Origin of the sequence: Streptomyces violaceoruber (genome assembly GCF_033406955.1) — a bacterium.
GTDB classification, from domain to species: Bacteria; Actinomycetota; Actinomycetes; order Streptomycetales; family Streptomycetaceae; genus Streptomyces; species Streptomyces violaceoruber.
In genome coordinates this window covers 2744836-2859129 of the sequence record NZ_CP137734.1, presented here as the reverse complement: position 1 = coordinate 2859129, position 114294 = coordinate 2744836, and the positions used below count along the sequence as shown (strand labels likewise).

101 protein-coding genes and 1 pseudogene (1 of these 102 only partly in view) are annotated in these 114294 nt (G+C 72.1%); 48 read left to right on the top strand and 54 right to left on the bottom strand.

Features of this window, described 5'->3' with window-relative positions:
• The 3 genes from mctP to R2E43_RS12375 form a co-directional block, all read right to left on the bottom strand.
• A protein-coding gene (gene mctP, locus R2E43_RS12385) for a monocarboxylate uptake permease MctP (protein WP_003973742.1) crosses the window boundary here: on the bottom strand, window positions 1–1143 show its 5' portion. The gene continues 468 nt to the left of window position 1, outside the view; only the first 1143 of its 1611 coding nucleotides appear in the window; the start codon lies at window positions 1141–1143; the stop codon falls past the left edge of the window.
• Complete coding sequence (locus R2E43_RS12380) at window positions 1140–1397, bottom strand: DUF3311 domain-containing protein (RefSeq protein WP_003973741.1); 258 nt, start codon at window positions 1395–1397, stop codon at window positions 1140–1142. Before R2E43_RS12380 ends, mctP begins: the two co-directional genes overlap by 4 nt.
• A gap of 134 nt (window positions 1398–1531) precedes the next feature.
• Entirely contained in the window at window positions 1532–2296 is a 765-nt protein-coding gene (locus R2E43_RS12375) for a GntR family transcriptional regulator (protein WP_003973740.1), read from the bottom strand.
• Between the two features lie 455 nt (window positions 2297–2751).
• Between R2E43_RS12375 and dasA the strand changes: the two genes are divergently transcribed.
• The 4 genes from dasA (at window position 2752) to R2E43_RS12355 (ending at window position 7430) form a co-directional block, all read left to right on the top strand.
• Entirely contained in the window at window positions 2752–4029 is a 1278-nt protein-coding gene (gene dasA, locus R2E43_RS12370) for a N,N'-diacetylchitobiose ABC transporter substrate-binding protein DasA (RefSeq protein WP_003973739.1), read from the top strand.
• An 88-nt stretch (window positions 4030–4117) separates the two neighbouring features.
• Window positions 4118–5104: a carbohydrate ABC transporter permease gene (locus R2E43_RS12365; RefSeq protein WP_003973738.1), complete on the top strand. Its 987-nt coding sequence runs from the start codon at window positions 4118–4120 to the stop codon at window positions 5102–5104.
• Window positions 5101–5931, top strand: coding sequence for a carbohydrate ABC transporter permease (locus tag R2E43_RS12360; RefSeq protein WP_003973737.1), 831 nt, complete (start codon window positions 5101–5103; stop codon window positions 5929–5931). The genes R2E43_RS12365 and R2E43_RS12360 overlap by 4 nt, the downstream gene beginning before the upstream one ends.
• 8 nt (window positions 5932–5939) lie before the next feature.
• A complete protein-coding gene (locus R2E43_RS12355; RefSeq protein ID WP_011030127.1) occupies window positions 5940–7430 on the top strand; it encodes a glycoside hydrolase family 3 protein in 1491 nt (496 codons plus the stop codon).
• Between the two features lie 320 nt (window positions 7431–7750).
• On the opposite strand, the gene nagB is transcribed toward R2E43_RS12355, so the two are convergent.
• Both nagB and R2E43_RS12345 read right to left on the bottom strand, forming a co-directional pair.
• On the bottom strand, window positions 7751–8536 hold the full coding sequence (gene nagB / locus R2E43_RS12350; RefSeq protein ID WP_011030128.1) for a glucosamine-6-phosphate deaminase: 786 nt from the start codon (window positions 8534–8536) through the stop codon (window positions 7751–7753).
• A gap of 134 nt (window positions 8537–8670) precedes the next feature.
• The gene (locus tag R2E43_RS12345; protein ID WP_011030129.1) at window positions 8671–9423 is read right to left on the bottom strand and encodes an SDR family oxidoreductase; all 753 of its coding nucleotides are present in this window, start codon (window positions 9421–9423) and stop codon (window positions 8671–8673) included.
• 94 nt (window positions 9424–9517) lie between these two features.
• Between R2E43_RS12345 and R2E43_RS12340 the strand changes: the two genes are divergently transcribed.
• Both R2E43_RS12340 and R2E43_RS12335 read left to right on the top strand, forming a co-directional pair.
• Window positions 9518–10162 carry a TetR/AcrR family transcriptional regulator gene (locus tag R2E43_RS12340; protein WP_332056198.1) on the top strand — a complete coding sequence of 215 codons (645 nt, stop codon included), beginning with the start codon at window positions 9518–9520 and terminating at the stop codon, window positions 10160–10162.
• Between the two features lie 427 nt (window positions 10163–10589).
• The gene (locus R2E43_RS12335) at window positions 10590–12065 is read left to right on the top strand and encodes a PAS domain-containing sensor histidine kinase (RefSeq protein ID WP_003973732.1); all 1476 of its coding nucleotides are present in this window, start codon (window positions 10590–10592) and stop codon (window positions 12063–12065) included.
• A 248-nt stretch (window positions 12066–12313) separates the two neighbouring features.
• Here R2E43_RS12335 and R2E43_RS12330 read toward each other — a convergent pair whose 3' ends face one another.
• Window positions 12314–12571 carry a WhiB family transcriptional regulator gene (locus R2E43_RS12330; RefSeq protein ID WP_003973730.1) on the bottom strand — a complete coding sequence of 86 codons (258 nt, stop codon included), beginning with the start codon at window positions 12569–12571 and terminating at the stop codon, window positions 12314–12316.
• Window positions 12572–12891: 320 nt separating this feature from the next.
• Window positions 12892–13860, bottom strand: coding sequence for a diacylglycerol/lipid kinase family protein (locus R2E43_RS12325; RefSeq protein ID WP_003973729.1), 969 nt, complete (start codon window positions 13858–13860; stop codon window positions 12892–12894).
• A 127-nt stretch (window positions 13861–13987) separates the two neighbouring features.
• Between R2E43_RS12325 and R2E43_RS12320 the strand changes: the two genes are divergently transcribed.
• Window positions 13988–14446: a hypothetical protein gene (locus R2E43_RS12320; protein WP_003973728.1), complete on the top strand. Its 459-nt coding sequence runs from the start codon at window positions 13988–13990 to the stop codon at window positions 14444–14446.
• A gap of 19 nt (window positions 14447–14465) precedes the next feature.
• Here R2E43_RS12320 and R2E43_RS12315 read toward each other — a convergent pair whose 3' ends face one another.
• The 3 genes from R2E43_RS12315 to R2E43_RS12305 all read right to left on the bottom strand — a co-directional run bounded on the left by R2E43_RS12315 (window position 14466) and on the right by R2E43_RS12305 (window position 16472).
• Window positions 14466–15530 (bottom strand): RNA polymerase sigma factor SigF, encoded by a 1065-nt coding sequence (locus R2E43_RS12315; protein ID WP_016327248.1) that lies wholly within the window; start codon window positions 15528–15530, stop codon window positions 14466–14468.
• Between the two features lie 17 nt (window positions 15531–15547).
• Window positions 15548–15961: an ATP-binding protein gene (locus tag R2E43_RS12310; protein WP_003973726.1), complete on the bottom strand. Its 414-nt coding sequence runs from the start codon at window positions 15959–15961 to the stop codon at window positions 15548–15550.
• A 250-nt stretch (window positions 15962–16211) separates the two neighbouring features.
• Window positions 16212–16472, bottom strand: coding sequence for a UBP-type zinc finger domain-containing protein (locus R2E43_RS12305; protein WP_003973725.1), 261 nt, complete (start codon window positions 16470–16472; stop codon window positions 16212–16214).
• Window positions 16473–16533: 61 nt separating this feature from the next.
• Between R2E43_RS12305 and R2E43_RS12300 the strand changes: the two genes are divergently transcribed.
• Window positions 16534–18126, top strand: a complete 1593-nt coding sequence (locus R2E43_RS12300) for a Na+/H+ antiporter (protein ID WP_003973724.1) — start codon at window positions 16534–16536, stop codon at window positions 18124–18126.
• Window positions 18127–18174: 48 nt separating this feature from the next.
• On the opposite strand, the gene R2E43_RS12295 is transcribed toward R2E43_RS12300, so the two are convergent.
• Window positions 18175–19083: a 1-aminocyclopropane-1-carboxylate deaminase/D-cysteine desulfhydrase gene (locus tag R2E43_RS12295; protein ID WP_106517835.1), complete on the bottom strand. Its 909-nt coding sequence runs from the start codon at window positions 19081–19083 to the stop codon at window positions 18175–18177.
• A gap of 113 nt (window positions 19084–19196) precedes the next feature.
• Entirely contained in the window at window positions 19197–19775 is a 579-nt protein-coding gene (locus tag R2E43_RS12290; protein ID WP_037666316.1) for an N-acetylmuramoyl-L-alanine amidase, read from the bottom strand.
• A 307-nt stretch (window positions 19776–20082) separates the two neighbouring features.
• Here R2E43_RS12290 and R2E43_RS12285 point away from each other — a divergent pair, with 307 nt between their 5' ends.
• From R2E43_RS12285 to R2E43_RS12265, 5 genes are all read left to right on the top strand, one after another.
• Window positions 20083–21489, top strand: a complete 1407-nt coding sequence (locus R2E43_RS12285) for a family 2B encapsulin nanocompartment shell protein (RefSeq protein WP_003973721.1) — start codon at window positions 20083–20085, stop codon at window positions 21487–21489.
• A gap of 85 nt (window positions 21490–21574) precedes the next feature.
• Window positions 21575–22735, top strand: a complete 1161-nt coding sequence (locus R2E43_RS12280; protein WP_332056197.1) for a family 2 encapsulin nanocompartment cargo protein polyprenyl transferase — start codon at window positions 21575–21577, stop codon at window positions 22733–22735.
• 331 nt (window positions 22736–23066) lie between these two features.
• The gene (locus R2E43_RS12275) at window positions 23067–23705 is read left to right on the top strand and encodes a GNAT family N-acetyltransferase (RefSeq protein ID WP_030868024.1); all 639 of its coding nucleotides are present in this window, start codon (window positions 23067–23069) and stop codon (window positions 23703–23705) included.
• Window positions 23706–23780: 75 nt separating this feature from the next.
• On the top strand, window positions 23781–24365 hold the full coding sequence (locus tag R2E43_RS12270) for a dihydrofolate reductase family protein (RefSeq protein WP_265701217.1): 585 nt from the start codon (window positions 23781–23783) through the stop codon (window positions 24363–24365).
• Between the two features lie 26 nt (window positions 24366–24391).
• The gene (locus R2E43_RS12265) at window positions 24392–24613 is read left to right on the top strand and encodes a hypothetical protein (protein WP_003973717.1); all 222 of its coding nucleotides are present in this window, start codon (window positions 24392–24394) and stop codon (window positions 24611–24613) included.
• 107 nt (window positions 24614–24720) lie between these two features.
• Here the strand turns inward: R2E43_RS12265 and sodN are convergent, their stop codons facing one another.
• Complete coding sequence (gene sodN, locus R2E43_RS12260) at window positions 24721–25116, bottom strand: superoxide dismutase, Ni (RefSeq protein WP_003973716.1); 396 nt, start codon at window positions 25114–25116, stop codon at window positions 24721–24723.
• Window positions 25117–25261: 145 nt separating this feature from the next.
• On the opposite strand from sodN, the gene sodX reads away from it, so the two are divergent.
• Window positions 25262–25699, top strand: a complete 438-nt coding sequence (gene sodX, locus R2E43_RS12255; protein WP_030868025.1) for a nickel-type superoxide dismutase maturation protease — start codon at window positions 25262–25264, stop codon at window positions 25697–25699.
• Here sodX and R2E43_RS12250 read toward each other — a convergent pair.
• Complete coding sequence (locus R2E43_RS12250; protein WP_003973714.1) at window positions 25603–26232, bottom strand: CGNR zinc finger domain-containing protein; 630 nt, start codon at window positions 26230–26232, stop codon at window positions 25603–25605. The two genes, sodX and R2E43_RS12250, sit on opposite strands and share 97 nt — an antisense overlap.
• 98 nt (window positions 26233–26330) lie before the next feature.
• Between R2E43_RS12250 and R2E43_RS12245 the strand changes: the two genes are divergently transcribed.
• A complete protein-coding gene (locus R2E43_RS12245) occupies window positions 26331–27140 on the top strand; it encodes a class I SAM-dependent methyltransferase (protein ID WP_011030136.1) in 810 nt (269 codons plus the stop codon).
• A gap of 78 nt (window positions 27141–27218) precedes the next feature.
• Here the strand turns inward: R2E43_RS12245 and R2E43_RS12240 are convergent, their stop codons facing one another.
• Genes R2E43_RS12240 through R2E43_RS12230 form a run of 3 tightly spaced genes read right to left on the bottom strand, consistent with a single transcriptional unit; the run spans window position 27219 to window position 29920 of the window.
• Entirely contained in the window at window positions 27219–27980 is a 762-nt protein-coding gene (locus R2E43_RS12240) for an amino acid ABC transporter ATP-binding protein (protein WP_003973712.1), read from the bottom strand.
• A complete protein-coding gene (locus R2E43_RS12235) occupies window positions 27977–28927 on the bottom strand; it encodes an amino acid ABC transporter permease (protein WP_332056196.1) in 951 nt (316 codons plus the stop codon). Before R2E43_RS12235 ends, R2E43_RS12240 begins: the two co-directional genes overlap by 4 nt.
• Window positions 28928–28957: 30 nt before the next feature.
• Window positions 28958–29920: an ABC transporter substrate-binding protein gene (locus R2E43_RS12230; RefSeq protein ID WP_003973710.1), complete on the bottom strand. Its 963-nt coding sequence runs from the start codon at window positions 29918–29920 to the stop codon at window positions 28958–28960.
• 639 nt (window positions 29921–30559) lie between these two features.
• Here R2E43_RS12230 and R2E43_RS12225 point away from each other — a divergent pair.
• The 4 genes from R2E43_RS12225 to R2E43_RS12210 all read left to right on the top strand — a co-directional run bounded on the left by R2E43_RS12225 (window position 30560) and on the right by R2E43_RS12210 (window position 34114).
• Window positions 30560–31789, top strand: a complete 1230-nt coding sequence (locus R2E43_RS12225) for an NAD(P)-dependent malic enzyme (RefSeq protein ID WP_003973709.1) — start codon at window positions 30560–30562, stop codon at window positions 31787–31789.
• A gap of 455 nt (window positions 31790–32244) precedes the next feature.
• Window positions 32245–33210 (top strand): zinc-binding dehydrogenase, encoded by a 966-nt coding sequence (locus R2E43_RS12220; protein WP_210983919.1) that lies wholly within the window; start codon window positions 32245–32247, stop codon window positions 33208–33210.
• 128 nt (window positions 33211–33338) lie between these two features.
• Entirely contained in the window at window positions 33339–33548 is a 210-nt protein-coding gene (locus R2E43_RS12215; protein WP_003973707.1) for a helix-turn-helix domain-containing protein, read from the top strand.
• Window positions 33548–34114 (top strand): Clp protease N-terminal domain-containing protein, encoded by a 567-nt coding sequence (locus R2E43_RS12210; protein ID WP_003973706.1) that lies wholly within the window; start codon window positions 33548–33550, stop codon window positions 34112–34114. Before R2E43_RS12215 ends, R2E43_RS12210 begins: the two co-directional genes overlap by 1 nt.
• A gap of 68 nt (window positions 34115–34182) precedes the next feature.
• Here the strand turns inward: R2E43_RS12210 and R2E43_RS12205 are convergent, their stop codons facing one another.
• Both R2E43_RS12205 and R2E43_RS12200 read right to left on the bottom strand, forming a co-directional pair.
• Window positions 34183–35265 carry a PadR family transcriptional regulator gene (locus R2E43_RS12205; protein WP_003973705.1) on the bottom strand — a complete coding sequence of 361 codons (1083 nt, stop codon included), beginning with the start codon at window positions 35263–35265 and terminating at the stop codon, window positions 34183–34185.
• A gap of 1 nt (window position 35266) precedes the next feature.
• Window positions 35267–36217, bottom strand: a complete 951-nt coding sequence (locus R2E43_RS12200; protein ID WP_159025370.1) for a DUF4097 family beta strand repeat-containing protein — start codon at window positions 36215–36217, stop codon at window positions 35267–35269.
• Window positions 36218–36353: 136 nt separating this feature from the next.
• Here R2E43_RS12200 and R2E43_RS12195 point away from each other — a divergent pair, with 136 nt between their 5' ends.
• Entirely contained in the window at window positions 36354–37187 is an 834-nt protein-coding gene (locus tag R2E43_RS12195) for a hypothetical protein (RefSeq protein ID WP_003973703.1), read from the top strand.
• A gap of 252 nt (window positions 37188–37439) precedes the next feature.
• Here R2E43_RS12195 and R2E43_RS12190 read toward each other — a convergent pair whose 3' ends face one another.
• Window positions 37440–37625 carry a DUF6104 family protein gene (locus R2E43_RS12190; protein WP_011030139.1) on the bottom strand — a complete coding sequence of 62 codons (186 nt, stop codon included), beginning with the start codon at window positions 37623–37625 and terminating at the stop codon, window positions 37440–37442.
• Between the two features lie 179 nt (window positions 37626–37804).
• Here R2E43_RS12190 and R2E43_RS12185 point away from each other — a divergent pair, with 179 nt between their 5' ends.
• The 13 genes and pseudogenes from R2E43_RS12185 (at window position 37805) to fxsT (R2E43_RS12125) (ending at window position 60333) form a co-directional block, all read left to right on the top strand.
• A complete protein-coding gene (locus R2E43_RS12185; protein ID WP_003973701.1) occupies window positions 37805–38275 on the top strand; it encodes a CU044_2847 family protein in 471 nt (156 codons plus the stop codon).
• The gene (locus tag R2E43_RS12180) at window positions 38272–40527 is read left to right on the top strand and encodes a VMAP-C domain-containing protein (RefSeq protein WP_332056195.1); all 2256 of its coding nucleotides are present in this window, start codon (window positions 38272–38274) and stop codon (window positions 40525–40527) included. Before R2E43_RS12185 ends, R2E43_RS12180 begins: the two co-directional genes overlap by 4 nt.
• 169 nt (window positions 40528–40696) lie before the next feature.
• Window positions 40697–41719, top strand: a complete 1023-nt coding sequence (locus tag R2E43_RS12175) for an AAA family ATPase (RefSeq protein WP_030873009.1) — start codon at window positions 40697–40699, stop codon at window positions 41717–41719.
• A gap of 148 nt (window positions 41720–41867) precedes the next feature.
• Complete coding sequence (locus tag R2E43_RS12170; protein ID WP_319711163.1) at window positions 41868–45158, top strand: SAV_2336 N-terminal domain-related protein; 3291 nt, start codon at window positions 41868–41870, stop codon at window positions 45156–45158.
• A gap of 20 nt (window positions 45159–45178) precedes the next feature.
• On the top strand, window positions 45179–45373 hold the full coding sequence (gene fxsA, locus R2E43_RS12165; protein WP_003973697.1) for an FxSxx-COOH cyclophane-containing RiPP peptide: 195 nt from the start codon (window positions 45179–45181) through the stop codon (window positions 45371–45373).
• 184 nt (window positions 45374–45557) lie between these two features.
• A pseudogene (locus R2E43_RS12160) lies at window positions 45558–46733 on the top strand (FxsB family cyclophane-forming radical SAM/SPASM peptide maturase); the annotation flags it as partial.
• Window positions 46734–47329: 596 nt separating this feature from the next.
• Window positions 47330–48955 carry an aKG-HExxH-type peptide beta-hydroxylase gene (locus tag R2E43_RS12155; protein WP_003973695.1) on the top strand — a complete coding sequence of 542 codons (1626 nt, stop codon included), beginning with the start codon at window positions 47330–47332 and terminating at the stop codon, window positions 48953–48955.
• A gap of 128 nt (window positions 48956–49083) precedes the next feature.
• Window positions 49084–52107 carry an FxSxx-COOH system tetratricopeptide repeat protein gene (fxsT, locus tag R2E43_RS12150; protein WP_030873017.1) on the top strand — a complete coding sequence of 1008 codons (3024 nt, stop codon included), beginning with the start codon at window positions 49084–49086 and terminating at the stop codon, window positions 52105–52107.
• A 149-nt stretch (window positions 52108–52256) separates the two neighbouring features.
• On the top strand, window positions 52257–52664 hold the full coding sequence (locus R2E43_RS12145; RefSeq protein WP_016327259.1) for a CU044_2847 family protein: 408 nt from the start codon (window positions 52257–52259) through the stop codon (window positions 52662–52664).
• Window positions 52661–53602 carry an AAA family ATPase gene (locus R2E43_RS12140; RefSeq protein ID WP_003973692.1) on the top strand — a complete coding sequence of 314 codons (942 nt, stop codon included), beginning with the start codon at window positions 52661–52663 and terminating at the stop codon, window positions 53600–53602. The genes R2E43_RS12145 and R2E43_RS12140 overlap by 4 nt, the downstream gene beginning before the upstream one ends.
• Before the next feature lie 5 nt (window positions 53603–53607).
• Complete coding sequence (locus tag R2E43_RS12135) at window positions 53608–55575, top strand: magnesium chelatase (protein WP_332056194.1); 1968 nt, start codon at window positions 53608–53610, stop codon at window positions 55573–55575.
• Window positions 55568–56890, top strand: coding sequence for a CHAT domain-containing protein (locus R2E43_RS12130; protein ID WP_332056193.1), 1323 nt, complete (start codon window positions 55568–55570; stop codon window positions 56888–56890). Before R2E43_RS12135 ends, R2E43_RS12130 begins: the two co-directional genes overlap by 8 nt.
• Window positions 56887–60333 carry an FxSxx-COOH system tetratricopeptide repeat protein gene (fxsT, locus tag R2E43_RS12125; RefSeq protein WP_003973689.1) on the top strand — a complete coding sequence of 1149 codons (3447 nt, stop codon included), beginning with the start codon at window positions 56887–56889 and terminating at the stop codon, window positions 60331–60333. The genes R2E43_RS12130 and fxsT (R2E43_RS12125) overlap by 4 nt, the downstream gene beginning before the upstream one ends.
• Window positions 60334–60431: 98 nt before the next feature.
• Here fxsT (R2E43_RS12125) and R2E43_RS12120 read toward each other — a convergent pair whose 3' ends face one another.
• From R2E43_RS12120 to R2E43_RS12105, 4 genes are all read right to left on the bottom strand, one after another.
• Window positions 60432–64250: a multifunctional oxoglutarate decarboxylase/oxoglutarate dehydrogenase thiamine pyrophosphate-binding subunit/dihydrolipoyllysine-residue succinyltransferase subunit gene (locus R2E43_RS12120; protein WP_011030150.1), complete on the bottom strand. Its 3819-nt coding sequence runs from the start codon at window positions 64248–64250 to the stop codon at window positions 60432–60434.
• Between the two features lie 283 nt (window positions 64251–64533).
• Entirely contained in the window at window positions 64534–65661 is a 1128-nt protein-coding gene (locus tag R2E43_RS12115) for a sensor histidine kinase (RefSeq protein ID WP_003973687.1), read from the bottom strand.
• Window positions 65658–66392, bottom strand: coding sequence for a response regulator transcription factor (locus R2E43_RS12110; protein ID WP_003973686.1), 735 nt, complete (start codon window positions 66390–66392; stop codon window positions 65658–65660). Before R2E43_RS12110 ends, R2E43_RS12115 begins: the two co-directional genes overlap by 4 nt.
• 113 nt (window positions 66393–66505) lie before the next feature.
• Entirely contained in the window at window positions 66506–67213 is a 708-nt protein-coding gene (locus R2E43_RS12105) for a spermidine synthase family protein (protein WP_030872645.1), read from the bottom strand.
• A 179-nt stretch (window positions 67214–67392) separates the two neighbouring features.
• Here R2E43_RS12105 and lon point away from each other — a divergent pair, with 179 nt between their 5' ends.
• Complete coding sequence (gene lon, locus R2E43_RS12100; RefSeq protein ID WP_332056192.1) at window positions 67393–69816, top strand: endopeptidase La; 2424 nt, start codon at window positions 67393–67395, stop codon at window positions 69814–69816.
• Between the two features lie 76 nt (window positions 69817–69892).
• Here lon and R2E43_RS12095 read toward each other — a convergent pair whose 3' ends face one another.
• Window positions 69893–70720 carry a lysozyme gene (locus R2E43_RS12095; RefSeq protein WP_003973683.1) on the bottom strand — a complete coding sequence of 276 codons (828 nt, stop codon included), beginning with the start codon at window positions 70718–70720 and terminating at the stop codon, window positions 69893–69895.
• A 248-nt stretch (window positions 70721–70968) separates the two neighbouring features.
• Between R2E43_RS12095 and R2E43_RS12090 the strand changes: the two genes are divergently transcribed.
• The gene (locus R2E43_RS12090; protein WP_003973682.1) at window positions 70969–71463 is read left to right on the top strand and encodes a MarR family winged helix-turn-helix transcriptional regulator; all 495 of its coding nucleotides are present in this window, start codon (window positions 70969–70971) and stop codon (window positions 71461–71463) included.
• A gap of 21 nt (window positions 71464–71484) precedes the next feature.
• Here R2E43_RS12090 and R2E43_RS12085 read toward each other — a convergent pair whose 3' ends face one another.
• A complete protein-coding gene (locus R2E43_RS12085; protein WP_011030154.1) occupies window positions 71485–72276 on the bottom strand; it encodes a protein phosphatase 2C domain-containing protein in 792 nt (263 codons plus the stop codon).
• Between the two features lie 457 nt (window positions 72277–72733).
• Between R2E43_RS12085 and R2E43_RS12080 the strand changes: the two genes are divergently transcribed.
• The 5 genes from R2E43_RS12080 to R2E43_RS12060 are packed head-to-tail and all read left to right on the top strand — an operon-like array spanning window position 72734 to window position 78685.
• Window positions 72734–75766 (top strand): sensor histidine kinase, encoded by a 3033-nt coding sequence (locus R2E43_RS12080; protein WP_332056191.1) that lies wholly within the window; start codon window positions 72734–72736, stop codon window positions 75764–75766.
• The gene (locus tag R2E43_RS12075; RefSeq protein WP_016327267.1) at window positions 75763–76293 is read left to right on the top strand and encodes a roadblock/LC7 domain-containing protein; all 531 of its coding nucleotides are present in this window, start codon (window positions 75763–75765) and stop codon (window positions 76291–76293) included. Before R2E43_RS12080 ends, R2E43_RS12075 begins: the two co-directional genes overlap by 4 nt.
• Window positions 76290–76742, top strand: coding sequence for a DUF742 domain-containing protein (locus R2E43_RS12070; RefSeq protein ID WP_003973678.1), 453 nt, complete (start codon window positions 76290–76292; stop codon window positions 76740–76742). The genes R2E43_RS12075 and R2E43_RS12070 overlap by 4 nt, the downstream gene beginning before the upstream one ends.
• The gene (locus R2E43_RS12065; RefSeq protein ID WP_003973677.1) at window positions 76723–77364 is read left to right on the top strand and encodes a GTP-binding protein; all 642 of its coding nucleotides are present in this window, start codon (window positions 76723–76725) and stop codon (window positions 77362–77364) included. The genes R2E43_RS12070 and R2E43_RS12065 overlap by 20 nt, the downstream gene beginning before the upstream one ends.
• 58 nt (window positions 77365–77422) lie before the next feature.
• The gene (locus tag R2E43_RS12060; protein WP_003973676.1) at window positions 77423–78685 is read left to right on the top strand and encodes a styrene monooxygenase/indole monooxygenase family protein; all 1263 of its coding nucleotides are present in this window, start codon (window positions 77423–77425) and stop codon (window positions 78683–78685) included.
• Here R2E43_RS12060 and R2E43_RS12055 read toward each other — a convergent pair.
• From R2E43_RS12055 to R2E43_RS12005, 11 genes are all read right to left on the bottom strand, one after another.
• The gene (locus R2E43_RS12055; protein WP_332056190.1) at window positions 78649–79824 is read right to left on the bottom strand and encodes a C40 family peptidase; all 1176 of its coding nucleotides are present in this window, start codon (window positions 79822–79824) and stop codon (window positions 78649–78651) included. The two genes, R2E43_RS12060 and R2E43_RS12055, sit on opposite strands and share 37 nt — an antisense overlap.
• A gap of 103 nt (window positions 79825–79927) precedes the next feature.
• Entirely contained in the window at window positions 79928–80251 is a 324-nt protein-coding gene (locus R2E43_RS12050) for a hypothetical protein (protein WP_003973674.1), read from the bottom strand.
• A 70-nt stretch (window positions 80252–80321) separates the two neighbouring features.
• The gene (locus tag R2E43_RS12045; RefSeq protein WP_011030160.1) at window positions 80322–80975 is read right to left on the bottom strand and encodes a TetR/AcrR family transcriptional regulator; all 654 of its coding nucleotides are present in this window, start codon (window positions 80973–80975) and stop codon (window positions 80322–80324) included.
• Between the two features lie 285 nt (window positions 80976–81260).
• A complete protein-coding gene (locus R2E43_RS12040) occupies window positions 81261–82199 on the bottom strand; it encodes an AurF N-oxygenase family protein (RefSeq protein WP_332056189.1) in 939 nt (312 codons plus the stop codon).
• Between the two features lie 147 nt (window positions 82200–82346).
• A complete protein-coding gene (locus R2E43_RS12035) occupies window positions 82347–82853 on the bottom strand; it encodes a DUF3291 domain-containing protein (RefSeq protein ID WP_079021135.1) in 507 nt (168 codons plus the stop codon).
• A gap of 45 nt (window positions 82854–82898) precedes the next feature.
• Window positions 82899–84356, bottom strand: a complete 1458-nt coding sequence (locus R2E43_RS12030; protein WP_003973670.1) for a penicillin-binding transpeptidase domain-containing protein — start codon at window positions 84354–84356, stop codon at window positions 82899–82901.
• A gap of 16 nt (window positions 84357–84372) precedes the next feature.
• Complete coding sequence (locus tag R2E43_RS12025) at window positions 84373–85746, bottom strand: FtsW/RodA/SpoVE family cell cycle protein (RefSeq protein WP_016327268.1); 1374 nt, start codon at window positions 85744–85746, stop codon at window positions 84373–84375.
• Window positions 85747–85789: 43 nt separating this feature from the next.
• Entirely contained in the window at window positions 85790–86257 is a 468-nt protein-coding gene (locus R2E43_RS12020) for an SH3 domain-containing protein (protein WP_003973668.1), read from the bottom strand.
• Between the two features lie 107 nt (window positions 86258–86364).
• The gene (locus R2E43_RS12015; RefSeq protein WP_003973667.1) at window positions 86365–87609 is read right to left on the bottom strand and encodes an ATP-binding protein; all 1245 of its coding nucleotides are present in this window, start codon (window positions 87607–87609) and stop codon (window positions 86365–86367) included.
• Window positions 87606–88424 carry a lipoprotein gene (locus R2E43_RS12010; RefSeq protein ID WP_011030164.1) on the bottom strand — a complete coding sequence of 273 codons (819 nt, stop codon included), beginning with the start codon at window positions 88422–88424 and terminating at the stop codon, window positions 87606–87608. The genes R2E43_RS12015 and R2E43_RS12010 overlap by 4 nt, the downstream gene beginning before the upstream one ends.
• 127 nt (window positions 88425–88551) lie before the next feature.
• The gene (locus R2E43_RS12005; RefSeq protein WP_332056188.1) at window positions 88552–89058 is read right to left on the bottom strand and encodes a protein-tyrosine phosphatase family protein; all 507 of its coding nucleotides are present in this window, start codon (window positions 89056–89058) and stop codon (window positions 88552–88554) included.
• A 108-nt stretch (window positions 89059–89166) separates the two neighbouring features.
• On the opposite strand from R2E43_RS12005, the gene R2E43_RS12000 reads away from it, so the two are divergent.
• Window positions 89167–89970: an NERD domain-containing protein gene (locus R2E43_RS12000; protein WP_332056187.1), complete on the top strand. Its 804-nt coding sequence runs from the start codon at window positions 89167–89169 to the stop codon at window positions 89968–89970.
• Between the two features lie 91 nt (window positions 89971–90061).
• On the opposite strand, the gene ligD is transcribed toward R2E43_RS12000, so the two are convergent.
• Window positions 90062–90943, bottom strand: a complete 882-nt coding sequence (ligD, locus tag R2E43_RS11995; RefSeq protein WP_332056186.1) for a non-homologous end-joining DNA ligase — start codon at window positions 90941–90943, stop codon at window positions 90062–90064.
• A gap of 55 nt (window positions 90944–90998) precedes the next feature.
• Here ligD and ku point away from each other — a divergent pair, with 55 nt between their 5' ends.
• A complete protein-coding gene (gene ku, locus R2E43_RS11990; RefSeq protein WP_189283899.1) occupies window positions 90999–92087 on the top strand; it encodes a non-homologous end joining protein Ku in 1089 nt (362 codons plus the stop codon).
• Window positions 92088–92109: 22 nt separating this feature from the next.
• Here ku and R2E43_RS11985 read toward each other — a convergent pair whose 3' ends face one another.
• The 11 genes from R2E43_RS11985 to R2E43_RS11935 form a co-directional block, all read right to left on the bottom strand.
• Entirely contained in the window at window positions 92110–92673 is a 564-nt protein-coding gene (locus R2E43_RS11985; protein ID WP_011030167.1) for a hypothetical protein, read from the bottom strand.
• Between the two features lie 292 nt (window positions 92674–92965).
• Window positions 92966–93712, bottom strand: coding sequence for a DUF4142 domain-containing protein (locus R2E43_RS11980; RefSeq protein WP_003973661.1), 747 nt, complete (start codon window positions 93710–93712; stop codon window positions 92966–92968).
• 163 nt (window positions 93713–93875) lie between these two features.
• Complete coding sequence (locus R2E43_RS11975; RefSeq protein ID WP_003973660.1) at window positions 93876–94310, bottom strand: PPOX class F420-dependent oxidoreductase; 435 nt, start codon at window positions 94308–94310, stop codon at window positions 93876–93878.
• A gap of 26 nt (window positions 94311–94336) precedes the next feature.
• On the bottom strand, window positions 94337–95254 hold the full coding sequence (locus tag R2E43_RS11970) for a DUF3152 domain-containing protein (protein WP_030872668.1): 918 nt from the start codon (window positions 95252–95254) through the stop codon (window positions 94337–94339).
• Window positions 95255–95498: 244 nt separating this feature from the next.
• Complete coding sequence (locus tag R2E43_RS11965; protein WP_003973658.1) at window positions 95499–95834, bottom strand: TcmI family type II polyketide cyclase; 336 nt, start codon at window positions 95832–95834, stop codon at window positions 95499–95501.
• Window positions 95835–95867: 33 nt separating this feature from the next.
• Window positions 95868–96347 (bottom strand): SRPBCC family protein, encoded by a 480-nt coding sequence (locus R2E43_RS11960; RefSeq protein WP_003973657.1) that lies wholly within the window; start codon window positions 96345–96347, stop codon window positions 95868–95870.
• A gap of 1 nt (window position 96348) precedes the next feature.
• Window positions 96349–96621, bottom strand: a complete 273-nt coding sequence (locus R2E43_RS11955; protein ID WP_011030170.1) for an acyl carrier protein — start codon at window positions 96619–96621, stop codon at window positions 96349–96351.
• Between the two features lie 68 nt (window positions 96622–96689).
• Entirely contained in the window at window positions 96690–97964 is a 1275-nt protein-coding gene (locus tag R2E43_RS11950) for a ketosynthase chain-length factor (RefSeq protein ID WP_106517740.1), read from the bottom strand.
• Window positions 97961–99232, bottom strand: a complete 1272-nt coding sequence (locus R2E43_RS11945) for a beta-ketoacyl-[acyl-carrier-protein] synthase family protein (protein ID WP_332056185.1) — start codon at window positions 99230–99232, stop codon at window positions 97961–97963. The genes R2E43_RS11950 and R2E43_RS11945 overlap by 4 nt, the downstream gene beginning before the upstream one ends.
• On the bottom strand, window positions 99229–99702 hold the full coding sequence (locus tag R2E43_RS11940; protein WP_003973653.1) for a cupin domain-containing protein: 474 nt from the start codon (window positions 99700–99702) through the stop codon (window positions 99229–99231). The genes R2E43_RS11945 and R2E43_RS11940 overlap by 4 nt, the downstream gene beginning before the upstream one ends.
• 155 nt (window positions 99703–99857) lie before the next feature.
• The gene (locus tag R2E43_RS11935; RefSeq protein ID WP_003973652.1) at window positions 99858–101051 is read right to left on the bottom strand and encodes a SchA/CurD-like domain-containing protein; all 1194 of its coding nucleotides are present in this window, start codon (window positions 101049–101051) and stop codon (window positions 99858–99860) included.
• 343 nt (window positions 101052–101394) lie between these two features.
• On the opposite strand from R2E43_RS11935, the gene R2E43_RS11930 reads away from it, so the two are divergent.
• Both R2E43_RS11930 and R2E43_RS11925 read left to right on the top strand, forming a co-directional pair.
• Complete coding sequence (locus R2E43_RS11930) at window positions 101395–103260, top strand: FAD-dependent oxidoreductase (protein ID WP_332056184.1); 1866 nt, start codon at window positions 101395–101397, stop codon at window positions 103258–103260.
• Between the two features lie 106 nt (window positions 103261–103366).
• Window positions 103367–104206 (top strand): patatin-like phospholipase family protein, encoded by an 840-nt coding sequence (locus R2E43_RS11925; protein WP_016327273.1) that lies wholly within the window; start codon window positions 103367–103369, stop codon window positions 104204–104206.
• A 48-nt stretch (window positions 104207–104254) separates the two neighbouring features.
• On the opposite strand, the gene R2E43_RS11920 is transcribed toward R2E43_RS11925, so the two are convergent.
• Window positions 104255–104749 carry an Lrp/AsnC family transcriptional regulator gene (locus R2E43_RS11920; protein ID WP_003973649.1) on the bottom strand — a complete coding sequence of 165 codons (495 nt, stop codon included), beginning with the start codon at window positions 104747–104749 and terminating at the stop codon, window positions 104255–104257.
• 134 nt (window positions 104750–104883) lie between these two features.
• On the opposite strand from R2E43_RS11920, the gene R2E43_RS11915 reads away from it, so the two are divergent.
• Window positions 104884–105564 (top strand): nitroreductase family protein, encoded by a 681-nt coding sequence (locus R2E43_RS11915; protein ID WP_003973648.1) that lies wholly within the window; start codon window positions 104884–104886, stop codon window positions 105562–105564.
• Between the two features lie 59 nt (window positions 105565–105623).
• Here the strand turns inward: R2E43_RS11915 and R2E43_RS11910 are convergent, their stop codons facing one another.
• Window positions 105624–106073, bottom strand: coding sequence for a hypothetical protein (locus R2E43_RS11910; protein ID WP_206309198.1), 450 nt, complete (start codon window positions 106071–106073; stop codon window positions 105624–105626).
• Between the two features lie 147 nt (window positions 106074–106220).
• On the opposite strand from R2E43_RS11910, the gene R2E43_RS11905 reads away from it, so the two are divergent.
• A complete protein-coding gene (locus R2E43_RS11905; protein WP_093456999.1) occupies window positions 106221–107486 on the top strand; it encodes a DNA sulfur modification protein DndB in 1266 nt (421 codons plus the stop codon).
• Between the two features lie 763 nt (window positions 107487–108249).
• Here R2E43_RS11905 and R2E43_RS11900 read toward each other — a convergent pair.
• Both R2E43_RS11900 and R2E43_RS11895 read right to left on the bottom strand, forming a co-directional pair.
• Entirely contained in the window at window positions 108250–109155 is a 906-nt protein-coding gene (locus tag R2E43_RS11900; protein ID WP_332056183.1) for a hypothetical protein, read from the bottom strand.
• A gap of 1005 nt (window positions 109156–110160) precedes the next feature.
• Window positions 110161–110913, bottom strand: coding sequence for a DUF4231 domain-containing protein (locus R2E43_RS11895; RefSeq protein WP_332056182.1), 753 nt, complete (start codon window positions 110911–110913; stop codon window positions 110161–110163).
• A 578-nt stretch (window positions 110914–111491) separates the two neighbouring features.
• Between R2E43_RS11895 and R2E43_RS11890 the strand changes: the two genes are divergently transcribed.
• Together R2E43_RS11890 and R2E43_RS11885 are read left to right on the top strand one after the other, a co-directional pair.
• Entirely contained in the window at window positions 111492–112727 is a 1236-nt protein-coding gene (locus R2E43_RS11890; RefSeq protein WP_332056181.1) for a helix-turn-helix domain-containing protein, read from the top strand.
• Window positions 112724–113287 (top strand): flavoprotein, encoded by a 564-nt coding sequence (locus tag R2E43_RS11885; RefSeq protein ID WP_224298332.1) that lies wholly within the window; start codon window positions 112724–112726, stop codon window positions 113285–113287. The genes R2E43_RS11890 and R2E43_RS11885 overlap by 4 nt, the downstream gene beginning before the upstream one ends.
• Before the next feature lie 216 nt (window positions 113288–113503).
• On the opposite strand, the gene R2E43_RS11880 is transcribed toward R2E43_RS11885, so the two are convergent.
• Entirely contained in the window at window positions 113504–113899 is a 396-nt protein-coding gene (locus R2E43_RS11880) for a winged helix-turn-helix domain-containing protein (protein ID WP_332056180.1), read from the bottom strand.
• Between the last annotated feature and the right edge of the window lie 395 nt (window positions 113900–114294).

Sequence of the window (114294 nt, the reverse complement as noted above, 5' to 3'; positions counted from 1 at the left end):
GGAGACCTTGGTCTCCTGCTGCGGCGTGGCGTCCGGCTTGATGAAGTCCTTGTAGATGTTGCGGGTGAAGAGGTTCGCGGCCGCGATCGACATGATCGCCGCCGGGACCAGGGCGCCGATGCCGATCGCCGCGAACGCCACGCCCGCGAACCAGTCCGGGAACATGTTCTCGAACAGCTGCGGGATCGCCAGCTGGCCGTTGTCCACCTTGACCCCGGCCGCGATCGCCATGAAGCCGAGCAGCGCGAGCAGGCCCAGCATCAGCGAGTACAGCGGCAGGATCGTGGTGTTGCGGCGGATCACCTCACGGCTGCGCGAGGACAGCGTGGCGGTGATCGAGTGCGGGTACATGAAGAGCGCCAGGGCCGAGCCGAGCGCCAGGGTCGCGTAGGTCCACTGGCCCCCCGCGTCGGGCACCACGCCACCCTTGCCGGCCGCGGTGAACTTGTCGCTCGCCGACGCGAAGATGTCGTCGAAGCCGCCCAGCTTGATCGGGATGTAGATGATCGCCACCGCGATGACGATGTAGATCAGCGTGTCCTTCACGAACGCGATCAGCGCGGGCGCGCGCAGTCCCGACGAGTACGTGTACGCCGCCAGCACACCGAAGGCGATCAGCAGCGGCAGGTCCTTGACGAACCAGTTGGTGTCCTCGCCGCCGCCGACGCCCATCACGTCGAGGACGGCCTGGATGCCGACCAGCTGGAGCGCGATGTACGGCATGGTCGCCAGGATGCCGGTGACGGCCACCGCCAGGGACAGGCCCTTGGAGCCGAACCGGCCGCGCACGAAGTCCGAGGTCGTCACGTACCCGTGCTTGTGCGAGACCGACCACAGGCGGGGCAGGAAGGTGAAGATCAGCGGGTAGACCAGGATCGTGTACGGCACCGCGAAGAAGCCGGACGCGCCCGCCGCGTAGATCGCTGCCGGGACGGCCACGAAGGTGTACGCGGTGTACAGGTCGCCGCCCAGCAGGAACCAGGTGACCCAGGTGCCGAACGAGCGGCCGCCGAGGCCCCACTCGTCGAGGCTGTGCTCGTTCTCGGCCCGGCGCCAGCGGGCGGCCAGGAAGCCCATGGCGGTGACGAGGACGAAGAAGAAGATGAAGACGGCGAGTGCGACGCCGTTCACGCCGTCGTTCACTTGGTCCCGCCTTCCCGGCGCCCGCGCTGGTCGCGCTGCCACAGCTTGTACGCGGTCACCGTCAGCAGGGTGGAGATCAGCACCCAGGCCATCTGGTACCAGTAGAAGAACGGGATGCCGATGAAGGCCGGGTCCGTCTTGGCGTACGAACCGACCCACAGCATGGCGACGAACGGTGCGACAAGACAGAACCCGATGACGACGCGCACCGGCGTCACCACCGGTTCTCTGCTCACTTCTGTGTCTTCTGGCATGCGCGGCTCCGTCCCCTCGCTGATCACCTCGTGCAGTGCGCACGAAATGTAGGTGACGGTGTCAAGACAGCGGAAGACCTCGTCCGTATATCGGTCCTCAACCGCAATCTGGGGCCGGGTGAGCGGGCTCTGGTCTAGTCCTGGGGCCGCTTGAGGCGGGCCACGAACTTGTAGCGGTCGCCCCGGTACACCGAGCGGACCCACTCCACCGGCTGGCCGGTGCGGTCCTGGGAGTGCCGGGAGAGCATCAGCATGGGCAGGCCGACGTCGGTGCCGAGCAGACCGGCCTCGCGCGGGGTGGCCAGGGAGGTCTCGATGGTCTCCTCGGCCTCGGCGAGATGGACGTCGTACACCTCGGCGAGCGCGGTGTAGAGGGACGTGTACTTCACCAGGGAGCGGCGCAGGGCGGGGAAGCGCTTCGCGCTGAGGTGGGTGGTCTCGATGGCCATCGGCTCGCCGTTGGCCATGCGCAGCCGCTCGATGCGCAGCACCCGGCCGCCGGCCGTGATGTCCAGCAGCCCGGCGAGCCGGTCGTCGGCGGTGATGTAGCCGATGTCCAGCAGCTGAGAGGTCGGTTCGAGGCCCTGGGCCCGCATGTCCTCGGTGTACGAGGTGAGTTGCAGCGCCTGCGACACCTTGGGCTTGGCGACGAAGGTGCCCTTGCCCTGGATGCGCTCCAGGCGGCCCTCGACCACCAGCTCCTGCAGGGCCTGGCGCACCGTCGTGCGCGAGGTGTCGAACTCGGCGGCCAGGGTGCGCTCCGGCGGGACCGGTGTGCCCGGCGTCTGGGTCCGGGTCATGTCGAGCAGATGCTTCTTCAGACGGTAGTACTTGGGCACGCGCGCGGTACGGACGGTCGCCCCACCCTCGTTCTCCGCACTGCTGACGTCGGTGCTCATGCTCTGCCTTCCCGGCTCCGGGTGCCGAAGCGACCGCTATCCCTGTCGGCCACGGCTCACATCGTGGCACGGCTTCGTGCCGGGATGGCCCCCGCACGCTCCGTGATCCCTTCTGTATACCCGGGGGAACACCCTTGGTCTAGTCCATAGGTGGGTCGGACGCCGCTGGTACGCGCGTTCGGGGGCGTCCCCGCACGTCATTCGATGGGGGGTGGTACACCCGGTCCCGGTCCGCCCGAACTGTCGCTTGCGCAATGAAAGGTCCCTGCATATCTCGGTCCCATCACGGAGGCGACGACTGGGTTTGAACACCCTTGACAGTCCTATTGGTCTGGGCCAAGCTCCCCGTACTGGTCTACACCATTGGTCCAGGTCCCGGCCCCATGGGCGGTCCGCGTCGACGAGCAACCGCGGGGAGGCAGGGGGGTTGTGTGGCATCCCTGAGGAGGGTTGGCGTGAAGCGCAAGCTTATAGCCGCGATCGGTATCGCGGGCATGATGGTCTCGATCGCCGCGTGCGGGGGCGACAGCGACGACGACGGCAAGAAGGCCGGCGCCGACGGCTATGCCGGTGAGACGCTCACCGTGTGGGTGATGGACGGCTCCTCGCCGGACGACTGGCAGGCGGACCTCGCCAAGGACTTCGAGGCGAAGACCAAGGCCAAGGTCAAGTTCGAGATCCAGAAGTGGAACGGCATCCAGCAGAAGCTGACCACCGCTCTCTCCGAAGAGAACCCGCCCGACGTCTTCGAGATCGGCAACACGCAGACCCCCGCCTACGCCAAGACCGGCGGCCTCGCGGACCTGAGCGACCTCAAGGGCGAGATCGGCACCGACTGGTCCGAGTCCCTCAACAAGTCCGCCGTGTTCGACGGCAAGCAGTACGCGGCCCCGTGGTTCGTGGTCAACCGCGTCGTCGTCTACAACAAGAAGATCTGGGCGGACGCGGGCATCAAGGAACTGCCCAAGACCCGCGACGAGTTCTACAACGACCTCAAGACGATCGGCGAGAAGACCGACGCCGAGCCGATCTACCTGCCCGGCCAGAACTGGTACCACTTCGTGGGCCTGGTCATCGGCGAGGGCGGCGAACTGGTCAAGAAGGACGGCGACAAGTACGTCTCCAACCTGGCCGACCCGAAGGTCGCCGCCGCCACCGAGACCTACAAGAAGTTCCAGGCCCTGTCCAAGGCGCCCAAGGACAAGGACGAGGCCACCCCGCAGCAGGGTGAGATCTTCGCCAAGGGCAAGACCGGCTCCTTCATCGGCATGGGCTGGGAGGGCGCCACCGCGATCGCCACCAACCCGGCGATCGAGAAGGACCTCGGCTACTTCACCATCCCCGGCCCCACGGCGGACAAGCCCGAGGGCGTCTTCCTCGGCGGCTCCAACCTGGCCGTCGCCGCGGGCAGCAAGAAGCAGGACCTCGCCAAGGAGTTCCTGAAGCTCGCGCTCTCCGACAAGTACGAGGGCGGGCTGGCCAAGGCCAACGGCGTCATCCCGAACAAGGAGGCGCTGCAGAGCAACCTGAAGGGCAACGCCGCCGCCGAGGCCGCCGCGCCGGCCGCCGGTACCGGTGACACCACGCCGCTGATCCCGGAGTGGGCCGCCGTCGAGAACGACCCGAACCCGATCAAGACGTACCTGACGGCCGTCATGAAGGGGAAGTCCCCGGCCGACGCCGCCAAGCAGGTCGAGGGCGAGTTCAACAAGCGCCTGGCGCAGCAGCAGTAGCACCGGGTGAGCCGGGGCGGGGGCTGACACACGACGGCCCCCGCCCCGGCGTCGAGGTGAACAGGTCGAGAAGAGAGAGACCCCGAGCATGACCGTGCAGACCGAACGGCCGCCCTCAGGCCCGTCGGACGTCCGCAAGGCGGACGGTGGGGGAACCGGCGGGACCAGAGCGAGAGCCGCGTCGCGCGCCGGCGCGCTGGCCCCGTATCTGCTGCTGCTGCCCGCCGCCGCGGCCACCGTGCTGCTGCTCGGCTGGCCGCTGGTGAAGGACGGCCTGCTGTCCTTCCAGAACCTCAACATGGCGCAGCTGATCCAGCACGTCACCGAGTGGACCGGCTTCGACAACTACAAGGAGGTCCTCACCGGCGAGGACTTCTGGCGCGTCACCGTCCGTTCCATCATCTTCACGGCCGTCAACGTCGTCCTCACCATGGTGGTGGGCGGTCTGATCGGCCTGCTGCTCGCCCGCCTCGGCAGGGTGATGCGGTTCGTGCTGATGATCGGCCTGGTCCTGGCGTGGGCCATGCCGGTGGTCGCCGCGACCACCGTCTACCAGTGGCTCTTCGCCCAGCGCTTCGGCGTCGTCAACTGGGTGCTCGACAAGCTCGGCTGGCACTCCATGGCCGACTTCAGCTGGACCGGCAGCCAGTTCTCGACCTTCTTCGTCGTCACCGTGCTGATCGTCTGGATGTCCGTCCCGTTCGTCGCGATCAACCTGTACGCGGCGACCACCACCATCCCCGACGAGCTGTACGAGGCCGCCGCCCTCGACGGGGCCGGCATGTGGCGCAGCTTCACCTCGGTCACCCTGCCGTTCCTGCGCCCGTTCCTCTACGCGACGACGTTCCTCGAAGTCATCTGGATCTTCAAGGCGTTCGTCCAGGTCTACACGTTCAACGGCGGCGGACCGGACCGTCTCACCGAGATCCTGCCCGTCTACGCCTACATCGAGGGCGTCGGCAACCAGCACTACGGCATGGGTGCGGCGATCGCGGTCCTGACCATCCTGATCCTGCTCGGCCTGACCGCGTACTACCTCAGGATCGTGCTCAAGCAAGAGGAGGACGAGCTGTGAAGCGCTCGCTCTTCGGCCGCGTGTGGCCCAACGTCACGGCCGTCGTCCTGTTCATCGGCCTCGTCTTCCCCGTCTACTGGATGTTCGCCACGGCCTTCAAGCCGACCGGGGACATCATCTCGGAGAACCCGGTCTGGTTCCCGACCGACATCACCTTCGAGCACTTCAAGACCGCGACCGAGGCCGACCACTTCTGGACGTACGTGAGCAACTCGCTCATCGTCACCGTCTGCGCGGTCGTCTTCTCGCTGGTCATCGCGCTGGCCGGGTCCTTCGCCCTGGCGCGGATGCGGTTCAAGGGCCGGCGCGGCTTCATCGTCGGCTTCATGCTCGCCCAGATGGCGCCCTGGGAAGTCATGGTCATCGCGATCTACATGATCGTGCGTGACGCGTCGATGCTGAACAGCCTGGTGCCGCTCACGCTCTTCTACATGATGATGATCCTGCCCTTCACCATCCTGACGCTGCGCGGCTTCGTCGCCGCCGTGCCGAAGGAGCTGGAGGAGTCGGCGATGGTCGACGGCTGCACCCGGGCCCAGGCCTTCCGCCGCGTCATCCTGCCGCTGCTCGCCCCGGGCCTGATGTCCACCTCGATGTTCGGCTTCATCACCGCCTGGAACGAGCTGCCGCTCGTCCTGGTCGTCAACAAGGAGGCGGAGTCCCAGACCCTGCCGCTGTGGCTGACCAGCTTCCAGACCGTCTTCGGCGACAACTGGGGCGCGACCATGGCCGCCTCCTCCCTGTTCGCCATCCCGATCCTGATCCTCTTCGTCTACCTCCAGCGCAAGGCCGTCAGCGGCCTGACCGCCGGCGCCGTGAAGGGATAGCACCACCGATGACGACCCTCGCCAGGGCCACCGACACCCTCACGCGCGACGCGCTCGCCGTCCTCCAGCCCGGCTTCGCCGGCACCACCGCCCCCGACTGGCTGCTGCGCCGCATCGGCGAAGGGCTGGCGTCCGTCGCCCTGTTCGGGCGCAACGTCACCTCGCCCGAGCAGGTGGCCGCCCTGACCGCACAGCTGCGCGCCGAGCGCGAGGACCTGCTGGTCGCGATCGACGAGGAGGGCGGCGACGTCACCCGGCTCGAGGTGCGCACCGGTTCCTCCTTCCCCGGCAACCACGCCCTCGGGGCGGTGGACGACGTCGGGCTCACCCGGGCGGTGGCCGCGGAACTGGGCCGCCGGCTCGCCGCCGCGGGCGTCAACTTCAACTGGGCGCCCTCCGCCGACGTGAACTCCAACCCGGACAACCCGGTGATCGGGGTGCGCGCCTTCGGCTCCGACACCGACCTGGTCGCCCGGCACACCGCCGCCTACATCACCGGGATGCAGTCCTCGGGCGTGGCCACCTCCGCCAAGCACTTCCCGGGCCACGGCGACACGGGCATCGACTCCCACCACGCCATGCCGCGCATCGACGTGGGCGCGGACGTGCTGGCCGAACGCGACCTGGTCCCCTTCCGCGCGGCCATCGCCGCCGGCAGCCGCGCGGTGATGAGCGCCCACATCCTGGTCCCGGCCCTGGACCCGGAGCTCCCGGCAACGTTGTCCCGGCGCATCCTGACCGACCTGCTCCGCGGCGAGCTGGGCTACGACGGGCTCATCGTCACCGACGGCATCGAGATGAAGGCCATCGCCGGCACCTACGGCATCGAACGCGGCACCGTCATGGCCATCGCCGCCGGTGCCGACGCGATCTGCGTGGGCGGCGGCCTGCACGACGAGGGCACCGTACGGCGGCTGGGCGACGCGCTGGTCGAGGCCGTCCGCGCGGGCGAACTGCCCGAGGAGCGCCTGGCCGACGCGGCCGAACGCGTTCGGTCCCTGTCCCGCTGGGCGGCGGAGAACCGTCCCGCCGACGGGGCTTCGGACACCGCGGACGGCGACGTCGGCCTGCGTGCGGCCCGCCGTGCGCTGCGCGTCACCGTCGCGGGGGAGCCCGCGCCGCTCACCGAGGCACCGTACGTCGCCGCGTTCACCCCGGTGGCGAACATCGCGGTCGGCGACGAGACCCCGTGGGGCGTGGCGGCCGAGCTGGGCCGTCTGCTCCCGGGCACGGAGACCGGCAGCTTCCACGGGGCCGACGCGGGCCGCGAGGCGCTGGCCGCGGCGGGCTCCCGGCGCATCGTCGCCGTCGTCCGCGACGAGCACCGCCACCCCTGGATGGCGGCGGCCCTCGACGTCCTGCTCGCGGCCCGCCCCGACACGGTCGTCGTCGAGATGGGCGTCCCGCGTGCGGAGCCCCGCGGCGCCGTCCACCTCGCCACCCACGGCGCGGCCCGCGTCTGCGGCCGAGCGGCGGCGGAGGCCATCGCGGGCGTCTGACGATCACCCGTCGCTGAAGGCGCCGGTCCCTTGGCGGGCCGGCGCCTTCAGCATGCGGGGCCGCGCGGGGCTCCGGCCAAGGGCGGGCGTGCGGGCCCGGAGGGTGGGCGCGGCGGGCCGTCGCCAGGCGGGTGCGGGGCGAGTGCCGGCGCCGACGGGAGTACGGGCACGGGGGTTGGTGCCCCCCGGGCGGTGAGGCTGGGACGCGGGCGCCGTGCCGGTGGTGGTGCGGGTACGACGAAGGCGCCGGGGCCCTGTGACGGGATCCGGCGCCTTCCGCGCGCGTGGGCGTCCGCCCCGCGGACCGGGGGCGGGACAGCTCAGATGCCCTGCCAGTCCGGCTTGTGGGCGTAGGTGTGCCGGAAGTAGTCGGCGAGCTTGAGCTTGGACGCGGCGGCCTCGTCGACGACGACCGTGGCGTGCGGGTGCAGTTGCAGGGCGGAGGCCGGGCACACGGCCGCGACCGGACCCTCGACGCTCGCGGCGACCGCGTCGGCCTTGCCCTCACCGGTGGCGAGCAGCACCACGTGCCGCGCCTCCAGGATGGTGCCGATGCCCTGGGTGATCACGTGGTGCGGCACCTGCTCGATGTCACCGTCGAAGAAGCGCGCGTTGTCGATCCGGGTCTGCTCGGTCAGGGTCTTGATCCGCGTCCGCGAGGCGAGCGAGGAGCACGGCTCGTTGAAGCCGATGTGCCCGTCCGTGCCGATGCCCAGCAGCTGGAGGTCGACCCCGCCGCTCCCGCCCAGCGCCGTGTCGTAGGCCTCGCACGCGGCCTGCACGTCCGCGGCCGTGCCGTCGGGGCCCATGAACGCGTCCATGTCGATGCCCAGCGGTTCGAGCACCTCGCGCCGCAGCACCGAGCGGTACGACTCGGGGTGCTCGGCGGGCAGCCCCACGTATTCGTCGAGCTGGGCGATCCGTGCCTGCGCGGTGTCCACGGCACCCGAGCGCACCTTGGCCGCCAGCGCCTCGTACACGGGCAGCGGCGTCGAGCCGGTGGCCACCCCGAGCAGGGCGTCGGGCTTGCGCCGGAGCAGCTGTGCCATGGCTTCGGCTATGAGTTCGCCGCCCGCCTTGGCATCGGGAACGATGACAACTTCCACGCTGGCCTGCCGTTTCGAAGAGAGGACTCACCCGGGGCCCGGGACTGGCTATGTGGTTTAGACCAATCTAACAGAGCGGAGCCGCACGGTCGCGCTGAAACGGTCGGGCGAGTGGTGGTGTGCCGGCGGCGGTGTCAGGTCAGTGAACCTCCCGTGGCGTCCACCCAGCTGCCCGTGACCCACCGGCCTCCGTGCGAGGCGAGGAACGCGACCACGTCGGCCACCTCGGCCGCCGTCCCCACCCCGCCCAGAGCGGAGAACGCCGCGGCCCGCTCCCAGCCGCCCTCGCTCCCGTGCAGCATCCCGGCCGTGTTGTCCGTGTCGATGATGCCGGGCGCCACCGAGTTCACCGTGATGCCCCGGGTGCCGAGCACCTTGGAGAGGTCGCGGGAGAACACGTCCAGCGCGCCCTTCGTCATCGCGTACGCCATGTTGTCCGGCATCACCGCCGTGCGGGCCAGGCCCGACGAGATGTTGACGACCCGGCCGCCGTCGCGCAGCCGCCCCATCCCGTGCTTGAGGATGAAGAACGGTGCTTTCACGTTGACCGTGAAGACCGCGTCGTACTCCGCCTCCCCTATCTCCCCGATGGGGCGGGTGTTGCCGATCCCCGCGTTGTTCACCAGCACGTCCAGCCCGTCGGCGTGTCTGTCGAACTGCTCCCACAAGGCCTCGGCGGCACCCGGAGCGCCCAGGTCGGCCCTGATCGTGAACGCCGAGCCGCCCCCGGCCTCGATCGCGGCGACCGTCTCCTTCGCCGCCGCCTCGTTCCTCCCGTAGTGCACCGCGACCCGAGCGCCGTCGCGGCCCAGCCGCTCCGCGATGCCCCGCCCGATGCCCCTGCTCGCTCCCGTGACGAGTGCCGTCCTGCCCGCAAGCACGCCCATTCCGACGCCCCCTGATTTCGCTAGTGGTCGCTACAGAAATGACCGTACAACGGTCCGGCGACTTTTTTCTAGTGGTCGCTATAAAATGCACTCCATGGTGAGCGGTGAGAAGAGTGAACGGTCCGGGGCGCCTGCTCGGAGCGGCGCGGCCAGGAGCCGCGGCCGCCCGCGCTCCTTCGACCGGGCGACGGCGCTGGAGGCGGCGCTGCTGGCCTTCTGGGAGCACGGGTACGAGGCCACGTCCGTCTCCGACCTGACGCGGGTCATGGACATCGGGGCCCCGAGCCTCTACGCCGCCTTCGGCGACAAGCGGTCGCTCTTCGAGGAGGTCGTCCAGGAGTACGGGGTGCGGTACGGCTCGTTCGGCGAGCGCGCCCTCGCCGAGGAGCCGACCGCGCGTGCGGGCATAGAGAGGATGCTGCGCGAGGCCGCCGCCGAGTACACGGCCCCCGGCCGGCCGCACGGCTGCCTCGTCATCCACGCGGCCGCCAACTGCTCGACCACCGAGGTGGAGGAGTCCCTGCGGGAGCGGCGCAACGCGAACATCGCCGCCATCGAGAGCCGGATCGGCGCCGACGTGGACGGGGGCGTGCTGCCGCCGGACACGGACGCCGCCGCGCTCGCCCGGTACACCGGCGCGATGATCCAGGGCATGTCCCAGCAGGCGCGCGACGGGGCGCGCCGGGCGGAGCTGGAGGCGCTCGCGGAAATTGCCCTGGCGGTCTGGCCCCGAGGTTGAGCCAACGGGGTTAGGCTTCTGGCACCGCCCGGACGGCGGTGCGGTCGGCACACGTACCAACAACAAACAACGTCCACCGCATGGACACGGTTAGTGGTCTAGTCCACAATGGTTGCTGAGGAACTGACCGTGTTCATCACGCAAGGTGATCGTCAGGCTTCCGCCCTCCCCGCACAGGAGGACGGACCGAGGAACCGGTGCTCTCTGCCCTGACTGCTCCGGCTCCTCATCCTTCGGCCGACCGGGACCGCACACCCCACGGCCGATGTTGCTCCGGGCTGCGGTGCCGAGAGGGCTGAGGGTCCCTCTCAGGCGCCGCGGCCCGCGGGTGCTTCCGGGGGTCTCGCCGGCTGCTTCGCAGGCGGAGGGCGCTGTGGAGCGTGGCTGGTTTCGAGCGCTGTCCGTACCGCCAGGTACGCTCGGCCCCGTGCCCTCCATGAACGAACTCGTACGCCAGCACACCGCGCTCGACGACTCCGACCTCGAGTGGCTCCATCTGCTGGTCTCGGAGTGGCAGCTCCTCTCCGACCTCTCCTTCGCCGACCTGGTTCTGTGGGTCCCCACCCGCGACGGCACGCGCTACGTCTCCGTCGCCCAGATGCGGCCCAACACCGGACCCACCTCGTACCAGGACGACATGGTCGGCCACCTCGTCCCGCGCGGCCGGCGCCCCATGCTGGACGCCGCCCTGGACGAGGGCCGCATCGTGCGCGAGGGCGACCCCGAGTGGCGCGAGGAGGTCCCGGTCCGCGTCGAGTCCATCCCCGTACGCCGCCAGGGACGCGTCCTCGGGGTCATCGCCCGCAACACCAACCTGCTCACGGTGCGTACGCCGAGCCGGCTGGAGCTCACCTACCTGCAGAGCGCCTCCGACCTCGCCCAGATGATCGCGGCCGGCGCCTTCCCGTTCGAGAACCAGCAGGTCGACATGGACGCCTCGCCCCGCGTCGGCGACGGCCTGATCCGGGTGGACGGCGACGGCATCGTCCAGTACGCCTCCCCGAACGCGCTGTCGGCCTACCACCGCATGGGCCTGGCCGCCGACCTGGTGGGCCATCACCTCGGCCGCACCACCGCGGAACTCGCCCCCTCCCGCGGACCGGTGGACGAGGCGCTCGCCAAGGTGGCCAGCGGCTGGGCGCCGCGCGAGTTCGAGATCGAGGCGCACGACGGGGTGATCCAGTTCCGCGCCATCCCGCTCAAACCCAAGGGCACCCGCATCGGTTCGCTGGTCCTCCTGCGCGACGTGACGGAACTGCGCCGTCGTGAGCGCGAATTGATCACCAAGGACGCCACCATCCGGGAGATCCACCACCGGGTGAAGAACAACCTCCAGACGGTGGCGGCCCTGCTGCGTCTGCAGGCCCGGCGCATCGAGTCCGACCGGGGCCGCGAGGCGCTGGAGGAGGCCGTGCGCCGGGTCGGCTCGATCGCGATCGTGCACGAGACGCTCTCCCAGAACCTGGACGAGCGCGTGGAGTTCGACGAGATCGCCGACCGCGTGCTGGCGATGGTGGCGGAGATCTCGCCGGGCAAGGTCACCGGCCGGCGCACCGGACGCTTCGGCATCCTCGACGCCGAGGTCGCCACCCCGCTGTCCATGGTGCTGACCGAGGTGCTGCAGAACGCCCTGGAGCACGGCTTCCGGGACGGCGACACCGGCACGGTCGAGGTCTCGGCGGTCCGCGGCGGCACGACCAAGGAGGCCCGGCTGCTGGTCACCGTCCAGGACGACGGGGTCGGCCTGCCCGAGGACTTCGACCCGCACCGCTCCGGCAACCTCGGCCTGCAGATCGTCCGCACCCTGGTCGAGGGCGAGCTGGGCGGCGCCTTCGACATGGTCCAGGCGGCGGAGCGCGGGTGCCGCGTGATCCTCGACATCCCGGTGCCCGCCGAGAAGTAGCGCGAGAAGCAGAACGAGGGACGAGAAGCAGCGCGAGGGAACGACAAGCAGCGCGACAAGCGGAACCGGGGGAGCGGCACCGGAAGCGGGCAAGCAAAAAGCCCCGGACCGGTGAAGGTCCGAGGCCAGTGCTCGTGCGATACATCGTCCGATGCGCATCGGGGGTACTGCGCGCTGCGGCTCGGGAGCGGGGGATGCGTACTCGCTGTACGCGCCGCCAAGCTGAGGCTGTCAGTAGGGGTGGGTTGTCAGGCGGAGGCCTGACGAGCCCGGTTGCGGGCGGCACGGCGCTTCATTGCGCGGCGCTCGTCCTCGCTGAGACCACCCCAGACGCCGGAGTCCTGGCCGGACTCGAGCGCCCACTGCAGGCACTGCTCCATGACGGGGCAGCGACGGCAGACGGCCTTGGCTTCCTCGATCTGCAGCAGCGCGGGACCGGTGTTGCCGATGGGGAAGAAGAGCTCGGGGTCTTCCTCGCGGCAAACGGCGCGGTGACGCCAGTCCATGGCTGCTACCTCTCCTTGGTATTACATGCTGGGATGCTTGTGAATGTGAACGCTTTCACGAATCCCTCAACAAGGGAAGGGCCTACCGCCAGGTTCGCTGGCGTGGTCCTGTGGTTTGAAGAGGGGTTCCGGTGATCTGTGGATGCCGGTCCTGCGGGCTGTCCCGATCGCCAAGAAGAGACTCGCAAACCTCGGCGACGGATACAACCCCTTCCGGAAAGTTTTTTTTGATTCTTCGGTGTCGACTAGGTCACAGCCGTACTTCCATGGGGTGGATCCTGGTCTAAACGTTCGAGTGAAAGGACTTTCGCCCCTTCTGCTCACACAATCACACGCAGTGCACGGCGTACGCCTGTGAACGTCACGCTGGTCCGCAACCCCAGGTGGTCACCGTCCATCTGAAGGGGCAGGGGCACCTTCGAATGCAAGGTGAACTCGGTCAGATCGTGCAGGGAGACCGCGTGGCGGCCTCGCGGCCCGCGCTCGGGGGACGAAGTGAGCAACTGGGTGCCATACCGGGCAACCGCGGCCGTCGACAGCCGGCTCAGGCCGAACACGTCGAGGGCGGTGTCGAACGACGCCTCGGGAGAGGCGTAGATCGGGCGGTTCCCGAGGAACGTCCAGGGGCAGGTGTTCGAAACTATGGACAGGACCAGATCGGTGACCGGGTCCTCGCCCGCCCGCTCCAGAGTGATCGTCCCGCTGCGGCGGTGCGGCTCGCCGATGAGCTGACGCACCACCTGGCGGACGTAGAGGGCGTGCGTGGACTTCCTGCCGCGCTCGCGGTGCTGCTCGACACGGCCGACCACCCCGGCGTCGAACCCCAGACCGGCGTTGAAGGTGAACCAGCGGGCCGGAACCGCTTCGTCCTCCGAACCGGGCGTACCCGACGCCAGCCCGAGGCCGACGGTCCGCTCGCTGCCCTCGCGCAGGGCGTCCAGCAGGGCTCCGGTGGCCTCCACCGCGTGGTTGGGCAGGCCGAGGGCGCGGGCGAAGACGTTGGTGCTACCGCCCGGGACCACCGCGAGACCGGGCAGGTGGTCCGGGTCGGGGCCCGCGTGCAGCAGGCCGTTGACGACCTCGTTCACCGTGCCGTCGCCGCCGAGGGCCACCACCAGGTCGATGTCGTCGCTCTGTGCCGCCTGCCGGCCGAGGTCGCGCGCGTGGCCGCGGTACTCGGTGGTGACCGCTTCCAGCTTCATCTCGCTCGCGAGCGCGTGGATCAGCACGTCGCGCGTGCGCGCACTCGTGGTGGTTGCCGCCGGATTGACCACGAGAAGTGCACGCATGGTGTGCAGGGTACCTACTGGGTGGTACTCGGCCCAGACCGAGGTGAAGATGGTCACCGGCGGACGGCACGCGTGATACGGGGGACACCGCGGCGGACACGGGGGCGCCGAGGGCTACCCTTTCGGGGTGAGCAGTGAGCAGACCCCCACCCCCGCCTCCGCAACCGCCGAAGAGACGGGCCCTCGCCCCGGCCGGCTGACCGCCGCGGCCGCGATCGCCGCACTGGAGGGGCTGGCGCTCGTCGTCGGCGGCGGCTGGATGCTCGTGGAGGGCCTCACCGGACACCCCGACGACCGGACCTCGGCCGTCACCGGCGGAGTCACCCTGATCGTCCTCGCCCTGCTGCCGCTGCTCGCCGCCCGCGGACTGATCGCCCGGCGGGGCTGGAGCCGGGGGCCCGCCGTGATCACGCAGATCATGGCGCTGCCGGTCGCCTACAACATGGTGCGGGCCGACAGCCTGGCCGTACCGGCGGGCATCGTGCTCGGTGTCGTGGCCGTCACCGCGCTGGTGCTGCTCGTCAATCCGACGACCACCCAGGCGCTCGGTATCCGGGGGCCCGGCAACGCCGGGAAGCAGCCGTAAGGCACCCGCCGACCGGCGGTTACTCCTCGACGAGCAGCTTCTCCCGCAGCTGTGCCAGCGTGCGGGCCAGCAGCCGGGACACGTGCATCTGGGAGATGCCGACCTCCTGCGCGATCTGGGACTGGGTCATGTTGCCGAAGAAGCGCAGCAGCAGGATGCGCTTCTCCCGCGGTGGCAGGTCCTCGAGGAGCGGCTTGAGCGACTCCCGGTACTCGACGCCCTCCAGGGCCTCGTCCTCGGCACCGAGGGTGTCGGCGACCGCCGGTGACTCGTCGTCGGTGTCCGGGACGTCCAGGGACAGCGTGGAGTACGCGTTGGCCGACTCCAGGCCCTCCAGGACCTCCTCCTCCGAGATCGACAGCTTCTCGGCCAGCTCGTGGACCGTGGGGGAGCGGCCGTGCAGCTGGGACAGCTCCGCCGTGGCCGTCGTCAGGGCCAGCCGCAGCTCCTGGAGCCGGCGCGGGACCCGCACCGCCCAGCCCTTGTCCCGGAAGTGCCGCTTGATCTCACCGACGACCGTGGGCGTCGCGTACGTGGAGAACTCCACGCCGCGGTCCGGGTCGAACCGGTCCACCGACTTGATCAGGCCGATGGTGGCGACCTGGGTCAGGTCGTCCAGGGGCTCGCCGCGGTTGCGGAAGCGGCGCGCGAGGTGCTCGACCAGCGGCAGGTGCATGCGGACCAGCCGATTGCGCAGCTCCGCGTACTCCGGGCTGTCCTTCTCCAGCGTGCGCAACTCGGCGAACAGGAGACGCGCCCCGCTGCGGTCCTGCGGGTCGTGCCGTGTGCCCTGCGTGCCCCGTGCACCCGGCGCGTGGCCGTCGGCGTGTCGCTCGTGCTCGCTCATCGTCCCGCCCGTCGCCCTTTCCCGAGCCCTCGCCTCCGCTCGGACGGGCCGGACGGGGTTCTCCCCGGTCCGCTGCCCCTCGCCCGGAACGGCGGCCCCGGGCGAGGTCTCGTCCTCCGGATGCGGCCGGGCCTGCTCGGGGATGCCGTCGATGCCGTCCGCCGTGCGTCGCGCCTCGTTCGGAGAACGTGTGCCCTCGGCCGGCAGCTCCCGTGTACCGCGCTCTTCGTCCCGCACCGGCCCGTCCCCGTCCCTCACGTCGGCCCGGGTCCCGCGCCGCGCTGTTTGTAGAGGCTGATCGAAACGGTTTTGTCCTCGTCCACGGCGGAGGAGACCTTGCCCGCGAGGGCGGAGAGCACCGTCCAGGCGAAGGTGTCCCGGGACGGCGCGTGGCCGTCCGTGGTCGGCGCCGAGACGGTGACCTCGAGCGAGTCGTCGACGAGGCGGAAGACACAACTGAGCACCGAGCCGGGCACGGCCTGCTGCAGCAGGATCGCGCAGGCCTCGTCGACTGCGATGCGCAGGTCCTCGATCTCGTCGAGGGTGAAGTCCAAACGAGCTGCGAGGCCGGCCGTCGCCGTACGCAGCACCGACAGGTAGGCACCCGCGGCCGGCAGCCGGACTTCGACGAAGTCCTGGGTCGCGGGCTCGCCTGCGATCTGGGACACCCTCACCTCCAAGGTGGTACAAGCGTTACAGGGCCGAGGGACGCCCCTCGGGATAACGCGACACGTGGTTCAGCGGTGACGTTATCGCGCTCCGAAGTTTCCTGTCCCCGAGACCCCAACCCCGTGCTGTCACTCATAGTAAACACGCGAACACGCACAGTGGCTAGGGGGTCGGCGGGCTCAAATCGGAAGAGCGCGCGCCGGGTTGACGTACCCAGACGTCAGACGGTCGAACCGTCCCGGGCACAGGTCACACCAGGACGTGATCGACGAAGCACCAGCGCCAGCTCTCCCCGGGTTCGAAGGTCCTCATCAGCGGGTGGCCGCTCTCCTTGTAATGCGCCGTCGCGTGCCGGTTCGGCGAGGAGTCGCAGCAGCCGACATGACCGCAGACGAGACACAACCTCAGCTGCACCGGGTCCGTGCCCTCGGCCAGACACTCGGGACAGGTCTCGCCGCACGGCTCGGGTTCCGGGTGCGGCAGCGCGTCGGCGTGCGTGCACTGTTTCATGATTGCCAGGTTACGACGGGCGTGCGGACGACCGCGCGGAAAACGAGGGCGGGCGAGGACGATGGACGTGATGCCGCTGCTGTTGCTGGTGGCGGGCAGCGCCGCGGTCGCCGCGGCGGGACGGCGCGTACCGGTGCCGGTGCCGCTGCTCCTGGTCGCGGCCGGCCTGGCGGTGAGCTATGTGCCCGGTGTGCCCGACTACACCCTCGACCCGCACATCGTCCTGCCCCTGCTGCTGCCCCCGCTGCTCTACACGGCGGCCACCGACAGCTCCTACCTGGACCTGCGGGCGCAGGCCCGGCCCGTGGCGCTGCTGTCCGTGGGCTACGTCCTGTTCGCCACCTTCGTCGTCGGCTGCGCGGCGTACCTCATCGTGCCGGGCCTGCCGCTGACCGCGGCCCTGGTCCTCGGCGCGGTCGTGGCGCCCCCGGACGCCGTCGCGGCCACGGCGGTCGCCCGCCGCGTGGGGCTGCCCTCCCGGATCACCACGATCCTCCAGGGCGAGTCCCTGGTGAACGACGCCACCGCGATCACCGCCTTCAAGGTGGCGCTCGCCGCGGCCGTCGGCGAGGGGGCGACCTGGGCCGGCGGGATCGGTGAGTTCCTCATCGCGGCGGTGGGCGGCGTCGGCGTCGGGCTGGTGCTGATGGTGCCGCTGCACTGGCTGCGCACCCACCTGACGGAGGCGCTGCTGCAGAACACGCTCTCCCTGCTGATCCCGTTCGTCGCCTACGCGGTCGCCGAGCAGGTGCAGGCCTCCGGGGTGCTCGCGGTGGTCGTCGTCGCGCTCTACCTCGGCCACCGCGCGTGGGAGGTCGACTTCGCCACCCGGCTCCAGGAGGAGGCGGTGTGGAAGATGGTCGCGTTCGTCCTGGAGTCGGCGGTGTTCGCCCTCATCGGACTCCAGCTGCCCGTCGTCCTCAAAGGCCTGGGGGAGTACGAGGGTGCCGACGCCGCCTGGTACGCCCTCGCCGTCTTCCTGGTGGTCGCCGTGGCGAGGTTCGTGTGGGTGTACCCGGCGACCTACCTGCCCCGGCTGTCGGCACGGGTACGCGCGCGCGAGGGCGAGCTCTCCTGGAAGGGGCCGTTCGTGATCGGCTGGGCCGGGATGCGGGGCGTGGTCTCCCTGGCCATCGCCTTCTCCATCCCGCTCACCGTGCACGGGGGCGAGCCCTTTCCCGAGCGCAACCTCATCCTGTTCCTGACCTTCACCACGGTCATCGGCACGCTGGTCGTCCAGGGCGTCAGCCTGCCGCCACTGATCCGCCTGCTGAAGTTCCCGGCGCACGACGTGCAAGCGGAGACGCTGGCGGAGGCCAACGCACAGGCGCAGGCCTCACGGGTCGCGGAACTGCGCCTGGACGACCTGCTCGCCGACGAGCGCAACGCTCTTCCGGCGCCGCTCGCCGACCGCCTCCGCATGGTCCTGGAGCGCCGCCGCAACGCCGTCTGGGAACGGCTCGGCCAGGTCAATCCCGTCACCGGCGAGACGGTCGACGACACCTACCGGCGACTCTCCCGGGAGATGATCAGCGCCGAGCGCGAGGTCTTCGTCAGGCTCCGGGACGGCCGCTACATCGACGACGAGATGCTCCGGACCCTGCTGCGCCGGCTGGACCTGGAGGAGGCCGCCGCGTACCGGGAGGCGACGTGAGCGGGCGCAGGGGCACGCGGGCGCGTCGGGGCGGCGGTCCCGACCCGCTCAGGGGAAGGGCCGGCCGGTGACGACCGCCGCCAGGGTCGTCCCGCGCGGGAAGGCGCCCTCCTCGGTGAGGGCGAGCAGGGCGTACAGCATCTTGGCGACGTAGACGCGCTCCACGGGGAGGCCGTGGCGGTGCTCGAAATCCGCGGCGAAGGCGTCCAGCCCGGGCGTCGTGCGGGCGTAGCCGCCGTGGTGGAAGCGGTCCTCAAGGCTCCAGTCGCCGCGCGGCCCGCCGAACGCGCGCTCCTGGAGCCGCCGTATGTCACCCTCCAGGAAGCCGCCCTTGAGCACGGGTATGCCGAGAGCCCGCCGCCCCCGGGGGAGCCCGGCGGCGAGGCCGGCGAGCGTGCCACCGGTGCCGCAGGCGACGGCGGCCACGTCGGCGTGGGTGCCCAGCTCCTCGCCCAGGGCACGGCAGCCGCGGACGGCGTCCGCGTTGCTTCCGCCCTCGGGGACGACGACGGCGCCCTCGGCGCCCGCCGCGCGCAGCAGGGCCGCCAGGGTCTCGGGTTCGGACTTGCGCCGGTACGTGGAGCGGTCGACGAAGTGCAGCCGCATCCCGTCGGCGGCGCACCGGGCCAGTGAGGGGTTGAGCGGCAGGCCGGCCAGCTCCTGACCGCGGACCACGCCCACCGTGGGCAGTCCGAGCAGCCGGCCGGCCGCGGCGGCGGCCCGCAGGTGGTTGGAGTAGGCGCCGCCGAACGTGACGACGGTGCGCCCGTCGGCCGTGGCGAGATTCGGTGCCAGCTTGCGCCACTTGTTGCCGACCAGCTCGGGATGGATCAGATCGTCCCGCTTGAGCAGCAGCCGGACACCGTGGCGCTCGAACCGTCCGTCGGCCACCTCGTGCAGCGGAGAGGGCAGACGGGGCCGCAGGGCGGCGAGCTGACGCGTGTCGGTGCCGGTCACCCCGCCATTGTCACGCCACCGGGCGCCCCGGCCACCTCACCCCGGCGCGCTCCGGGCACCTCGGCCGGTTCCGGGGCACCTCGGCCGGTTCCGGCCGCCCCGGTCGGTCCGGGTCACTTCAGGCGGTCCCGGATGCGGTTTCGCATGGACGCCATCGTGAATCCGCGCGGATCCACCTTGCCCGGCTGCCACTCCAGGTGGCCGATGACGGACCGCTCGTTCCAGCCGTGGTGGCGGCACACGGCCGCGGCGGCCCGCTCGATCGCCTCCAGCTGTGCCGCCGGCCAGGGGTCGTCGCCGTCGCCCAGGTTCTCGCACTCGAAGCCGTAGAAGTGCCGGTTGCCGTCGGTGTTCGCCTCGTTGTCCCGGGGCAGCGCCTTCTCCGCGATCACCGCGCGCAGTACGTCGTCGTCGCCGAGACCGGCGTGGTTGGCCCTGCCGTACCCGACCAGGTGGACCTTGCCGTCCTTGGTGACGACCCCGTGGCACAGGGGGCCCGGCAGACCTTCGTATCCCTTGCGGCAGATGTCCACCGTCCGCGCGCTGCCCTTGGTGACCGTGTGGTGGATCATCACACCGTGCACGGGACCCCACGGGCCCTTGTGGTTGCGGTTGTGGTCCCGCCAGTCGCCGACCTGGACGACGGTGAGGCCCTCCGCCTTCAGTGCCTTGAGGAAACTGCTCGCGGACATGGGTGAGGCCACGGCCGGGCTCCTTCACGCTGCGCGACGACCGCCCGACGCGACCGCCTCGTACGGAGCTTGTACCGAAACGGAGCAACTCCTATTACTTGTTCGGCCCGTGTGCGAGTCGTTTCGGACAATCTCATCCCGGCCAGGGGGTGCCGAAGTCGAAACAAGCCCCCATATCTGCCCCGGCCGCGTGTGATCCATTCCCGCTCGTTCGTGTAATAGCACCGGCACGCTCCGTGAGGAAGGCTGGTCCACGCACATCGATGCCGGGCGCAGCCGTCCGGCATGACCGGGAGGGCAATTCCTTATGTCGGTAGGCGAAGAGGTCCGCACCGAGCAGACCAGGCCGCAGCAGAGCCTCGGCACGGCGGCCGCGCGGAACCTGGCCACCACCACCAAGTCCGTTCCTCAGATGCAGGAGATCAGCTCTCGCTGGCTGCTGCGCTCGCTCCCCTGGGTGGACATCCAGGGCGGCACGTACCGGGTCAACCGGCGTCTGACCTTCGCCGTCGGCGACGGCCGCGTGACGTTCGTGAAGACCGGCGACCGCGTCGAGGTCGTCCCCGCGGAGCTGGGCGAGCTGCCGGCCCTTCGGTCGTACGAGGACGACGAGGTCCTGTCGGAACTCGCGCAGCGCTGCGAGCAGCGGGAGTTCGGCCCCGGCGAGGTGATCGCCTCGTTCGGCGCGCGGGCCGACGAGGTCTACCTGCTGGCGCACGGCAAGGTCGAGAAGATCGGCACCGGCCCCTACGGCGACGACGCGGTGCTCGGCGTCCTCGCCGACGGCGCCTACTTCGGCGACCAGGCGCTCCTCGACGGTGACGCCATCTGGGAGTACACCGCCCGCACGGTCACCGCCTGCACGGTGCTCGTGCTGCCCCGCCAGGAGGTGGACCAGGTCGCGGAGCGGGCCGACTCCCTGCGCGAGCACCTGGAGCAGCGGCGCTCGATCCCGGAGCAGCGCACCAACAGGCACGGTGAGAAGGAGATCGACCTCGCGGCCGGTCACAGCGGCGAGCCGGACATCCCGCACACGTTCGTCGACTACGAGGCCCGGCCGCGCGAGTACGAACTGAGCGTCGCCCAGACCGTGCTGCGCATCCACTCGCGCGTGGCCGACCTGTACAACCAGCCGATGAACCAGACCGAGCAGCAGATCCGCCTGACGGTCGAGGCGCTGAAGGAGCGCCAGGAGCACGAACTCATCAACAACCGGGAGTTCGGGCTGCTGCACAACTGCGAGTACGACCAGCGCATCCAGCCGCACGACGGAGTGCCCGGTCCCGACGACCTCGACGAACTGCTGAGCCGCCGGCGCGGCACCAAGCTGCTCCTCGCCCACCCGCGCGCCATCGCCGCCATCGGCCGCGAGCTCAACAAGCGCGGCCTCGTCCCCGAGACCATCGACGTCGCCGGGAACCGCATCCCGACCTGGCGCGGTGTGCCCATCTACCCGTGCAACAAGATCCCGGTCACCGAGGCCCGTACGTCCTCGATCATCGCGATGCGTACCGGCGAGCAGGACCAGGGCGTCATCGGCCTGCGGGCCACCGGCATCCCGGACGAGATCGAGCCGAGTCTGTCGGTGCGCTTCATGGGGATCAACGAGCAGGCGGTCATCAAGTACCTGGTCACGGCCTACTACTCGGCCGCGGTCCTCGTGCCGGACGCGCTCGGTGTGCTGGAGAACGTCGAGATCGGCCGCTGGCGGTGACGTCACTGTCCCGAACGCCGTGTTCCCGCCCTCCCGGGCGGGTACACCCCCGGGGTACGGACGGGCCCAGGGGGAAGGTGAGTCCATGACGGAGACCCGGCGCGGCGCCACCGCGACGTGCCGTCCCACCGGGGCGCCGGAAAGGCACGGGCCCATCGGCACACAGCGCGAGAAGGAGCCGGGGGAGCCGTCCGACGGGCAGGGGGAGGCGGTGGTCGAAGGGCACGAGGCGGCCCTGCTCCTGAGCGAGTCACGAGCGTCGGTCGATCCTGAACTGCGGTCCGCCATCGCGACGCTGCCGGAGTCGATGCGCCGGGTCGCGCTCTACCACTTCGGCTGGCAGCACGCGGACGGCACGCCCGCGGCGGGCAACGCGGGCAAGGCGATCCGCCCCGCGCTCGTCCTCACCGCGGCGGCCGCGCTCGGCGGTCCGGGGGCCCGCGCGGCGGCCGTCCGTGCCGCGGCGGCGGTGGAGCTGGTCCACAACTTCACCCTGCTGCACGACGACGTGATGGACCGCGACGCCACCCGGCGGCACCGGCCGACCGCGTGGACCGTGTTCGGCGACGCCGACGCGATCCTGGCCGGGGACGCACTTCAGGCGCTCGCCCTGCGGCTGTTCGCCGCCGACCCGCATCCGGCGTCCGCGGCGGCGGCCACCCGGCTCGCCGACTGCGTCATGGAGCTGTGCGAGGGCCAGCACGCGGACACGGCGATGGAGCGGCGCCCGCCGGACGAGGTGACCCTCGACGAGACGCTCGTCATGGCCGAGGCCAAGACGGGTGCCCTGCTGGGCTGCGCCTGTGCCGTCGGCGCGCTGTACGCGGGCGTCGCCACGGAGGACGTCGAGGCCCTGGACGCCTTCGGCCGTGAGGCGGGGATGGCCTTCCAGCTCATCGACGACGTCATCGGCATATGGGGCGACCCGCGCCACACCGGCAAGCCGGCCGGTGCGGACCTGGCCGCCCGCAAGAAGTCACTGCCGGTGGTCGCCGCCCTCACCTCCGGCACCCCGGCCGCCGCCGAACTGGCCGAGCTGTACACAGGCCCGTACGACGAGAACAAGGAGGACCTGGAGCGCACCGCCCTGGCCGTGGAGCGGGCCGGCGGCCGGGACTGGGCACAGGCCCAGGCGGCCGACCGGATGGCGAGGGCCATGCAGGAGCTGGCGCGTGCCGTGCCCGAGCCGGAGGCGGCGGGCGGCCTGCTCGCCCTGGCCGAGTTCGTGACGCGGCGCAGCACCTGAGCGCAGCACCTGAGCGCCGCCCCGGCCCCCTCGCCCGCCCGGCGTCGTGGATCGCCGGGCCGGCCACGCAAGACCCCGGAGCCCGTGCAGGGCCGTACGGCACCTGACCGACGTACGGCCGCACCGCCGACGGCTCCGGTCCGGCGGGTCCCGCACTTCCCCACGGTGTGCGGGGCCCGCCTCCTTGCCCTTGCCCGCCTGCCCTCGCCCCCTTGTCCCCGCGCCCGCGGACGGCAGCGGCGCACGCACCGGCCGCGACTCAGCGGCTAGGCTCAACCGCCGTACGGATGTGCGATGTTGAGCCGCCGGTGACGAGGCTGAGGGGCGAGGTATGGGTGTGGTGATCCGCACGGCGGGGGAGGACGACCGGGAACTGGTCGTCCGGCTGCTGGACGAGGCCTTCCAGGACGATCCGGTGAGCAGTTGGGTCTTCCCCGGCACGGAGTACCGTCGCCGGACGCACCATCGGCTCATGGCCGCGTTCGCCGACGCCGTCCTCGCGGACGGCCGCGTCGACCTCACCGAGGACGGCGCCGCCTGCGCGCTGTGGCTGCCCGTCCCGGCGGGCGAGCCCGCGGGCGACGGACCGGGCGCAAAGCAGGGGTCCGAGTCCGGGGAGGGCGCCGAGGACGGCCCCGCCCGGATCCGTGCGGCCGTCGACCCGGAGAACGAGCGCGTGGAGCTGATAGCCCGGCTCACGGACGGGATCCACCCCTCCGGCCGGGCGCACGCGTACCTGTGGATGATCGGCGTGGTCCCGGAGCGGCAGGGCGAGGGCCTGGGCACCGCGCTGATCGGGACCGTCCTCGACCGCTGCGACCGCGAGGGCCTGCCCGCCTATCTGGAGGCGAGCAGCGCCCGCGGGAGGGCGCTCTACGAACGTCTCGGCTTCGAGTTCACCGGCCGGGCCCTGGATCTGCCGGACGGCCCCCGCATGTGGCCGATGTGGCGCGAGCCGCGGACTCCGTGATCTCGTAATCCGCTCCCCAAAGAACTACACGCGGAGTACTGTGAACGTAGTGGTCAACATGAGAGGGAGACCGGTTTGCGCAAACTCACGTACTTCGTCGCCTGCTCGATCGACGGCTTCATCGGCGGCCCGGACGGCGACGCGTCGTTCATGGTCCCGTTCGTCGACGAGGAGTTCTTCGAGTTCCTGAAGTCGGAGTATCCGGAGACGCTGCCGACCCACGGCCGTCGTCCGCTGGGCATCGACGACCTGCCGAACAAGCGGTTCGACACGATCGTGCAGGGACGCGCCAGCTACGACCTGGCTCTCAAGGAGGGCGTCACCAGCCCCTATGCCCACCTGCGCGAATACGTCGCCTCGCGCACGCTCACGGAGTCGCCCGACCCGAACGTCGAGATCATCTCGACGGATCTGGTCGGCAGGGTCCGGGAGCTGAAGGCCGAGGACAGCGCCTTCGGCATCTATCTGTGCGGCGGATCGGCCGTGGCCGGCGAACTGTTCGACGAGGTCGACGAACTGGTCGTCAAGACCTACCCCGTGGTGCTCGGCACCGGCATGCCGATGTTCGGCTCCGGCTTCGAGGTCTCCGCATTCGTGCCGGATTCGGTGCGGACCTTCGGCAACGGCGTCGTGGTGCGTACGTACCACCGCAAGCGTTGAGGCGCCTGCCGCTCTAACCTGGGGGTATGGACAGCGACACGTACGCCTGTCCCGTGTGCGGACAGCCAGTCGAAGCGGTCGTCCGGCGCCACAAGACGCTGGGCATATGGGTGCCGGAATGGGCCCCGGGCCCGTGCGGCAACCCGAAGTGCGAGGCGGGTCCCGGGAAGAACGCCGGGGCCGCCGAAGCCGAGGCACGGCCCGGGAGGCCGGAGCACTCCCGGGAAACGGTCACCGAGAACCCCTGACCACGACAACGCCGAAGGGGCCCGGCCAGGATGGCGCCGGGCCCCTTCGGGCTGCCCTGCGGCCTGCGATGGTGCACCGATCGCCGGCCCCGGGATGCTGACGTCCGTCAGGCCTTCTTGGTCTCCCAGAAGATCTTGTCGATCTGGGCGATGTAGTCCAGGGCCTTCTGGCCGGTCGCCGGGTCCTTCGAGCCCTTGGCGGCCGACAGGGCCTTCAGGGTGTCGTTGACCAGCTGGTGCAGCTCCGGGTACTTCTCGAAGTGCGGGGGCTTGAAGTAGTCGCTCCACAGCACGGAGACGTGGTGCTTCGCGAGCTCGGCGCGCTGCTCCTTGATGACCGTGGCGCGCGTCTGGAAGTGCGGGTCGTCGTTGCCGGCCATCTTCTCCTGGACGGCCTTCACCGACTCCGCCTCGATGCGGGCCTGGGCAGGGTCGTACACGCCGCAGGGCAGGTCGCAGTGGGCGCTGACCGTGACCTTGGGGGCAAACAGGCGGGAAAGCATGAAGCGTTCCTTCCTCGTGATCGTCTTCTCAGGGGGGACATTACTCCCTGGGAGACCTGATTTCGCGGGTGCCCCCGTGGGCTTAGGACAAAAGTCCGGGGTGAGACTGAGACTGGTGGAGGAAAGACCGGGGAGGTGCCGGGTGATGCCGGAGCAACTGTCGCAGGAGACCGAGCGCGCCAGAGGGGCGTTGCCCTTCGGGCCGGCCGAGGTGACCGGGCCGTCGATGGTGCCCACGCTGCACCACGGTGACGTGCTGCTCGTGCACTGGGGGGCCCGGGTCCGGCCGGGTGACGTGGTCGTGCTGCGGCACCCCTTCCAGCAGGACCTGCTCGTGGTCAAGCGGGCGGCCGAACGGCGTGGGGCCGGCTGGTGGGTGCTCGGGGACAACGCATTCGCGGGCGGGGACAGTACCGACTACGGGGTGGTCCCGCAGGACCTCGTCCTCGGCCGGGTCCGGTTCCGGTACCGGCCGCCGCGGGCGGGTCAGCGTTCGCCGCTCGCCGTGGTCCGCTGGGCGCTGTCGGCGGTCAGGCCGGTGCCGGCCGACCGGTCCGCCTCCAGGCGCTTGCGGGCGCGGTAGGCCGCCACGTTGGCGCGGGTGGCGCAGCGGTCGGAGCAGTAGCGCCGGGAGCGGTTGGTGGAGGTGTCCAGGTAGGCGTTGCGGCAGGGGGCCGCCTCGCACAGGCCCAGCCGGTCGACCCCGTACTCGGTGAGGTGGAAGGCCAGGCCCATCGCCGCGATGGCCGCGAATCCGGCCGTCGCGTTGGAGGGGTGGTCCGCCAGGTGCATGTGCCACAGCGGGCTGCCGTCCTCCGCGCGGTGGTCGTGGCCGGAGATCTGCGGGCTCACCGGGAACTCCAGGAGCAGTGAGTTCAGCAGGTCCACGGCGAGGGTCTCGTCGCCGCCGTCGGCCGCCTCGAAGACCGCGCGCAGCCGCCCCCGGACCGAGCGGAACCGCGTCACGTCGGCGTCGGACGCGCGCCGGGCCGCCGACTGGTTGGCGCCGAAGAGCTCACGGACGGCCTCCACCGAGGTCAGGGAGTCCTGCCCCCGCGACGGTTCCTCGGTGTTGACGAGACGTACGGCGTAATCCGAGTAATAGGCCAGTTCCACTTGTAGTCCTTACGACGGGGCTCTAGGGTCGTGCCTGCGGTCGGGTAACAGCTGATCGTGCATCCAGGGTATTACGCGACGCAGTGCGGAGGGGCTCGATGACGAACGCGGACACGACCACGGCCACTACGGCCGGCACCACGGCCACGACCACCGCCACGGCCGGTGCCGACTGGCAGGCCTGGCAGCGGAGCTGGGACCGGCAGCAGGAGTGGTACATGCCGGACCGGGAGGAACGGTTCCGGATCATGCTCGACATGGTCGAGGCGCTCGTCGGTCCCGCGCCGCGCGTGCTGGACCTGGCCTGCGGCACCGGCACCATCACGGCCCGGCTGCTGGACCGGTTCCCGGACGCCACGAGTACCGGCGTGGACCTCGACCCCGCCCTCCTCGCCATCGCCGAGGGCACCTTCGCGGGCGACGACCGGGTCTCGTTCGTCGCCGCCGACCTCAAGGACCCCGACTGGCCGGCGAAGCTGCCGTACGACGCGTACGACGCCGTGCTGACCGCCACGGCCCTGCACTGGTTCCACGCCGAACCCCTCGCGGATCTCTACGGCCGGGTTGCGGAGCTGGTCCGCGACGGCGGTGTCTTCATGAACGCGGACCACATGATCGACGAAGCGACGCCCCGGATCAACGCGGCCGAGCGCGCGCAGCGGCACGCGCGGATGGACGCGGCCAAGGGGCAGGGCGCCCTGGACTGGGCCGAGTGGTGGCAGCTCGCCGCCGAGGACCCGGTGCTGGCCGGACCCACCGCCCGCCGCTTCGAGATCTACGGCGAGCACGCCGACGGCGAGATGCCCTCGGCGGCGTGGCACGCGCGCGTGCTGCGCGAGAAGGGCTTCGGCGAGGCGCGGCCGGTGTGGTGCTCGCCGTCGGACACCCTGCTCCTGGCGGTCAAGTAGGACCACGCGCCGAGGACCGCGCGCCGAGGGGCGGTACGGAGATCCGTACCGCCCCTCGGCGTGCGATCGTGCGGTCGGTCAGAGGACCTTGGACAGGAACGCCTTCGTCCGGTCGTGCTGCGGGTCGGTCAGCACGTCGCGCGGGTTGCCCGACTCGACCACCACGCCGTTGTCCATGAAGACCAGGCTGTCGCCGACCTCGCGGGCGAAGCCCATCTCGTGGGTGACGACGACCATCGTCATGCCGGACTCCGCGAGGTCGCGCATGACGTCGAGGACGTCGCCGACCAGCTCGGGGTCGAGCGCGGAGGTCGGCTCGTCGAACAGCATCAGTTTCGGGTCCATCGCCAGGGCCCGCGCGATGGCGACCCGCTGCTGCTGGCCGCCGGAGAGCTGCGAGGGGTAGTTGCCCGCCTTGTCGGCCAGGCCCACGCGCTCCAGGAGGCCCCGCGCACGCTCCCTGGCCTGGGCCCGGCTCATGCCCTTGACCTGGACCGGCGCCTCCATGACGTTCTCCACGGCCGTCATGTGCGGGAACAGGTTGAAGCGCTGGAAGACCATGCCGATGTCCCGGCGCTTGAGGGCGACCTCGCTGTCCTTCAGCTCGTAGAGCTTGTCACCCTTCTGGCGGTAGCCGACCAGCTCGCCGTCGACGTACAGACGTCCGGCGTTGATCTTCTCGAGGTGGTTGATACACCTGAGGAAGGTGGACTTGCCGGAGCCGGAGGGGCCGATGAGGCAGAACACCTCGCCCTGCTTCACCTCCAGGTCGATGCCCTTGAGGACCTCGACGGCACCGAAGGACTTGTGGACGCCCTCGGCCTTGACCATGGCGGTCATGCCGCACCTCCCGTCGTGCTGGAGCGGTTCGACAGGGAGAACAGGTTGGCCCTGATCTTCTGCATCGGGGTGGGCGGCAGACTGCGGCTGGAGCCGCGGGCGTAGTAGCGCTCCAGGTAGTACTGGCCGACGCTGAAGACCGAGGTCAGCAGCAGGTACCAGGCCGCCGCGAGGAACAGCATCTCGGCCGGTGCGCCCGAGGACTGGCCGATGTCCTGGGCGACTCTGAACAACTCGGCGTACTGGACGACCGACACCAGCGAGGTCGTCTTCAGCATGTTGATGACCTCGTTGCCCGTCGGCGGCACGATCACGCGCATCGCCTGCGGGACCACGATCCGGCGCAGCGTCTTGGTGTGGCTCATGCCGAGCGCGTGCGCCGCCTCGGTCTGGCCCTCGTCGACCGCGAGCAGGCCGGCGCGGCAGATCTCCGCCATGTACGCCGCCTCGTTGAGGCCGAGGCCGAGCAGCGCCGTCAGGAACGGCGTCATGAAGTCCGACCACTCGTCGCGGTAGAACGGGCCGAGGTTGATGTACTCGAAGACCAGGCCGAGGTTGAACCAGACCACCAGCTGCACCAGGACCGGGGTGCCGCGGAAGAACCAGATGTAGAACCACGCGATGGACGAGGTCACCGGGTTCTTCGACAGCCGCATCACGGCGAGCAGGATGCCGCCGACGACACCGATCAGCATCGCGAGGACGGTGATCAGGAGCGTCTTGCCCATGCCGGTCAGGACACGGTCGTCGAAGAAGTAGTCCGGGATCGCGCCCCAGTTGATCTTGCCCTGGGAGAAGGCGTAGACGACCGCGGCCAGCAGCGCGATCGCGACGACCGCGGAGACGTACCGCCCGTAGTGCCTCACCGGGATGGCCTTGATGGCCTCGGGCGGGGTCGGCGGGGTGCCGGCCGGGCCGCCCGCCGTCTTGTCGATGTCAACAGTCACGGATGTTGCCTTTCAGCGCCCGCCGCGCGGTCACTTGCCGCCGTTGACGGTGGCCTCGGTGATGGCGCCTTCCGACACGCCCCACTTGTCCATGATCTTCTTGTACTCGCCGTTCGCGATCACCGCGTCCAGCGCCGCCTTCAGGGCGTCGCGCAGCTGCGTGTTGTCCTTGGCGACCGCTATGCCGTACGGCGCGGCCTCGACCTGCTCGCCGACGAGCTCGAAGTCCTTGCCGCCGCCGGAGGTCTTCACGGCGTACGCCGCGACCGGGAAGTCGGAGGAACCGGCGTCCGCGCCGCCCGCGCGCAGGCGGGTCTGGGCCTGCTGGTCGTTGTCGAAGGGCTGCATGGAGATCTTCTTGCCGGCCGGGCACTTCTCGTTCTCGGCCTTGGCGAGGTCCTCGGAGACCGTGCCGCGCTGGACCACGAGCTTCTTGCCGCACAGGTCGGACCAGGTCTTGATGCCCTGGTCGTCGCCCTTCTTGGTGTAGATCGAGACACCGGCGGTGAAGTAGTCGACGAAGTCGACGCCCTGGCCGACCTTCTTGCCGGTGTCGCCGTCGATGCCCTCCTGGCGGTCCTTGGTGTCGGTCATCGCGGACATGGCGATGTCGTACCGCTTGGAGCGCAGGCCGGTGATCAGGGTGTCGAAGGTGCCGTTCTCGAACTCGAACTTCACACCGAGCTGCTTGCCCAGGGCGTCCGCGAGGTCGGGGTCGATACCGACCGTCTTGCCGGAGTCGTCCTTGAACTCGACGGGCGCGTACGCGATGTCCGAGCCGACCTTGATGGTGCCCTTGTCGCGGATCGACTGCGGCAGCTTGTCGGCCAGCGGAGCACCGCCGGCGGACTGGGTGTCGCTGCCGCCGGAGTCGCCGTTCTCGGTCTGGTCGCCGCATCCGGTGAGCAGCAGGGCGCCGGCGACCGCGATCGCACCGACCGCTGCTAGCCGGGAGTGCGCGGCGGTCGTACGACGGGTGGAGCGTGCGGTCATGGTGGTTCCTCCGGCGGATGAGGGAGTTGCCGATGGGGACGGTGGAGTTCCGGTGGGACGGGACGCCGGCCGGGGTCCGGCCGGTGCCGTGGGTCGACGAGAGCACACACCTTCGAGTGCCGCGACCTCGTGTGATTACGGCATCTTGCCATTCGGACTCGGCCATTCAGGGGGGCCGTCATGTCAAAATCGGATAACGGGTCACCCCCCGAACCGCACCAGGTCGGTACATCACGACCGAACCTTTGCGGGAATCTGCCCTTCCGGCCGGAAGATCTGCGGAATTTCTCGTTATCCGACCATGGATCGCGGGCGAGCAGGGGTGTTGAAGGTGCCGTGCGCGGGCCTGTCAAGGGGTCGGGAGAGGTTGTCCGGAAGCCTGGCTATGAGCCATGTCACCGACATGCGGCGTTCGGGGTCCGGCATGTGAGCTTGCGCTTATCGGACTCGTCGCCGGGGGCGTCCGTCGGGTAAGAAGGTTCTTTACACCCCTCATCAGGGGCTCAGGGCGCGTGTGCGGCGCGCCCGTCGCGCGGGGGCCACGTGGCCCAGACAGCCATCTCCCTGTGCGGTGCCCGCCCATTCCTCACCAGGAGTGGACAAACCCTCAAACCATGAACTCTTAAGGGGTAAGACAAAGTGGCAGCGGAGATCGTCAATCCTCGCAGCGACAGCGAAGCCGGTGCGGAGCAGGAGGCGGGCGCCGAGCCGCTCGACTCCTTCGACCCCGCGTTCGCGCTGCACCGCGGCGGCAAGATGGCCGTGCAGGCCACCGTGCCGATCCGCGACAAGGAAGACCTGTCCCTGGCGTACACGCCCGGCGTCGCGAAAGTGTGCAGCGCGATCGCCGAGCAGCCCGACCTCGTCCACGACTACACCTGGAAGTCGTCGGTCGTCGCGGTCGTGACGGACGGCACGGCGGTGCTGGGGCTCGGTGACATCGGGCCCGAGGCGTCCCTCCCGGTGATGGAGGGCAAGGCCATCCTCTTCAAGCAGTTCGGCGGCGTGGACGCGGTCCCGATCGCCCTGAACTGCACGGACGCCGACGAGATCGTCGAGACCGTGGTCCGGCTCGCGCCCTCCTTCGGTGGCGTCAACCTGGAGGACATCTCGGCGCCGCGGTGCTTCGAGATCGAGCGCAAGCTCCAGGAGCGCCTGGACATCCCGGTCTTCCACGACGACCAGCACGGCACGGCCGTCGTGACGCTGGCCGCCCTGCGGAACGCGGCGCGGCTGAGCGGGCGGACGCTGGGTGAGCTGCGGGCGGTGATCTCGGGCGCGGGTGCGGCCGGGGTCGCCATCGCCAAGATGCTGGTGGAGGCCGGCATCGGGGACGTCGCGGTCGCCGACCGCAAGGGTGTCGTTTCGGCCGACCGGGAGGACCTGACCCCGGTCAAGCAGGAGTTGGCCTCCTTCACCAACAAGGCCGGGCTCTCCGGCCCCCTGGAGGCGGCGCTCGCGGGTGCCGACGTCTTCATCGGCGTCTCCGGCGGTACGGTGCCCGAGCCGGCGGTGGCCTCGATGGCCGAGGGTGCCTTCGTCTTCGCGATGGCCAACCCGAACCCGGAGGTGCATCCGGAGGTCGCCCACAAGTACGCGGCGGTCGTCGCGACGGGGCGCTCGGACTTCCCGAACCAGATCAACAACGTGCTGGCGTTCCCGGGCATCTTCGCGGGCGCTCTCCAGGTGCGGGCGTCGCGGATCACCGAGGGCATGAAGCTGGCGGCGGCCGAGGCGCTGGCCTCCGTGGTGGGGGACGACCTTGCCGCGGACTATGTCATTCCGTCCCCGTTCGACGAGCGGGTCGCGCCGGCCGTGACGGCGGCGGTGGCCGCGGCGGCCCGCGCGGAGGGGGTTGCGCGCCGGTGACGGTGTGACGCCTGCGGTGTGATCACTGCGGTGTGGTGAGCGGTCTCGTCCCTGGTGGGCGGGGCCGCTTGTCTTTTGGGTGCCGGTGTCGGTGTCGGTGCCGGTGCCGGTACGGGTGCGGGTGCGGGTGGGGGTGCGGGTGCGCTGGTGCTGGGCGGGGGTGGGGGCGCCGGCCGGCGCGGGGCGGGTGCCGCTGCGCCCACCCGTGCCGCCCCAGCGGCACGACTGCCCGCAGCTGGGGGGGCTGGCAGGCACGACTGTCCGCAGCTGGGGGGGGCTGGCAGGCACGACTGTCCGCAGCTGGGGGGGGGGGGCTGGCAGGCACGACTGTCCGCAGCTGGGGGGCGCTGGCAGGCGCGACTGACCCAGCTGGGGGCCGGGGTGGCTGGCAAGAGGGGGTGTGTCACACGGGGCTGCGGTTCCGGTTGGGGGGTGGGGAACCTATCGTCAGGGTCATGTTCGCTGTCTATGCCGCCCGAATCGACCGCGACCAGCCGTTGGCCGGCCTGGAGTTGGGAGAGCTTCCGGCTCCCGAGGCCCGGCCGGGCTGGAGCGTCGTCGATGTCAGGGCCGCCTCCCTCAACCACCACGACCTGTGGTCCCTGCGCGGCGTCGGCCTCCCCGAGGACCGGCTGCCGATGATCCTCGGCTGCGACGCCGCCGGGATCGACGCGGACGGCAACGAGGTCGTCCTGCACTCCGTGATCGGCCAGACCGGCCACGGCGTCGGCCCCAAGGAGCCCCGCTCCATCCTCACCGAGCGCTATCCGGGGACGTTCGCCGAGCAGGTCGCCGTGCCGACCTGGAACATCCTGCCCAAGCCCAAGGAGCTCTCCTTCGAGGAGGCCGCCTGCCTGCCGACCGCCTGGCTGACGGCGTACCGGATGCTGTTCACCAACGCCGGGGTGCGTCCCGGTGACTCGGTGCTGGTGCAGGGCGCCGGCGGCGGGGTCGCCACGGCCGCGATCGTGCTCGGCAAGGCGGCCGGGCTGCGGGTCTTCGCCACCAGCCGGGACGAGGCCAAGCGCAAGCGGGCGCTGGAGCTCGGTGCGGTGGAGGCCGTCGAGAGCGGTGCGCGGCTGCCGCAGCGGGTCGACGCCGTGATCGAGACCGTGGGCGCCGCCACCTGGTCGCACTCCATCAAGTCGCTGCGGCCCGGCGGCACGCTGGTCATCTCCGGTGCCACCAGCGGTGACCGGCCCTCCCACGCCGAACTCACCCGGATCTTCTTCCTGGAGCTCAAGGTCGTCGGCTCCACGATGGGCTCCAAGGACGAGCTGGAGGACCTGCTGTCCTTCTGCGCCGCCACCGGTGTGCGTCCCGTCATCGACGAGGTACTTCCGATGGACCGGGCCCGTGACGGGTTCGAGCGGATGGCCTCCGGGGGGCAGTTCGGCAAGATCGTGCTCAGCAACTCCTGACGCGTTCCCCCAGACACGGCGGGTCCGGTTCTCCGGGCCCGCCGTTCGCATGTCCACGCCGTGCGGTACCGCCGGCACCCATGTCAACCAGGGTTGACAAGCGAGTCATGTCAACCTAGGTTGACTGTATGAGTGAAGCGACGGATCTCGCCACGCGTGCGGGTGACCGTGATCCCCGGATCGGGCTGCGAGCAGTCACCGCCCTGCGGAAGCTGGTGGAGCAACTGGAAGCCGTACAGGTGCGCAGCGCCCGCCGGCAGGGATGGTCGTGGCAGGAGATCGCCACGGAACTCGGAGTCAGCAGGCAGGCCGTGCACAAGAAGTACGGGAGGCATTGATGTTCGAGCGATTCACGAAGGACGCCCGCGCGGTCGTGCAGGGGGCGGCCGGACACGCCGAGGAGGCGAGGGCGGAGACCGTCGAGCCCGAACACCTGCTGCTCGCCCTGCTCGACCGGGAGGGCAGTCGCGCCTCCTTCGCGCTGGCGGCCCTCGGCGTCGGCGAGCACCGGGACGCGGTACGCCGGGAGCTGGGGGACGCGCGACGTCGTGCGGGTCTGTCGCAGTCCGAGACGGAGGCCCTCGCCGGACTGGGAATCGACGTCACGGAGATCGTCGCCAGGGTGGAGGAGGCCCACGGTGTGGGGGCGATGTCCGCCGACGACCGCAAGCGCGGGCGCCGGTGGTCGGGACACCGGAGCTTCAGTCGAGGCGCCAAGGAGGTCCTGGAGAAGGCGCTGCGGGTCGCCGTCGCCCGCCGTGACCGGCACATCGGGGACGAGCATCTCCTCCTCGCCCTGGCCCTGCGTCCCGGAGTGCCCGCCGAGGTGCTCGCCGACCACGGGGTGACCCACGCGTCGCTGTCCAGGGTGCTGGACGAGGGGGCCGGGAAGTCCTGCGCCTGACCGGTGGTACGGCGGCTCACCGGCGCGCGGCGCCCCTGGGGAGCCGGGGGCGCCGTGCCGTGCCGCGCTCAGGCCTTCGGCGTACGCAGGATCGCCCCGATGTGCGCCGCTGCCTCCGACAGCCGGTGGCGGGTGTCGCGCAACTGGTCGGACGTCACTCCGTGGTCCCGGGCGGCGTCGCGGATGTCGTCCCGGAAGCGGTCGAGCAGCCGGTCCAGGTCGCGCGCCGGGTCACCGGTGGATTCCGCGGCGTCCTCGTGGGCCCAGCTCGGCGCGTATCCGGCGGGGAAGTCCTCGGGGGTGACGGAGTACTCGGGGTCCGGGGAACGCTCCGCGCGCGAGGCGGGGCTCCCGGTGTCGGTGCGTCCGAAGCCCCAGTCCTTGCCGAATTCCTTCCCGAAGTCCTTTCCGAAGTCGCCGACCTCCTTGGCCAGTTCGCTCAGGCCCTCACGCAGTCCCGTCGGCCAGTCGCCCCGCGAGAAGTGGTCCTGCACCTGTTCCTGCACGCGCTGGGCGATGCGCTGGACCTCCTCCTGCGCCTGGGCCCGGGCCCGCTCCTGGGCCTCCTTGGCCTGGCGCCGGGCCCGCTGGGCCTCGTCGCGGGCGCGGCGGCTCTCGTCCTTGGCGCGGCGGGCCTGCTCCTTCCACTCCTGCTTGACCCGCCGCATCTCCTCCTTCGCGGCCCGCCAGGCCTCCTTCTCGTCCCCTTCCCCGGCAGTGGAGGTGGAGCCGTCCCCCTCGTCATGCGCCCCTGAGGCGCCCCGGCGGGCCGCCGTGGCCGCGGCCCGCATCTCCCGCCGCAGATCGCCGGCCGCACCCCGCACATCGGCCCGGATCTCGGCGGCCAGCTCGGCGACCGACTCGCGGATCTCCAGCTCCAGGTCGGCCAGCTCGCCGCTGCGGTCGGCCAGCTCGGCGCGGCCGGCGTCCGTGATGGCGTACACCTTGCGGCCGCCCTCGGTGGTGTGGGTGACCAGGCCCTCCGCCTCCAGCTTGGCCAGGCGGGGGTACACCGTGCCCGCGGACGGGGCGTACAGGCCCTGGAAGCGTTCCTCCAGGAGCCGGATCACCTCGTAACCGTGGCGCGGGGCCTCGTCCAGGAGCTTGAGCAGGTAGAGGCGGAGGCGGCCGTGGGCGAAGACGGGGGGCATGTCAGAGCACCTTCTTGTCGGTCGTGCCGTCGGAAGGGGCGTCGGTGGCGCCCTGGTCCCGGACGGAAGCGGAATTGTCCCCCGAGTCGTGCCGTGCGGTGCCCGTCGGGCCGGATTCCTCCGGCTTCCGCTCCCACGGGGTGTCCTCCGTCGCCGGACGGCGCAGCAGGGCGATCGAGCCGGAGACCGTGGTGGCCTTCAGCCGGCCGTTGCCCGCGCCGAGCCGTCCGGTGATGCGCTTGGCCCCCCATTGGCCGCCGACCCGGAGGTCCTCGAAGGCGCTGCTGACCATGCCGCTGGCCGTGTTCGCCTCGACCTGGGCGTCGGCCGGCTGGGGCAGCCGGATGGCGATCTCGCCCGAGACGCTGTTCAGGCTGATGTCGGTGGGGCCTCCGGTTGGGTCCAGGTCGACGATCATCGAACCGCTGACCGAGTCGGCCCGCACGGAGGAGCCCGCCTCCACCACCGTCAGGTCGCCGGAGACGGAGTTGAAGCGGAGGTCGCCGGTGAGGGCCTGCGCCTCCACGTTCCCCGAGACGGTGTCGGCGCGGACGGGGCCCGCGAGGCTCACCAGAGTGGTGTCCCCGGATACGCCCTTGACCTCGGCGGGTCCGTCGAGACCCGAGACCACGGCCGCGGCGCTGACCGCCCCCACCTCCACCCGGGTGCCGGTCGGCACCGCCAGGGACACCACCGCACTGCGGCGCCAGCCCTTGCGGTCCAGCCACTTCAGGAAGCCCTTCCAGGGCAGGTCCTCGTAGGCCACCGTGAGCACGCCGTCCCGGTGGGTCACGATCAGCGGGGGCCCGTCGATCTCGGACACCTCCAGGCGGGCGGAACCTTCGTCCGTGCCCACCACGTTCACTGTTCCGCTGACGATGCGTACTTGGAGCCGGGTCACGGACTCGTCGAAGGTGAGCTTCCTGGGCTCCGCGACGGACCACTCGGACATGGTGCAGACCTCCTCGACCGAACGCGCCATATCGCGTCCTTCGAAATTCACGATATATCGCGGGCATGGAAAGTCAAGACACCCGTTCTGGTGATCAGCGATCGGCGAATGGGGCGATGTGTCCTATCTTGTCGATATGTCGACGGAAGAGTCGGTTTCTGCTCCCACTCCCGGCGCCCTGCTGCTCTGCCGGGCCGAGCCGGATTCCGTCGCCGCGGTCGCTCCGCTGCTGGGCGAACGGATGCCGCTGGTCCGGGCCGGTGCGCAGTGGAGCGCGCTGGTGCCGGAGGGCGGGCCCTGGCGGGACGGGCGCGAACCGGTCGACCGGGTCGTCGCCGGCTGGGCCGCGGCGCTCGCCGTCGGTGCCCCCTGGCCCGTACTCGCCCTGTGGTGGGACGCCGACCGGGCCGGATACGTCCTGGCGTCCGGATTCCGCCGCCCGGTGGGCTACGTGTGGCTCGCGGACGGCACACCGGCCGGCGAGGACGAGGCGATGCGCACTTTCGCCGCCCGGCTGGGCCTGGACCCGGTCCTGGACGTGCAGTCGCTGGACCGGCTGACCCGGGCCGACCCGGACGCCGAGCGCGAATTCGGGGCCGGAGCCGGTGCCCGGGCCAGGCTGCGGGGACTGCTGGCGGTGCTCGCGCGCGGGGGCATCAGCCTCCCCGCAGGGCTCGACCCCGGGGAAGGCGCCGCCCGCCTCGGCGCGGCCGCCCGCGCCCTGCCCGGGGTGCGCCGGACCGAGTCCGCCGGACTTCGCCCGACCGTCGACGAGAGCCCTCTTGCCGCCTGGATGCCCTGGACGGGCGGTCCGGGCGCCCGCGTCCTGGCCCTGACCCAGGTGGCGACAGGCCTGCCGCTCACAGTCTGGGGTCTGCGGCGACGCAGCGGAGGCTGGGCCGCGGCGGGGGCCCTGCTCGTCGGACACGGCGCGCTCGGCGCGGCCTACGGGCTCTCCAGGCACACCTGACGGTCCGCCGCGACGGTTCGGTCCGACGGTGCCGGTCCGCCACGACGATCCGGTCCGGCGGTGCGGGTCCGCCGCGTCGGTCCGGTCCGACGGTGCCGGTCTGGTCCGACGGCGCGGGTCCGCCGCGACGATCCGGTCCGCCGGTGCCGGTCCGCCGTGTCGGTCCAGTCCGGCGGTGTGCCTCGATGCTTCCGCCCGCCGCCCGTGCGTCGCCGTCTGCCTCCCGGCGCAGTTGCCTGTCTCCCCGCGTCCCTACTCGTCCTCGTCCTCGTCGTCGTCCAGCCGTGCCAGCCACGTGGCCAGGCGCTCCACCGGTACTTCGAAGTCCGGGTTCAGGTCGACGAACGTGCGCAGCTGCTCGGCGAGCCACTCGAAGGTGATCTCCTCCTCGCCGCGCCGCTTCTCCAGCTCCTCGATGCCGCGGTCGGTGAAGTACATGGATCGTGCTCCGTCGGGTCTTTGCAGGGTTGAGAGCCTCCCGGGCGGGAAGAAACCTGTGCCTGCAGGGTGGAGAGATGGGGTCTTTCCGTCAGTTGTGAAGAAGACAGCACAAGGATAGGCGCCCACGGGGCCGTGCCTTCCGGGGCCGTCGAGGGGCGCGGGGACGGGGGAATCGCATGGGACAGGAAGCGACGCGTGTCACACGCATCGTGCTGCCGGACGGGACACCGGTCTGGGCCCGGATCTCGGGCGCGGCCGAGCTGCCGGCACCGTCCGGACAGCTGTCGTACAGCGACACCGGCTTCACCGAGCGGATCGAGGCGAGCGTGGAGAGCCTGAACGCGCTCGTGACCGGTGTCGCCCGCTCGCTGGCGGAACCGCTGCGCTCGGTGCGGCCGGACGAGGTGAGCGTCCAGTTCGGCATCGAGTTGACGGCCAAGGCAGGCAAGGTCGTGGGCCTCCTCGCCGACGGCGAGGCCAAGGCGGGCATCTCGGTCACCCTCACCTGGCACGGCGGCCCGCCGGATCCGTCCGCGCCCGACACGCGCGCCCCGGGTGGTGAGCCCCCCGACCCCACCGCGGACGCGTCCGCCCGCGCCCCGGGGCACGGCGGGAGCGGTGCCGCTGCTTCCGGGAGCGGGGCATGACGCACGGACGCGCCCCCGGCGCACCGGGGGCCCGGGACGCGGCCCGCCGTGCGCTGCGTGGCCTCGTCATGGCGGCGACCGTTCGCATTCATCGGCCGGACGCCGGGTATGCCCTCGACGAACCCGGGACGTTCCTCGGCAGCGGCTACTTCATCGCCCCGAGCTGGGTTCTGACCTGCGCACACGTGGCATGCGGCGGTGAGGGGGGCGAGGTCGTGGTGGTGTACGAGCCCGCACCGGGCCGCGGCATGTCCGCGGTCTCGGGCCAGGTGGCGGCGGCCCTTCCCGAGGGCGCCGGACGCCTGCCCGGGAACTGGCCTGCCCCCGACCTCGCGCTGGTGCGGCTGAGCGAGCCGGTCGACCACGAGTGCGTGTACCTCTCCGAGCGCCCGGCGGCCTACTTCGGCGAGGGCACGGTCCTGTACGCGGGCTGGACGGTGGTCGACGGACGACTGAGGATGCTCGACGGCACCCTCACCGTGCAGGGCACGATCGGCGGCTGGAACGCGGACGTCCAGATGCGGTTGGGGGACAACGACCTCCCGGACGGTGTCTCCGGCGGCCCGGTGATCGATCCGGAGCGCGGCGAGGTCATCGGCGTACTGAAGTCGCGCTCCGACCACGCGCGCGGGGGCACCTCCACCGGGCTCGAACAACTGCGGACGCTGCCCGTGCCCGCCGGCGAGCTGAAGAGCGAACCCGACGACCTGTACCAGGCGGTGGTGCACGCCCACGACCGCTACCACCGCGACCGGCAGCGCCATCCGGACGCGCGCCGTCACACGTGGGCGGACGTGCAGGGCCAGCTCGGGGCCCGGCCCGGTCAGACGCTGAGCCCCGACGAGCGCGTCCAGTTGCTCGGACGCCTGGCGGACCTGCCGCCGCCCGCCAGCACCCGCTCCCTGCTGGACCTCCTCGACTCCTTGCAGGACTTCGAGGCACCGGCTCCGCTGCCCGCCCCGCGCGGCTGGCGCGACGGACTCGGTGCCCTGTACGAGTACGCGCGCGACGACGGCGCCCTCTACCTGGTGCTCGACTACGCGGTGCACGCCATGACCGCGGACCGCCCGTTCCTCGCGCCCAGTACGCCGGCCGCCGAGGAGGCCCTGTGGGCCGGGGTCTGGCAGGCCGCCCAACGGCTCGGCCCCGGCCGCCGGAGCGCCCTCGTCGAACGGCGGATGGCCAGGATGACGGCGCGCCGGCCCGCCCCGGGCCCGGCCGCCGGGCCGCGTGGGGCGCCCGCCGGTGGTCCGGAAGGCGCGGCCGCCGGGCAGTCGTCCGTGCTGGTGGAGATCGTGCGGCGGGGCTGGGAACCGGACCGCTGCGACTGGTCGGTCTTCGTCGTGCGCTCCGACGGAGAGGCGACGCGGCTCAAGGAGGTCCAGCGCGTCCCACTGGCCGACCTCTCCGCTCATCTGTCCGCACCCCTGAAGGAGGCGTTCCGGCAGTGCGACACGCCGGGCCGGCCGGCGGTGCTGCAGGTGGCGACGGAGGCCTCGCTGCTGGCACTCGACGTGGACGAATGGCGGCTCGGCCCCGAGGACGAGCGACTGGGCACACAGCGCCCGGTCGTCCTGCGCTGCTCCGACCGCGACCAGCTGACCGAGAACGGCGAGAACCCCGAGAACGGCGAGAACCCCGAGAACGGCGAGAACCCCGAGTACGGCGAGAACCCGGAGTACGGCGAGAACCCGGAGTACGGCGAGACTTCCGGACACGGTGCGTACCCCGGACACGGCGCGTACCCCGCACACCGCGCGTACGGCGAGAACGGTGACCACCGCCTGGACATCGACGAGGAACGCAGGGCCCGCTGGCGCTGGCTGCACGCCCACCCGGTGACGGCCGCGGTCCTGGACTGCGACGACGGGCTGCGCAAACCGGTGCCGCCGGTCGAGGAGTTGCGGGGCCTGTCGCACGGCACGGTTCCGGTGCTGTGCCGCTTCGACGCGCACGGCGTCCAGGGCGACGCGGAGGGGCTCGCCCGGCTCGTGCGCGGCGGCTTCGGCGTGGCGCTGTGGCGCCGCGGGTACGGGCTGCCGGAGACGGTCTGCGGCGAGTTCCACCGCGGCACCCTGGACCAGATCGCGGGCCCGGCCGGAGCCCACCGACTGCCCGAGGCGGTGCGCGACCTGCGCCACAGACTGCGATCGGGACGGCCGGAGACCTTCTGGGCCCACGGCATAGCGCTGCTGTACGACGACCCGCACCAGCCCCTGCCCGGCGCGGGCGACCTGCTGGAGGCACCGTGACCGCGGCCCGCGCGGGTCCGCGTGGACCGCGCGCCCTGGCGTTTCAACTCCCCCTGACGAGGCACCCGTTGAGCGATGTGCCTCTTACCAGTCCCGTTCAGGATCGATACCGTGATGGACGCCCCACGACGACAGCGCCCCCCGGACGAGTGACGACGAGGATTGGATCATGAGCGAATCCAGCGAGTGGCTCATCTACCGGGGCGCGGGCGAACCCCACGACGGCATCGACCGCCTTCCCGACCCGCCCCCGTGGCGGGACTTCACGAGCCGGGACGCGGCGGGTTCCGGCGACGGGTCCGAGGATCGCAGGCTCGGCGCCCACCGGCACCTGGCCGAGCTGCACCGCCCGGGCGCCGAGGAACTCGAGATGATCAACGCCGCGCTGTACCTGCGCCGGCCGCTCCTCGTCACCGGCAGCCCCGGCGCGGGCAAGAGCACCCTGGCCCACTCGGTGGCCTACGAACTGGGCCTGGGCAACGTACTGCGCTGGTCCATCGTCAGCCGCTCCGAACTCCAGGACGGCCTCTACCACTACGACGCCATCGCCCGGCTGCAGGACGTGCAGATCGCCGCGCAGGCGGACAACGGTCCGGGGTCCGGGACGCCGGGCGCGGTCGACGGCATCGGCGGCTACATCCGGCTCGGTCCCCTCGGCACCGCGCTGCTGCCCTCCGACAAGCCGCGCGTCCTGCTCATCGACGAGCTGGACAAGAGCGACATCGACCTGCCCAACGACCTCCTGAACGTACTGGAGGAGGGCGAGTTCGCCATCCCCGAGCTGGAACGCGTCGCGGACCGGCTGCCGGACCGCACGGCCGAGGTGCTCACCGCGGACGGCGTGAAGGTGCCGGTGCGCGACGGCCGCGTGCGCTGCCGTGCCTTCCCGTTCGTGGTGCTCACCAGCAACGGCGAACGCGACTTCCCGGCCCCGCTGATGCGGCGCTGCATCCACCTGGAGCTGGGCCGCCCCGACCACAACCGGCTCGCCACCTTCGTACGGGCCCACCTGGGCGACGAGGCGGCACGCGCGGGCGACGACCTCGTCACGCGGTTCCTGGAGCGGTCCCGCAGCGAGCTGCTGGCCACGGACCAGTTGCTCAACGCGATATACCTCACCGACGCCGCCGCCACGCCCAGCCGCGACCGCCTGGCCGACCTGCTCATCCAGCGGCTCGATCGCCCGAGGTGACGCGATGCCCGACGAGACGGCGCGCCACGGTCCCGGCCACCACGGCACCTCCGGCGGCTCCGGCACCTCCGGCGGCCCCGGTACCCCCGGCGGCTCCGGCACCTCCGGCGGCTCCGGTGGCGAGGGTTCCGAGACAGGGCGCGCCGCCGTGCCCGCCGACGACCCGCTCGCCCGACTCGTCCTGAGGCTGCGGGAGAGCGGCCTGGATCCGGACGCCGAGCAGCTCTGCGACGCGCTCTGGCTGGCCCGGTGGACCCGCTCCGCCGACGCCACGGACGCTGAGCCCGCCCCGGACGCGCGCGTGGCGCCCGCGGTGGTCCGGCCGCCCACCGGACCCGTGTCGCTGCCACCGGACCGGGCCCGGCCGCCCGCGCCCGAGCCGCCCGCCGCTCCGGCCGCCCGCCGCGTGGCCCTCTACCCGCTGCCCCCCGGCGACGGGCCCGGTGCGCACGGAGCCGGCCCGGCCCGCGCACTGCCGGTGGGTGTGCCCGCCGCCCCCGTGCTGCCCGCGCCGCTCGAACTCCAGCGTGCCCTGCGCCCCTTGCAGGGATACCGCAGTCCGGCCACACCCCTGCGGTCCGAGCTCGACGAGGTCGCCACCGCGGAGGTGAGCGCCCGGGCCGGCGGACTGATCCTGCCCGTCCGCCGGTACCTGTCCCGCCGGGACGCCCGGCTGCAACTGGTGCTGGACGCCTCCTCCTCGATGCGCGTGTGGGGCCGGCTGTTCGCCGAACTGGCCCAGGTCTTCAGCCGGCTGGGAGCCTTCTCGGACGTCCAGGTCAGCCATCTGCACCAGGGGCCCGACGGGGGCCCGGCCGTCAGCCGCAGCGCCGACCCGTACGGTGCGCCGCTGCACGCCGCCGACCGGCTCAGCGATCCGACCGGACGCCGGATCGTCGTCCTGGTCAGCGACTGCGCCGGCCCGCTGTGGCACGGCGGCCACGCCCACCGGCTGCTCCACCACCTGACCCGGCAGGGCCCCGTCGTCGTGCTCCAGCCGCTGCCGCAGCGCATGTGGAACCGCACCCGGCTGCCCGTCACCTTCGGTGGACTGTCGCGCGGTGACACCCTGGGCGGCGGCGCCGTGCTGCGGGTGCGCACGGCCTCCGGCGCCGCCGAGGCCCGCCGCGGTGCGCTGGCCGTGCCCGTGCTGCCGCCGGAGCCGGTGGCCCTCGGGTCGTGGGCACGGCTGCTGGCCGGTGCCGGTCCGGTGCCCGGCGCCGTGGGCTGGGTGCGTGCCGACCATCCGGCCGCCGCGGCCACCCGCCCGGACCGCCGCCGCACGCCGTTGGAGCGGGTCAGCCGGTTCAGCGCCGGTGCCTCTCCGGCCGCCGCGCGCCTGGCCGTCTATCTCGCGGCGACCCCGCTCTGCCTCCCGGTGATGCAGCTGGTCCAGCGGACGATGCTGCCCGGCTCCGGCCCGTCCGAGCTCGCCGAGGTCCTGGTCGGCGGCCTGGTCACCCGGGCCCGCGCGGACCAGGGCGGCGACGGCTCCCAGTGGTACGACATCGACCCCGAGGTGCGCGAGGCCCTGCTGTCCCGGCTCGGGCGGGACGAGGCCATGCTGGTCCTCAAGCACTGCTCGGAGTACATCGAACAGCACTTCGGCAAGGGCGGCCCCAACTTCCCGGCGCTCGCGCTGGCCCAGCTCGGCGACGGCGGCCCCGGACGCCCGCACCCGCACCCCTCCGGCGGCGAGCCCGGGTACCCGGGCGAGAACGGCGGCGACGCCGGGACCGCCCCGGTCCCGCAGCCCTTCGCGGAGGTCGCGGCCCGGATCCTGGAGCGGTTCATGCCGTTGCCCGAGCAGTTCGCGACGTACGACAGCCGCACCGGCCCGCAGGTCACCGCGGAGCGGCCCACGCACCGGGCGGTCGTCCGGGCGCGCGCCCTGCTCGCCCGGTTCGACGGCGAGGGCATGGTTCAGGACGTCATCGACGCCGTGCAGCTGCTGCGCGGCGCCACCGAGCAGGAACGGCCGGCCGGCGCCGACCCGGAGCTGTGGGGCGAGTACGCGCGCTGCACCCTGCGGCTGTGGGAGGTGCAGGGCGGTACCGCGCTGCTGCGGGAGGCCACCCGGGCCGCCGAACGGGCCGCCGCGTCGCCGCACGCCCTGCGCGAGCGCGCCGTCCTCGCACGCGTACTGCACGCCGCCGCCACCGACGCGCGACGGCGCGGAGACCGGTCCGGCGCACTCGACCTGCTGCGGCGCGCCGACCGGGAGTACGCGGTCGCCTGCGCGGCACCCGGCCTGGACGAGGCGGAGGCGCTGCGGCTCACTCTGGAACGGGTCGCCTCCCTGGAGGCCCAGTGGCGCCTGGGCGGCGACAGCGCCCTTCTGCAGAGTGCCGTCGGCATGCTGGAGGCGTTCGCCGACGCCTGGCCCGACCGCGGCGACCGCCCCTCTCAGCTGCTGCTGGCCCACGGCCGCACCCTGCTGCGCCTGTCGGAGGTGACGGCGGACCCGGTCCAGGTCCGGCTGTACGCGGAGCAGTCGGCGCGGTCGCTGCGCCGGGGGCTGGAGGCCGGCCCGGCACCGGAGACCAACGAGTCCGTCCGTGACCGGGTCCGGGTGCTGATCGACCTCGTCGACGCGCTGCTGTCGGCGGGCGGCCCGCTGGACGAGGCCCAGGCCAGGACCGACGAGGCCCTCGGCCGGGTCCGCGAGCAGGGGCAGCGCGCGGCCCTGCTGGTCCGCGCCGGGCGGGTGGCCGTCGCACGCTACGCCGAGTCGGGGGAGCCGCCCGAACTGCACGGGGCCGCCGACCGGTTCGCACAGGCGGCGCACTGGATGTCCCGGGACGCGCCCGCGCACGCGGACGTGCTCGCCGAGTGGGGCGGCGTACTGCTCCGGCTGGCCACGCTGGAGCCCGCCGACCGGCGCCAGGGCCAGCTGTCCCGCGCGATCCGGGTGCTGCGGGACTGCCGGATGGAGACTCCGGCGGGCAGCCGGCGCGTCGCCCACCGGTTGCTGCTCCTCGGACAGGCGCTGATGGTCCGGTACCAGGCGCGCGGCGACCGGGTCGACCTCCGGGAGGCGGAGCATCTCTTCGGGCTCGCCGCGGCCGACGCGGAGGACCCGTTGCTGGCGGCACGCTGCCGACTGGAGCTGGGGCAGGCCCAGTTCGAGGCGTTCCAGAGCCTGGGCCGCGCGGCGCGCCTGGACGTGGCGGTCGAGGCCTTCCGGGCGGCCGCCGAGTCGGCCCGCCGGGCCGAGGAGGAGGCCGAAACCGAGCGTCGGCGCCAAGAAGCCGTGGAGCTGGCCGCACAGGCGCACCACTGGCGGGGTATGTCCTTCGAGGCGGCCGTGCGGCCCCGCGCGGCCCGGGAGGCTTACGCGGCGGCGCGGGCGCAGTGGGACCGGTTGCCGGACGACCGGCTGGCCACGGGGGAACCGACCGCACGGCAGACGGCGCAGCGGCTCGCCGACCTGGAGTGAGTGGAGGAGAGGAACGGGGCATGGACATACGGGACGAGGCCGGGGCGGAGCAGGCGACTGCGGGCGCCGGGGAGCCACTGCCTGACCTGCTGGAACTGGACCTCGCACAGCTGGGCACCGTCGAACATCCGGTGCTGCGCGAGGTGCTGGGAGAACTGAGGGCGCGGGCCGCGGAGCCGAGCGAGATGCTGTGGGGCTTCGACAACTCCTTCTGACCGGCCGGCCGCGGTCAACCGGGCGCATGAAGACATGTGAACAGGACAACTTTCGCGGCGCCGAGTTTTGGGCACCCGCCGCGCCGGGAATGCGGCTTCGTGCGGCACGGTGCCGTGGCGCCGACTCGCGGCGACGCCGGCGGACCGTCACGGCATGGGGGGTGCTGGAGTGTCGGAACAGGCCATGACCGATCCCGCTCCGGGCACACCCGGTCGGCGGACCGGCCCCGAAGGACCCATTCCCTTCCGGCAGTTCATAGTCAAGATGCACGGCCGCTGCAACCTCGCGTGCACCTACTGCTACCTCTACGAAGGCCCCGACGGCAGTTGGCGCGACCGTCCCGCCGCCGCCTCCGCCGCCGTCCTGGACCGCACCGCCACCCGTATCGCCGAGCACGCCGAGCGGCACGCGCTGCGCGACCTCGCCCTGGTTCTGCACGGGGGCGAACCGCTGCTCGCGGGGGCCGGCCCGCTCGCCGAGGTCACCGGGCGGGTGCGGGAGCTCGTCCCGCGAGGGTGTCAGGTCCACGCCACCGTGCAGACCAACGCCACCCTGCTCACCGAGGAACGCCTCGCCGTCCTGGCCGACGCCGGCATCCGCGTCGGCATCAGCCTCGACGGAGGCACCGCCGCCCACAACCGACGGCGGGTGGACCACGCCGGCCGCCCGTCCTGGCCCGCCGCGGCACGGGGAGCCCGCCTGGTCGCCGAGCGCTTCCCCGAGTCGTACGCGGGGCTCCTGACGGTCGTCGACCCGACGCTGGACCCGGTAGAGACGTACGAGTCGCTGCTCGGCCTGCGCCCGCCCGCGCTGGACCTGCTGCTGCCGCACGGCAACTGGACCGCGCCGCCGCCGGGCCGGACCGGCGTCCGGTACGGCGACTGGCTCTGCGCCGTCTTCGACCGCTGGTGGGCCGCCGGGCGGCGGGAGGTCCGGGTACGGCTCTTCGAGGAGTGCGTGGCGCTCCTGCTGGGTCTGCCCGCGGCCACCGAAGCGCTGGGGCTCGCTCCGTTCGACGCGGTCGTGGTGGAGACCGACGGGTCGATCGAGCAGGTCGACTCCCTCAAGTCGGCGTACCCCGGCGCCGCGCGCACCGGCCTCGACGTGTTCCGCCACACCTTCGACGACGCGCTGCGGCACCCGGGCGTCGCCGCCCGGCACGCCGGCACCGCGTCGCTCGCGGGGGAGTGCCGGGCCTGCCCGCTGCTGCGGGTCTGCGGGGGCGGGCACTACGCGCACCGCTACCGCGCCGGGCACGGCTTCCGGAACCCGTCCGTGTACTGCGCGGACCTCCAGCGCTTCATCCGCCACGTGTCCTCGCGGCTCACCGCCGCCGCGGGGGGACCGACTCCGGGCGGCCCGGCCGCGAGCGGTCTGCCGGGGGGTGGTTCGGTCGTGAGCGGTCTGCTGGAGGGTGGTTCGGCCGCGAACGGTTTTCCGGAGGATGGTTCGGCCGCGAAGGGCCCGTCCGCGACCGGCCAGTCCGCGACGGCTCCGGCGTCGGTCGGTCTGTCGGTCGTCGGACCGGCGTCGGCTGGTCCGTACGCCGTCGGCACAGTGCCAGTCGGTCCGTCGGCGATCGGCCCAGCGCCGGCCGGTACCTCTGCCGCCGGACCAGCGCCGACCGGTACCTCTGCCGCCGGCCCGGCGTCGGCCGGTTCCGCAGTCGGTCCAGCGCCGGCCGGACCGGCTTCGGCTGGTCCGTCCGTCTCCGCCCCGGCGTCGGCCGGTGTGTCGGTCGTCGGCCCGGCGTCGGCCGATTCCTCCGCCGTCGGCTCAGCGCCGGCCGGGCCGACGGTGACCGCTCCAGCGACCGCTCCGGCGCCCGCTGGGCCGGCGTCGGCTGGTTCGGGCGCCTCGGCCGGTCCCGCGTCGGCCGGCGCGGCCTCGGTGCGGCCGGTTGTCAGCGGTTCGGCTGCCGCCGGGACGGGCCCGGCCGAAGGGGGCGCCTCGTGATGTTTCCAGTCGTTCCCGAGCGGGCCCTTCTCGAACTCGCCCGGACCGAGGGCGGATCCGACACCCTGACGCTCCTCGTGCGGGACCAGGACACGCGGCGGCTGCTCCTGCTGCGTGCGGTGCTCGACGCGGCCGAGGGGGCGGAGCGGTCCGTCTGCACCGCCGCGCAGAAGGCGAGGCTGCGCGCGGACTGGGCGCTGCTGACCGAGGCGGACCGGCTCCCGTCGCCGGGCGCGCCGACCTCGGAGCACCGGCCCGGCCGCGCGGCAACGCGCCGCGACCGCGACGCCCCGCCCGGTGCGCGGGGTACGAGCGCCGTCGCCGACGCCCCGACCGGTGCGTGGAGTACCCATGCCGCCGACGACGCGCCGACCGGTGCGTGGCGTAGCCGGGCGGGAGCCGGTGCGGCTCCGGCCGGTGGCGACGCGCGGTTCGCGAACCCGGCGCGTGCCCGTCTGTTCCATCCCCTCACCGGCCCCTGGGCGCGCTCCTGTCTGCGTGGCCTCGACGCCGCCCCGGGGCCGGCGGGCGGCGAGCGGGAGCGGCGGCTGCGGCGCGACCTCGCGCACTTCAGCGCGATCGCCGCGGTGGTCGCCGCCGGTGCCGGCATCCCGTTCAGCACCCGGCTCACGGCCCGCGCCGGAGTCCTCGCCCTCCCCTCGCTCGGCGCCCTGCACACGGCCCGGTCCGGCGACGTACCCGTCGACGTCACCTGCACCGAAGGCCGGCTGGTCCTGCGCCAGGCCGACGCCCCCGACGTGACCGTCCACCTGGAGAGCGGCGTCGGCGCCTGGTCAGGCGCCCTCGCCTGGACGCCCGCCCACGCGCTCCCCGGCCTCACCCCGACGGCACCGCCCCTGCCGCTGGACGACCTCGACCCGTACCGCGAGCTGCCCGACGGCCCCGGCCACGGCGACCTGCGCACACCGCTCGCCCTCGACGACGCGGAACGCAAACGCTGGCTGCAGGCCTGGTCCGGCACGGCCCTCGCGCTCCGCACGGGCGGCGCGCAACGCCTCGCCGAAGCGGGCGCGCTGCTGCGCTGCCTCGTCCCGCTGGAGACGCCCCACGACGTCGGCACCGGCCGCGGCAGTTGCAGCGCCACCCGCCGTGAGGCGTTCGGTGCCCTCCTCAGCAGCACCCCGCCCGACCCCGTGACCCTCGCCGCCACCCTCGTCCACGAGTTGCAGCACGCCAAACTCGCCGCTCTCAGCGACCTGGTGACCCTGCACCGAGCGGGGCCCGCGGCGCGGTACTTCGCCCCCTGGCGCGCCGATCCCCGGCCCTACGACGGCCTGCTCCAGGGCACGTACTCGCACCTCGCGCTGGCCGCGTTCCACCAGCGCCGGGCACTCGTCGACGGGCTGCCGGACCGGGACTGGGCGTGGGCCCAGCACGCGCGCTACCGCGCCCAGGTCGGGGCCGCCCTGCCCGCCCTCGTCGGCTCGCCCGACCTCACCGTGCGGGGACGCCGGTTCGTCGACGAGATGGCCGCCACCCACGAACGGATGGCGGAACATCCCGCGCCTAGGGGCCACGTCGCACGCGCGCAGGCGTACGTGGCCTCCGCGCGCACACTGTGGACCCGGCGTCACGCCTCCACGCTCCCGCCCTCTAACGGATGAATGCCCACGCGCGGAGGCCGGGTACGGAAAGATCGTCCGCACAGGGGGTGTTGCCGTCGGTCGGCGGACTTACGCGCGACGCTCCGGGGTCCTAGGATTTTGCGGTACTACGTGCTGGAGGCCACTGCATGTCTGGAGCTCGCAAGCCGGTCGAGACGGCCGAGAGGGGGACCGCCAGGCAGACGGTCACGATCCACTTCGCAGGCTTCAACCGCGCCTGGGCGGCCTGGATCGGGGACCGGCTGGAGCGGCGTGGCGTACGGGTGGTGCCCCTGCGCTGGGACTCCCCGGCCGATGTCCCGCTGGTGGACCTGCTGCGCGACCTGACGCTCGCCGAGGGCCGGGTCCTCATCATCGTCAGCGAGTGGTACTTCCAGCTCGGACCGCGCACCCACGAGGAGTGGAACGCGGCCCTGCGCGAGATCGTCGCCCCCGACCCCTCCCGGTTCGCGGCCGTGTCGGTCACCACGGCGGCGGTCCCGGCCGCCGCGGCCGTACTGGCACCGGTCGCCCTGACCAACATGGGCGCCGAGGAGGCGGAGCGCCGCCTGCTGGACCGGCTCGACCTGCCGTCCGAGGCGCTCGCCGAGACCTCGGCGGAGTCACGGCGAGCGCCGCGGTTCCCGGCGGCGATGCCGGACGTGTGGGGCGTGGTGCCGCGGCGCAACACCCGCTTCACCGGCCGCGAGCCGCTGTTCAACGAGGCCTACCACCTGCTCCAGAGCTCCGAGCCCGGCGCCGGTGTGCTGACCCTGCACGGCATGTCCGGGGTGGGCAAGACCCAGTTCGCCGCCGAGTACGCACACCGTTTCGGGTCCGAGTACGACGTCGTCTGGTGGGTGAACGCGGAGAAGCGCGTCACCTACCGGCGGCAACTGGCCGAGCTCGCCCCGAAACTGAACCTGCGGACCGGTCAGGAGTACGGCGAGCGGCTGCGCGCGGTACGCGACGCGCTCCGTCGCGGGGAGCCCTACTCGAGGTGGTTGCTGGTCCTCGACGGGGCGGACGAGCCGGACCAGATCTGGGACCTGCTGCCGACCGGGCCCGGACACGTCATCGTCACCTCGCGCAACCCCGAGTGGAGCGAGCACAACAGCAAGCTGCTCGAGGTCCGGGTCTATCCCCGCGACGAGTCGGTCGCGTTCATCCGCCGCCGCGCCCCCCGCCTGTCGGAGGCGGACGCCGACCAACTGGCCGAGGCGCTGGGCGACCTGCCGCTGCTGCTCGACCAGACGGCGGGCTGGCTCAACGACTCCGACCTGTCGGTCGACGAGTACATCGCCCTGCTGGAGGGCGGTATCGACAGCGATGTGGTGAAGGTGTCGGCGGACTTCCCGCTGGCCTTCCAGACCGCCTGGTCGATACTGCTGAACAAACTCCGGGAGACCGTCCCGGAGTCCGTCGACCTCCTGCGCCTGTGCACCTTCTTCGCACCGGGTTTCATCCCCGTACGCCTGCTGAAGGAGATGCCCGTCGACGAGCTGCCCGAGCAGCTCGCCGGACTGCTCAACGACCCGCTGCTGTGGAACAAGGCGATCAACCAGCTGCGCACCTACTCGGTGGTCCGGCTGGAGTCCCACGAGGCGTCCCTCGACGAACCGGTGTCCGCCGGCGAATCGCTCTACCTGCACCGCATGGTCCACCAGATCGTGCACAAGGACATGCCGGACGCCGACCGCAGCGAGTTCATCGACGTCGTACGGCGGGCCCTCGCCGCGGCCGATCCGGGCCGGCCGACCGAAACCCGGCTGTGGCCCGGCTACGCGGAGATCGTGCCGCACCTGAAGTACGCGGACGTCCTCAAGAGCAAGGACGCGAAGGTCCAGCGCATGGTCCTGAACTGCCTGCGCTACATGTACTTCTCCGGCGAGTACCGGGCCGGCATCAAACTCGGCGAGCGGGCCCTCACCGCCTGGCGCCGCCTGCTCGGTCCGACCCACGCGCGGATCTGGGAGCTGACCTACCACTACACCAACCTGCTGCGCGCCATGGGGGACTACGCCCGCACCGAGGCCCTCAGCCGCGACGCGGTCGAGCACCTCAGGGAGGAACGCGGACCGCAGGACCTCGACCACCTGCGCGCCGCCGCGGGCCTGGGCGGCGACCTGCGCGGCCTGGCCCGCTACGACGAGGCCCTAGAACTCTCCCAGTGGGTCCTGGCGGCCTACCGCGAACTCCTCGGCGACCAGGACTCCAGGACCCTGAACGCGCAGAACAACCTGGGTGTCTCCCTGCGCCTGCTCGGCCGCTACGAGGAGACGCTGGAGACCGACCGCAGCACCATGGAGGCGCGTCGCCAACTGCTGCGCGCCCGCCATCCGTGGGCGCTCAGCTCCGAGATCACGTACGCCATCGACCTCCGCCTGCTGGGCCGCTACGCCGACGCCGAGTCCCTCCAGGCGAAGAACGTGCGCGAGAACCGCATCGTGATGGGCCCGGACAACCCGCAGACCCTCAAGGCCGAGTACAACCTGGCGCTGTGCCGGTACCGCCTCGGCGAGCGGGCACCTCGCGGCGAGGAGCCGGGAACGATGCTGAGCAGTGTCCTGGAGCGCGGAGAACGTGTACTGGGCGAGACCCATCCGCTCACGCTGATCTTCGCGACCGGCCAGAGCTGCTACGCCCGCGAACACGGCGACATCGACCAGGCCCGCGAGCTCAGCGAGGCAGTCGTCGCCCGCTACGAGATGATGCTCCCCGCAGGGCACCCGTTCATCGCCGGGGCCCGCGCCAACCAGGCACTGATCCTGCGCAACGTCGGCGAACGCGAGCACGGCCACGTCCTCGTCGAACAGGCGCTGGCCGAGATGACGCAGGCCGTCGGCGAGAGCCACCCCTGGACAGTCGGCTGTGCCCTGAACGCCTCCGCGCTGCGGAACCTGGTGGGCGACACCGAGGGGGCCGCCGAACTCAGCCGGGACACGGCGGCGCGCGCCATCGAGTCGCTCGGGCGGACGCACCCGCTCACGCTGTCGACCCGTATCGCGTACGCGGCGGACCTGCGCGGCCTGCGGGACCGCCGGCAGGCGGAGAAGGTCGAGCAGGAGGCACTGTCCGACCTCGACGCGACACTGGGCAGCAAACACACGCACACCGTCTCCGCCCGTTCCCGCAACCGTCCGTACTGGGACTTCGAGCCCCAGACCACCTGACGTCGCGAAGGACGAGACCGGCCGGTCACCTTCGTTGCCCCGGGGTGCATAACCCCCCGCGCCCCGGGGAAGAACACGGGTCCACTCAACACACCTGTAACACACACGAGTTGGGCCAGGGGGAGCGTGTGGTGATCTTATTGGGCCCCGTGCCGGAAGGCGCGGACGGGCCCATACCGGTCGAGGTCGACGCGCACCTCGACCCGTCCGCCGCCGACGGGCTCGACCTCGTCTTCGGCGACGAGGAGACCCGGGACGGCGCCGGACAGCGAGTCGTCCGGGTGGCCCGGGACGTCTACACCGACGGGCTGGACCTCGCCCGCAGATGCGCCGCCCAGGCCGTACGGCGCTTCGGCGAGCTGCAGGAGGGGCTTCGGCCGGACGAGATCGAGATGCAGCTCGCCATCAAGATCGACGCCGGGGTGGCCACCCTCGTCAAGAGCGGGGCCGAGGCGCAGCTCCAGATCACGCTCCGCTGGCAGACTGCCCCCGCTTCCTCCCCCGCAGCCGCTCCCGACGGCCAGGGGACCGGCGCGGCAGACGGGGCCGGTTCGTGAGCGGCGCGGTGCCGGAGCCGCGCATCCTGCCGTACTCCCGTGTCGTCGCCCAGGACGAGCTCAAGCTGGCACTGGAGCTCCACCACGTCGTCCCCCGCATCGGCGGCGTGCTGATGGCCGGACCGCGCGGCACCGCCAAGTCGACCCTCGTACGGGCCTTCGCGCTGATGGCCCACGGCGAGCTGCCGGTCACCCTGCCCATCAACGCCACCGACGACCGCGTCGTCGGCGGCTGGGACCTGGACGCGCTTATCCGGGGCGAGCCGCGGCCGCAGCCCGGGCTGCTGGAGGACGCGGCGGACAAGGGACTGCTGTACGTCGACGAGGTCAACCTCCTCGACGACCACCTCGTGGACATCATCCTGGACGTCGCCGCCACCGGTGTCCTGTCCGTGCAGCGCGAGGGGCTGGACACCGCCAAGTACCTGTCGTTCGGTCTGGTCGGCACCATGAACCCCGAAGAGGGTGGGCTGCGGCCCCAACTGCTGGACCGTTTCGGACTGATGGTCACCGCCGAGACACTGGACGCGACGGCACGACACCTGCTGCTGCGCACCGTGCTCGACTTCGAACTGGAGCTGGAACGCGAGGACTCCGCGTGGCTCTCCGCCGCCCGGCGGGACGACGCGCGCACCCGGGACCGGCTGACGGCCGCCCGGCGCCGGGTCCGTGACGTCGACGTCCCCGACCACGTCCTGGAGCTGTGCGCACGGGCCGCGGAACGGACCGAGGCGGTGGGTCAGCGGGGGGAGATCGTGGCCGTGCTGGCGGCCCGGGCACTGGCGGCCCTGGAGGATGCCGACCGGGTGACCCCCGGGCACCTGCGCCGGGTCCTGCCGATGGCCCTGCGGCACCGGCGGCCGGAAGCGGTGCACGGCGACACCTTCGACTGGGAGCCGGACGACGAGGCCCGTCTCCAGGACCTCTTCGAGGTCTGACCGAGATGGCAGCCGTCCCGCCCCGCCCGCCCACGTCCCCCAGCCCACCGCCGGAGGGCGGCACCGCCGGCGGAGCGGCCCCGCCCGACGACCCGGCGCGCCGGCTCGGCCTCGCGCTCGTCTGCGCGGCGGCCGATCCGGCCCTCTCCGGGGTCCTGCTCGTCGACCTGGATCCCCGGCTCGTCGACCCGGTCGCCCGGCTGTTCGGCGCCGTCCTCGCCGGAGCCGCCGAACCGGCGCGACCGCCGCTCGTACTGGGTGCCTCGGACCGGGACGAGGACTTGTGGACCCGCATCAGGATCCGCGGCGGCGAGCACGGCATCACCGTCCGCACCGAGCCGGGCCCCCTGACCGAGGGGGACGACGCCGACGGAGCGCCGCCGTTGGTCGTGGTGCCCGACCTCGCGCGGCTGAGCGTCGCCGGGATGCGCGCCGCGGTGCAGTTGCTCGGCGCCGACGTCGTGACCGTCGAACGCGGTGGACCGCGCCGGACGGTCCGGCCCCGGGCCCGCTGGCTGGCCGTCTGCCGCAGCGCCGACGTGGGGCGGGTCAGCCGGCACCTGCTGGACCGGTGCGCCGTACGGCTGTCGGCGGCGGGGCTGCGGCTGCCCGGTGTGCGCGAGGCACTCGCGGAGACGGGCCCGCGACCGGAGGCGGGAGCGGCGGCGGGCGAGGGGGAGGCACTGTTCGCGGGGCTCCCGGCAGCCTGGCGTTCGGCGGCCGCGGGAGGCGTCCGGCCCGTGCCCGTCGGCGACGCGGCGATCGGCCGGGCACGGGAGCTGCTCGGGCCCGACGCCGGGGTCCGCCGGGAGCTGGCCATCCTGCGCCTCGCCCGCACCCTGGCGGCGCTGCACGGCCGCCCGTCGGCCTCGGCCGACGACAGCGACGCCGCGGCCCGGCTCATCGGTGTGGCCGTGCCTCAGGACGCGCCGGGCCGCCCGGAGAGCGGCCCGGAGCCACCCGGCCCGGCGCCGGGACCGACGGGCCTGCCCGGCACCGTCCCGGAACGTCGCGCCGCCGGCGGGGACGGACGACCCCGGCCGCGCGACGGCGACCGGGGACTGCTGGACACCGGACCCGCCGAGGGAATCGGCACCGCACCCGGCGCCGCGCCCTCCCCGGCCGACGGGAGCCCTTACCCGGAGGACGAGCCGGCCGCGGCCCGGGACACCGTGCCGCTGAGCGGTCCCCGGCGGCGCAGCACCGGGCCGGTCTCCACCCGCGGCACCGTGATCGGCACCCGCCGCGCCACGGACCTCCGGGACATCGCCCACGCCCGCACGGTGCGCGAGGCCGCCGTGCACCAGCGGGCCCGGGGCACCGAACGGTTCACCGTCTCGCCCGTCGATCTGCACAGCAACGTGCGCGCCGCCGCCCCCGAGCGGGTCCTGGTGCTGCTCCTGGACCACACCTGCCGGGGCGGGACCGGGGACGGAAACTGGCCGGAGGTCCTCGCCCCCTTCCTGCAGTGGGCGTACACGAGCCGGGCCGCGGTCCAGGTGATCGAGGTCGGCGCGGCGGACGCGGCCGACGAGCTGCGCGCGGGGTCCTTCACGGCCCGCGGTGTCCTGGACCCCCGGGTGCCGGGCGCGCTGTACCGGCGGGCAGGGCGGGCGACGCCGCTCGCCCACGGAGTCGAACTCGCGGCGCACACGCTGCGCCGGCTGCTGCGCAGACAGGGCACCGGGCCGGCGGAGGCGTGGCTGGTGGTCGTGACCGACGGCCGCGGCAACGTCCCGCTGCGGGTCAGCCACACCGGACGGCTCGCCGGCCCCGTGGCCGCCGCAGGGGTCGAGGACGCGGTGGAGGCCGCCGCCCGGATCGGCGCCATGGACCGGACGCGGCTGCACGTGGCGGTCGTCGACCCGGGCCGGGAACCGTACGGCGACCTGCCGTACGTCCTCGCCGACCGGCTCGGGGCGATCGTCGTCGACGGGCGCCACGCGCCCGGGGCGGAGGCCGCCGGTGAGTGATCCGCGCCGTGGGACCCGCGGACTCCCGGGCAACGGCACCGCCGGACTCCGGGCGGCCCTGCCGGGACTGAGGGCCGTGGCCCGCCGCCCCGCCGCCTCGGTGCTGAACCTGCGCCGCGCCCAAGAGCCGCCCGCCGGACTCGGCGGAACCGACGCACGGCCCGGCGCACGCCTGGAGGACGGCTTCGCCGTGCTGCGCGTCCTGCGCGCCGACGGGGCCGACGGACTGCCGGGATACCGGCTGCAGGGCTGGTGCGGCGACCTGTCGGTGACCTGCGCGGCCGGGCCCACCCGCCGGCCCGCTCCCGCCGTCAGCCTCGCCCGGCTGCGGCAGGACGGCGACGGGCACTACCCCTCGGAGGTGCTGCGGGGCATCCGCCTGTGGTCGGACAACCAGTACGAACTCGCCGGCTGGGTCAACCGGATCCGCGCCCGGCACGGCGACGACCTGCGGCTGGTCGTGTGGGACGACACCGGATACGACCTGCCCTGGGAGCTGCTCCTGCTGCCCGGGGACGCCGCGGCCGGCCTGGCGGGCGGCCCGTTGGGCGCGGTGATCGCCGTCGCCCGCTGGACCACCGTGCGTGATCTCAGCCAGGGCGGTCTGCCCGCCGAGACCGGGGACTGCCACGGCCGGGTGCTCGGCTACCTCCACCAGGACATGGCGGACGACGGCCGCGTCTTCACCTCGTACGCGCATCGGCTGCACCGGCGCATGACGCCCTTCCTCAGCGACCTCGACACCCAGGACGACCGCACCGGACTGGTCTACCTGGGCTGTCACGGCACCTACGGCGAGGCCGTGCCGGGCCTCACGCTCGGCGACCGGACCTGGGCCGAGCTGAACGGCGAGTCGATGTCGGTACTGCGCCGGGACGGCTCGCTGGTCTGCCTCAACGCCTGCGACTCCGGCCGGTTCGTCGACAACCGGGCCCAGGGGGAGGAGGCGCTGCGCGGGTTCGCGGAGCTGTTCCTGCGCAAGGGCGCGGGCGGCTGCATCGTCAGCTCCGGAAAGGTCGGCGACCTGGAGGCCCGGGCGATGGCGCGGCGCCTGGTGCGCGAGGTGGCCGAGCACCCGCACCGCCCGGTGGTGCGGACGCTGCGGGACTTCCGGGTGCGGGCACTGGAGGAGTTCGGGTCCCTGGCGGAGCTGCCCCGGGTCCGCAACGATGACGGACAGGTCGACGTCGTGGGCCAGAAACGGGTACTGCGGCTCCTGTACGCGTTCATGTTCCACTACTACGGGCATCCGGGGACGGCGCTGCGGCTCACCGCGGTGGACGCGCTCGGTACCGAGGGGGGAGGCGGCCGGTGAGCGCCGCCGGACGGCCGTCCGGGCAACCGCTGCTGATCGAGCCCGTCGTCGCGTGGCCCCGGCAGGCGGAGGCGGGGGGCGACTACCTCGTCACCGTCGATCTGCGCGGCCCCCTACCCTCTCCGGACGGCACACCGGCCCAGTGGCCCCACCCCGAGGAGGAGTTCACCTTCACCGTCACCCTGGACGGCGCCCCGCACCTGGACTGCTCCGCCCTGGGCGAACCGAACGTCGTCCTGCACCGCTTCGGCGGCACCTACGGTCCCGCGCGGTTCCGGGTCTCCGCAGGCACGGACCTCGGCCCCGCTTCGCTGTGGCTGACCGTCAGCAACCAGTGGGGCGTGCCGGTCCGCAAGGCGGAGCTGCGCTGCGAGATCCACGCGGCCACCGGTGCCGCGGGGGTACGGGCCCCGGGCGGACCGACGCCGCAGAACGTCCCGCGGATGCCCCTGCCCCGCCCGTCCCCGGCCACCGTGCGACCCGACCCGGACCGGCGGACGGTCACGATCAGCTTCGCCGGTCCCGACCGGGCCTGGGCGGCCTGGATCGGGGACCGGCTGGAGCGGCGCGGGGTGCGGGTGGTGCCGCTGCGCCGGGGTTCCCCGGCAGATGTCCCCCCGGCGGCCCTGCTGCGCGACCTGACCCTCGCGCCCGGGCGGGCCCTGCTCGTCCTGAACGCCCCCTACTTCGGCGACGGCACGCACCAGCACGAGGAGTGGAACGCGGTCCTGCGTGAGGTCGTCGCCCCTCACCCGGCCCGGTTCGCGGCCGTGTCGGTCACCGGGGCCACGCTCCCGTCGGAGGTCTCCCTGCTGGCGCCCGCCGCACTCCACGGCCTGCGGGCCGAGGAGGCCGAGCGGCGCCTGCTGGAGCGGCTCGGCCTGCCGTCCGAGCCGGTCACCGAGGAAGCCGAGGCCAGGACCGGGCCCCGGTTTCCGGCGGACGCGCCGGGGGTGTGGGGCGCCGTGCCGCGTCGCAACACCCGTTTCACCGGTCGTGAGGCCCTGCTGGACGAGATCCACGACCTGCTGAGCGGTGCGCGGCCGGGCGAAGGGATGCTGACGCTGCACGGCATGTCCGGAGTGGGCAAGACGCAGCTCGCCGCCGAGTACGCGCACCGGCTCGGCCCCGAGTACGACGTGGTCTGGTGGGTCAACGCCCAGGAGCGGGCCGACTGCCGCCGCCAACTGGCCGAACTCGCCCCCAGACTGGGTCTGCGGACCGGCCAGGAGTACGGGGAGCGGCTGCGCGCGGTGCGGGACGCGCTGCGCCGCGGCGAGCCCTGCTCCCGGTGGCTGCTGGTCCTGGACGGTGCCGACGAGCCCGAGGAGATCGAGGACCTGGTGCCGAGGGGCCCGGGACACGTCCTGGTCTCCTCGCGGAACCCGGAGTGGGGCCGCTACGGCAGCGGACTGCTCGAAGTCCCCGTGTACACCCGTGACGAGTCGATCGCCTTCATCCGCCGCCGCGCGCCCGGTCCGACACCGGCCGAGGCCGACCGGCTCGCCGACGCCCTGGGCGACCTGCCGCTGCTGCTCGCCCAGACGGTGGGCTGGCTGAACGACTCGGACCGTTCGGTGGACGAGTACCTGGCCCTGCTGGCGGACGGCGACGGCACCGACGGCGAGGCGCGGAACGTGTCGGAGGACTTCCCGCCGGCCTTCCGGACGGCCTGGTCGATCCTGCTGGCCGAACTGCGCGAGACCGCCCCGGAGTCCGTCGTCCTGCTCCGGCTGTGCACCTTCTTCGCCCCGGGCCTCGTCCCCGTCCACCTGGTGCGGAGCATGCCGCACGACGGGCTGCCCGACTCCGTGGCCGGACTGCTGAGCGACCCCCGGCGCTGGGACCGGGCCCTCGGTCACCTGCGGAGGCACTCCCTCGTCCGGGTGGAACCGGACCCGGCGGAACCGGAGCGCGAGAACCTGTACGTGCACCGGGTCGTCCACCAGATGGCGCACCAGGCCATGCCGGAAGAGATCCGGCGCGAACTCGTCGGCGTCGTACGGCGGGCACTGGCCGCGGCCGGCCGCGGCCGGCCCGCGGCCCCCGAACAGTGGCCCAGGTACGCCGAGATCGTGCCGCACCTCAAGTACGCCGACGTCCTCGCGACCACCGACGAGGCCGTGCAGACACTGGTCCTCGACTGCCTGCGCTACCTGTACCTGTCGGGCGAGTACGGAGCGGGCGTCCGGCTCGGCGGCCACGCCACCCGGATCTGGCGTTCGCTCCTCGGCGACCAGCACCCCCTCGTCTGGGAACTGACCTACCACTACGCCAACCTGCTGCGCGCGGCCGGGGACTTCCACCGCACGATGGAGATCGAGCGGGCGGCCGTCCGGCACCTGAGCGAGCAGCGCGGGGAACGCGATCCCGACCTGCTGCGGGCCCTCGGCGGACTGGCCGCCGACCTGCGCGGCCTCGGGCACTACGCGGAGGCGCTGGAGATCTCGCAGCGGGTGCACGGCACGTACCGCGAACTCCTCGGCGACCAGGACACCCGCACCCTGAACGCACGGAACAACGTGGCCGTCTCGCTGCGGCTGCTGGGCCGCTACGAGGACGCCCTGAGCGTCGACCTGCCCACCCTCCGGGATCGCCGTCGGCTGCTCGGGGACCGGCACCCGTGGACGCTGAGTTCGGAGACCGCGTGCGCCGTCGACCTCCGGCTGCTCGGCCGCCACGAGGAGGCCCTGTCGAGGCAGGACGCCAACTGGGGGCTGGTGCGCGACACGCTGGGCGCCCACAACCGGCAGACCCTGCTTGCCGCGCACAACCTCGCGCTGTGCCACTACGCCGTGGGCGACACCGACGAGGCGGCCCACCACGTCGGCCAGGCGCTGGAGCTGGGTGAGCGGGTGCTCGGCGACAGCGACCCGCTGGTGCTGATGCTCCTCGCCGGCCGGAGCTGCCTCGCCCGGGAGCACGGCGACCTCGACCTGGCTCGGGCGCTGAGCGAGCGCGTCGTCGGCCGCTACGAGGAGACGCTCACCGCCGGCCACCCCTACGCCGCGGGCGCCCGCGCCAACCACGCCCTGCTGCTGCACCGGGCGGGCGAGCACGACCGGGCACCTGCCCTCGCCGACGCCGCGCTGGCCGACATGGACGCCGCCGTGGGGCGCGACCACCCCTGGACGTTGGGCTGCGCGCTCAACGCGGCGATCCTGCACGGGGACGCCGGAGACGCGGACCGTGCCCTCACCCTGAGCCGGGACACGGCCGGCACGGCGGCGCGCGTCCTCGGATCCACCCATCCGTTCACGCTCTTCGCAGAGGTGGCCCTCGCGGCCGAACTGCGCGTGCGGGGGCGGCGCGGGCAGTCCGACGCGGTGCAGAGTCAGGCCCTGGAGGGACTGGTCGCCGCCCTCGGCCCCCAGCACCCGCGCACCCTGTCGGCCCGTGCCCGGCGCGCTCCGTTCTGGGACTTCGAACCCCAGCGCACCTGACCGGGCACCCGCGTGCGCCGGGGAACGCCGAAGGGCCCGGCCCCGGAGAGTTCCGGAGCCGGGCCCTGCACGGCGCGGCCGTGGTCGGTGTCAGAGGCTCACGCCTCGAACACCTCACGCACCAGCTGCTCCTGCTCGGCCTGGTGCCGCTTGGCGGAACCGACGGCCGGGGACGAGCCGTGCGGCCGCGAGATGCGGCGCAGGCGCTCGCCGTGCGGGACGTCGGCGCCGACCGCCAGGTCCAGGTGGTCGATCAGGTTGAGCGCGATGAACGGCCAGGCGCCCTGGTTCGCCGGCTCCTCCTGGGCCCACAGGTACTTCTCGGCGTTCGGGTACTTGGCGATCTCCGCCTGGAGCTCGGCACCCGGCAGCGGGTACAGGCGCTCGATGCGGATGATGGCCGTGTCCGTCAGGCCGCGCTTCTTCCGCTCGGCGTCGAGGTCGTAGTAGACCTTGCCGGCCGTGAAGACGACCTTCTTGACGGCGGCCGGGTCGACCGAGTCGTCGCCGATGACCGGGCGGAACTGGCCCGTCGTGAACTCCTCCGCCTTCGAGGCCGCCGCCTTGAGGCGCAGCATCGACTTCGGGGTGAAGACCACCAGCGGCTTGTGGTGCGGGTTGTGCACCTGCCACCGCAGGAGGTGGAAGTAGTTCGACGGCAGGGTCGGCATCGCGACCGTCATGTTGTTCTGCGCGCACAGCTGGAGGAAGCGCTCCGGGCGGGCCGAGGAGTGGTCCGGGCCCTGGCCCTCGTAGCCGTGCGGCAGGAGCAGGGTGACGCCGGAGGTCTGGTTCCACTTCTGCTCGGCCGACGAGATGAACTCGTCCACGACCGTCTGCGCGCCGTTGACGAAGTCGCCGAACTGCGCCTCCCACATCACCAGCGCGTCCGGGCGGGCCAGCGAGTAGCCGTACTCGAAGCCCATCACCGCGTACTCGGAGAGGAGGGAGTTGTAGACGTTGTACCGGGCCTGGTCCTCGGACAGGTACAGCAGCGGGGTGAACTCGTCGCCCGTCTCACGGTCGATGACGACCGCGTGGCGCTGGCCGAAGGTGCCGCGCTGCGAGTCCTGGCCGGTCAGCCGGACCGGCACGCCGTCCAGCAGGAGGGAGCCGACGGCGAGGGTCTCGCCCATGCCCCAGTCGATCGTGCCGTCCTCGACCATCGCCGCGCGGCGCTGCAACTGCGGCAGCAGCCGCGGGTGCACGGTGATGTGGTCGGGGATGTTGACCTGGGACTCGGCGATGCGCTTGACGGTCTCGGCGGTGATCGCGGTGTTCACGGCGACCGGGAACTCCGCCTGCGGCTCCGAGGGCTCCGCCGACGCCGGCTGCGAGACGGCCTCGCGGACCTCGGTGAAGACCTTCTCCAGCTGGCCCTGGTAGTCCTGGAGCGCCTGCTCGGCCTCTTCCAGGGTGATGTCGCCGCGACCGATGAGGGACTCGGTGTACAGCTTGCGCACCGAGCGCTTCTTGTCGATCAGGTCGTACATCAGCGGCTGGGTGAAGGCCGGGTTGTCGGTCTCGTTGTGACCGCGGCGGCGGTAGCAGATGAGGTCGATCACCACGTCCTTGTTGAACGCCTGGCGGAACTCGAAGGCCAGCCGGGCAACGCGGACGACGGCCTCGGGGTCGTCGCCGTTCACGTGGAAGATCGGGGCCTCGATCATGCGGGCCACGTCGGTGGCGTACATCGAGGAGCGCGAGGACTCCGGGGCGGCGGTGAAGCCGACCTGGTTGTTGATGACGACGTGGACCGTGCCGCCGGTGCGGTAGCCGCGCAGCTGCGACATGTTCAGGGTCTCGGCCACCACGCCCTGGCCCGCGAAGGCCGCGTCGCCGTGGATCGCCACCGGCAGGACCGTGAAGTCCGTGCCGCCCTTGTTGATGATGTCCTGCTTGGCGCGCGAGACGCCCTCCAGGACCGGGTCCACCGCCTCCAGGTGCGAGGGGTTGGCGACCAGCGAGACCTTGATCTGCTCGCCGTCCAGACCGGTGAAGGTGCCCTCGGCGCCCAGGTGGTACTTCACGTCGCCGGAGCCGTGCATCGACTTCGGGTCGAGATTGCCCTCGAACTCGCGGAAGATCTGCGCGTACGACTTGCCGACCACGTTGGCCAGCACGTTCAGCCGGCCGCGGTGGGCCATGCCGATGACGACCTCGTCCAGGCGGGACTCGGCCGCCGAGTCGATGACCGCGTCGAGCAGCGGGATGACGGACTCGCCGCCCTCCAGGGAGAACCGCTTCTGGCCGACGTACTTGGTCTGGAGGAAGGTCTCGAACGCCTCGGCGGCGTTCAGCCGGCGCAGGATGCGCAGCTGCTCCTCGCGCTCCGGCTTGGTGTGCGAGCGCTCGATGCGGTCCTGGATCCACTTGCGCTGCTTCGGGTCCTGGATGTGCATGAACTCGACGCCGGTGGTGCGGCAGTACGAGTCGCGCAGCACGCCGAGGATGTCGCGCAGCTTCATCAGGGACTTGCCGGCGAAGCCGCCGACCGCGAACTCGCGCTCCAGGTCCCACAGGGTGAGCCCGTGCTCGGTGATGTCCAGGTCGGGGTGCTTGCGCTGCTGGTACTCCAGCGGGTCGGTGTCGGCCATGACGTGGCCGCGCACCCGGTAGGAGTGGATCAGCTCGAAGACGCGGGCGGCCTTGGTGACGTCGTCGTCGTGCGAGGCGTCGATGTCCTTGAGCCAGCGGACCGGCTCGTAGGGGATGCGCAGCGCCTTGAAGATGTCGTCGTAGAAGCCGTTCTCGCCCAGCAGCAGGTTGGCGACCTGGCGCAGGAACTCGCCGGAGGCGGCGCCCTGGATGACCCGGTGGTCGTAGGTCGACGTGAGCGTCATGACCTTCGAGATGCCGAGCTTGTTCAGGGTGTCCTGGCTGGTGCCCTGGAACTCCGCCGGGTAGTCCATGGAGCCGACGCCCAGGATGACCGACTGGCCGGGCATCAGGCGCGGCACGGAGTGGACGGTGCCGAGGCCGCCGGGGTTGGTCAGGGAGACCGTGACGCCGGTGAAGTCGTCCATCGTCAGCTTGTTGTCGCGGGCGCGACGGACGATGTCCTCGTAGGCCTGCCAGAACTCGAAGAAGTTCAGCGTCTCGGCCTTCTTGATCGCCGCGACGACCAGCTGGCGGTCGCCGTTGGGCTTGACCAGGTCGATGGCGAGGCCGAGGTTGATGTGGGCCGGCTTGACCAGGGTCGGCTTGCCGTCCTTCTCGCCGAACGAGTGGTTCATCGTCGGCATGGCCTTGATGGCCTGCACCATCGCGTAGCCGATCAGGTGCGTGAAGGAGATCTTCCCGCCCCGGGCGCGCTTGAGGTGGTTGTTGATGACGATGCGGTTGTCGAACAGCAGCTTCACCGGGACCGCGCGCACGGACGTGGCCGTGGGCAGCTCCAGCGAGGCGTTCATGTTCTTCGCGACCGCGGCGGCCGGGCCGCGCAGGGTCACCAGCTCGGGGCCCTCGGGGGCGGCGCCGGCGTCCTTGGCGGGCGCGGCGGCCTTCGCCTGAGGCTTGGCGGCCGGCTTGGCCGGCGCGGCGGCGGGCTTGGTGGCCGGAGCGGCCGGAGCCGCGGGGGCGGCGGCGGCGGGCTTCGCGGGGGCGGGCGCCGGGGCGGCGGCCTGCGGCTGCGCCGGGGCCTGCGCCCGCGGGGCGGGGGCGGCCGGTGGCGTGCTGCCGGCGTCCGTGGGCACGGTGCCGGCGGCGGTCGGGGTCGCCGCCGCTCCGGGCTTGTAGTCGGCGAAGAAGTCCCACCAGGCTCGGTCCACGGAGTTCGGGTCCTGGAGGTACTGCTGATAGATCTCGTCGACGAGCCACTCATTGGCACCGAACGCGGCCGCGGGGTTCTTTCCCGCGGTGCCCGCTTGGTCGGTGTCGGTCGAGATGCTCGAGTTACTGGGGGACTGTGGCGACACGGCGAGAACCGCCCTCTTCCGCTTCTTCACAAGATGGTGGACAGCGGGAATCAAGGCTACGCCTACCGACCCCGGAAGGTCAGACCGGGCCCGTTCATCGTCGCGTAAGTCACATTGCAGACCGCGTTTCGGCGCTGGAAATGGCGGGAAACAACCGAGGTTCTGCCGCGTGAGGGATCGGGAGACCGTGACCCGGCGCCTCGAAAACGCGGGGCCGTGCCTGATCACACGTGTCTGCCAGCGCGGACGCAGTGGATCTTGACGCTCCGCTTCGAACCCTACGTCAACCGGACGTCGACGGCAGGCCCGGAAGAGTGATGAGGATGCGGCAGCCCCGCTCGGATTCGGCCACCCCGATCCGGCCGCCGTGCAGATCCACCGCCCAGCGCGCGATCGCGAGGCCCAGGCCGGTGCCCCCGTCGCTGCCCGGACCGTGCGGCCGCGACACCGAACCCCGGTTGAACCGCTCGAACACCCGGCGCCACTCCGAGCGCGGGATGCCGGGCCCTTCGTCGAGAACCTCCAGCTCAAGCGATTCCGGCAGCTCGCCGCGCCGCGCCCGGACCGTCACCCGGCCGTGCGGCGGGCTGTGCTTGACGGCGTTGTCGATCAGGTTGGCGACGACCTGGTGGATGCGCTCGGGGTCGGCGTGCGCGGTCAGCTCCGGCGGGAAGACGTCCAGGGCCAGGTGCACGTCGGTGCGGGAGTGGCTGCCGGACCCCGAGGCGATGCCCGCGCGCGCGGAGGCGACCATGTTGGCCTCCTTCAGCACGCCCGACAGGTACGGCCACACCTCGAAGCGGCGCTTGCGCAGCGGTATGACGCCGTTGTCCAGGCGGGAGAGGTCGAGCAGCGTCTCCACCAGCCGGCCGAGCCGCTCGGTCTGCCCGAGCGCCGTGCGCATGGTCTCCGGGTCGGCCTCGGTGACGCCGTCGACGATGTTCTCCAGCACCGCGCGCAGGCCCGCGATCGGGGTGCGCAGCTCGTGCGAGACGTTCGCCACCAGCTCCTTGCGCTGGAGGTCCTGGGCCTCCAGGTCGTCGGCCATGCGGTTGATGGTGACGGCCAGGTCGCCCAGCTCGTCGCGGCGGTTCTCGCGCACCCGGCGGGTGTAGTCGCCGTGCGAGATGGACCGGGCCACCGCGTTCATCTCGTCCAGCGGGGCGGTCAGCGAGTGCGCCACGAACTGCGTGATCAGCAGCGTGGCGATCATCGAGAAGACCGTGATGAACCGCAGCTCCGTCTTGGTGTGCACCGCTATCACCGACAGGCCGGTGGTGATCAGCACCGACGTGACGACCAGCGCGCCCAGCTTGGTCTTGATCGAGAACGGGCGCACGCCGCCCCAGGGCTCCCCGGTGGTCCGAGGGCCGGGGTTCCTCCGTGCGGCTTCCCGTCCTCTGCTGCTCATGGCGTCGGCGTCTCCAAGGCGTAGCCCACGCCGTGCACGGTACGGATGCGCTCGGCGCCGATCTTCCGGCGCAGCGCCTTGATGTGGCTGTCCACGGTCCGGGTGCCGGAGGCGTCCGCCCAGTCCCACACCTCGGCGAGCAGCTGCTCGCGGGAGAGCACCGCGCGCGGGGTGTTCGCCAGGCAGACCAGCAGGTCGAACTCGGTCGGCGTGAGGTGGACGTCCTCGCTGCGCACCCGCACCCGGCGCTGCGCGTGGTCGATCTCCAGCTCGCCCAGGCGCAGGATGCCGCTGCGCGGCGTGGAGGCGGCCACCACGGCCCGCTCCACCCGCCGCAGCAGCACGTGCACGCGGGCGGCCAGCTCGCGCATCGAGAACGGCTTGGTCATGTAGTCGTCGGCGCCCACGCCGAGGCCGACCAGCATGTCCGTCTCGTCGTCGCGCGCGGTGAGCATCAGCACCGGCACCGGCCGCTGGGCCTGCACGCGCCGGCAGACCTCCAGGCCGTCGAAGCCGGGCAGCATGATGTCGAGGATCAGCAGGTCGGGCTGCCAAGCCTCGGCCGTGTCGACGGCGGACGGACCGTCGCCCGCCGTTTGCACCAGGAATCCCTCGGCGCGCAGACGGGTCGCGATGGCGTCCACGATCGTCTGATCGTCCTCGACCACCAGCACCCGGCGCTGGGCGCCCTGGGTGGCCGTGCCGTTGTGGGAGGTCTGTGTCTGCTCCATCGCCCGCCCCTGAGGTGTGCTTTCCGGAATCCGTGGGGTGATCCCATGACTGCGCTTGACGCTTGAATGATCCGCGTCAGGGCAGCAGCGTACGGGGAGTCACCGCGCCTTTGCTATCCAGGCCCGACGCCGATGTGCACGACGTCCGGAACGCCCCGGGCAACGGGGATCTCTTCGGTACGCACCTGTTGGAAACCGGCATTACGCAAGGTTTCTTCGAATTCCGGAGAGGGCTGCGCGGACCATACGGCGAGCACCCCGCCGGGCCTCAACAGCCGTGCGCAGCCCGCCAGTCCGGACGGCGCGTACAGCCCGTCGTTGCCCTCGGTGACGGTCCAGCCGGGGCCGTTGTCGATGTCCAGGCACAGGGCGTCGTACGTGTCGGATGTCTCATTGACGTACGCGACCAGGTCCGCCTCGACGATCTCCGCGCGCGGGTCGGCCAGCGCGTCGGCGGAGAGCGCGGCCAGCGGTCCGGCGCGGTGCCAGTCGATGATGGCGCCCTCGCGCTCGACGACCGCGATCCGGCCCCAGCGGGGGTCGGCGGCCGCGTGCGCGAGGGAGAAGCCGACCCCGAGACCGCCGATGAGCAGGTGCGGAGCGGTCCGTCCGCCGGAGGCGGCCAGCGCGTCGGCCGCCGCGTCGACCAGGCGCCGCTCCGAACGCCCGTCGGAGGTGTCCATCAGGAAGCAGCCGTTCGCGATGATCTGGAGCAACGTCCCGTGCCGGCGCAGGACCACCTCGCCGTACGGACCCTCGCGGCGGTCCAGCACCTCGGGGGCCTCGGCGGCCTCGGGGGAGTCGTGGGTAGTGAGGGGCATCGGCCCATCCTGGCACCCGCTCCGGCGGAGGAATGCGGGCCGGTACGGCGGTGCTGTCCCGAGAGGCGGGAAATGCCCCCCGGTACTTGATCGCTCACAGCGAACAGGGCTTGGGGAACAATCCCGGGCTCCCTTTCATTGAGTCGATGTAACTCAACTTGACTGCCGAAGGGGAGATCATGGCTGCTGAGTCCGCCGCCTTCACACCGCTCACCCTGCCCGTGCTGCCGCTCGACGACGAAGTGGTCCTGCCCGGCATGGTCGTCCCCCTGGACCTGAGCGACGCCGAGGTACGGGCCGCGGTGGAGGCCGCCCAGGCCGCCGCCAGGTCCGAGCCCGGCAAGCCCCGCGTCCTCCTCGTCCCGCGCATCGACGGCACGCACGCCGCCACCGGCGTGCTCGGCACGGTCGAGCAGGTCGGCCGCCTGGCCGACGGCGACCCGGGCGCCCTGATCCGCGGCCGGGGCCGGGTGCGCATCGGCGCCGGCACCACCGGCCCGGGCGCCGCGCTCTGGGTCGAGGGCACCCGGGTCGACGAGACCGTTCCCGATCCGCTGCCCGGCCAGGTCGCCGAGCTGGTGAAGGAGTACAAGGCGCTCGCCACCGCCTGGCTGCGCAAGCGCGGCGCCTGGCAGGTCGTCGACCGGGTCCAGGCCATCGACGACGTGTCCGCGCTCGCCGACAACTCCGGCTACTCGCCGTTCCTGACCACCGAGCAGAAGGTCGAACTGCTGGAGACCACCGACCCGGTCGCCCGCCTGAAGATCGCCACCCAGCAGCTGCGCGACCACCTCGCCGAGCAGGACGTGGCCGAGACCATCGCCAAGGACGTCCAGGAGGGCGTCGACAAGCAGCAGCGCGAGTTCCTGCTGCGCCGCCAGCTCGAAGCCGTCCGCAAGGAGCTGCGCGAGATCAACGGCGAGCAGGAGGGCGAGGAGTCCGACGACTACCGCGCCCGGGTCGAGGCCGCCGACCTGCCCGAGAAGGTCCGCGAGGCCGCGCTCAAGGAGGTCGACAAGCTGGAGCGGTCCTCCGACCAGTCGCCCGAGGGCTCCTGGATCCGCACCTGGCTCGACACGGTCCTGGAGATGCCGTGGAGCGAGCGCACCGAGGACGCCTACGACATCCAGGGCGCCCAGGCCGTGCTCGACGCCGAGCACGCGGGCCTGGAGGACGTGAAGGAGCGCATCACCGAGTACCTGGCCGTGCGCAAGCGGCGCGGCGACCGGGGCCTCGGCGTGGTCGGCGGCCGGCGCGGCGGTGCCGTACTGGCCCTGGTCGGCCCGCCCGGCGTCGGCAAGACCAGCCTCGGAGAGTCCGTCGCCCACGCGATGGGCCGCAAGTTCGTCCGCGTCGCCCTCGGCGGCGTCCGCGACGAGGCCGAGATCCGCGGCCACCGGCGGACGTACGTCGGCGCGCTGCCCGGCCGGATCGTGCGGGCGATCAAGGAGGCGGGGTCCATGAACCCGGTCGTCCTGCTCGACGAGATCGACAAGGTGGGCTCCGACTTCCGGGGCGACCCGGCCGCCGCCCTGCTGGAGGTCCTCGACCCGGCCCAGAACCACACCTTCCGGGACCACTACCTGGAGGTCGAGCTGGACCTGTCCGACGTCGTCTTCCTCGCCACCGCCAACGTCCTGGAGGCCATCCCGGAGGCCCTGCTCGACCGCATGGAGCTGGTCCGCCTGGACGGCTACACGGAGGACGAGAAGGTCGTCATCGCCCGGGACCACCTGCTCCCGCGCCAGCTGGAGCGGGCCGGACTGGACGACGACGAGGTCACCGTCGACGAGGGCGCGCTGCGCAAGCTGGCGGGCGAGTACACCCGCGAGGCGGGCGTGCGCACCCTGGAGCGGTCCATCGCGCGGCTGCTGCGCAAGGTGGCGGCCCAGCACGAACTGGGCGAGCGGGAGCTGCCGTTCACCGTCACCGAGGGCGAGCTGCGCCCGCTGATCGGACGGCCGCACCACGTGCCGGAGTCGGCCCAGGACCCGGCCGAGCGGCGCACCGCGGTGCCCGGCGTGGCCACCGGCCTCGCGGTCACCGGCGCGGGCGGCGACGTCCTGTACGTGGAGGCCTCGCTGGCCGACCCGGAGACCGGCGCGGCGGGACTGACCCTGACCGGTCAGCTGGGCGACGTGATGAAGGAGTCGGCGCAGATCGCGCTGAGCTTCCTGCGCAGTCACGGCGCCGAGCTGGAGCTGCCGGTGGGGGACCTCAAGGACCGGGGAGCGCACATCCACTTCCCGGCGGGCGCGGTCCCCAAGGACGGTCCGAGCGCCGGCGTCACCATGACCACGGCCCTCGCCTCGCTCCTGTCCGGCCGGCTGGTCCGCACCGACGTGGCGATGACCGGAGAGGTCTCGCTGACCGGGCGGGTGCTGCCGATCGGCGGGGTCAAGCAGAAGCTGCTCGCCGCGCACCGGGCGGGGATCACCACGGTGATCATCCCCAAGCGCAACGAACCGGACCTGGACGACGTCCCGGCCCAGGTGCTGGACAAGCTCGACGTCCACGCCGTCACCGACGTCCGCCAGGTCCTGGAGCTGGCGCTCGCACCGGCGACCAACGGTGCGGAGCGTGAGGTTCCGGTCGCGGCGTGACGGACGCGGCCGGAAGAGGCAGGGCCCGGGTCCCGTGAGGGGGCCCGGGCCTTCGCCCGTGGGCGAGGAGGAGCCGTCAGCCGTTGGCCAGCGCGACGACGCGGTCCAGCGCACCGTTGAACTTGTTGTGATCGCCGACCGTCGGACCGGACGACGTGTACTGCCACATCGTGTAGTAGCCCCAGCCGGCCGGCAGCGTGCCCACCGTCGAGGCGTACCGGGCGATCCACAGCGGGTTGTTGGCGGCGAAGCCGCCGTAGTTGCCGGTGCACTGGGTCCACCAGCTGGTGGCCGTGTAGATCACGGCGTCCCGGCCGGTACGGGCCTTGTAGGTGTTCAGGAAGTCGCGGATCCAGGAGACCATCCCGCTCTGCGACTTGCCGTAGCAGGTGGCCCCGTACGGGTTCCACTCGATGTCGAGCGCGCCCGGCAGCGTCTTGCCGTCCCTGGACCAGCCGCCGCCGTGGTCGACGAAGTAGTTGGCCTGGGTCGCGCCGCTCGTCGTGTCCGGCGTGGCGAAGTGGTAGGCGCCCCGGATCATGCCGACGTTGTAGGAGCCGTTGTACTGCTGGGCGAAGTAGGGGTTCGTGTAGTACGTCCCCTCGGTGGCCTTGGCGTAGGCCCATTTGACGCCGCTGTTCCACAGGGTCGACCAGGCGACGTTGCCCTGGTGGCTGGAGACGTCGACGCCCTCCGTCTGGGCCGCGCGGCCCGGGACGGGGGTGCCGTGCTCGCCGTCGTGGGCCGCGACGCCCATGCCCATGTGGGCGGAGCCGCGGGCCGGGACGTCCGCGGCGGACGCGGCGTCGGCGGGAAGGGTGAACACGAGGGAGAACGCGGCGAGCAGGATCCCGGTGACGGCGAACCGCCGTCCGCGGGCCGATCCGGATCTGTGCACGAGCATGACGTGCCTCCGATGGCTCGGTGGTGCTCCGTGGGGGATGCGCGAGTGGGGAGAACCCCTGGATGGTGTACGGATGGCGTGCGCATGCCATCCGGAGGTCCGGTGAAGACTCTACGCACGTAGAAACGGCGGGTGGAAGAGGACCGGGAGCCGCCGTTGGTCTAAGCCTGCGAAATACTTGGCGAGCTGCGGCGATGGCGGCCCGTGGCGGAAACTTTCAGGACCGGAAAATCGAGGCAGGGGCTGACGTGCACGAAGACGGGAACGGCGGCGGTCGCGGGGGCGAATCCCACCTGTCCGGCAGTGGTGTGAACCAACCGGAGTTCCTGGCCCTGGAGCGGGAGCTGACCGTCCTGCTGCGGCGGGCCCGGGCCAACCAGGGCGAGATGGCCCGGGAGGTCCACCCCGACCTGGAGTCGTCCGCGTACGGCCTGCTCGTGCGGCTCGGCGAGTGCGGCGGCCAGCGCGCCACCGACCTCGCCGCCTTCATCGGCGTCGGCAAGGCCACCATGTCCCGCCAGCTGCGCGCGCTGGAGGAACTCGGGCTCGTCGCCCGTGAGCCCGACCCCGCCGACGGCCGGGCCTGGCTGGTCACCCTGACCCCGGAGGGCCAGGAACGCGTCGGCCGGGTCCGGGAGGCCCGCCGCGCCCGGTATGCCCGGCGGCTCGCCGGCTGGGACCCGCGCGAGGTGACGGAACTGGCCCGGCTGCTGCACGAACTCAACCGGGGGATGGAGAAGTAGTACCGGCGCCGTCCGTCCGTCTCACAACTCGGCGTAGACCACCGTCGCGTCGTCGTGCGTCTTGCTGCGCCCGAGGAACGCCCGGCCGTCGGCCGCGTCCGCGCGCTCCAGCTCCCGCACCCGGTCCACCAGGGCCTGCGCGCCCTGCTTGCGGACCAGCGCCAGGCAGTCCGCCCAGTCGCCCTCCCCGAACTTCTCCACCCACCGCGCGGCCCCGTCCGTGAGCGCCGCCAGCGTCCGCACCGCACCGCGCGGGAGCACCCCCGTCACGGCGCGCGCCGCCACGGCGGGGTCGGCCGCGGCCGTGAAGAAGCCGCCCTCCTTGTTGCGCAGCCCGGCGTCGATCACCGCGTCGCTCACGAGGGCCGAGCGGGGCAGCCGGGCCAGCCGGTCGTCCAGGACGGGGGTGAGGGTGCCGTCGGGAGCCTCCAGCAGGAGGGCGGAGTCGGACAGGACCAGGTACTCGAAGGCGGCCGCGGACCAGCGCGCCAGGACCACGGTTGCCTGCGGCGTGCGCGGGTGAGAAAGGTCACAGGTTTCCGCGTGCGCCGCGGCGGTACGCGCGATGCCGCGGGACAGGGCCTCGGCGAGGGGAAGATCCGGGAGTGAAACGGTCAGTTCGGTCAGCGCTCCACCGAGGCGCGCGGTGAACCAGGGCACGGAATGCAGACAGCCCGTCGCGGTCCGTGGCGGCGTCACACCGTCGAGGACGACGAGTGAACCACCCTGTCCCGAGGCGGGTAGTCCGACGCTCGCGAAGTCCTCGTTGGGCTGGTCGGCGAGGCCTGGTTCCGAGACGAGTTCCGTACGCATCCGGCCAGTCTGCACGACCCCTTCACAGCGTTCGCAAAAGGCTGGCACCTTCCTCGGGTTCTCCCGGAATCGAGGCGGCGACGCAGGTCAGGCGCCGGATTTGGGATGGAATTCCAAGATCCGTCGGTGCGTGGCGGCACATAGTGCCACCGCCCGTCGCAGACGTCCAACCGGCTCGCCGGGCTACCGTGCGGCATGCGCCGGGGGAACTTGCTCCTCAACTCCCCTCCGGGGTTCACTCCTTCGGGTGGCGGGTCGGACGATGCGCGCTCACCGCCCACCGGCACTGGGAGGGTCGGGAACCGGTGGGGGGGGGGACTGCCCCGCTCACGCGGTTTCCCCGCCCGACGCGCGGCCGGCGGCCGGGGAACAGCCCAGCGCCCGGCAGTGGGTGCACGCGCCCCCGGCCGGCCAGTTGACGGAGCGCCACCCGGGCCCACGGGTACACGAGTCAGGAATGCGAGCACCGGTGCAGAAGACGCGGCCTCGTCGCACAGGCAAGCAGACGGCCCCCGTGGGGAGCGCGGAGCGCACCCCCGGTACCTCCACCCCTCCGCCGCCGCCGGAGGCTCCCGTCGGCAAGGGCCGTGCCACCCACGTACGCAACCGCCTCATCGTCGCGGTGGCCGTCGTGGCCGCCGCCGTCGCCGGGGCCGGAGCCCCCTCGGTCGTGGCCGCCTCCGGGCAACTGCACGACTCCCAGGAACTGGTGACGCTCGCCGAGCAGACCCAGGGCGCGCTGACCCTCGCCCACTCCCTGGCCGACGAGCGCGACGAGGTCACCCCCTACATCGCGGCCGGCCGCCCCAAGTCGAAGGCGCCCTCCGAGCAGCGCAGCGCCCGCGTCGACCGCCAGGTGGAGGAGCTGCGCGCCGACACCGACACGCCCGCCTCCCTGCGCGAGGACCTCGACGCCGTCGCCGCGCTGCGCCGCGCCGCCCTCACCGGCAAGAGCACCGCGCTGGAGGCCCACCAGGCGTACTCGGAGGCGATCACCGAACTCCACGCCCTGGCCGAGAAGCTGGGCGAGGAGATGCCGCCCCGCGCGGGCTCCGGCGCGTACGCCCTCGCCGAGCTGGACACCGCCGTCCAGCAGGCCGCCGCCACCCGCGGCCTGCTGCTGGCGGCCCTGAACGTGCCGAGCACCACCGAGACCGTCATCGACCCGGTCACCGGCCTGCCGACCGAGACGACCACCTCCTCGGACGCCGACGCCGAGCAGCGCGACGCCCTCGCCGCCGCCGCCCAGCAGGCCCGGGTGCGCTCCGATGCGGCCCTCGCCGACTTCCGCGAGGGCGCTCCCAAGGAGGCGCGCGGCAGCTTCGACGCCACGGTCGCCGGTCCCGAGGTCAACTCCGCCGAGAAGTACCTCGCCGGCCTCACCGACGAGCCGACGCTCTCCGACCGCGACCTCGGCACCAGTACCAAGCGGCTGGACGCGGCGCTCTCCGCCCGCGTCGACGCGATGCGCGGTGCCGAGTCCGCCCTGTACGAGAAGCGCGTCGCGGCCCTGGAGCAGTTGCGCGACGACGACGTCACCGCGCTGGAGATCCGGATCGCCGTCCTCGGCGCCCTGATCCTGCTCGCCGTCGGTATCGCCACCGCCCTGGCCCGCACCCTCACCCGCCCGCTGTCGGTGCTGCGCCGCGGCTCGGCCCGGCTGGCCGGCGCGGCGGACCCGACGACCGAGGAGCCGGTCGCCTTCACCGGCCGCAACGACGAGTTCGCGCAGGTCGTCCGCTCCGTCAACGCCCTGCACACGCACGCCGCCACGCTCGCCGGACGGGTCGCCACGCTGGAGTCCGACCGCAAGCACCTGGTCGGCCAGCGGCAGAAGATGGCCGACGCCCGCGAGGAACTGCGCACCGAACTCGCCGAGTCCGCCGCCCAGCTGGAGGTGGTGCGCAAGAGCATCGGCTCCACCTTCGTCAGCCTCGCACTGCGCACCCTCGGCCTGGTCGAGCGGCAACTCGCGGTCATCGAGAGCCTGGAGGAGCGCGAGCAGGACCCGGACCGCCTCGCCACCCTGTTCAAGCTCGACCACTTCGCCACGGTCATGCGCCGGCACAGCGAGAACCTCCTCGTCCTCGCCGGCACCGAGCACGTCCAGCACAGCGCCTCGCCGGTGCCGCTGGTCGACGTGGTCCGCGCCGCGGTCAGCGAGATCGAGCGGTACGAGCGGGTGCGCATCGCCGCGCTGCCGCCGCACGCCCACGTGGCCGGGTTCGCCGCCGACGACCTCTCCCACCTGCTGGCCGAGCTGATGGAGAACGCCACCTCCTTCTCGCCGCCGGACCTGCCCGTCGAGGTCTCCGGCTGGCTCCTGGAGAACGGCGAGGTGATGCTCTCCGTCCAGGACGAGGGCATCGGCATGGCCACCGAACGCCTCCAGCGGCTCAACGCCCGCCTCACCGACTTCGACCCGGACGCGCCGTACGACCAGGAGGGCGAGGACGGTCTGGGGCTCGGCCTCTACGTCGTCGCCCGGCTCGCCCACCGGCACGGGGCGCGGGTACGGCTGCGGGAGCAGAAGCAGGGCGGCGTCGCTGCCGTCGTCGTCCTGCCGAGCCCGCTGCTGGCCGCCGCCCCGCCGGCCGCGCTGGCCCCGACCGTGCCGGTGTCCGACGGCACCGGCTCCTTCTCCCTGCCCGGCGCCGACGCGGAGGCCAACTCCAACGTCCTGCACGGGCGGACGGAGAAGTCCGAGACGGCGGAGAAGTCCGAGACGGCCGAGAGGGCTGGGACGGCCGAGAGGGCTGGGACGGCCGAGAGGGCTGGGACGGCCGAGAAGGCCGAGAAGGCTAGGACGGCGGGGAAGTCGGAGACGGCGGAGCAAGGTGCCGGGGAGGACGCGGGCCCCGGTGCCGAGCCGGTCATCGACCCGCTGGTCGCCTCGGCGGAGGAAGCCGTACGCCGTGCCGAGGCGGACGCGTCCCACGCGGACGCGCCGCAGACTCCGGAACCCGACGAGCGCGAAGACCCGGCCGGGCCGGTGCCCCCGGAACCCGCGGGGGAGACGGTGTCCGCCCAGGACGGTCCCGCCCCCGGCAGCGACCTCCCCGACGACGCCACGATGGCCCTGTTCCTGCCGGCCCTCGCGGAACCGGAGACCCGGCCGGAGACCGACCCCGGCCCGTACGCCATCGGACCCGACGCCCACGACCGCGTACCGGACACGGCGGAGGAGACCGGCGGGCAGCAGGAACCGGCCCCGTCCACGCGGGCCGAACCGGTCACCGACAAGGGCCTGCCCAAGCGGACCCCGAAGCTCACCACCCCGGCCGCGGTGCCGCGTCCGCGCACCTCGGGTTCCGTCGACGCCGACGCGCTCCGCCGGCGGCTGGGCGGATTCCGCCGCGGCGCGGAGGCCGGCCGCCGGGACGTCGAGGCGGAGATCGCCGACCGCCCCGGGCAGGACCAGGCGCCGGACACCGGGGCGGGCACAACCGAAGAAGCCACGGGGGGCACCGTCGAGGAGGCAAGCAGTTGACCGCTCCCAGTACGTTCGGACTGAGCAGTGAAGCCCGCAATCTCCACTGGCTGCTGACCAACCTCGTCGAGGAGGTGCCCGGCATCCGGTCGGTCGCCGTGGTCTCCTCCGACGGGCTCCTGCTCCTGTCCTCGGACCCCGGCCGCAACGAGGAGGCCCGGCAGGCCCGCGAGACGCCCCGGGCGGGCCCGCGCGGCTCCGCGGCCGACCTCGCCACCGTCGTCTCCGGCGTGGGCAGCCTGACCGTCGGCGCCGCCCGGCTGATGGACTTCGGCCCGGTGAAGCACACGATGGTCGCCATGGACGAGGGCAGCCTGTTCGTGATGTCGATCAGCGACGGATCGCTGCTCGGCGTGCACGGCTCGGCGGAGTGCGACATGAGCGTCGTGGCGTACCACATGGCGCTCTTCGTCGGCCGCGCCGGCCACGTCCTGACCCCCGAACTCCGCACCGAGCTGCGGAAGTCCCTGGAGTCCGAGTCGTCCGAGTCGTCCGTGTCGTCCGAGCCGACGGGGAGCGCCCGATGAGCAGCAGTCCCGGAAAACCCGGCACTAACGGCCGGGGCAACCTCCCCGTCCGCGGCGCCGACCGCAAACCGGCCCGCGTACGCCCCTACTCGCTCACCGGCGGCCGCACCCGCTTCGGTCACGTGCTGCTCGTCGAGACGTTCGTCGGCGCCACCGCCGGCACCGCCGCGCTCGAAGCCGCCGAGGAGCGCAGGGAACTGACGAACGGCGGTCTCACCTCCCGCGTGATGCCGGAGATGCGGGCCATCGTCGAACTGTGCCGCCGGATGCGTACGGTGGCCGAGATCGCCGCGCTGCTGAAGATGCCGCTCGGCGTCGTCCGGGTGCTCCTCAGCGACCTGGCGGACCAGGGAAAGATCCGTGTGTACGGCACCGGGACCGGCCACGGCACGGGCCGCCCGGACCGCGCTCTGCTCGAAAGGGTGCTCAGTGGACTCCGTCGTCTCTGACGCCGCCGCGTTCGGCGTCCCCCCGCTCGTCGACACCGACGGGCCCGTGCAGCCCTGGCAGACCGATCCCACCCGCGCGCCGGTCGCCACGAAGATCGTCGTCGCGGGAGGTTTCGGGGTCGGCAAGACCACGCTGGTCACCGCCGTCTCGGAGATCACGCCCCTGCAGACCGAGGCGCTGATGACCGAGGCGAGCGAGGAGACCGACGACCTCACCGCCACCCCGGGCAAGCTCACCACCACCGTGGCCATGGACTTCGGCCGCATCACGCTCGACGACGACCTGGTGCTCTACCTGTTCGGCACGCCGGGCCAGCAGCGGTTCTGGTTCATGTGGGACGACCTGGTGCGCGGCGCGATCGGCGCCGTCGTCCTGGCCGACACCCGGCGGCTGAAGGACTGCTGGCCGGCCCTCGACTACTTCGAGAGCTGCGGACTGCCCTACGTCGTCGCGGTCAACCACTTCGACGGCAGCGAGCTGTTCGAGGCGGAGGACGTGCGGGAGGCGCTGACGATCCCGGCGCACATACCTGTCATGATCATGGACGCGCGCCGTCGGATCTCGGCCATCGAGACCCTCTTGTCCCTCGTGGGTCACGCGCTCGACGAAACCCCCGAGTAGACGAACCCCCGACCAGACGCCCTCGACCAGACGCCCTCGACCAGGAGACGGAAACCGCATGCGGAAGATACTCGTCGTCGGAGCCGGCCAGTCCGGCCTCCAGCTCGCCCTCGGCCTGCAGTCGCACGGCTACGAGGTCACCCTGATGTCCAACCGGACCGCGGACGAGATCCGCACCGGCCGGGTCATGTCGACGCAGTGCATGTTCCACACGGCACTCCAGCACGAGCGCGATCTCCAGCTGAACTTCTGGGAGTCCCAGGCCCCGAAGATCGAGGGACTCGGCGTCTCGGTGGCGGCCCCCGGCTCCTTCGACCCGGGCCCCTCGCAGCGCGCGATCGACTGGCTCGGACACCTCGACGGCTTCGCGCAGTCGGTCGACCAGCGGGTGAAGATGGCCGGCTGGATGGAGACCTTCGCCCAGCGCGGCGGCCAGCTGGTCATCCACGGCGCGGCCGTCGGCGACCTCGACTACTTCTCCCGTGCCTACGACCTCGTCCTGGTCTCGGCGGGCAAGGGCGAGCTGGTCCAGATGTTCGGCCGCGACGCGGAGCGGTCGCCGTACAGCGAACCGCAGCGCGCCCTCGCCGTCGCCTACGTGCACGGGATGGGCCCGCGCCCCGAGCACCCGGAGACGGAGGCCGTGCGCTGCAACCTGGTGCCCGGCGTCGGCGAGATGTTCATCATGCCGACGTTCACCACCTCCGGCCGCGCCGACATCCTGTTCTGGGAGGGCATACCCGGCGGCCCGCTGGACGCCTTCAAGGACGTCAAGGACCCTGCGGAGCACCTCTCCCTGACCCTGGAACTCATGGAGAAGTTCCTCCCCTGGGAGTACGCGCGGGCCACCAAGGTCGAACTGACCGACGCCGGCGGCACCCTCGCCGGGCGGTACGCCCCCACCGTCCGCAACCCGGTCGGCCGCCTCCCCGGCGGCGGCGCGGTCCTCGGCGTCGCCGACGTGGTCGTCGCCAACGACCCGATCACCGGCCAGGGCTCCAACTCCGCGTCCAAGTGCGCCGCCTCCTACCTCGCCTCGATCATCGAGCACGGCGACCAGGAGTTCGACGAGACCTGGATGCGGCAGACCTTCGACCGCTACTGGGAGACGGCGCAGCACGTCACCAAGTGGACCAACACCATGCTGGCCCCGCCGCCGGAGCACATCCTCAACCTGTTCGGCGCGGCGACGCAGCTCCAGCCCATCGCCGACCGTTTCGCCAACGGCTTCAACGACCCGTCGGACTTCGAGAACTTCTTCTACGACCCGGCGAAGACCGAGGGCTACCTGGCCGAGGTCTCGGGCGCCGCGGGCGCGTAGGAGGCCGCGTACCCCTCGTCGGACCCGTTCGCCGCCCCGGCGGGAAGCCTCGGCGGCGTGTAGCGCAATACCGGCTCCCCGCCGGGGTCGGGGCGTACGGCGCCCAGGACCGGGTTGGCGGCGATCGGCGACACCTTGACGTCGGCGCCGGGGCGCGGTGCCTGGACGACCATGCCGTCACCGAGGTACATCGCCACGTGGGTGGCCTCGGGGAAGTACACGACCAGGTCGCCGGGGCGCAGCTCGTCCAGCGGCACGTGGTCGAGGCGGGCCCACTGCTCCTGGCTGGTGCGCGGGATCGGCGTCCCGGCCCGCTCCCAGGCCACCGAGGTCAGCCCCGAGCAGTCGTACGACGCCGGGCCCTCGGCGCCCCACTCGTACGGCTTGCCGAGCTGCTCCACCGCGAAGCGCACCGCACTCTCGCCCCCGGCGGACGGCTTGGCGTCGTCGCCGAGCGCGCCGGACGCCAGGAACCGCTCCTGCTCCTCGGCGATCCCGCTCTTCTCCAGCTCCGCCAGGGCGGCCAGCTGCTCCGGGGTGAGGGAGGCGAGCAGCTCCTCGACGGCGCGCAGGCGTTCGCGCACGCCGTCCCGTTCCCTCTCCTGGCGCTCGGCGAGGGCGGCCTGCCGGGCCAGGGCCGCGCGGGCCCGCCCGGCCAGCTCGTCGGCCTTCTTCGTGTCGCCGGTCAGCCGCCCCACCGTCTCGGCCCGCTCCTCGGACAGCCTGCCGATCACATGCCCCTGGTCGAGCGCGTGCTGCGGGTCGCGGGCGAGCAGCAGCCGCAGATAGGGGGAGAAGTCGCTGCTGTTCTGGTACTGCTGCCGGGCCAGCCGCCCGGCCGCGCCTCGGCTGTCCCGCAGCGACAGCCGGGTCCGGGTCAGCTCCGCGTTCAGCCGCAGCACCCGGGCGCGCTGCCGCTTCAGCCGCTCCTCGGTGCCGTTGTAGGTCTCGGTGGCCCGCTCCGCCTCCCGGTACAGCCGCTGGAGGTCCGTCAGCAGTCCGGCCACGGTACGGTCGCCGGCCGCCCCCTCGGCCGGTCCGGGTCCGGGTTCGGGTCCGGCCGCGGCGGGCACGGGCGCGAGGACGATCCCGGCCGTGAGCGCCGCCGTACACACCAGACGCAGCAGCCTTCCTGACACGCCATCACCTCCGCTGCGGGGCGGCGGGTCCGCTCCGCACGGTGAGCATGTGGCGGGTCGGCGGGCTTCGCGCGCCGAGTGTGCGCGGATCGGCGCAACGGGGTCACCCGTCCGCGTCGTCCGGCTTGCCACCCGGCGTGGCGTCTGGATCGGCGGCCGACGGACGCTCCGGTTTCGACCAGGGCCACTTCCGGCCGGAGCCCTTCGCCCCCTCGGGGGCGTACGCGTACTTCCAGCGGGCGAACCGCAGCCCGCCCCGGGAGTCGCGGGGCACGCGCCGGTAGACGAGCACCGTGGGCGGGCCGCCGTCCGGGTCCGGCACGGGGATGCGGTACGTCTTCGGGGGGTGCCCGGTCATGCCGACCAGGACGGGCAGCACGCGGCCGTCCATGGGGCCGCCCTCGAAGGGGGTGTCTTCGCTCTTCACGGCTCCAGTGTCGGTGATCGGGGCCCGGGTGCCGGAAGCCGTCGTCCCCCTGTCGGGCCGCCGCCCGGTGTCAGAGGTCCGCCGCCAGCGTCTCGACCAGCGCCGCGCTCTGCGGGTCGCGGCGGGCGGTGACCGTCAGTACGGCGAGGAACTGCTCCACCAGCCAGTCCCGCAGCTCGTCGAAGGGCGGCTGCTTGTCCTCGTCCAGCCAGATCAGCGAGGCCGCCTCCACCGCCGTGATCCACATCCGGACGGTCATCCGCAGCCGGGGGCCGGGCTCGGCGACGTCCAGGTGGCGCATGATGTGGTCGGCGGCGGCCCGGCGTACGCCGTCCACGATGCCCGAGGTCTGCGAGGTCTCGACCACGCTGCCGCCGCGCAGCAGGGCGCTGAAGCCGGTGTCGTGCTCGTCGACGAAGGTGAGGTAGCGGTCCAGGGCGCGGGAGAGCCGGGCCAGCAGCGGGCCCTTGCGGGGTTCGTCGAAGCAGAGCCGCAGCTCGTCGGCGGCGGAGCTGAGCGCGGCCTCGTACAGCTGCTGCTTGCCGCCGGGGAAGTACCGGTACACCAGCGGCCGCGAGACCCCCGCCTGCTCGGCGACGTCGTCCAGGGAGACCTCCTCCGGGGGCCGGTGCGCGAAGAGGGCGAGCGCCGCGTCCAGCAACTGGACGCGGCGCTCCTCCACGCTGAGGCGGCGGTAGGCGGGGGTGGGGGCCTGCGGGGTCATGAACCGCAGCGTAACCCGCACGACCGGGCATCCACCCACGTCGGCGAGGCGGACCGGCCGAACCAGGGCCTGTCCGGCGGATCATGCCGCAGACGCGGGGTCTGGCACGCCCATCTGCGGCGTTGTCGTCGGTTGCCGACTCCCCCACGCTCGACTGCGCTCGCGCGGGGGGACCCCCATCGCGTCGACGCCCTCCTCCGCCTTGCAGCTGCACGCACCAGACCCCGCTCACCAGCGACAATGAGGTGCCGTGTCTTTCCTGCGACCTGATCCGCCGGACAGGCCCTAGGCCAGCAGGCCCGAGGACCGCCACAGCTTGCGGCCGGCGCCGCGCAGGACGCCGATGTCGTCCAGGAAGTCGGTCAGGCGCTTCGCGCCGGTCTGCATGATCTCCTTGCGGTGGCCACTGGCCCGGACCTGGGCCAGGGCCTCCCGCTTGTCCAGGCCGACGTTCGTGTAGACCTCGGGGTTGATGAAGGCCTTGGAGAAGACGCGGGCGAACTCGCCGGAGGTGACCCGGGTGAACTCCTGCGACCACTTCGGGGCCGTCACCATCTGCCGGCGCAGCTCCTCACGGGCGTACCGCACGTGCCGGGCCTCCTCCACGACGTGGATGCGCGTGACGCCCCGGATCAGCGGCTGGATCCGCTCGTCCGGGAAGGTCAGGCGCTGCATCCAGTCCAGGACCTCCTCGCCGAGCAGCGTGGCGGTGAAGGAGCCGGGCGTGGTGGAGATCGTCTTGAACAGGCGCCCCAGGTGCTGGTGGACCGGGCTCACCGGATACCACGGGGTCTCCCCGCGCGATATCAGCCGGGCGAACATCTTCGAGTGCCGGCACTCGTCCTCGATCTCGGTCAGCGCGTAGCGTACGTGGGCGCTCGTCGCCGCCTTGTCGTAGATGTGCCGCACCAGGAGCTGCATCAGGATCAGCTCGAACCAGATGCCGAGCGAGGCGAGCGCGGCGGCCTCGTGCTGGGAGAGCGCGATGCGCTGCTCCTCGCTCATCCGCTGCCACATCGGCGTGTCGTACAGCGACACCAGCTCCGGCGGCCAGAACCACTTGCCGTCCTCGAACGGCGCGTCCCAGTCCAGCTCCTTGTCCGGGTCGAAGGAGTGCTTGGCGGACGAGTCGAGCAGCCGTTCGGCCACCTGCTCCCGGTCCTTGAGCAGGCCGAGCGCGTCGCGCAGGCCCTCGAGCGCGTCGGCTTCCGTCAGGGTCGTCATGGCTGTGTCCCACCTCGTCGAACGGATCGTGTTACCCGCGGTCACTCCAGCTTGCTCCGTCTTATGAGACTGCGTGTCAGTAAGCTCGTCAATCCCCTGCGCGGAACTTGTTGACCGCGAGTAAAGAAGTGAGAGGTGTTCAGGTCCTCAGACCGAGCAGTCCAGCCCCTCCGGCACCTCGCCCGGGACCGGCTCCGACGCCCCGGCCGGGTAGGACGTCCGCAGGGTGAAGGCGTACGGCGTGGGGCCGTGGGTGCGCAGGTGGCGCAGGCGGGACTCCGCCTCCGCGACCGTCGGGCGGTGGCCCGCGGGCACCCACCACAGGGCGGTGACGGCCTCCGCCGGCCGCTCGAACCACTCGCGCCGCCGGGCCAGCATCTTCCGGTGCCGCCCCTGGTACATGAACGCCGTCAGGGCGTCCGCGTCCCGCCACATGGTCAGGTTGACGATCAGCCAGGAGTCCCCGAAGACCGGGATGTCGGTGGCGTCGCCGCCCTCGCTCTGGAGCCGCCACACGAAGCCGTCCGCCGCGTCGGCCGCGGCGTTCACCGGTTCGAGCGCGTCCACGAAGTCCTTCAACTGCGGTGAGTCCAGCGGGGCCTTGAGGCGGGCGATGTTGACCTGGGCGAGTTCGTGCACGGCGTCTTCAGTCATGTACCGAACGTTAGGTCGGGAGCTTCGGCCGGCGGTACCCCCGTCTCATCCCCCGAGCACCGCCTCCATCACCGCACGCGCGATCGGCGCCGCCAGCCCGCCTCCGCTGACCCCCTGCCGGTCCGACGCCGTGCCCTCGACCACCACCGCCACCGCGACCTTCGGCTCGATGTCCCCGGCGCCCCGCGCCCAGGAGATGAACCACGCGTACGGCGTGCCCGAGTTGCCGACGCCGTGCTGGGCGGTGCCGGTCTTGCCGCCGACGGTGGCGCCGGGGATCGCCGCCTTCGCGCCGGTGCCCTTGTCCACCACGCCGGTCATCAGCTCCTTGAGCAGCGCGGCCGTCGAGGGGCGCATCACCTCGCGGGAGGGCCGGGACCCGGCCGCCGCCACCAGGCTGCCGCCCGCCCGCAGCGTCCGCTCCACCAGGTACGGCGAGCGCACCTGGCCGCCGCCCGCCACCGCCGCCGCCACCGTCGCCATCTGCAGCGGCGTCGCCCGGGTGTTGTACTGGCCGATCGACGACAGGCCGAGCTGCGCCCGGTCCACGCTGGTGTCGAAGGTGCTCCGTGCGACGGGGAAGGGGACCCGCAGTCCGTCGTCGTTGAAGCCGAAGGCCTCCGCCATCGCCGTCATGCCGCGCACGCCCACGTCCACGCCGAGCTTGGCGAACACCGTGTTGCAGGACCACTCGAACGCCTCCCGCAGCGAGGCGTTCCGGCACCCGTCGGCCTCGTTCGTGAGCTTCGTCCGCGTCCCGGGCAGGGTGTACGGGTCGGGGGAGCGGGTCGGCGCGTCCAGGTCCCGGATCACCCCCGCCTCCAGCGCCGCCGCCGCGGTGACCACCTTGAACGTCGAACCCGGCGGATAGGTCCGGCTCACCGCCCGGTTGAGCATCGGCTTGTCGGGGTCGGCGTTCAGCCGCTTCCAGGTGCGGGTGGCCGCGGCACTGTTGCCGGAGAGCAACTGCGGGTCGTAGGAGGGGGTGGAGACCAGGGCCAGCACGCGGCCCGTGGCCGGCTCGATCGCGGCCACCGCGCCCTTGCGCCCGCCGAGCCCCTCGAAGGCCGCCCGCTGCGCGGCCCCGTGGATCGTCGTCACCACGTCGCCGCCCGGGTTGTGGGCCCCCGTCACGTCGTTCCACAGCGGCAGCGGCGCGAGCATCGGGTCGGCGCCGGACAGCAGGCCGTCCTCGGCGTGTTCGAGCAGCGTCGTCCCGTACGCCTGGGAGGCGAAGCCGGTGATCGGCGCGTACATCGGCCCGTCGGCGTAGGTCCGCTCGAAGCGCAGGTGCTCACCGGTGTCCCGGGAGCCGGTGACCGCCCCGCCGCCGACCAGGATGTCGCCGCGCGGCTGCTGGTAGCGGGCGATGTCGGGGCGGCGGTTGGCCGGGTTGTCGTCGTACTCCGGCTTCTGGACGATCTGCACCCGGGCCGCGTTGACCACCAGGGCGACCAGCAGCAGGGCGCAGAAGACGGCGGCGTGCCGGATGTTCCGGGTCACCGCAGCTGCCCCCCGCTCACGGCTCCGCCCGCCCGCCGGCCTGGCTGCGGGCCGCGTGGCTGACCCGGATCAGCAGCGCCACGATCGCCCAGTTGGTGACGACCGAGGACCCGCCCTGCGCCAGGAACGGCATCGCCATGCCGGTCAGCGGGATCAGCCCGGTCACCCCGCCCGCGATGACGAACACCTGGAGCGCGACGATCGAGGAGAGTCCGACCGCGAGCAGCCGGCCGAAGGGGTCGCGGGCGCCGAGCCCCGCCCGGTAGCCGCGCTCCACCAGCAGCCCGTACAGCAGGAAGACGGCGCTCAGGCCGAGGAAGCCCAGCTCCTCGCCGGCCGTCGCCAGGATGAAGTCCGACTTGACGGCGAAGCCGATCAGGACCGAGTGGCCGAGGCCGAGACCGGTGCCGGTCACCCCGCCCGCCGCGAAGGCGAAGAGGGACTGGGCCAGCTGGTTCGGGCCGTGGCCCGCCTCGATGGACGCGAAGGGGTGCAGCCAGTCCTCCACCCTGCTGTGCACGTGCGGCTCCAGCCAGCCCACGGCGACCGCGCCCAGCGACGCCAGCAGCAGCCCGACGGCGATCCAGCCGGTGCGGCCGGTGGCGACGTAGAGCAGGACCACGAACAGGCCGAAGAAGAGGAGCGAGGTGCCCAGGTCCCGCTCCAGGACCAGGACGCCGACGCTGACCAGCCACACCGCCAGGATCGGGCCGAGCACCCGGCCGGTGGGCAGTTGCAGCCGCCACACCCGGCGGCCCGCGTAGGCCAGCGCGCTGCGGTTGGCGGCCAGGTAGGCGGCGAAGAACACCGCGAGCAGCACCTTGGCGAACTCGCCGGGCTGGATGGAGAAGCCCTCGATCCGGATCCAGATGCGGGCGCCGTTCACCGCCGGGAAGAAGATCGGCACGGTGAGCAGGGCGAGCGCCGCAGCGACGCACACGTAGGCGTAGCGCTGCAGGACCCGGTGGTCGCGCAGGAGCAGGACGACCACAATGAACAGCGCGACACCCAGCGTCGACCAGACCAGCTGGGTCGGGGCCGCCCGGTCGCCGGGGGTCTCCAGGTCGAGCCGGTAGATCAGCACCAGGCCGAGGCCGTTGAGCAGCACCCCGATGGGCAGCAGCAGCGGATCGGCGTACGGGGCGCGCAGCCGTACCGCCAGGTGGGCGAGGAGCGCGAGCACCCCGAGCCCGGCGCCGTAACCGGCGGCGCCGGGAGGAAGGGCGTCGTGCTGGGCGAGGCCCACGTTGCAGTAGCCGAAGACCGACAGCAGGACGGCCATGAGGATGAGCGCGAGTTCGATGCCCCGGCGCCGGGGGAGCCGGGCGACGGGAGCGGGGGTGTCCGCCTGTGCCACGGTGATCCCGGTTCCGGTTCCGGCCTTGGTCATGTCCGGAACTTACCCAAATGGTGTGGTGTGCGCGGCGTCCGGCTCAGCACCAGCGCGGCGCGGGGCCGATGTTGTCGATGTACCGGGCCGCCCCCCAGGCCCAGGTGCCGTCCGTGAGGAGGTACCACAGCGGGTTGCCCTGCACCCTGGAGCCGGGCGTCTTGCAGTAGATGGAGACGACCTCGCCCCGGCGGGCGTACCGGATGACGTCCGCACCACGACTCGGCGAGGTGCGCAGCGCGAGCCGGTCGGCCGTCACGACACCCCGGTAGCGGCCCTGCTCCTGGCGGCCGTCGCTCCCGCCCCACGCGCCGCCGCCGCTTCCTCCCCCGTCTCCTCCCCTGTTCCCGCCGCCGGTGACGGCGGACGTGGAGCCGGCGTCGCCGCCCCACTCGTCGTTCGCGGCGGCGGGTGTGACGGCGACGGCGGTGGCGAGCGCGCCGGCCGCGAGGGCGGTGGCGAGGCCGCGGACCAGGGGCGAACGCGAGGCCGGTGCGGACAGTGGCGACATGGGAGTACCTCCCGGGAGCGAACGGGTCTTCAGGTGACTAACCGCCACATTAGGAGCGCCCCGCAGGCCCCGCCCGCCGCACTGAGCCATCGGGGAAGACGCCGTGGTCAGGGCTGCTGAGGCAGCGTCAGCCGGGCCAGCGCACCGCCGTCCGGCGGATTGGTGAACTCCAGCCGCGCCCCGAGCACCTCGGCCTGCCCCAGCGCGATCGTCAGCCCCAGGCCGTGCCCCTTCGCCCCGCCCTCGGTGCGAAAGCGCTGCGGGCCGTGCGCGAGCAGGTACTCCGGATAGCCGTCCCCGTGGTCCCGCACGGTGATCACCGCACCGTCCACGGTCAGCACCACCGGCGCCCGCCCGTGCCGGTGGGCGTTCGCGACCAGGTTGCCCAGCACCCGCTCCAGACGCCGCCGGTCGGTCTCCACCCGCGCGTCCCGTACGACGTCCACGCGCGTGTCGGTGCCCGAGCCCCGCAGGACCCGCCGGACCAGCGCGCCCAGCTCCTCCGGCTCCGTCGCCGGCCGCTCCCGCCCGCTCTCCAGCCGGGAGATCTCCAGCAGGTCCTCGGTGAGCGTGCGCAGCGCCGCCACCCGGTCCCGCACCAGCTCGGTGGGGCGGCCCGGCGGCAGCAGCTCGGCCGCCGCGTGCAGTCCGGTGAGCGGGGTGCGCAGCTCGTGCGCCACGTCCGCGGTGAACCGCTGCTCGGCCAGCAGCTTGCCCTGCAACGACGAGGCCATGGAGTCCAGCGCGGCGGCGACCGACGCCACCTCGTCCTGCGGGCGCGTCGGATCCTGCGCGCGCGGATCACCCACCCGCGCGTCGAGGTCGCCCGCGCTGATCCGCCGTGCCACCCGCGCCGTCGTGTGCAGCCGCCGCGTCACCCGCGTCACCGCGAACGCGCCGACCAGCAGCGTCGCCCCGATCGCCAGCGCCGACGACCACACGAGCGTGCCGTCCAGGCCGTCGATGGTGGCCTGTCCCTGGGAGTGGTCGACCCGCACCGCCAGCACCCGGCCGCCGTCGGCCGGCCCCGCCGCCCACATCGTGGGGCGCCCCGCGTACTCGGCGAGCATCGTGCCGCGCCGGCCCGAGGCGGCCAGTTCGCGCAGCTGCCGCGGCAGCCCCGCCGGATCGATGCCGGCCCCGCGCCGCAGCGGATCCCCCGCCTCGTAGGACTCGGTCGCCTCGCCCAGCCGGGACAGGGCCGCGTCGCGCGCCTGGCCGACGGTCCGGTTGGTCACCGAGACGTGCACCAGGACGCCGAGCAGCGCGGCGAGCCCGCAGCACATCACGGTGATGAAGACGGCCGCCTTCACGGCCAGCGGTCCGGTCCACCGAGGGAGGGCGAGCCTCACCGGGCGCTCGCCGAGGGCGACGCGGACGGTGCGGCCGGGGGCGACGAGGGTGGTGCGGCCGAGCGCGACACGGAGGGCGACGGCGAGGCGGAGGGACGCCTGGCGTGCCGTCCGCCGTCGTCGGTGCGCAGCATCTCGTCGCTGGTCAGCAGCATGGCCCGCTGGTCGGCGTCCCAGGTCCACTGAAGGCGGTACTCGTACCCGGCGACCTCCGAGGGCGAGCGGACGATCACCGTGCGCCCGGCCAGCTCGACCGCGCTCACGGCGTCCTCGTAGGACATGATCCGCACGAGCCGGTCCTTCTCGACGGTGTAGACCCGCACGGCGGTCAGCCGGTCCGGCAGCAGCCGGAAACCCAGCGTCATCTCGGGACGCCCGTCCCCGGTCAGGTCGCGGTAGTACGGCCGCAGCACCGGGCAGCCGCCGGGCTCGTCCCCGGCACCGTCCGCGCCGCAGTCCGCCATCCGCGCCGACGTCTCGTGGTACCGCGCCCCGGCGCCCGCGTAGTCGTCCGGGTGCGCGGCGATCTCGGCCCGCACCGCGGCCACCGGGTCCGCCCTGCGGATGTCGCCACCGGGCACGGCGACGCCCTTCATCGGCGCGTGCTCCACCTCGCCGATGTCGTACGCCGGACTGGACGCCGGGGTCAGGCCGGGCCACAGCCGGGCCGGATGGTGCGCGGCGGGCGTCGCCCCGGCACTCTCCAGGCCGCCGGTGTCCCCGCAGGCCGCCAGCACGCCGGTCGCGGCGGTCGCCAGGAGCAGCGCGAGGGCGGCGGGGACGCGGGCGGGGCGCCCGCGGCGGCTCGGGAGCACTGCACTCCTGGGGTTCGGGGGATCGGCGTCGGCGGTCCCGCACGGCCGCGGGCGGCACCGCGGGCATCGCGGCACCGCACGCGACGCCGTACGGAAGGCCATTTTGCGTGCGCACGGGCCCGCCGGGCTACTCGGCCGGTTCCTCCAGCAGCCGCACGGTGGCCAGGCCGGTCCGGAGATAGGCCACGAACAGCTCGTTGTGCAGCGCCCACGGCGAGCGCCGGGCCCGGACCAGCCGGATCGCCTCCTCGGCGCCGCTGCCCCGGCGCATCAGGGTGTGCGCGACGACGAGACCGGAGCGGTTGTACCCGTGGTAGCAGCGGACGAGGACCTTGCGGCCGCCGTCCAGCGCCTCGTCCGCGGCCCGGGCCAGCCGGATCACCCCGGCGAGCTGGGTGCCGTCCAGGGGCCCGTCCGGGATCGGCCACACATGGTGCTCGACGCCTTCGTCCGGCCCGTGCCCGGGCAGCCGCAGCAGCGTCTGCACGAGGTCGAACTCGGCCCGCACCACGGCGAACTCCAGCCGCCCCGGCGTGGGCCGGAACTCGTGCCCGCCCATCCACAGGCCCGGCACGATCTCGTCCCACGGCCGGTCCGGGGCCGGCACGTCCGGACCTTTCCCACGGGTACGCACAGCCACCTCCCCAGTCCCGCCCAGGGTCTGCCCAACTCGTCCCGAAAGCAACCGGCTTCTTGCCCTCGCGGCACCTCGCCTGCTCCCATGGGCGGGGGTGGTGATGGCATGGACGGACTGCGCGTCGTGCCGACCCGGCGACACGGCCGGGAACGGCTCTACGTCTGCCTCCCGGACGGCGGGAACGTCGCCTGGTACGACCGCGAGGAGGCCCGCGTCAGCCTGCTGAGCGACGACCGCAGGGCCGAGGTGCTCCAGGCCCTCGGCCCCTTCGTCACCGGCCCGGTCACGGTCGGCCCGCCGCCGGTCCCGACCCCGGCCGAGCTGGCCCGGCTCACCCTGCACCCCGACGACGACCTGGCCCCCAACCGGCCCGGCGAGGCCCTCCTGGTCGCCCTGGAACGCGCGCCGGGCCCGGCACACCGGCTGCGCCCCGACCCGCGCCGCCGGGCGCTGGCCGCCGAGCAGGCGACCGGGACCGCCCTCGACCGCCTCGACGGCGCCGGCCTGCACACCCTGCACTCGCTCCCGCTGCCCGGCGGCGACCGTATCCACCACCTGCTGATCGGGCCCGGTGGTCTCTTCGCCCTCCACGTGCTGCCCGCCCGCGGACAACGGGTGCGGGTCGCCGACCCGCTGGTGGCGCTGGGCCGCCGGACCCCCCGCCCCCTGCTGGACCGGGTCCGCGCCGACGCCGACCGGGCCTCGTACGCCCTGACGGCCGAGGTCCACCCGGTGCTCGTCCTCGCCGGGCCGGCGCACGTGACCGTCACCGCCCCGCCCCGCTCGGTGCGCGTCCTCACGGACCGGGAGCTGCCGGACCTGGCCCGGACGGGCGGGGTGCTGAAACCGGCGGACGTGGAGGCCCTGCACGCCATGGCCCGGGACCGGGCCACCTGGCAGGGCGTCTGAGGGCACGCCCGCTTCCGAGGTCCGTCCGCGTCCGAGGACCCGTCCGCCTCCGAGGTCCGTACGGCGTCCGCGGTCCGTCCGAGGGCCCGGCTCAGGGCAGCGCCGCCGCCCGCCGCCGGTCGAACAGCGGGGCCAGCAGGTCGCCGTGGTCCCGCACCCGCCGTCCGACGTCCGGCGTCAGGAAGGCGAACCGCTCCGCCCGCCCGCACCCGGCGACCTCCTCCCACGTCACCGGCGTGGAGACCGCGGGCACGCCGCGGGCGCGCACGGTGTACGGGGCGGCCGTGGTCTTGCGGGCGGCGTTCTGGCTCCAGTCCACGAACACCTTCCCGGGCCGCAGGCTGCGCGTCATCCGGTGCACCACCAGCTCCGGCAGCGCCCGCTCCGCCTCCACGGCGAGCCCCTTCGCGTACTCCGACACCCGCTCCGAGGACGCGCCCCGCACCCCCGCCAGCAGGTGCAGCCCCTTGGCCCCGGAGGTCTTGGCGTACGCCTCGACCCCGTCCGCCGCCAGCCGCTCCCGCAGCCACAGCGCGACCTCGCAGCACTGCACCACGGTCGCGGGCGGCCCCGGGTCCAGGTCGAACACCAGCCGGTCGGCCTCGCCGGGATCGTCCACGGTCCACTGGTGGGTGTGGAACTCGGTCACCAGGTTCGCCGCCCACATCAGGCTCGCCAGGTCCTGCACCAGCACCATCCGGGCCGGGCCCTCCGAGCGGGGCACCTCGGCCGTGGTGACCCAGTCGGGCGTACCCGGCGGCACGTTCTTGGTGAAGAACACCTGGCCGTCCGGGCCGTCCGGATACCGCAGGAAGGAGACCGCGCGGTCCCGCAGGTGCGGCAGCAGCACCTCGGCGGTCGTCGCGTAGTAGTGCAGCAGCTCGCCCTTGGTGAGGCCGGCCGCGGGATACAGCACCTTGTCCAGGTTGCTGAGGGCCACCCGCCGCCCCTCCACTTCCGTCATCGGCGCCATACCATGAGAATCTCATGAAACAGTCACAAAACGCCCGAAAGGAACGGTGCTGCACGTGCGATCCATCTGGAACGGCGCCATCTCCTTCGGCCTGGTCAGCATCCCGATCAAGCTGGTGAACGCCACCGAGAGCCACTCCGTCTCCTTCCGGCAGATCCACACGGAGGACGGCGGCCGGATCCGCTACCGCAAGGTGTGCGAACTGGAGGACCGCGAGGTCACCCAGGCCGAGATCGGCAAGGCCTACGAGGACGCCGACGGTTCGATGATCCCGATCACCGACGAGGACCTGTCCCAGCTGCCGATCCCGACGGCCCGCACGATCGAGATCGTCGCCTTCGTGCCCGAGGACCGCATCGATCCGCTCCAGATGGGCTCCGCCTACTACCTCGCGGCCAGCGGCGCCCCGGCCGCCAAGCCGTACACGCTGCTGCGCGAGGCGCTCAAGCGCAGCAACCGGGTGGCGATCGCCAAGTTCGCGCTGCGCGGCCGGGAGCGCCTGGGCATGCTCCGGGTCGTCGGCGACGCCATCGCGATGCACGGGCTGCTGTGGCCGGACGAGGTCCGCGCCCCCGAGGGCGTCGCCCCCGAAGGCGGGGTCACCGTGCGCGACCAGGAACTGGACCTCGCCGACGCCCTCATGGACACCCTCGGTGAGATCGACCTGGACGACCTGCACGACGAGTACCGGGAGGCCGTCGAGGAGGTCGTCGCCGCCAAGGCCTCCGGTGAGAAGCCCCCGGAGGCCCGCGAGGAGGCGGCGCCCGGGAAGGTGCTCGACCTGATGGCGGCACTGGAGAGCAGCGTGCGGGCGGCGCGGGAGTCCCGGGACGCCGAGGGGGCGGGCCCGGCGGAGGAGGCGGAGGTCAGGTCCCTGTCGCGGCGCAAGACCTCGTCCCGGGCCCCGAAGGAGACCGGGGGCAAGAAGTCGACGTCGACGGCCGCGAAGAAGACGGCGGCGAAGAGGGCGGAGCCGAAGAAGTCGACGGCCAAGGCCGCCGGGTCCGCGAAGAAGACGGCGGCCGGGAGTCCCGCCAAGGGCACCGCCAAGAAGGCCACGGCCAGGAGCACGGCCCGCAGCGGCGACAAGGGCGCGGCCAAGAGCACCGCCAAGAAGACGGCGTCCCGCAGGCGCAGCGCCTGACCCGGAGCCGGCCGCCGCGCGGTCAGCCGAAGGTCCGGGTGGACGCGGGCGCCCGGGGTATCGCGGACGGGGCGGGTTCGAAGGCGGCGGGGCTCGCGCCGGCGGACTCCGCGGACGCCGGCGTGTCCGCCACGGAGGCCGGCGAGGGCAGGGCGGGGCTTTCCTCCAGGCGCTGCCCGATCGTCTCGGCGGGGCCGCCGCCCGGGGTAGCCGGTCCGGTGGTCAGCTGCGACCACGCGGTCACGGCGAGGGCGACCGCGGCCGCCGTGCCGAGCACGCGGCCCGTCCGCCGCAGCCGGGCCCGCCCGTCCAGCTCGCGCCAGGCCGGTCCGGCCCACGCGTCCTCCCGGCGCCACGGCTCACCGACCGTGTCGTGGGCGCGGCCGGGGTGGCCGGAGCAGTCGGCGGGAGGCTCCGGCCGCGTGCGGCCGGGGATCCGGTCCCGTGCGGCGGGTTCCCGGGGGGCGGAGGCGTGGATGGCGCGCTCGTCGTCCTCCAGGAACAGTCGCCAGACGTACTCGGGGACGACCGGCGCATCGTCCGGTCCGTCCGGGGTGTCGCCGCCGCCCGGTCCGGAAGCGGTCATGGTCCCGCTCCTCCTGTCGTCGGCTCCGGACGGACGCGGGCGGGAGCAGGGGAACGGCCGCCCACCACCGGCTCCGGCGCCGGATGGTCATGGCCCGGCGGACACCGTCGCCCGCCACCTGCGAAGAACGTGCGCGCGTGGCGGCCCGTTCCCCGTGCCGCCGGTCGTGACTGGGTCGTAATCGGTGACCGTGCCCGCGTCGGGTTCGCGCGCCGCGCACCGCGCCCGCGTCGGGTTCGCGTCGGGTTCGCGCGCCGCGCCGCCGCGCCCGGGCCCTCGCCCCCCGGGGTCCTCAGGGAGCCGCCGGGGACGGGGCGGGCGTCGGGGAGGCGGTGTTCACGTTCAGGTCGGGGCGCGGCTTGAGCACCAGCACCCGCTCGCCGGGCTGCGGCGGGGGCGGGGTGACCTTCTCCCTCGGCAGCTTCGCCGGGCCCGTCTGCTTGAAGGTGACGTCGTCGTACTCGACCAGCCCGGTCTTCTCCAGCACCGTGATGTGGTCCAGGACGGTGTCGTTGGCCAGGTCCGCCAGCTGCCGCACGAGGGTGTTCTTGGTGGAGGCCCGGATCTTGGCGATGGCCGGGAAGATCTGACCGTGGGTCACCCGCATGATGTTGACCGCCGAAGAGTCGAACTCCCTGCCGCTCTCGGCGTCCACGGCGGCCACGAAGCCCTCCTGCTGCGGGGAGGCCCGGTTGGGCAGCGTGATGCCCAGCTCGGGGGAGATCTCGCGGCACATCGCGTCGAGTCCGGCGTGCCCGACGACCAGATGCTCCCCGGCCGTCTTCATCGCCTTCGTCGTGCCGCGCTCCATCACCATCTCGCCCAGCGGGTACTCCCACAGTCCGGCGGCGCGGACCTTCACCACGAAGTCGCGGTCGGCCTCGGTGAGCGGACCGAACTTCGTACTGGCCACCACCCGGTTCTGGTTGCCGTCGGCCTTGTCCAGACCGAGCACGGCCGGGAAGGCCAGCGCGGTGAGGGTCAGGGTCATCGCACCGAACAGGACGACGACTCCGATCCTGCTGCGGGACAGGCGCATGGTGCCTCCAGGGGCGACGCGGGGACGCGAGGTACGCGCACGTGTGCTCGTGCGCGTACCGGTACGCCAGGAAGTACGGAAGCGGCGGCCGGATCCTTCACCGCTCCGGCACGGAACTTGCGGGCCCGGCGAGGGACCCGCTCCCGGGCCGTCGCCGCGCCGGTCAGCCGATGTCGGCGCCGTACACGCGCTCGACCGTGATGGTGAGCAGCACCCGGCGGTCGGACACCATCGTCGACCGGTACTCGTCCCAGTCCGGGTGCTCCCCGGCCGCGGCGCGGTAGTACTCCACCAGCGCCTCGACCTCCGGTCCGTGCGGGTCGGCACCCGGACCGGTGAGGGTGGCGACGCCCTCGGCGGTGGCCCAGGACCTGCCGTCCGGGGCGGTCACCTCCAGTGCGGCCCGCGGGTCCCGGCGCAGGTTCGCCGTCTTGGCGAGGCCCTCGCGGGTGGAGACCCGGATGACGCCCGCCTCGGGGTCGTAGGCGGGCATGACGGGCGAGAGCTGCGGGCGGCCGTCCGACTTGATCGTCGCCAGTACGCCGAGCCGGCTCTCGGCCAGCAGGACACGGGGATCGAAGCGCGGTGTGGTGGTCATGGACCGATCATCACCCGGAAACGGGCTCAGGACACCGCCGGGCCGCCCAGGTAGTCGCCCTTCTCGTCGTAGGGCCAGGCGTTGGCCACGCATCCCTTGAGGCCCTTGATCTGCTGCATCATCGCCGGAGCGGGCCGGCCCGCTCCGGGGCATGTCTCGTGGCCGTGGCCGATGCGGTGACCGACCTCGTGGTTCACGATCAGGGCCCGGTACTCGTGGATCGGTCCGTCGAACTGGGGGGAGCCCAGCACCCAGCGCTTGAGGTTCACCACGACGTCCGTGCCGACGCTGCAATTGACCTCGCCCCGGGTGAGCAGGCCCGCCGCGCCGCAGATCCGGTCGACGGTGCCCGGCGTGGCGATCTTCACCACGAAGTCGTAGGAGCCGCTGCTGACCAGCCGGAAGGAGTTGGTCCCGTCCTGGGTCCAGCCGCGGCGGTCGGCGAGCACCTCGGATATCTCGGCGGCGGCGGCGCTCGGCCGGATGTCGAGGCCCTCCTCGACCAGGACCTTGTAGCGGCGTACCCGGCTGCCGGTGCCCACGGTCGTGCCGTCGGCCCGGGCGGTGACGAAGGTGCCGGGACCGGTCGCCGGAATGGCGATGGTGGTGGCGGAGGGCGAGGCCGAGGCCGAGGGTGAGGCCGAGGCCGACGCGGAGGCCTTCGGGGACGGTGACGCCGAGGGGGAGGGGGAGGCCGAAGGCGTCCGGGTCGAGGCGTCCAGCGCGTCCGTGACGTCGGCCACCTGGTCGTCCGTCACCGGCGGCCGGGTCTCCCGCCAGTACGCGACGGCCGCCCCCGCGGTGAGCAGGACCGCCCCGAGGGCGAGGCAGGCCAGGACCGCTCGGGCGGGTCCGCGGCGGCTGCGCCTGCGGGCGCGCGGCCTGTGTCCGGCACCGTCCGGCCCGGTTCTTCGGCCGGCCCGGCGGGCGGTGGATCGGCCCACGGTGTGCGTCCTCTCTGCTGGTCGGCGGGGCTGGCCCGGTCGGCCCGGCACAGCGGACTGCGGTGCCGTCGCGCCCCGATGATCCAAGCGGACGGACGTGCGAAAACATCACGGTTTCCGAAGTGTCCCTTCTCACGCGGACATGCGGTCCGTGCGGGCAACCGTTCGATGCCCCGGAACGTCTTCGTCGGGGTCGCCCGGAAACAATCCGGGCGACCCCGACGCATGCGGGGACGGAGTGCCGTCAGCCGGCGGAGGTCCGCTCCCAGCGGTAGAAGCAGCGCGCCATCGCGTCCTTCGGACCGCGCCACGTCGCCGGGTCGTACGCCGAGACGTACGGTTCGAGCCGCTCGCTGACCTGGCGGAACTCCGGGTGCCCGGTCAGCCTGCCGATGGTGGGGGCCGGGTCCTCGTCGCTCTCGATGAGGTGCAGGTACACGCCGTCACCGAACTCGAAGAGGCTGCGCCGGTTGACGCCCACCAGGTGCGGCAGCTCGCCGCTGTCGGACTCCGCGAACACCTTCGCGATGTCCGGTGCCGCGCCGGGTGCCATCCGGGCGACGATCAGTGTGTGGTGCATGAGGGTGCTGCCCTTCGCCGATGTCCGTACGGGTCAGTCGGCGAGCACCGACGCGGTCCGCCGCTCGCCCGCCGCCTGCTCGATCCGGTCCCGGATCAGCGCCATCTGCGTACGCGAGTTGCGGTTGATGTTGTCCGTCATCCAGGCGTCGTCCACGGGCGCGTCCGGCTTCATCGCGAAGTCCTGCGTCCAGCGCATGACGGTGCCCTCGGCGGTCTCCGCGTACTCCCAGACGATGTTCATGTACTGGAAGGGCCCGGTCTCGACCCGCTGGGCGCGGACGGTGCGGGTGACGGGGTCGGCGACCCGCTCGGAGACCCAGCTCCACACCTTGCCGTCGGCGTCCGGGTGCATCGTGAGCCGGAAGGTGACCTTGTCGTCGTCGCGCCCGAGCACCTCCACGGAGGCGTACTCGCTGAACAGGCCGGGCCACTTCTCGATGTCGTTGGTCATGTTCCAGACCAGCTCCATCGGGGCGGCGATGGTGATCTCGTTGTCGGTGTGCCCTGCCATGTCACACTCCCGTCTTGAGGGCGCCGTTGACCAGCGCGAGGAAATCCGCGGGCGTCTTGCAGCGCTCGGCCTGCTCGGGCAGGCCCAGTCCGTACCGCTTCTCCAGCTCGGCCACGATGCCCAGCAGGCCGAGGGAGTCCAGGCCGAAGGTGTCGAAACCGTCGTCGGCCTGCTGCCGGAGGGTGACCGGGTCGACGTGCACGCCGGCGGTGCGCTTCATCAGCGCCGACAGCTCCTCGACGGTCACCTGGTAGTCCAGCTGCTGATCGGTCATGGGTGTCCTCCTTGTCTCGGTTGGCCGGCCACGGGCATCACCCGTGGCCGTTGGTCGTCGTTCTGCCGTCAGCCGCCCTCGGGCGGTACCGCACCCCGGCGCAGGACGAGCGCCGAGTTGGACCCCATGAGGCCGCGCGCCAGGACCAGGGCCGTGCGCGGCTCGGCGGGGCGGGCCCGGCCGGTCACCAGGTCCAGGTCGTGGCACACGTCCCGCACGTGCGGGGTCGGCGGGATCAGCCCGTGCTCCATCGCGAGCACCGCCGTCGCCACGTCCAGCACCGGCGCCGCGCAGTACGCCCGTCCGGTCCCGGTCTTGGGCGCGGTGACCGGCACCCGCGCGGCGTGCGGGCCCAGCGCGTCGGCCAGCGCCAGCGCCTCGGCCCGGTCGGCCTCCGGGACCCCGAGGGCGTCCGCGAAGACCACGTCGACCTCCTCGGGCCGGCACCCCGCCTCGGCCAGGGCGCCCCCGATGGCGCGGGCCAGCCCCTCCCGGGAATCGGCCCAGCGGCCGGGCCCGGTGAAGGTCGCCGCGTGCCCGGCCACCGTCGCCCGCACGTCCGCCCCGCGCTCCCGGGCCGCCTCCTCCTCCTCCACGACGAGCACGGCACCGCCCTCGGCCGGTGCGAAACCGCAGGCCGCCTCGGTGAACGGGCGGTAGGCGCGGTCGGGTTCGGCGGCCCTGCTCAGCTCGGGGTAACCCAGCTGGCAGACGATCGAGTACGGGGCCAGCGGCGCCTCCGTCGCGCCGCAGACCACCGTGTCGGTGCCGTTGCGCACGGCCAGCGCCGCGTGCGCCAGGGCGTCCAGGCCGCCCGCCTCGTCGGCGGCCACGACCCCGCAGGGGCCCTTGAAGTCGTTGCGTATGGAGACCTGACCGGTGCTGGCCGCGTAGAACCAGGCGATCGACTGGTACGGGCCGACGTGGCGCGAGCCGTGCCCCCACAGGTTCTGCAGCTCCCGCTGCCCGAACTCGCCGCCGCCCGAACCCGCCGCGGTGACCACGCCGACCGAGTACGGCGAGTCGACGTCGGCCCGGCCGAACCGGGCGTCGGCCAGCGCGTGCTGGGTCGCGGACAGCGCGAAGTGCGTGAACCGGTCGGTCTGGACGAGGAAGCGGTCCTCGACCGTCTCGGCCGCGTCGAAGCCGTGCACCTCGCCCGCGACCCGCAGCGGCAGGTGCGCGCAGCCCTCCCGGGTGACGGGACCGAGACTGCTGATGCCGTCGGCGACCGCCTTCCAGTGCGCCTCGACACCGGTGCCGTGCGGCGACACCACGCCGAGTCCGGTGACGACCGCTCGCCGGCTCCCACCGCCGGTGCCGGTCCGTTGTGGTCCGCTCATCGCAGCCCTCCTTCACTGCCGCTCAGTACGACCGCGGACTGGAAGCCGCCGAAGCCGCTGCCCACCGACAGCACGTGCCGCAGCGTCCGCTCCCGTGCCTCGCGCGGCACGTAGTCCAGGTCGCACTCGGGGTCGGGGGTCGTGTAGTTGGCGGTGGGCGGCACCACCTGGTGGGCCATCGCCAGGACGCACGCGGCCAGTTCGATGGAGCCGATCGCGCCGAGCGAGTGGCCCACCATGGACTTGATGGAGCTCATCGGCGTCGCGTAGGCGTGCTCGCCCAGCGAGCGTTTGACGGCCGCGGTCTCGTGCCGGTCGTTCTGCTGGGTGCCGGAGCCGTGCGCGTTGACGTAGTCGATCGCCGACCCGTCGAGTTCCGCCATGTCCAGCGCCGTGTCGATGGCCCGCGCCATCTCCAGGCCCTCCTTGGTGAGCCCGGTCATGTGGTAGGCGTTGCCGAAGGTGGCGTAGCCGGAGACCTCGCAGTACACGTCCGCGCCCCGGGCCCGTGCGTGCTCCAGGTCCTCCAGGACCAGCACCGCCGCGCCCTCGCCCATCACGAAGCCGTTGCGGTCCGCGTCGAAGGGCCGGGAGGCGTGCGCGGGGTCGTCGTTGTTCGGCGAGGTCGCCTTGATGGCGTCGAAGCAGGCCATGGTGATCGGCGATATCGGCGAGTCCGCCGCGCCCGCCAGGCACACGTCGACGCGTCCCTCGGCGACCGCGTGGTAGGCGTACCCGACGGCGTCGAGGCCGGACGTGCACCCGGTGGAGACGGTCTGCACCGGCCCGCGCACCCCGAACTCCTCGGCGACCGCGGAGGAGAGGGTGGCCGGGGTGAACGCGCGCTCCAGGTGCGGTTCGGAGCGCCGGTCGTCGACGTCCCAGCGCGAGCCGCGCTCGCTGACCAGGACGTAGTCGTGCTCCAGCCGGGTGGTGCCGCCGACCGCCGTGCCGAGCGTGGCACCGGCCCGCCAGGGGTCCTCGCGGTTCATGTCGAGGTTCGCGTCCCGGACCGCCTCCGAGGCGGCCACCAGCGCGAACTGCACGTACCTGTCGCAGCGCTGGGCGATGGCGAGGCCGAGCCCGTGGTCGGACGGCTCGAAGTCGCACTCGGCGGCGATCTGCGAGCGCAGCCCGGACGGGTCGAACAGGGAGATGCGGCGCGTCGCCGTACGGCCCTCGGACAGCAGCCTCCAGAACTGGGGCGTGCCGATCCCGCCCGGGGCGACGACGCCTATGCCCGTGACGGCGACCCGGCGCCGGGTCATGACACCACCTCGGCCGCGGGGGCGGGCCGCTCGTGCCCGGCCGCGTGGCCCGCGTGCGCACCGTCGCAGGGGAGCGCGTTGCCCTCCGCGTCCTCCGTGTCGACGTGGCCCAGCTCCGGGCGCGGGGCCAGCGGCCCCAGGTGGAACACGAGCCGCGCCTCGACGTCCCCCGCGTTGCGGAAGCGGTGGCGCATGTCCTGCGGGATCAGCAGCCCCTGCCCGGTGCCGAGCGAGTGCGGCACCCCGTCCAGGTCCACCTCGAGGGCGCCCTCCGTGACGTACACGAACTCCTCGGAGTACGGGTGGTAGTGCTCGGCGATGCGGTCGCCGGGCTGCACGATGGCCACGCCCATGAAGCCGCTGGTCGACCCGGCGGTGGTGGGCGTGAGGAGGGCGCGGAGGTCTCCGCCGCGGCGGCGGTTCGGGGCGATGTCGCCGAGGGAGACGATGCGTACCTGCTGGTCTGTCATGTCGTTCACTCCGGGGTGACGGGAGGAAGGAGGGGAGGAGAAGAAGGAGAAGCGGGGGAAGCGGGGGAAGCGGGGGAGCAGGGGCGGCGCGGAAGGCCGCGCGGCCCGGCGGGCACGCCGTCGGGCCCGGCCGGCCGCGCGGTCGGGGGCGTGCTTCAGGAACCGGCCGAACGCCGGTCGGTCAGGGGCGTCATACGGATCCGGCGCAGCAGCCGGGACAGCGTCGCCGCCTCGGCCGGCGACCCGTCGACGCCGACGGCGGCGGCGTCCAGCAGCCGCTCGGCATCCGCGGCGCCCCGGCCGTGCAGGCCGAGGACCTCGGCGGGCGCGTCCTCGGGGTCGCCGTCCACGTCGACGAGCCGTACGACGAGGTCGTCGCGGTGGAAGACGGTGGCCGCCAGCACCGGGCCGTCCGGGTTCCGGGCGGCGGCCGCGTCCTGACGGGCCAGCAGCCGGGCCAGGTCCGGACCGGCGCCGTCGCGTACCGGGTAGAGCAGCGCGAGCCGTTCCCGGCGCGCGCCCGACCGGTCGGGGTACGTCGCGTGGTGGACGGCCGGCATGGCGGCCCGGGTGAAGAAGCGCCGGGCGGACTGCGGGTCGCCGAGGTCCCGGTCCTGCTCCAGATACGGGTTCAGCGCCTCCTCGACGGCCCGTACCCCGGGCTGCCGGGCGACGTGGCGCAACGCGGTCTGCAGGTCGCCGCGCACCTCCACGGCCCGCACGATCCGGTTGCCGGACATGAAGAGCGAGGTGCGCAGCAGCCGCGTGGAGCCGTCCACGTGGGCGTCGGGCGACACGTACTCGGACAGCAGCCGCGCGGTCTCGGCCTCGGTGCCGGGCCGTACGGTGAAGGTGAGGGCGTGCCGTACGACGTTGTCCCCGATCCGGGGCGCGGAGCGCGGCTCACCGGGCGCCGGGCGGCCCCCGTCGGTCTCCCGCAGGACGCTGTAGCGCAGCGAGTGGGTGTCACGGACGCAGGTCGCCAGCGGTTCGACGGTGTCCAGGTGCTCGTCGCTGTTGACCCAGGCCAGGAAGGGCGCGGCGCTCTCCCACTCACTGGTGAGGAGCCACTGGGTCGGATTCTCCAGGGACTGGCACAGCTGGTCGCTGACGTGTCCGGGAACGGCGGCGACCCGGTCGCGGATGCGCTCGTAGGCGTCCAGGAACTCCTGCTGCATTCCGTCGTGGACGTCCAGCATCAGGACGACCCGCACGCGGGAACCGTCGAACGCGGATATCGACACGCCACCCGCGTCCGTCGCCACGGCGGGCGACGTCGCCGACGTCGCTGTGGTCCGCGTCGCGTCCGTGCTCGGGGCATCCGTCGCTACGACGGGAGAGACCGTCATCCGGCCCACCTCTTCTCCGGTCATCCTCGTGGACTGGGGCGATCGTCGGCGGCGCCCGCCAGGCCGGCGGGGTGCGACGGTCGCGTAAGCACGATCGTGGGCCGTGCCCGCGGGGACCGCGAACCAGGAGGGTTAAGCGGGTGAAGCCTGCGCCGTGGCGGGCCCCGACGGGCCGTACGGGGCATGCATGAAGGCCCCGGCGCACCTCGGTCGGACCCCTCTCGGACCCCTGACGCACTCCTGACGCATCCCTGACGCGCATCTGAACGCGCGTCCGACGCACTCCCGACGCACTTCCGACGCAACCCCTGACGGACACCTGTCGTACAACGGAGGACGAATCATGAACGAAAGAGCCGACCGGTCCGGCGGCGCCGCCCCCGGGGGCGACCGGACCCACCGCGTCCCGGTCCTGGTCGTCGGCGGGTCCCTGGTGGGCCTGTCGACCTCGGTGTTCCTGGGCCGGCTGGGCGTCCGGCACACCCTGGTGGAGCGGCACGCCGGCACCTCCATCCACCCCCGCGGGCGCGGCAACAACGTCCGCACGATGGAGATCTTCCGGGTGGCCGGCACCGAGCCGGACATCCGCAGGGCCGCCGCCACGCTGGCCGACAACCACGGCATCCTCCAGGCGCCGACCCTGGCCGGCGACGCGGGGGAGTGGCTGTTCAAGCAGATCGACCCGGGCGGCGGACTGGCCCGCTTCAGCCCCAGCTCCTGGTGCCTGTGCAGCCAGAACGACCTGGAGCCCGAACTCCTCACGCACGCCACGAACCTCGGCGGCGACCTGCGCTTCGGCACCGAACTGCTCTCCTTCGAGGCCGACACCGAGGGCGTCACGGCGATCGTGAAGAGCCGGGAGACCGGCGAGCACACCACCATCCGCGCGGACTACCTGGTCGCCGCCGACGGCCCCCGCAGCCCCGTCCGCGAACAGCTCGGCATCGGCCAGAGCGGACCCGGCGACCTCTTCCACAACGTCAGCATCACCTTCCGCTCGCGCCGTCTCGCCGACGTGGTGGGCGACCGCCGGTTCATCGTCTGCTACCTGACGGACGAGAACGCCGACGGAGCCCTCCTGCCCGTCGACAACCGCGAGAACTGGGTCTTCCACGCCCCCTGGCACCCCGAACAGGGCGAAACCGTCGAGGACTTCACCGACGAGCGCTGCGCCGCCCACATCCGCCGCGCGATCGGCGATCCCGACCTCGACGTCGAGATCACCGGCAAGGCCCCCTGGCACGCCGCCCAGCGCGTCGCCCGCAGCTACCGCTCCGGCCGCGTCCTGCTGGCCGGCGACTCGGCCCACGAGATGTCCCCCACCGGCGCCTTCGGCTCCAACACCGGCATCCAGGACGCCCACAACCTCGCCTGGAAGCTGGCCGCGGTCCTCGAGGGCTGGGCGGGCGAGGCCCTGCTGGACACGTACGACACGGAACGGCGCCCGGTCGCGGAGGCCACCAGCGCCCGCGCCGCCCATCGCTCGGTCGAGCACAGCCACCCGGGCTTCGCGCCGCCGCCGGTCGCGGGGGGTGGCGGTCCGGGCGCGGGTACTCCCGGCGGTGCGGGCCGTGGCACCGGTGGGCCTGGCGGTCCTGGCGGGCCTGGCGGCCTCGGTGGTCCTGGCGGTCCTGGCGGTACCGGTGGTCCTGGCGGACCCGACGGTCCTCGGGGTGCGGGTGGTGCGCCTGGTGGCGGCCCCGGTGGCGGTCCCGGCGGCGGCGGCCCGCAGCGCGGGATCCTCAATGTCGCCCTCGGCTACCGCTACCCCCGGGGCGCGGTCGTCGGCGCCGACCCGGCGACACCGGTGGTCCCGGAGGGCCTCGACCTCACCGGAGCACCCGGCAGCCGGGCTCCCCACCTCTGGGTGCGCCGGGGCCAGGACCGCCTGTCCACCCTGGACCTCTACGAGGACTCCCTCGTCCTGCTCAGCGACGCCGCCCAGCCCACCGGCTGGCACGAGGCGGCCGCCGGGGTGGCCGCCGGGATGCGGGTCCCGCTGAAGTCGTACCGCGTGGGCGGGTCCCCCGGGGCCGATCTGATCCCGGACGACGAGGAGACCGACTGGGCGCGCGCCCACGGGGTGACCCGGGGCGGCGCGGTCCTGGTCCGCCCCGACGGCTTCGTGGCCTGGCGCTCCCCGGGCCCCGCCCCCGACCCGGAGTCGATGCTGCGCCAGGTGGTGGGGACGGTGCTGGCCCGAAGCTGAGTGGGGCACGGGACACCCCAAACGTGGACCACTCCCCGTTTACCTGCTAGCGTCACGCTCGGCAGTGAAGCGGGGAGTGGTCCCCGTTACGGGAGGGGTGACGGACGTGGCGGACACGGCGCTGGTGCTGGGCGGGGGCGGTCTGACCGCGTACGGATGGCAGATCGGTGTCCTGGCGGGGCTGGCCGACGCGGGGGTGGACCTCGCGGACGCCGACGTCCTCGCGGGCACGTCGGCGGGTTCGCTGCTGGCCCTCGACCTGGCCAGGGGTGCGGCCCCGGCCGGCCTCTACAAGGAGCAGCTCGACCGTGAACGCCCCATGCTGGACGTGGACTTCACCTTCGGCATGACGGTCAGGTACCTGTGGGCCGCGCTGGGCTCGCGCGACCCGGAGACGGTGGTCAGGCGCCTCGGCCGGCTGGCGCTCTCCGTGCGCGACGTGCCGCAGAGCGCGGTCTTCGACGCCATCGGCGCCCAACTGCCCGTGCGGGACTGGCCGGACAGGACTGTCCGGATGTTCGCCGTCGACGCGCTCACCGGGGAACCGACCGCCTTCGACGCCGACAGCGGGGTCGACCTGCTGCACGCCATGTCGGCGACCTGCGCACTGCCGCCCCTCTTCCCGCCGATCAGCATCGGGGCGGGCCGCTGGATGGACGGCGGCGTCCGCTCCACGACCAACGCCGACCTGGTCGACGACTGCGCGCGCGTCGTCGTGCTGGCCCCGATTCCCAAGGGCGCGGGAGCGAGCCCGAGCGCGCGGACCCAGGCCGAGACCCTCGCCTCGCGTGGCGCCCGGGTCGCCCTGCTGACCCCCGACCGGGCGGCCCGCCGTGCCTTCGGCCGCAACGCCCTGGACGCCTCCCGCATCCCCGGGGCGGCGCGGGAAGGGCGGCGCCAGGGCGCGGCCCACGCGGGACGCATCGGGGAGATCTGGCAGGGCTGAGCGCGGCTCAGCCGGCCGGCGTCCCGAGGGGCCCGGGGAACCGCGGAGTCAGCCCAGGCGTGGCTCGGACAGGCCGGACACCTCGTCGACCAAGGGCTGGACGCGGTAGGGGACGACGGCGCTGAGGGCGATGACGGTCGTACTGCGTCGCACCCCCGGCACCTCGAGCACCTGGTCGATCACCTCCTGCACATGCTGGTTGCTCGTGCCCGCGATACGGCACCAGATGTCGCCGGGGCCCGTCACGACGTGCGCCTCCAGGATCTGCGGCACGGCTCGCAGCCGCGCGGCGATGGCCTCACGGGCCGGCTGGTCCACCTCGAACGTCGTGAACGCCTGGACCACGTGCCCGAGGGCGGCGACGTCCATGTCCGGCCCGTAACCGGTCACCACGCCGGATCCGGTCAACCGGTCGAGCCGCGCCTGCAAGGTGCCGCGGGCGACCCCGAGCCGGCGGGCGATCTCCAACAGGCCCTCACGCGGACGCTCCCGGAGCAGCCGCAGCATCCGCCCGTCGAGCTGGTCGAGCCCCTGTCGTGCCACTGCATCTGCCGATCTGTCACGCGAAGAGCACCTCGATGCCGCTTCTCCTGCCAAATAGACAACCAGAAGATGCATCAGTTGCCCAATAGGCACCCCACGCCCCACCCTGTGGGCTCCCGTCCAGGAGGAGACCCGTGAGGCAGCACACGCACCCGTTCGTCCCCTACCGCCCCGACCGGTACGACGAGGCCGAAATGATCCGGCGGGGGCGGGACTTCGTCTCGTTCGTCGACCGCAGGCGCAGCGTGCGGTTCTTCAGCGACGAGCCGGTCCCGCGCGAGTGCGTCGACCTCGCCGTCGCCGCGGCCAACACCGCACCCTCCGGCGCCCACTTCCAGCCGTGGAAGTTCGCCGTGATCGGCGACGCCGCGACCAAGCACCGCATCCGGGTCGCCGCCGAGGAGGAGGAACGGGTCAACTACGAGGGCGGACGCATCCCGCCCGAGTGGCGCGCCGCGCTCGCCCGCCTCGAAACGGACTCCGACAAGGGCTTTCTCGACGTCGTACCGTGGATCGTGGTCTGCTTCGCCGAGAAGAGCACCGCGCTGCCGGACGGATCGCTGCGCAAGAACTACTACGTGAACGAGAGCGTGGGCATCGCCTGCGGCCTCTTCATCACCGCCCTGCACGCGATGGGCCTGAGCACCCTCACCCACACGCCCAACCCGATGGCCTTCCTCACCCGGATCTGCGCACGCCCCGGCAACGAACGCCCCTACATCCTCTTCCCCGTCGGCTACGCGGCGCCCGACTGCGAGGTCCCGGACCTGGCCCGAAAGCCCCTGGCGGAGGCCATCACCGAACCCCCGCGCTGACGGCCCCGACCGCCGTGGGCGTCGTCGGAGCCCGTCGGGCCCGTCGGCTCAGGCCCGGCTCACCTCCCGGCCAGCCACCGCCGGCGGACCAACACCCCACCGGCCACCCCGGCGACGGCGAAGGCACGCGCTCCCACCCCGGCGACGACCGGCGTCGTGTCCGTCGCCTCCGAGCCCGTGTGGGCGTCCGCGGCGACCCGCGCCCGCCCGGCCCCGGTGGCGTACCCGCCGGCGTAGCCGCCCTCGTCGTACGCGGAGCCCGGCATCTTGTCGGCGTACCGCTGGTGCACCAGGCGCTGGTAGGACGCCAGGCCGGTGCCCCCGGCGCCGACGGAGGCACGGGCCTCCTCGTTCAGCGGGACCACCTGGCCGTCGGCCAACCGGTACCAGGCGTTCAGCTGGGGCTCCCGGAAGACCACCGAACCGCCGTCGGTGCGAGCCGCGTAGTCGGTCTCGTGAGCGCGCGGGTTCCGATCCGCTGGGGTGTAGGCGATCAGCTGCGGTCGCAACCGATCACTGGTGAAGCACTTGCGGTCGTAAATTACCAACTTGTCTCGCAAATTAAGAACTTACCTGCCGCCGGCGGGGGTCCGTGTCTACCGTTTACTCGTTGCTGCGCCAGTCAAGTGCGTGGTTGATTCCATTGGGGGCATTCTGTGACCATTTCCGTCGACCCTCTGCGTCTGTCCAAGCCGCAGGACTCCAGCACCTACCTCGCCATTAAGACGCCTCAGGGCGGCCGCACCGTCTACAGCGTGCGCGTCCCTCTGCTGGACCTCCCGACCATCCTCCCGGTTCCTGACCCGAGCAACGTCGACAAGGACAACCGCAAGGTCGACCGCCTCCACGCCAAGCACTTCGGCGAGTACCTCGACACCAAGCAGGACTGGGTCGCTCCCGCCCTCCTGGCTCGAGACGGCGGTGGCTGTACCTTCGAGAAGGTGGACGATCAGGGTGCCGTCGGCTACCTCACCGTCCCCTGGGCGATCGGAGGCATCTCCTCTCTGCGAACTATCGACGGCCAGCATCGCGTCCTTGGTGTCGCAATTGAGAAGCAGCGCATCACCGACGCCATCTCCGCTGTCGACCGCGAAATGGCCCGCAAGGTCAGCCCGGAGAAGGCTGCAAAACTGGAAGTCGAGCGAGAGAAGCTCATCGGCCAGATGAACCGCCTGAAGGCCGAGTACGTCGGTCTGGACATCTACGTAGAGCCGGACCCGATCAAGGCCCAGCAGATGTTCGTGGACGTTGCAGACAATGCCAAGGGCATCAGCAGCGCCGTTCGCGCCCGCTTCGACAGCTACAAGGTTGCCAACCGCACCCTTTCGGACGTTATCGACCACCCCTTGCTGAAGGGTCGAGTCGATGCCGAGCAGGACCGCATGACGCTCAAAAACCCCAACTTCATGGGCGCCAAGCACGTTGCCGACATCACGCGCGCCGTCATTGCCGGTGCTGGCGGCCGCATCAGCAAGAAGGCGGAACAGACTCTCACCGACGGTGAGGTGATCGAGCAGGTCAAGGACTTCCTCGACGTCATTTCCAACGCCTTTACCGACCTCGCCGCCCTTACGGAGGACGACCCCGAGGCAGAGCGTCAGCCGGGAGACCTCACCATGGCCCAGGAGGTGCGCCGCACCTCGCTCCTCGGCTCGGTGGGTATGCTCCGCGTCCTCGGCGGAGTGTTCCGCGAGCTGCGGGCGGGCGACAACCCGGTTGAGCTTGATGACATTACCGCCTTCTTCAAGCGGCTCGACCCGCACATGGCCGCGCCGGTCGCTGAGACGAGCATCTGGCGCACCACCGCGGCGAACGACGACTTCGAGCCGAATGCTGCCTCGCCGATCATGCGCACCCAGAACATCGTCCACCTCGTCGGTGTGATCACCACGTGGTACAAGAAGGCTCCTGCGGCCCTGTAGTCACAACAACACCGCGACGAAGGGCGTCCTCTTTGCCGTGGGACGCCCTTCTGTCGTGGCGTGGAAGCGCGCTACTGACTCGCACCTGTGCTGTCGAGCCGCAGAGCCTTCACGCAGCCGTTCCGGCCGCACCGCCAACGAGCCTCATTACTTGCGACTATGCGCCGAGATCCCGTCCACGCCTCGTCCACAGACCCCGACATACGGCCACTCCGGGCCGCACACGCCTGCACATACACGAAGACCCCGGCCTCAGCGTTTCCGCTGGTGACGGGGTCTTTAGGCACCTCACAAGGGGTGCCCCCGGCAGGATTCGAACCTGCGCACACGGCTCCGGAGTGATTGTGCCGATTGCGCGTTGCATCTCCTCTGACCTGCGGCGAATCTGCTTCGTCGTGCTTCTGGGGCACATAGCGTGTCGGAGCTGTGTCGCGAACGTGTCGCCCGCGGCAGATGGGCCCTGCGCCGGCTGGGCTGCCCAGACACCAGTGCGCTCACGCTTGAGGTGATCGCACGCCGTAGAGGCGACGGACGCCCGAGACCAACTCGCCCGGCTTTTACAGCCGTGCGTGACGCTGTGAGCCGCCAGCATCACCAGCGACAACGGGGTGCGGCAAAGGCGTGGCGCCCGGCCGTCGCTCCGCCTATCTGACGAGTGCCTGAGCGTCACAAAGTGCGCTGGGCCTCCGAAGACGGCCTGGGCGGGCCGCACACATGCCGGGCGGCACCGACAGCGCCGGCATGCTGTGCGGCCACAACCCCCTCAGGGGTGCGGTGTGCCGTTAACGGCGGCTGCTCGTTTCTTCCGCTTCTTCGGCTTCGGTCGCGCGGCTTTCGGTTTCATCTCCACTGGCTCTTGCTGCGTCACGGGCCTGCCGCCGATGCGGGTGCTGGTCTCCAAGACCTGGTCGATGATCTGCTTCCGCACCGATTGGGCACTTTCACCCTCAAGTCCAGCTGCGAGCCGTTCGGCGGTCAGGTAGTAGCTGTTCTGGACGGGCTGGTCGAAGTACCGGTTGAGTTGGCTGATCGATTCCCGGTACAGCATCAAATATGTCCGGGACAGGTAGGCGGAGAACATGGTGCTGAACATGGCGAGAGCACCGATGAACCAGCGGATCTCCTCGACGGGAACTTTCACGCCACCCGCAGCCGCAGCGACCAAAAGCACCAACCCAGCCGTCATGGCGTTGCGTGCGCTCTTGAACGACTTTTCGGCTTGTTCAGTAACGATGTCGTGGTACGTCTTGATCTGGTCCTGGTTCAGCTCCATTAGTGTGACGAGCTGAGTCGTCTTCCTGAGCTGTTCCATTGCTTGCTGGTGGCGTTCGCGTTCGGCCTTAATCCGTTCCGTGAAATGCTCGTTCTGATGTTTCATATACGTCTGTCGCGTCACAAACCACGGAATCGCGAACCCCACGACGAAGGCCATCGCAACACCAAAAATGAGCGCGAGCATGAGCAGATCGCTCGAGTCCGCACCCTGCTCCCCCTCTTTGCTGCTTGCAGCACCTGAGGCACCCGCGACCGCCAGGGTGGACAGGACGCCACCAGCGACTCCCGCCCGCATCGCGAGTGCGCTTGCCCTGCTCTTCTTGTGACGGGCCATCGCAGTGACGCGTGCCTCTTCACCGAGTACGCCGATGTGGATGTTTCCGCCTGTGCCCATGTGCCCCCCTTGTTCCTGGGTCGGCAGCGTAGCGGCGGATTAGTCCTGCTGGCAGGCGTACTTCAGGTTTCGTACCCGCTCGTGACGACGGCGCAGACCGCCTTTGCTGATCGGCCGGCAGGGATTCCAGGGCGCTCATCACCCAGTCCAGGCCCCCGTCCAGGCACGCGGTGATCGCGCGGCGTCCGCAGAGTGGTCGGTGCGGCGTGCCCGCAATGGGGGCGGGGTTCGTCTTCACGCGAGCGCCCCCCCCACGTCGCAATCAAGGAGACACGTTCTAGGCCTATGAGGAACACGGTCGCCGGCGGGCTGCAACACCGGGGGTGTTGCAGCCGCCGTGACCCGGACAGCCCGGACAGTGGGCTCAGGAGCTGTCCGGGCTGTTTATGCAGATGAGGGACTAGATGGGACAGCCGGACAGTGGGACACATACGATGCGGAGCTGGCGTGGTGGCGCTTTGCACCGTACGAGGGGCACCAAGATTCGCCGTTCCGCTGTTACGAGCCTCGCCGCGTACGCATCGGCTGCGCGGGCTGGCTGGCGCATGAGATCCGTCGTAGTACTGGGAGAGGCGGACAGTTGGGCACACGAACGCTCAGTCCCTATCTGCATCGTCTGGGGGCCCCCAGTCCGTCACGCTTATACCCGCTTGTAAGAGAAAGTGCTCGGTGATGCCAAGCTGTTGGAAGGGGGAGCGCCCATGCCGCCTCAGCCATGAGCGGCGGCGATCCTTTTCCTCCTGCGGGAGCGATGACCAGTCTTCAAAATGGAGTCCCGGATTTTCACTGACGGCTAGGAAGCTTCGTGCGGTGGCATAGTTGGCTTCGGCGGGGTTTCGTCTGAGTCGTACGAGTATCCAAGCTATTTCTATAGTCATTCCTCCTCTCTGACGTTTCAGGAACCGGTATGCGCGCCACTGTGTTACTGGAGACAGGAGCCAGCGTTTTGTGGAGAGCTGCATGATTCGCCCCTCATGTTGGTGACGGTGTCGGCGCGGGCGTTGCCTAGACGGTTCCGTCTCTACCTTCGTGAGGTTGGTCGAGCTGTTGCTCTCGCTTGCGCTGCTCGACGCGCAGGGATTCAACTTCCTTGGTCAACTTGGCGAGATTATCGTTTTCTTCACCAATGTACGGAGGAATCCCGAGTTCGAATGCCGTGGCGTGCTGCTCAATGGCGTCAGCGGTTTGCTGCAGATAGAAGCTTCGTTCCCGGTACTTGAAGTACCCGGTGAATCCAGCCGATACGCCGACGGCGAAGCTGAGGCCCACGGTCACCCACTTTAAGTAGGACGGGGTGTCAGCGATACTGGCTGCTGTTGTGGTACCTAGAGAGCCGATAATAATGACGGACTGAAACGCATTGTGAATGCGTCGGTAGTGCTGGGCCTCGGAGCGTAGCTGATCGAGTTCCCGAGGTAGTGAGTCCTTATAGCTGAACTGTCGCTGATCAACCGGGAAGTCCAGTTGCTTCGCCTGTAGAATTCTGCGCTCTTCGGCTATCTCTAGCTCTAACTCAAGCTGTCGGACGGATTTGCGCTCCAAGCGATCGCTCTCCCTGATGGCTTGGACGATGAAGGCAATTCCACAAGCGATGGTCAAGGGAATCGCGATCCGGTTGACCTTCCCGATGTCGACAGTCCGCCATGTTGCTACTGTCGCAATATAGATCGCGAGGATACTGAAGACGGTTGCAAGCCCACTGCCGTACAGACCTCGGAGCTGTATCTTCCGCGTCCGGATTTTATCCTGCAGCTCCAAGATGGCCGACTTGTGTTCTAGGAGTTGCTCCGTAGGGCCGCTTGCAGATGCGCTAGCAGGTGCCATTCCTGCCCCCACCCCCTGTGGTCACTGATGCACCGCGAGGATGGTACAAGCTCCATGGCGTTCCCTGATCTGTCAATCGAAAAATCAATGGCGGGGCATTGTGAATCGACCGAACCGGTGCCGTATTGACGCCGGCTCCAGTTGGTGCATGCTGGATGCACTTCTTGCCGAAGGGGTTTTAATCAGCCGTGCATCACCCCTCAAAAAGCTGTTCGAGTGCCGTCGGCAGAGTCACCTCTGACCTGAGGAAACAGTCACCCAACAGGTTGCCTGTCGCCATAGGATCTTCGGCACTGTGGCTCAAATTCAGTGACTGAGGTCGCGGCGCGTGCGCGCACTGCAGCACACGGATCCTCGGCCGGGAAGAGCGGTACCCGGACACTTTGTCCGGCACGACTCAGGGAACCTGATCCACCCTTGTCTGTAGCGCCAAGTGTTTGGGCATGTGTTCCGCAGCACCGTGCCTCGGTACCTTTGCAGTCGCCCCTACCAGCACCAGGAGGCAGCACCCCATGCGCGGTCTTGGAGATCATCTCAGCATCGGCGAGCGCATCGCGTTCTACCGGAAGCGCCGCGGCTACACGCAAGAGGTGCTGGCCGGACTGGTCGGCCGTAGCACCGACTGGCTTGCGAAGATCGAGACTGGGCGCCGGAAGCCGCCCCGGATCGACATGCTCGCCGAACTGTCGCGCATCCTGCGCGTGTCCCTTGGGGACCTGCTCGGACAGACCGTCCTCATGGAAGATGAGCGCCAACAGGACGACGTCCCCGCCGTGCGCGACGCCCTCATGAGCCCGCGGCGCCTCTCGCGACTGCTCTTCGGACCTGAGGCTGAGACTCAGCTGCCGACGCCGGCCCCAGTGGCCGTACGGGTGGAACAGGCATGGAACGACTACCAGGGAGGGCGGCTGGGCCGTGTCGTGGCCGCTCTTCCCGCTCTGCTTCAGACTGCGCAGGAGTTGGAAGATCGCGCGGCGCGTCGTGGCGACGACCATAGCGATTGCTGGGCGGTGTCGGCCCGTACGCACCATCTCGCCGCTACGACGCTCGCGAAGATCGGGGAGTCCGACATTTCATGGCTCGCTGCTGAGCGCGCGATGCGAGCTGCTGACGAGTCGGACGATCCGCTCGTGTTGGCCTCTGCGGCCCGGTCCGGCACGCATGCCCTGCTAGCCAACGGGCGCTATGACGATGCTCTCGAACTGGGCAACACGGCGGCAACGTGGCTGTCGTCCCAGGTGACCGAGAACGACCCGGCCGCGCTCAGCTTGCTCGGGATGATCCACCTGCGGGCCGCCGTAGCGGCAGCGCGGCATCAGGATCGGCCTACTGCCACGGGGCTGCTTGACCGTGCCGAAGACCTTGCAGACGACCTCGGGTCGGATGAGAACTACTGGCAGACCGGATTCGGTCCGACGAACGTCCTGCTACATCGCTTGTCCATTGAGTTGGACCTCGACAACGTGACGTACGTGGTGGAACACGGCCGGATCAGTGTCGACCACATGCCGCAGGAGCGCAGCGTCTCGCATCGCATCGACTTCGCGCGTGCTCTGTCGCTCGCGGGCCAGGGGGACGAGGCGTTCGCGGAGCTGCGTACGGCTGAGCGCACGTCGCCGCAGCTCGTACGCAACAATCCGAGGGTGCGCGAGACGCTGCGGGACCTGATCAAGCAGTCCCCCGTGACCGGCGGTTCGCGTTCGTCCGCGGTTTTCGTGATGGCGCAACGGTGTAGGGCGGTGCAGTGAGTTCAGGCAAGCGCGGGGTGCTCGGGGTCGTCGGATCGGCGGCCGGAGGCGTAGAGGCACTGCGTATCGGACTCGTCGGACCGGCGATGGAGCGCGGCTGGCAGGTAGCCGTCACGCTAACGCCGACCGCAGGCCGGTGGCTGCGCATGAGCGGCGAAATCGAGCGACTTGAGAAGGTCACTGGCCTGCCTGTACGCGACGAACCGCGCCTCCCCGGCGAAGCGCGGCCGCATCCTCGCGTGGATGGCTACGTGGTCGCTCCCGCCTCAGCCAACATGGTCGCCAAGCTTGCGACCGGACTGATGGATAACCAGGCACTGACTCAGGTTGGCGAGGCTATTGGCACGCTCGGTCTGCCGGTGATCGTCTTCCCGCGGGTGAACGCGGCGCACGCTCGCCATCCCGCGTGGCAGGGACACATCGACGCCCTTCGGGCCGGGGGAGTGCGCGTGGTCTACGGCCCGGACGTCTGGCCGCTGTACGAGCCGAGGGAAGCGCCAGCAGGGCGAGAGCTACCGTGGGCCGCAGTACTGGACGCCGCAGAGGAAGCCATTCAGTGACGCTTCGTCAACCCGGCTGAGCTGCAAAGAAAGAGGACCCGGACAGTTTGTCCGGGTCCTCTTTCCTTTCCGGCAGCATGCTCATTGGCATGTCAGGGATCAATGAGCGACGCAGCGAGTTGGGAGGCCTGACTCCCACGGAGTTTGCCTTGATTGAAGCCGGTTTGAGCGAAGCGCGCGCCACGATCGAACGACTGATGAGTCGCGCGGGCGCCCTCACGGCGCGGGTGGAGTCCCGTCGCCGACACGCTGTTCAAGGCGATCTAGTCGCTCGCCGAGTAGGTGAAGAGCGTCATGAATCGAGCTGAGTTCTGCGGCCAGCGCGGTGAACGCGGGGCTACTGCCCGGCTCGGTGCCGAGCGGCGTCGAAGGGTCACGGACGAAGGTTCCGCGGCCTTGCTGGGTGAGAACCACCCCCTCATCGCGGAGCTGGCCGTACGCGCTCTGCACGGTCATGAGTTGCACGCCAAGCTCTTTGGCGAGCTTGCGCGCTGCAGGGAGCTGGTCCCCCGGCTCGTACTCGCGGTTCCGGCCCGTGATCTTCTCGCGGAACTCCGCGGCGATCTCCTTGGCCGTGGGCGTCTGCTTGGGCGCTTCTGGGCTCTGCTCCATGGGTTCGAGAGTAGCCGGACCTAGGTCAATCTCTGCTCTTCGCTCGAACCCTCTTGACAGCTAGATTGACCTAGGTCAATCTGAATTACGTGCCGACGGGTCCCGTGAGAACGGGCGTCCCTTAAGGGGCTACCGCACCCGCCGGGAGCGTCTGACCTTTGACAACTGAATGGGGATCACGCCGCCTCTCCTCGGCCAAGTAGGCGGCCACGCGGGACCCGTCCTGCGTGAGGTACAGCGCGAGACGCCCTGATGGTCGTAGGCCGGGTTCGACTCCTGGCCAGGGCGCTGCCCCGCCCGCACGCGCGGCTCGGGGCGCACACGCCGAGCGGTCGCCTCTCACCACCAGGCCACGGCTGCCGGCACTTCCCTCGTCCCTTCGACAGGAGCGCTGC

Excerpts from the sequence above, each read along its gene's own strand:
- R2E43_RS12380 (WP_003973741.1), bottom strand. The coding sequence starts at position 1,397 with ATGCCAGAAGACACAGAAGTGAGCAGAGAACCGGTGGTGACGCCGGTG.
- R2E43_RS12375 (WP_003973740.1), bottom strand. The coding sequence starts at position 2,296 with ATGAGCACCGACGTCAGCAGTGCGGAGAACGAGGGTGGGGCGACCGTC.
- R2E43_RS12365 (WP_003973738.1), top strand. The coding sequence starts at position 4,118 with ATGACCGTGCAGACCGAACGGCCGCCCTCAGGCCCGTCGGACGTCCGC.
- R2E43_RS12355 (WP_011030127.1), top strand. The coding sequence starts at position 5,940 with ATGACGACCCTCGCCAGGGCCACCGACACCCTCACGCGCGACGCGCTC.
- R2E43_RS12345 (WP_011030129.1), bottom strand. The coding sequence starts at position 9,423 with ATGGGCGTGCTTGCGGGCAGGACGGCACTCGTCACGGGAGCGAGCAGG.
- R2E43_RS12340 (WP_332056198.1), top strand. The coding sequence starts at position 9,518 with ATGGTGAGCGGTGAGAAGAGTGAACGGTCCGGGGCGCCTGCTCGGAGC.
- R2E43_RS12330 (WP_003973730.1), bottom strand. The coding sequence starts at position 12,571 with ATGGACTGGCGTCACCGCGCCGTTTGCCGCGAGGAAGACCCCGAGCTC.
- R2E43_RS12325 (WP_003973729.1), bottom strand. The coding sequence starts at position 13,860 with ATGCGTGCACTTCTCGTGGTCAATCCGGCGGCAACCACCACGAGTGCG.
- R2E43_RS12305 (WP_003973725.1), bottom strand. The coding sequence starts at position 16,472 with ATGAAACAGTGCACGCACGCCGACGCGCTGCCGCACCCGGAACCCGAG.
- R2E43_RS12300 (WP_003973724.1), top strand. The coding sequence starts at position 16,534 with ATGGACGTGATGCCGCTGCTGTTGCTGGTGGCGGGCAGCGCCGCGGTC.
- R2E43_RS12290 (WP_037666316.1), bottom strand. The coding sequence starts at position 19,775 with ATGTCCGCGAGCAGTTTCCTCAAGGCACTGAAGGCGGAGGGCCTCACC.
- R2E43_RS12285 (WP_003973721.1), top strand. The coding sequence starts at position 20,083 with ATGTCGGTAGGCGAAGAGGTCCGCACCGAGCAGACCAGGCCGCAGCAG.
- R2E43_RS12280 (WP_332056197.1), top strand. The coding sequence starts at position 21,575 with ATGACGGAGACCCGGCGCGGCGCCACCGCGACGTGCCGTCCCACCGGG.
- R2E43_RS12275 (WP_030868024.1), top strand. The coding sequence starts at position 23,067 with ATGGGTGTGGTGATCCGCACGGCGGGGGAGGACGACCGGGAACTGGTC.
- R2E43_RS12265 (WP_003973717.1), top strand. The coding sequence starts at position 24,392 with ATGGACAGCGACACGTACGCCTGTCCCGTGTGCGGACAGCCAGTCGAA.
- sodN (WP_003973716.1), bottom strand. The coding sequence starts at position 25,116 with ATGCTTTCCCGCCTGTTTGCCCCCAAGGTCACGGTCAGCGCCCACTGC.
- sodX (WP_030868025.1), top strand. The coding sequence starts at position 25,262 with ATGCCGGAGCAACTGTCGCAGGAGACCGAGCGCGCCAGAGGGGCGTTG.
- R2E43_RS12245 (WP_011030136.1), top strand. The coding sequence starts at position 26,331 with ATGACGAACGCGGACACGACCACGGCCACTACGGCCGGCACCACGGCC.
- R2E43_RS12240 (WP_003973712.1), bottom strand. The coding sequence starts at position 27,980 with ATGACCGCCATGGTCAAGGCCGAGGGCGTCCACAAGTCCTTCGGTGCC.
- R2E43_RS12230 (WP_003973710.1), bottom strand. The coding sequence starts at position 29,920 with ATGACCGCACGCTCCACCCGTCGTACGACCGCCGCGCACTCCCGGCTA.
- R2E43_RS12220 (WP_210983919.1), top strand. The coding sequence starts at position 32,245 with ATGTTCGCTGTCTATGCCGCCCGAATCGACCGCGACCAGCCGTTGGCC.
- R2E43_RS12215 (WP_003973707.1), top strand. The coding sequence starts at position 33,339 with ATGAGTGAAGCGACGGATCTCGCCACGCGTGCGGGTGACCGTGATCCC.
- R2E43_RS12210 (WP_003973706.1), top strand. The coding sequence starts at position 33,548 with ATGTTCGAGCGATTCACGAAGGACGCCCGCGCGGTCGTGCAGGGGGCG.
- R2E43_RS12205 (WP_003973705.1), bottom strand. The coding sequence starts at position 35,265 with ATGCCCCCCGTCTTCGCCCACGGCCGCCTCCGCCTCTACCTGCTCAAG.
- R2E43_RS12200 (WP_159025370.1), bottom strand. The coding sequence starts at position 36,217 with ATGTCCGAGTGGTCCGTCGCGGAGCCCAGGAAGCTCACCTTCGACGAG.
- R2E43_RS12195 (WP_003973703.1), top strand. The coding sequence starts at position 36,354 with ATGTCGACGGAAGAGTCGGTTTCTGCTCCCACTCCCGGCGCCCTGCTG.
- R2E43_RS12190 (WP_011030139.1), bottom strand. The coding sequence starts at position 37,625 with ATGTACTTCACCGACCGCGGCATCGAGGAGCTGGAGAAGCGGCGCGGC.
- R2E43_RS12185 (WP_003973701.1), top strand. The coding sequence starts at position 37,805 with ATGGGACAGGAAGCGACGCGTGTCACACGCATCGTGCTGCCGGACGGG.
- R2E43_RS12180 (WP_332056195.1), top strand. The coding sequence starts at position 38,272 with ATGACGCACGGACGCGCCCCCGGCGCACCGGGGGCCCGGGACGCGGCC.
- R2E43_RS12175 (WP_030873009.1), top strand. The coding sequence starts at position 40,697 with ATGAGCGAATCCAGCGAGTGGCTCATCTACCGGGGCGCGGGCGAACCC.
- fxsA (WP_003973697.1), top strand. The coding sequence starts at position 45,179 with ATGGACATACGGGACGAGGCCGGGGCGGAGCAGGCGACTGCGGGCGCC.
- R2E43_RS12155 (WP_003973695.1), top strand. The coding sequence starts at position 47,330 with ATGTTTCCAGTCGTTCCCGAGCGGGCCCTTCTCGAACTCGCCCGGACC.
- fxsT (WP_030873017.1), top strand. The coding sequence starts at position 49,084 with ATGTCTGGAGCTCGCAAGCCGGTCGAGACGGCCGAGAGGGGGACCGCC.
- R2E43_RS12135 (WP_332056194.1), top strand. The coding sequence starts at position 53,608 with ATGGCAGCCGTCCCGCCCCGCCCGCCCACGTCCCCCAGCCCACCGCCG.
- R2E43_RS12115 (WP_003973687.1), bottom strand. The coding sequence starts at position 65,661 with ATGAGCAGCAGAGGACGGGAAGCCGCACGGAGGAACCCCGGCCCTCGG.
- R2E43_RS12110 (WP_003973686.1), bottom strand. The coding sequence starts at position 66,392 with ATGGAGCAGACACAGACCTCCCACAACGGCACGGCCACCCAGGGCGCC.
- R2E43_RS12105 (WP_030872645.1), bottom strand. The coding sequence starts at position 67,213 with ATGCCCCTCACTACCCACGACTCCCCCGAGGCCGCCGAGGCCCCCGAG.
- lon (WP_332056192.1), top strand. The coding sequence starts at position 67,393 with ATGGCTGCTGAGTCCGCCGCCTTCACACCGCTCACCCTGCCCGTGCTG.
- R2E43_RS12095 (WP_003973683.1), bottom strand. The coding sequence starts at position 70,720 with ATGCTCGTGCACAGATCCGGATCGGCCCGCGGACGGCGGTTCGCCGTC.
- R2E43_RS12085 (WP_011030154.1), bottom strand. The coding sequence starts at position 72,276 with ATGCGTACGGAACTCGTCTCGGAACCAGGCCTCGCCGACCAGCCCAAC.
- R2E43_RS12080 (WP_332056191.1), top strand. The coding sequence starts at position 72,734 with ATGCGAGCACCGGTGCAGAAGACGCGGCCTCGTCGCACAGGCAAGCAG.
- R2E43_RS12070 (WP_003973678.1), top strand. The coding sequence starts at position 76,290 with ATGAGCAGCAGTCCCGGAAAACCCGGCACTAACGGCCGGGGCAACCTC.
- R2E43_RS12060 (WP_003973676.1), top strand. The coding sequence starts at position 77,423 with ATGCGGAAGATACTCGTCGTCGGAGCCGGCCAGTCCGGCCTCCAGCTC.
- R2E43_RS12045 (WP_011030160.1), bottom strand. The coding sequence starts at position 80,975 with ATGACCCCGCAGGCCCCCACCCCCGCCTACCGCCGCCTCAGCGTGGAG.
- R2E43_RS12040 (WP_332056189.1), bottom strand. The coding sequence starts at position 82,199 with ATGACGACCCTGACGGAAGCCGACGCGCTCGAGGGCCTGCGCGACGCG.
- R2E43_RS12035 (WP_079021135.1), bottom strand. The coding sequence starts at position 82,853 with ATGACTGAAGACGCCGTGCACGAACTCGCCCAGGTCAACATCGCCCGC.
- R2E43_RS12025 (WP_016327268.1), bottom strand. The coding sequence starts at position 85,746 with ATGACCAAGGCCGGAACCGGAACCGGGATCACCGTGGCACAGGCGGAC.
- R2E43_RS12020 (WP_003973668.1), bottom strand. The coding sequence starts at position 86,257 with ATGTCGCCACTGTCCGCACCGGCCTCGCGTTCGCCCCTGGTCCGCGGC.
- R2E43_RS12000 (WP_332056187.1), top strand. The coding sequence starts at position 89,167 with ATGGACGGACTGCGCGTCGTGCCGACCCGGCGACACGGCCGGGAACGG.
- ligD (WP_332056186.1), bottom strand. The coding sequence starts at position 90,943 with ATGGCGCCGATGACGGAAGTGGAGGGGCGGCGGGTGGCCCTCAGCAAC.
- R2E43_RS11985 (WP_011030167.1), bottom strand. The coding sequence starts at position 92,673 with ATGACCGCTTCCGGACCGGGCGGCGGCGACACCCCGGACGGACCGGAC.
- R2E43_RS11980 (WP_003973661.1), bottom strand. The coding sequence starts at position 93,712 with ATGCGCCTGTCCCGCAGCAGGATCGGAGTCGTCGTCCTGTTCGGTGCG.
- R2E43_RS11975 (WP_003973660.1), bottom strand. The coding sequence starts at position 94,310 with ATGACCACCACACCGCGCTTCGATCCCCGTGTCCTGCTGGCCGAGAGC.
- R2E43_RS11965 (WP_003973658.1), bottom strand. The coding sequence starts at position 95,834 with ATGCACCACACACTGATCGTCGCCCGGATGGCACCCGGCGCGGCACCG.
- R2E43_RS11960 (WP_003973657.1), bottom strand. The coding sequence starts at position 96,347 with ATGGCAGGGCACACCGACAACGAGATCACCATCGCCGCCCCGATGGAG.
- R2E43_RS11955 (WP_011030170.1), bottom strand. The coding sequence starts at position 96,621 with ATGACCGATCAGCAGCTGGACTACCAGGTGACCGTCGAGGAGCTGTCG.
- R2E43_RS11950 (WP_106517740.1), bottom strand. The coding sequence starts at position 97,964 with ATGAGCGGACCACAACGGACCGGCACCGGCGGTGGGAGCCGGCGAGCG.
- R2E43_RS11945 (WP_332056185.1), bottom strand. The coding sequence starts at position 99,232 with ATGACCCGGCGCCGGGTCGCCGTCACGGGCATAGGCGTCGTCGCCCCG.
- R2E43_RS11940 (WP_003973653.1), bottom strand. The coding sequence starts at position 99,702 with ATGACAGACCAGCAGGTACGCATCGTCTCCCTCGGCGACATCGCCCCG.
- R2E43_RS11935 (WP_003973652.1), bottom strand. The coding sequence starts at position 101,051 with ATGACGGTCTCTCCCGTCGTAGCGACGGATGCCCCGAGCACGGACGCG.
- R2E43_RS11930 (WP_332056184.1), top strand. The coding sequence starts at position 101,395 with ATGAACGAAAGAGCCGACCGGTCCGGCGGCGCCGCCCCCGGGGGCGAC.
- R2E43_RS11900 (WP_332056183.1), bottom strand. The coding sequence starts at position 109,155 with ATGGGCACAGGCGGAAACATCCACATCGGCGTACTCGGTGAAGAGGCA.
- R2E43_RS11890 (WP_332056181.1), top strand. The coding sequence starts at position 111,492 with ATGCGCGGTCTTGGAGATCATCTCAGCATCGGCGAGCGCATCGCGTTC.
- R2E43_RS11880 (WP_332056180.1), bottom strand. The coding sequence starts at position 113,899 with ATGGAGCAGAGCCCAGAAGCGCCCAAGCAGACGCCCACGGCCAAGGAG.